Source organism: Aeromicrobium sp. P2_G6 (assembly GCF_056403535.1).
In genome coordinates, this window is record NZ_JBFUFH010000002.1 from 440799 (window position 1) to 549479 (window position 108681).

Annotated in this window: 99 protein-coding genes and 3 tRNA genes (1 of these 102 cut by a window edge); 60 read left to right on the top strand and 42 right to left on the bottom strand. The window is 68.3% G+C overall.

Features of this window, described 5'->3' with window-relative positions; all coding sequences use genetic code 11:
- Nucleotides 1–94, bottom strand: the start of a protein-coding gene (gene orn / locus AC1DVU_RS08700; RefSeq protein ID WP_476922040.1) for an oligoribonuclease. Its footprint begins 530 nt before the window's first position; only the first 94 of its 624 coding nucleotides appear in the window; it begins with the start codon at nucleotides 92–94; its stop codon lies beyond the left edge, outside the window.
- A 135-nt stretch (nucleotides 95–229) separates the two neighbouring features.
- Here orn and AC1DVU_RS08705 point away from each other — a divergent pair, with 135 nt between their 5' ends.
- On the top strand, nucleotides 230–994 hold the full coding sequence (locus AC1DVU_RS08705) for a DsbA family protein (protein WP_476922041.1): 765 nt from the start codon (nucleotides 230–232) through the stop codon (nucleotides 992–994).
- A gap of 9 nt (nucleotides 995–1003) precedes the next feature.
- Nucleotides 1004–1759, top strand: a complete 756-nt coding sequence (locus tag AC1DVU_RS08710; RefSeq protein WP_476922042.1) for a DsbA family protein — start codon at nucleotides 1004–1006, stop codon at nucleotides 1757–1759.
- On the opposite strand, the gene AC1DVU_RS08715 is transcribed toward AC1DVU_RS08710, so the two are convergent.
- Genes AC1DVU_RS08715 through AC1DVU_RS08725 form a run of 3 tightly spaced genes read right to left on the bottom strand, consistent with a single transcriptional unit; the run spans nucleotide 1760 to nucleotide 3116 of the window.
- On the bottom strand, nucleotides 1760–2116 hold the full coding sequence (locus AC1DVU_RS08715) for a fluoride efflux transporter FluC (protein ID WP_476922043.1): 357 nt from the start codon (nucleotides 2114–2116) through the stop codon (nucleotides 1760–1762).
- Nucleotides 2113–2493, bottom strand: coding sequence for a fluoride efflux transporter FluC (locus tag AC1DVU_RS08720; RefSeq protein ID WP_476922044.1), 381 nt, complete (start codon nucleotides 2491–2493; stop codon nucleotides 2113–2115). The genes AC1DVU_RS08715 and AC1DVU_RS08720 overlap by 4 nt, the downstream gene beginning before the upstream one ends.
- Nucleotides 2490–3116, bottom strand: a complete 627-nt coding sequence (locus tag AC1DVU_RS08725) for a LysE/ArgO family amino acid transporter (RefSeq protein WP_476922045.1) — start codon at nucleotides 3114–3116, stop codon at nucleotides 2490–2492. The genes AC1DVU_RS08720 and AC1DVU_RS08725 overlap by 4 nt, the downstream gene beginning before the upstream one ends.
- A gap of 71 nt (nucleotides 3117–3187) precedes the next feature.
- On the opposite strand from AC1DVU_RS08725, the gene AC1DVU_RS08730 reads away from it, so the two are divergent.
- Together AC1DVU_RS08730 and AC1DVU_RS08735 are read left to right on the top strand one after the other, a co-directional pair.
- Nucleotides 3188–4069, top strand: a complete 882-nt coding sequence (locus tag AC1DVU_RS08730; protein WP_476922046.1) for a LysR family transcriptional regulator ArgP — start codon at nucleotides 3188–3190, stop codon at nucleotides 4067–4069.
- 46 nt (nucleotides 4070–4115) lie between these two features.
- Nucleotides 4116–4691 (top strand): hypothetical protein, encoded by a 576-nt coding sequence (locus AC1DVU_RS08735; RefSeq protein WP_476922047.1) that lies wholly within the window; start codon nucleotides 4116–4118, stop codon nucleotides 4689–4691.
- Here AC1DVU_RS08735 and AC1DVU_RS08740 read toward each other — a convergent pair.
- From AC1DVU_RS08740 to AC1DVU_RS08760, 5 genes are all read right to left on the bottom strand, one after another.
- A complete protein-coding gene (locus AC1DVU_RS08740; RefSeq protein WP_476922048.1) occupies nucleotides 4677–5471 on the bottom strand; it encodes an alpha/beta fold hydrolase in 795 nt (264 codons plus the stop codon). The genes AC1DVU_RS08735 and AC1DVU_RS08740 overlap by 15 nt on opposite strands.
- A gap of 19 nt (nucleotides 5472–5490) precedes the next feature.
- Nucleotides 5491–5940: an SRPBCC family protein gene (locus AC1DVU_RS08745; RefSeq protein ID WP_476922049.1), complete on the bottom strand. Its 450-nt coding sequence runs from the start codon at nucleotides 5938–5940 to the stop codon at nucleotides 5491–5493.
- Complete coding sequence (locus AC1DVU_RS08750; RefSeq protein ID WP_476922050.1) at nucleotides 5937–6281, bottom strand: ArsR/SmtB family transcription factor; 345 nt, start codon at nucleotides 6279–6281, stop codon at nucleotides 5937–5939. The genes AC1DVU_RS08745 and AC1DVU_RS08750 overlap by 4 nt, the downstream gene beginning before the upstream one ends.
- Before the next feature lie 65 nt (nucleotides 6282–6346).
- Complete coding sequence (locus AC1DVU_RS08755) at nucleotides 6347–6808, bottom strand: SRPBCC family protein (protein WP_476922051.1); 462 nt, start codon at nucleotides 6806–6808, stop codon at nucleotides 6347–6349.
- 194 nt (nucleotides 6809–7002) lie between these two features.
- Nucleotides 7003–7079: transfer RNA gene (locus AC1DVU_RS08760), tRNA-Arg, on the bottom strand.
- A 93-nt stretch (nucleotides 7080–7172) separates the two neighbouring features.
- Between AC1DVU_RS08760 and AC1DVU_RS08765 the strand changes: the two genes are divergently transcribed.
- The 5 genes from AC1DVU_RS08765 to ettA all read left to right on the top strand — a co-directional run bounded on the left by AC1DVU_RS08765 (nucleotide 7173) and on the right by ettA (nucleotide 14114).
- Nucleotides 7173–8354, top strand: coding sequence for a PrsW family intramembrane metalloprotease (locus AC1DVU_RS08765; RefSeq protein ID WP_476922052.1), 1182 nt, complete (start codon nucleotides 7173–7175; stop codon nucleotides 8352–8354).
- A 102-nt stretch (nucleotides 8355–8456) separates the two neighbouring features.
- Nucleotides 8457–10172 carry an ABC transporter gene (locus AC1DVU_RS08770; RefSeq protein ID WP_476922053.1) on the top strand — a complete coding sequence of 572 codons (1716 nt, stop codon included), beginning with the start codon at nucleotides 8457–8459 and terminating at the stop codon, nucleotides 10170–10172.
- The gene (locus AC1DVU_RS08775) at nucleotides 10169–11818 is read left to right on the top strand and encodes a GTPase (protein WP_476922054.1); all 1650 of its coding nucleotides are present in this window, start codon (nucleotides 10169–10171) and stop codon (nucleotides 11816–11818) included. Before AC1DVU_RS08770 ends, AC1DVU_RS08775 begins: the two co-directional genes overlap by 4 nt.
- A 115-nt stretch (nucleotides 11819–11933) precedes the next feature.
- The gene (locus AC1DVU_RS08780; protein ID WP_476922055.1) at nucleotides 11934–12380 is read left to right on the top strand and encodes a single-stranded DNA-binding protein; all 447 of its coding nucleotides are present in this window, start codon (nucleotides 11934–11936) and stop codon (nucleotides 12378–12380) included.
- A gap of 51 nt (nucleotides 12381–12431) precedes the next feature.
- Nucleotides 12432–14114: an energy-dependent translational throttle protein EttA gene (gene ettA / locus AC1DVU_RS08785; RefSeq protein ID WP_476922056.1), complete on the top strand. Its 1683-nt coding sequence runs from the start codon at nucleotides 12432–12434 to the stop codon at nucleotides 14112–14114.
- Between the two features lie 7 nt (nucleotides 14115–14121).
- On the opposite strand, the gene AC1DVU_RS08790 is transcribed toward ettA, so the two are convergent.
- Nucleotides 14122–14595, bottom strand: coding sequence for a MarR family winged helix-turn-helix transcriptional regulator (locus AC1DVU_RS08790; RefSeq protein ID WP_476922057.1), 474 nt, complete (start codon nucleotides 14593–14595; stop codon nucleotides 14122–14124).
- A gap of 98 nt (nucleotides 14596–14693) precedes the next feature.
- On the opposite strand from AC1DVU_RS08790, the gene AC1DVU_RS08795 reads away from it, so the two are divergent.
- A complete protein-coding gene (locus tag AC1DVU_RS08795; protein ID WP_476922058.1) occupies nucleotides 14694–15239 on the top strand; it encodes a YceI family protein in 546 nt (181 codons plus the stop codon).
- Here the strand turns inward: AC1DVU_RS08795 and AC1DVU_RS08800 are convergent.
- The gene (locus AC1DVU_RS08800; RefSeq protein ID WP_476922059.1) at nucleotides 15236–15811 is read right to left on the bottom strand and encodes a TetR/AcrR family transcriptional regulator; all 576 of its coding nucleotides are present in this window, start codon (nucleotides 15809–15811) and stop codon (nucleotides 15236–15238) included. The genes AC1DVU_RS08795 and AC1DVU_RS08800 overlap by 4 nt on opposite strands.
- 103 nt (nucleotides 15812–15914) lie before the next feature.
- Here AC1DVU_RS08800 and AC1DVU_RS08805 point away from each other — a divergent pair, with 103 nt between their 5' ends.
- From AC1DVU_RS08805 to AC1DVU_RS08815, 3 genes are read left to right on the top strand one after another with little or no spacing between them, the layout of a single operon-like run.
- Nucleotides 15915–17060, top strand: a complete 1146-nt coding sequence (locus AC1DVU_RS08805; RefSeq protein ID WP_476922060.1) for an acyl-CoA dehydrogenase family protein — start codon at nucleotides 15915–15917, stop codon at nucleotides 17058–17060.
- A gap of 30 nt (nucleotides 17061–17090) precedes the next feature.
- A complete protein-coding gene (locus tag AC1DVU_RS08810; protein WP_476922061.1) occupies nucleotides 17091–18308 on the top strand; it encodes an acetyl-CoA C-acetyltransferase in 1218 nt (405 codons plus the stop codon).
- Complete coding sequence (locus AC1DVU_RS08815; RefSeq protein WP_476922062.1) at nucleotides 18308–19066, top strand: SDR family oxidoreductase; 759 nt, start codon at nucleotides 18308–18310, stop codon at nucleotides 19064–19066. Before AC1DVU_RS08810 ends, AC1DVU_RS08815 begins: the two co-directional genes overlap by 1 nt.
- Before the next feature lie 67 nt (nucleotides 19067–19133).
- Here the strand turns inward: AC1DVU_RS08815 and AC1DVU_RS08820 are convergent, their stop codons facing one another.
- The gene (locus AC1DVU_RS08820; protein ID WP_476922063.1) at nucleotides 19134–20738 is read right to left on the bottom strand and encodes a M4 family metallopeptidase; all 1605 of its coding nucleotides are present in this window, start codon (nucleotides 20736–20738) and stop codon (nucleotides 19134–19136) included.
- 110 nt (nucleotides 20739–20848) lie between these two features.
- Entirely contained in the window at nucleotides 20849–21808 is a 960-nt protein-coding gene (locus AC1DVU_RS08825) for a LysR family transcriptional regulator (protein WP_476922064.1), read from the bottom strand.
- Between the two features lie 191 nt (nucleotides 21809–21999).
- Here AC1DVU_RS08825 and AC1DVU_RS08830 point away from each other — a divergent pair, with 191 nt between their 5' ends.
- A complete protein-coding gene (locus AC1DVU_RS08830) occupies nucleotides 22000–30996 on the top strand; it encodes a fatty acid synthase subunit beta domain-containing protein (RefSeq protein WP_476922065.1) in 8997 nt (2998 codons plus the stop codon).
- Nucleotides 30987–31382: a holo-ACP synthase AcpS gene (gene acpS / locus AC1DVU_RS08835; protein WP_476922066.1), complete on the top strand. Its 396-nt coding sequence runs from the start codon at nucleotides 30987–30989 to the stop codon at nucleotides 31380–31382. The genes AC1DVU_RS08830 and acpS overlap by 10 nt, the downstream gene beginning before the upstream one ends.
- Nucleotides 31383–31512: 130 nt before the next feature.
- Here the strand turns inward: acpS and AC1DVU_RS08840 are convergent, their stop codons facing one another.
- The 3 genes from AC1DVU_RS08840 to fabG are packed head-to-tail and all read right to left on the bottom strand — an operon-like array spanning nucleotide 31513 to nucleotide 33929.
- The gene (locus AC1DVU_RS08840; RefSeq protein ID WP_476922067.1) at nucleotides 31513–32130 is read right to left on the bottom strand and encodes a TetR/AcrR family transcriptional regulator; all 618 of its coding nucleotides are present in this window, start codon (nucleotides 32128–32130) and stop codon (nucleotides 31513–31515) included.
- 10 nt (nucleotides 32131–32140) lie between these two features.
- Nucleotides 32141–33172 carry a phosphotransferase family protein gene (locus AC1DVU_RS08845; protein ID WP_476922068.1) on the bottom strand — a complete coding sequence of 344 codons (1032 nt, stop codon included), beginning with the start codon at nucleotides 33170–33172 and terminating at the stop codon, nucleotides 32141–32143.
- Between the two features lies 1 nt (nucleotide 33173).
- Nucleotides 33174–33929: a 3-oxoacyl-ACP reductase FabG gene (fabG, locus tag AC1DVU_RS08850; RefSeq protein ID WP_476922069.1), complete on the bottom strand. Its 756-nt coding sequence runs from the start codon at nucleotides 33927–33929 to the stop codon at nucleotides 33174–33176.
- Between the two features lie 182 nt (nucleotides 33930–34111).
- Here fabG and AC1DVU_RS08855 point away from each other — a divergent pair, with 182 nt between their 5' ends.
- Together AC1DVU_RS08855 and AC1DVU_RS08860 are read left to right on the top strand one after the other, a co-directional pair.
- Nucleotides 34112–35620: an acyl-CoA carboxylase subunit beta gene (locus tag AC1DVU_RS08855; RefSeq protein WP_476922070.1), complete on the top strand. Its 1509-nt coding sequence runs from the start codon at nucleotides 34112–34114 to the stop codon at nucleotides 35618–35620.
- Complete coding sequence (locus AC1DVU_RS08860; protein ID WP_476922071.1) at nucleotides 35620–35844, top strand: biotin/lipoyl-binding carrier protein; 225 nt, start codon at nucleotides 35620–35622, stop codon at nucleotides 35842–35844. The genes AC1DVU_RS08855 and AC1DVU_RS08860 overlap by 1 nt, the downstream gene beginning before the upstream one ends.
- A 74-nt stretch (nucleotides 35845–35918) precedes the next feature.
- Here the strand turns inward: AC1DVU_RS08860 and AC1DVU_RS08865 are convergent, their stop codons facing one another.
- Complete coding sequence (locus AC1DVU_RS08865) at nucleotides 35919–36302, bottom strand: globin (RefSeq protein WP_476922072.1); 384 nt, start codon at nucleotides 36300–36302, stop codon at nucleotides 35919–35921.
- A 112-nt stretch (nucleotides 36303–36414) separates the two neighbouring features.
- Nucleotides 36415–37350 (bottom strand): mechanosensitive ion channel family protein, encoded by a 936-nt coding sequence (locus AC1DVU_RS08870; RefSeq protein WP_476922073.1) that lies wholly within the window; start codon nucleotides 37348–37350, stop codon nucleotides 36415–36417.
- Nucleotides 37351–37383: 33 nt separating this feature from the next.
- Here AC1DVU_RS08870 and AC1DVU_RS08875 point away from each other — a divergent pair, with 33 nt between their 5' ends.
- On the top strand, nucleotides 37384–37668 hold the full coding sequence (locus tag AC1DVU_RS08875) for a hypothetical protein (RefSeq protein WP_476922074.1): 285 nt from the start codon (nucleotides 37384–37386) through the stop codon (nucleotides 37666–37668).
- 97 nt (nucleotides 37669–37765) lie between these two features.
- Here the strand turns inward: AC1DVU_RS08875 and AC1DVU_RS08880 are convergent, their stop codons facing one another.
- Both AC1DVU_RS08880 and pepN read right to left on the bottom strand, forming a co-directional pair.
- On the bottom strand, nucleotides 37766–38725 hold the full coding sequence (locus AC1DVU_RS08880; RefSeq protein ID WP_476922075.1) for a hypothetical protein: 960 nt from the start codon (nucleotides 38723–38725) through the stop codon (nucleotides 37766–37768).
- Between the two features lie 179 nt (nucleotides 38726–38904).
- Complete coding sequence (pepN, locus tag AC1DVU_RS08885; RefSeq protein ID WP_476922076.1) at nucleotides 38905–41424, bottom strand: aminopeptidase N; 2520 nt, start codon at nucleotides 41422–41424, stop codon at nucleotides 38905–38907.
- Between the two features lie 73 nt (nucleotides 41425–41497).
- Between pepN and AC1DVU_RS08890 the strand changes: the two genes are divergently transcribed.
- The 7 genes from AC1DVU_RS08890 to AC1DVU_RS08920 all read left to right on the top strand — a co-directional run bounded on the left by AC1DVU_RS08890 (nucleotide 41498) and on the right by AC1DVU_RS08920 (nucleotide 48379).
- The gene (locus AC1DVU_RS08890) at nucleotides 41498–42646 is read left to right on the top strand and encodes a glutamate--cysteine ligase (RefSeq protein ID WP_476922077.1); all 1149 of its coding nucleotides are present in this window, start codon (nucleotides 41498–41500) and stop codon (nucleotides 42644–42646) included.
- Complete coding sequence (locus tag AC1DVU_RS08895; protein WP_476922078.1) at nucleotides 42643–43287, top strand: mycothiol-dependent nitroreductase Rv2466c family protein; 645 nt, start codon at nucleotides 42643–42645, stop codon at nucleotides 43285–43287. The genes AC1DVU_RS08890 and AC1DVU_RS08895 overlap by 4 nt, the downstream gene beginning before the upstream one ends.
- Before the next feature lie 160 nt (nucleotides 43288–43447).
- Nucleotides 43448–44341 (top strand): alpha/beta hydrolase, encoded by an 894-nt coding sequence (locus AC1DVU_RS08900; RefSeq protein WP_476922079.1) that lies wholly within the window; start codon nucleotides 43448–43450, stop codon nucleotides 44339–44341.
- 16 nt (nucleotides 44342–44357) lie between these two features.
- Nucleotides 44358–45896 (top strand): CDP-glycerol glycerophosphotransferase family protein, encoded by a 1539-nt coding sequence (locus tag AC1DVU_RS08905; protein WP_476922080.1) that lies wholly within the window; start codon nucleotides 44358–44360, stop codon nucleotides 45894–45896.
- Nucleotides 45897–45929: 33 nt separating this feature from the next.
- The gene (locus AC1DVU_RS08910; protein WP_476922081.1) at nucleotides 45930–46388 is read left to right on the top strand and encodes a ribose-5-phosphate isomerase; all 459 of its coding nucleotides are present in this window, start codon (nucleotides 45930–45932) and stop codon (nucleotides 46386–46388) included.
- Nucleotides 46381–47193: an Fpg/Nei family DNA glycosylase gene (locus AC1DVU_RS08915; protein ID WP_476922082.1), complete on the top strand. Its 813-nt coding sequence runs from the start codon at nucleotides 46381–46383 to the stop codon at nucleotides 47191–47193. The genes AC1DVU_RS08910 and AC1DVU_RS08915 overlap by 8 nt, the downstream gene beginning before the upstream one ends.
- 10 nt (nucleotides 47194–47203) lie before the next feature.
- On the top strand, nucleotides 47204–48379 hold the full coding sequence (locus tag AC1DVU_RS08920) for a PP2C family protein-serine/threonine phosphatase (protein WP_476922083.1): 1176 nt from the start codon (nucleotides 47204–47206) through the stop codon (nucleotides 48377–48379).
- Here AC1DVU_RS08920 and AC1DVU_RS08925 read toward each other — a convergent pair.
- Nucleotides 48300–49169 carry an oxidoreductase gene (locus tag AC1DVU_RS08925; RefSeq protein ID WP_476922084.1) on the bottom strand — a complete coding sequence of 290 codons (870 nt, stop codon included), beginning with the start codon at nucleotides 49167–49169 and terminating at the stop codon, nucleotides 48300–48302. The two genes, AC1DVU_RS08920 and AC1DVU_RS08925, sit on opposite strands and share 80 nt — an antisense overlap.
- A gap of 41 nt (nucleotides 49170–49210) precedes the next feature.
- Here AC1DVU_RS08925 and AC1DVU_RS08930 point away from each other — a divergent pair, with 41 nt between their 5' ends.
- Nucleotides 49211–49783, top strand: a complete 573-nt coding sequence (locus tag AC1DVU_RS08930) for a YdeI/OmpD-associated family protein (RefSeq protein ID WP_476922085.1) — start codon at nucleotides 49211–49213, stop codon at nucleotides 49781–49783.
- A gap of 1 nt (nucleotide 49784) precedes the next feature.
- Here the strand turns inward: AC1DVU_RS08930 and AC1DVU_RS08935 are convergent, their stop codons facing one another.
- From AC1DVU_RS08935 to AC1DVU_RS08945, 3 genes are all read right to left on the bottom strand, one after another.
- A complete protein-coding gene (locus AC1DVU_RS08935) occupies nucleotides 49785–50423 on the bottom strand; it encodes a hypothetical protein (protein WP_476922086.1) in 639 nt (212 codons plus the stop codon).
- Nucleotides 50424–50806: 383 nt separating this feature from the next.
- A tRNA-Gly gene (locus AC1DVU_RS08940) sits at nucleotides 50807–50880 on the bottom strand.
- Between the two features lie 47 nt (nucleotides 50881–50927).
- Entirely contained in the window at nucleotides 50928–51473 is a 546-nt protein-coding gene (locus AC1DVU_RS08945; RefSeq protein WP_476922087.1) for a nucleoside/nucleotide kinase family protein, read from the bottom strand.
- Nucleotides 51474–51504: 31 nt separating this feature from the next.
- Here AC1DVU_RS08945 and AC1DVU_RS08950 point away from each other — a divergent pair.
- The 4 genes from AC1DVU_RS08950 to AC1DVU_RS08965 all read left to right on the top strand — a co-directional run bounded on the left by AC1DVU_RS08950 (nucleotide 51505) and on the right by AC1DVU_RS08965 (nucleotide 54927).
- Nucleotides 51505–51578, top strand: a tRNA-Pro gene (locus AC1DVU_RS08950).
- Nucleotides 51579–51733: 155 nt separating this feature from the next.
- Nucleotides 51734–53101: a trigger factor gene (tig, locus tag AC1DVU_RS08955; RefSeq protein ID WP_476922088.1), complete on the top strand. Its 1368-nt coding sequence runs from the start codon at nucleotides 51734–51736 to the stop codon at nucleotides 53099–53101.
- Between the two features lie 56 nt (nucleotides 53102–53157).
- Nucleotides 53158–54417: an esterase/lipase family protein gene (locus AC1DVU_RS08960; RefSeq protein ID WP_476922089.1), complete on the top strand. Its 1260-nt coding sequence runs from the start codon at nucleotides 53158–53160 to the stop codon at nucleotides 54415–54417.
- A gap of 27 nt (nucleotides 54418–54444) precedes the next feature.
- Nucleotides 54445–54927, top strand: coding sequence for an SRPBCC family protein (locus tag AC1DVU_RS08965; protein WP_476922090.1), 483 nt, complete (start codon nucleotides 54445–54447; stop codon nucleotides 54925–54927).
- 6 nt (nucleotides 54928–54933) lie between these two features.
- Here AC1DVU_RS08965 and AC1DVU_RS08970 read toward each other — a convergent pair whose 3' ends face one another.
- Both AC1DVU_RS08970 and AC1DVU_RS08975 read right to left on the bottom strand, forming a co-directional pair.
- Nucleotides 54934–55575 (bottom strand): flavin reductase family protein, encoded by a 642-nt coding sequence (locus tag AC1DVU_RS08970; RefSeq protein WP_476922091.1) that lies wholly within the window; start codon nucleotides 55573–55575, stop codon nucleotides 54934–54936.
- Nucleotides 55576–55681: 106 nt separating this feature from the next.
- Nucleotides 55682–56419 (bottom strand): GntR family transcriptional regulator, encoded by a 738-nt coding sequence (locus AC1DVU_RS08975; protein ID WP_476922092.1) that lies wholly within the window; start codon nucleotides 56417–56419, stop codon nucleotides 55682–55684.
- Nucleotides 56420–56541: 122 nt separating this feature from the next.
- Here AC1DVU_RS08975 and AC1DVU_RS08980 point away from each other — a divergent pair, with 122 nt between their 5' ends.
- From AC1DVU_RS08980 to AC1DVU_RS09070, 19 genes are all read left to right on the top strand, one after another.
- The gene (locus tag AC1DVU_RS08980) at nucleotides 56542–57435 is read left to right on the top strand and encodes a TIM barrel protein (protein WP_476922093.1); all 894 of its coding nucleotides are present in this window, start codon (nucleotides 56542–56544) and stop codon (nucleotides 57433–57435) included.
- A gap of 23 nt (nucleotides 57436–57458) precedes the next feature.
- A complete protein-coding gene (gene iolC, locus AC1DVU_RS08985) occupies nucleotides 57459–58382 on the top strand; it encodes a 5-dehydro-2-deoxygluconokinase (RefSeq protein ID WP_476922467.1) in 924 nt (307 codons plus the stop codon).
- Nucleotides 58382–59275, top strand: coding sequence for a Cgl0159 family (beta/alpha)8-fold protein (locus AC1DVU_RS08990; RefSeq protein ID WP_476922094.1), 894 nt, complete (start codon nucleotides 58382–58384; stop codon nucleotides 59273–59275). The genes iolC and AC1DVU_RS08990 overlap by 1 nt, the downstream gene beginning before the upstream one ends.
- Nucleotides 59272–60123, top strand: a complete 852-nt coding sequence (gene iolB, locus AC1DVU_RS08995; protein ID WP_476922095.1) for a 5-deoxy-glucuronate isomerase — start codon at nucleotides 59272–59274, stop codon at nucleotides 60121–60123. Before AC1DVU_RS08990 ends, iolB begins: the two co-directional genes overlap by 4 nt.
- Nucleotides 60120–62033 carry a 3D-(3,5/4)-trihydroxycyclohexane-1,2-dione acylhydrolase (decyclizing) gene (gene iolD / locus AC1DVU_RS09000; RefSeq protein WP_476922096.1) on the top strand — a complete coding sequence of 638 codons (1914 nt, stop codon included), beginning with the start codon at nucleotides 60120–60122 and terminating at the stop codon, nucleotides 62031–62033. Before iolB ends, iolD begins: the two co-directional genes overlap by 4 nt.
- On the top strand, nucleotides 62030–63526 hold the full coding sequence (locus AC1DVU_RS09005) for a CoA-acylating methylmalonate-semialdehyde dehydrogenase (protein WP_476922097.1): 1497 nt from the start codon (nucleotides 62030–62032) through the stop codon (nucleotides 63524–63526). The genes iolD and AC1DVU_RS09005 overlap by 4 nt, the downstream gene beginning before the upstream one ends.
- A gap of 51 nt (nucleotides 63527–63577) precedes the next feature.
- Nucleotides 63578–64540: a sugar ABC transporter substrate-binding protein gene (locus tag AC1DVU_RS09010; RefSeq protein WP_476922098.1), complete on the top strand. Its 963-nt coding sequence runs from the start codon at nucleotides 63578–63580 to the stop codon at nucleotides 64538–64540.
- 99 nt (nucleotides 64541–64639) lie between these two features.
- A complete protein-coding gene (locus tag AC1DVU_RS09015) occupies nucleotides 64640–65686 on the top strand; it encodes an ABC transporter permease (RefSeq protein WP_476922099.1) in 1047 nt (348 codons plus the stop codon).
- A complete protein-coding gene (locus AC1DVU_RS09020) occupies nucleotides 65683–66582 on the top strand; it encodes an ATP-binding cassette domain-containing protein (RefSeq protein ID WP_476922100.1) in 900 nt (299 codons plus the stop codon). The genes AC1DVU_RS09015 and AC1DVU_RS09020 overlap by 4 nt, the downstream gene beginning before the upstream one ends.
- The gene (locus AC1DVU_RS09025) at nucleotides 66579–67730 is read left to right on the top strand and encodes a Gfo/Idh/MocA family protein (RefSeq protein ID WP_476922101.1); all 1152 of its coding nucleotides are present in this window, start codon (nucleotides 66579–66581) and stop codon (nucleotides 67728–67730) included. The genes AC1DVU_RS09020 and AC1DVU_RS09025 overlap by 4 nt, the downstream gene beginning before the upstream one ends.
- A 76-nt stretch (nucleotides 67731–67806) precedes the next feature.
- Entirely contained in the window at nucleotides 67807–68796 is a 990-nt protein-coding gene (locus AC1DVU_RS09030; RefSeq protein ID WP_476922102.1) for a Gfo/Idh/MocA family oxidoreductase, read from the top strand.
- Between the two features lie 8 nt (nucleotides 68797–68804).
- The gene (locus AC1DVU_RS09035) at nucleotides 68805–69812 is read left to right on the top strand and encodes a Gfo/Idh/MocA family oxidoreductase (protein WP_476922103.1); all 1008 of its coding nucleotides are present in this window, start codon (nucleotides 68805–68807) and stop codon (nucleotides 69810–69812) included.
- Entirely contained in the window at nucleotides 69809–70585 is a 777-nt protein-coding gene (locus tag AC1DVU_RS09040; protein ID WP_476922104.1) for a TIM barrel protein, read from the top strand. Before AC1DVU_RS09035 ends, AC1DVU_RS09040 begins: the two co-directional genes overlap by 4 nt.
- Before the next feature lie 129 nt (nucleotides 70586–70714).
- Nucleotides 70715–71290 carry an ATP-dependent Clp protease proteolytic subunit gene (locus AC1DVU_RS09045; RefSeq protein ID WP_476922468.1) on the top strand — a complete coding sequence of 192 codons (576 nt, stop codon included), beginning with the start codon at nucleotides 70715–70717 and terminating at the stop codon, nucleotides 71288–71290.
- Entirely contained in the window at nucleotides 71287–71889 is a 603-nt protein-coding gene (locus tag AC1DVU_RS09050) for an ATP-dependent Clp protease proteolytic subunit (RefSeq protein ID WP_056404183.1), read from the top strand. Before AC1DVU_RS09045 ends, AC1DVU_RS09050 begins: the two co-directional genes overlap by 4 nt.
- Before the next feature lie 131 nt (nucleotides 71890–72020).
- A complete protein-coding gene (clpX, locus tag AC1DVU_RS09055) occupies nucleotides 72021–73292 on the top strand; it encodes an ATP-dependent Clp protease ATP-binding subunit ClpX (protein WP_476922105.1) in 1272 nt (423 codons plus the stop codon).
- Between the two features lie 33 nt (nucleotides 73293–73325).
- Nucleotides 73326–74477 carry a saccharopine dehydrogenase family protein gene (locus AC1DVU_RS09060; protein ID WP_476922106.1) on the top strand — a complete coding sequence of 384 codons (1152 nt, stop codon included), beginning with the start codon at nucleotides 73326–73328 and terminating at the stop codon, nucleotides 74475–74477.
- A gap of 72 nt (nucleotides 74478–74549) precedes the next feature.
- Nucleotides 74550–75953, top strand: coding sequence for a cytochrome ubiquinol oxidase subunit I (locus AC1DVU_RS09065; protein ID WP_476922107.1), 1404 nt, complete (start codon nucleotides 74550–74552; stop codon nucleotides 75951–75953).
- Nucleotides 75950–76954, top strand: a complete 1005-nt coding sequence (locus AC1DVU_RS09070; RefSeq protein ID WP_476922108.1) for a cytochrome d ubiquinol oxidase subunit II — start codon at nucleotides 75950–75952, stop codon at nucleotides 76952–76954. Before AC1DVU_RS09065 ends, AC1DVU_RS09070 begins: the two co-directional genes overlap by 4 nt.
- A gap of 16 nt (nucleotides 76955–76970) precedes the next feature.
- Here the strand turns inward: AC1DVU_RS09070 and AC1DVU_RS09075 are convergent, their stop codons facing one another.
- Nucleotides 76971–77906 carry a 1-phosphofructokinase family hexose kinase gene (locus tag AC1DVU_RS09075; protein ID WP_476922109.1) on the bottom strand — a complete coding sequence of 312 codons (936 nt, stop codon included), beginning with the start codon at nucleotides 77904–77906 and terminating at the stop codon, nucleotides 76971–76973.
- Nucleotides 77903–78670 (bottom strand): DeoR/GlpR family DNA-binding transcription regulator, encoded by a 768-nt coding sequence (locus AC1DVU_RS09080; RefSeq protein WP_476922110.1) that lies wholly within the window; start codon nucleotides 78668–78670, stop codon nucleotides 77903–77905. The genes AC1DVU_RS09075 and AC1DVU_RS09080 overlap by 4 nt, the downstream gene beginning before the upstream one ends.
- 153 nt (nucleotides 78671–78823) lie before the next feature.
- On the opposite strand from AC1DVU_RS09080, the gene AC1DVU_RS09085 reads away from it, so the two are divergent.
- Nucleotides 78824–80476 carry a phosphoenolpyruvate--protein phosphotransferase gene (locus AC1DVU_RS09085; protein ID WP_476922111.1) on the top strand — a complete coding sequence of 551 codons (1653 nt, stop codon included), beginning with the start codon at nucleotides 78824–78826 and terminating at the stop codon, nucleotides 80474–80476.
- 55 nt (nucleotides 80477–80531) lie between these two features.
- On the opposite strand, the gene AC1DVU_RS09090 is transcribed toward AC1DVU_RS09085, so the two are convergent.
- The 6 genes from AC1DVU_RS09090 to AC1DVU_RS09115 form a co-directional block, all read right to left on the bottom strand.
- Nucleotides 80532–81578, bottom strand: coding sequence for a zinc-dependent dehydrogenase (locus tag AC1DVU_RS09090; protein WP_476922112.1), 1047 nt, complete (start codon nucleotides 81576–81578; stop codon nucleotides 80532–80534).
- Complete coding sequence (locus tag AC1DVU_RS09095) at nucleotides 81575–82021, bottom strand: PTS mannitol transporter subunit IIA (protein WP_476922113.1); 447 nt, start codon at nucleotides 82019–82021, stop codon at nucleotides 81575–81577. Before AC1DVU_RS09095 ends, AC1DVU_RS09090 begins: the two co-directional genes overlap by 4 nt.
- Nucleotides 82014–82325: a hypothetical protein gene (locus AC1DVU_RS09100; protein WP_476922114.1), complete on the bottom strand. Its 312-nt coding sequence runs from the start codon at nucleotides 82323–82325 to the stop codon at nucleotides 82014–82016. Before AC1DVU_RS09100 ends, AC1DVU_RS09095 begins: the two co-directional genes overlap by 8 nt.
- Nucleotides 82326–82327: 2 nt before the next feature.
- Nucleotides 82328–83422: a mannitol-specific PTS transporter subunit IIC gene (gene mtlA / locus AC1DVU_RS09105; protein WP_476922115.1), complete on the bottom strand. Its 1095-nt coding sequence runs from the start codon at nucleotides 83420–83422 to the stop codon at nucleotides 82328–82330.
- 189 nt (nucleotides 83423–83611) lie between these two features.
- Entirely contained in the window at nucleotides 83612–86191 is a 2580-nt protein-coding gene (gene valS, locus AC1DVU_RS09110) for a valine--tRNA ligase (protein ID WP_476922116.1), read from the bottom strand.
- Nucleotides 86192–86269: 78 nt separating this feature from the next.
- Entirely contained in the window at nucleotides 86270–88387 is a 2118-nt protein-coding gene (locus AC1DVU_RS09115; protein ID WP_476922117.1) for an MMPL family transporter, read from the bottom strand.
- 131 nt (nucleotides 88388–88518) lie between these two features.
- Between AC1DVU_RS09115 and AC1DVU_RS09120 the strand changes: the two genes are divergently transcribed.
- From AC1DVU_RS09120 to AC1DVU_RS09135, 4 genes are read left to right on the top strand one after another with little or no spacing between them, the layout of a single operon-like run.
- Nucleotides 88519–89856: a bifunctional folylpolyglutamate synthase/dihydrofolate synthase gene (locus AC1DVU_RS09120; RefSeq protein WP_476922118.1), complete on the top strand. Its 1338-nt coding sequence runs from the start codon at nucleotides 88519–88521 to the stop codon at nucleotides 89854–89856.
- 30 nt (nucleotides 89857–89886) lie between these two features.
- Nucleotides 89887–90228 carry a DUF4233 domain-containing protein gene (locus AC1DVU_RS09125; protein ID WP_476922119.1) on the top strand — a complete coding sequence of 114 codons (342 nt, stop codon included), beginning with the start codon at nucleotides 89887–89889 and terminating at the stop codon, nucleotides 90226–90228.
- Between the two features lie 39 nt (nucleotides 90229–90267).
- The gene (locus AC1DVU_RS09130) at nucleotides 90268–90894 is read left to right on the top strand and encodes a metallophosphoesterase family protein (RefSeq protein WP_476922120.1); all 627 of its coding nucleotides are present in this window, start codon (nucleotides 90268–90270) and stop codon (nucleotides 90892–90894) included.
- Nucleotide 90895: 1 nt separating this feature from the next.
- A complete protein-coding gene (locus AC1DVU_RS09135) occupies nucleotides 90896–91750 on the top strand; it encodes a ParB N-terminal domain-containing protein (protein ID WP_476922121.1) in 855 nt (284 codons plus the stop codon).
- 6 nt (nucleotides 91751–91756) lie between these two features.
- Here AC1DVU_RS09135 and AC1DVU_RS09140 read toward each other — a convergent pair whose 3' ends face one another.
- The 5 genes from AC1DVU_RS09140 to AC1DVU_RS09160 all read right to left on the bottom strand — a co-directional run bounded on the left by AC1DVU_RS09140 (nucleotide 91757) and on the right by AC1DVU_RS09160 (nucleotide 97786).
- Complete coding sequence (locus tag AC1DVU_RS09140; protein ID WP_476922122.1) at nucleotides 91757–92920, bottom strand: ABC transporter ATP-binding protein; 1164 nt, start codon at nucleotides 92918–92920, stop codon at nucleotides 91757–91759.
- 3 nt (nucleotides 92921–92923) lie between these two features.
- On the bottom strand, nucleotides 92924–93766 hold the full coding sequence (locus tag AC1DVU_RS09145; protein ID WP_476922123.1) for a carbohydrate ABC transporter permease: 843 nt from the start codon (nucleotides 93764–93766) through the stop codon (nucleotides 92924–92926).
- Between the two features lies 1 nt (nucleotide 93767).
- Entirely contained in the window at nucleotides 93768–94706 is a 939-nt protein-coding gene (locus AC1DVU_RS09150; protein ID WP_476922124.1) for a carbohydrate ABC transporter permease, read from the bottom strand.
- Nucleotides 94703–96016, bottom strand: coding sequence for an extracellular solute-binding protein (locus AC1DVU_RS09155; protein ID WP_476922125.1), 1314 nt, complete (start codon nucleotides 96014–96016; stop codon nucleotides 94703–94705). Before AC1DVU_RS09155 ends, AC1DVU_RS09150 begins: the two co-directional genes overlap by 4 nt.
- A gap of 102 nt (nucleotides 96017–96118) precedes the next feature.
- Nucleotides 96119–97786, bottom strand: a complete 1668-nt coding sequence (locus AC1DVU_RS09160; RefSeq protein ID WP_476922126.1) for a glycoside hydrolase family 13 protein — start codon at nucleotides 97784–97786, stop codon at nucleotides 96119–96121.
- Between the two features lie 105 nt (nucleotides 97787–97891).
- Here AC1DVU_RS09160 and ndk point away from each other — a divergent pair, with 105 nt between their 5' ends.
- Both ndk and AC1DVU_RS09170 read left to right on the top strand, forming a co-directional pair.
- Entirely contained in the window at nucleotides 97892–98299 is a 408-nt protein-coding gene (ndk, locus tag AC1DVU_RS09165; protein WP_476922127.1) for a nucleoside-diphosphate kinase, read from the top strand.
- Complete coding sequence (locus tag AC1DVU_RS09170; RefSeq protein WP_476922128.1) at nucleotides 98232–98990, top strand: NADPH-dependent F420 reductase; 759 nt, start codon at nucleotides 98232–98234, stop codon at nucleotides 98988–98990. The genes ndk and AC1DVU_RS09170 overlap by 68 nt, the downstream gene beginning before the upstream one ends.
- Here the strand turns inward: AC1DVU_RS09170 and AC1DVU_RS09175 are convergent.
- Together AC1DVU_RS09175 and AC1DVU_RS09180 are read right to left on the bottom strand one after the other, a co-directional pair.
- Complete coding sequence (locus AC1DVU_RS09175; RefSeq protein ID WP_476922129.1) at nucleotides 98981–99607, bottom strand: hypothetical protein; 627 nt, start codon at nucleotides 99605–99607, stop codon at nucleotides 98981–98983. The genes AC1DVU_RS09170 and AC1DVU_RS09175 overlap by 10 nt on opposite strands.
- Nucleotides 99608–99706: 99 nt before the next feature.
- Entirely contained in the window at nucleotides 99707–100654 is a 948-nt protein-coding gene (locus tag AC1DVU_RS09180; protein WP_476922130.1) for a hypothetical protein, read from the bottom strand.
- A 261-nt stretch (nucleotides 100655–100915) separates the two neighbouring features.
- On the opposite strand from AC1DVU_RS09180, the gene AC1DVU_RS09185 reads away from it, so the two are divergent.
- Nucleotides 100916–102847, top strand: coding sequence for a TIGR03960 family B12-binding radical SAM protein (locus AC1DVU_RS09185; RefSeq protein WP_476922131.1), 1932 nt, complete (start codon nucleotides 100916–100918; stop codon nucleotides 102845–102847).
- Between the two features lie 3 nt (nucleotides 102848–102850).
- Here AC1DVU_RS09185 and AC1DVU_RS09190 read toward each other — a convergent pair whose 3' ends face one another.
- Nucleotides 102851–104986: an MMPL family transporter gene (locus tag AC1DVU_RS09190; protein WP_476922132.1), complete on the bottom strand. Its 2136-nt coding sequence runs from the start codon at nucleotides 104984–104986 to the stop codon at nucleotides 102851–102853.
- 205 nt (nucleotides 104987–105191) lie between these two features.
- Between AC1DVU_RS09190 and AC1DVU_RS09195 the strand changes: the two genes are divergently transcribed.
- The 3 genes from AC1DVU_RS09195 to AC1DVU_RS09205 all read left to right on the top strand — a co-directional run bounded on the left by AC1DVU_RS09195 (nucleotide 105192) and on the right by AC1DVU_RS09205 (nucleotide 108641).
- A complete protein-coding gene (locus AC1DVU_RS09195; RefSeq protein ID WP_476922133.1) occupies nucleotides 105192–105395 on the top strand; it encodes a hypothetical protein in 204 nt (67 codons plus the stop codon).
- 52 nt (nucleotides 105396–105447) lie between these two features.
- Nucleotides 105448–108315, top strand: coding sequence for a helix-turn-helix transcriptional regulator (locus tag AC1DVU_RS09200; RefSeq protein WP_476922134.1), 2868 nt, complete (start codon nucleotides 105448–105450; stop codon nucleotides 108313–108315).
- Nucleotides 108316–108446: 131 nt separating this feature from the next.
- On the top strand, nucleotides 108447–108641 hold the full coding sequence (locus AC1DVU_RS09205) for a hypothetical protein (protein WP_476922135.1): 195 nt from the start codon (nucleotides 108447–108449) through the stop codon (nucleotides 108639–108641).
- Nucleotides 108642–108681: the final 40 nt, after the last annotated feature.

Consider the following 108681-nt stretch of genomic DNA (forward strand, 5'->3'; position numbering starts at 1 on the left):
AGTCGGTGACCAGCGCGGCCACCTCGACCAATGCATCGGTCTCGAGCGAGAGTCCAGTCATCTCGCAGTCGATCCACACCAGCTTGTCGTTCACCCGCTGAACACTAGTACCGTCCGCCGACGTGACACATGGACACCACCCTTCGTACGTGCCGGTAGGGTCTGATGGAACCTTCAACGAGCGAGCCGCGTTGGTCCTCATGGTGACCGCCCGACCCAGGAGAAATCAGTGAGCAACGAACGTCAGCAGCGTGCCGCCCGCGCGGAGCAGATGCGCAAGGAACGCGAAAAGGCCGACCGCAAGCAGCGCAACCTGATCACTGTCGGGATCGTCGTGGTCGTCGTCGCACTGATCGCCGTTGCAGGCTTTGCCATCAAGCAGACGAACGACAAGAACAAGACCGTCGAGGACGTCATCAACCCGGTCCACGTCACCAAGGACTACGGCATCGACTACACGACCGAGGTGGCGACCGGCAAGCCCGCCGCGGCCCCTGTCAAGGTCATCGCGTACGAGGACTTCCAGTGCCCGGCCTGCCTCAACTTCGAGCAGCAGAGCGGCGCATTCCTGGCCGACGCCGTGGCCAAGGGCGACATCACCGTCGAGTACCGACCGCTCGCGTTCCTGGACAGGTCGAGCAACGGCAACCGCTATTCCAGCCGGTCCGGCAGCGCCGCGATGTGTGTCCTCGACAAGTCCGGCGTCAAGGCGTTCAAGAAGATGCACGACGTGCTCTACGCCAACCAGCCCGAAGAGGGCACCAACGGCCGTCCTGACAGCGACCTGATCTCCTATGCCGAGCAGGCCGGCGTCACCGGCATCGACTCGTGCATCAAGTCCGAGCGCTTCGTGCCCTGGCTGAAGAAGGCCACGAACGCCTCGCGCGACCAGAATGTCACCGCGACGCCGACCGTCCTGGTGGACGGCAAGAAGATCGACGCGCCGACACCCGAGGCTCTGCAGACTGCCATCGCCGCAGCCAAGAAGTCCTGACCGCGACTGATGGCCACCGCGTCCGACCGGCAGCAGCGTGTCGTTCGCGCGGAGCAGATGCGCAAGCAGCGGGAGCAGGCTGACCGCAAGCAGCGCAACCTGATCACGGTCGCCATCGTCGGGGTGGTCGTGGCGCTGATCGCAGTGGGCGGCTGGGCGGTCTCGACTGCGGGCGACGACGAGCCGGCCGGACCGTTGGTCGCACCCGCGCACACCAACGCCAGCTACGGCTTCGACTACTCGGCCGCCGATGCCGGTGGCACGGCGGCGACCGATCCGGTCCGGGTCGTGCTCTACGAAGACTTCCAGTGCCCGGTCTGCAGGGTGTTCGAGGAGCAGAACGGGGCTCACCTCGACGACCTGGTCAGGAACGGCGAGATCACGATCGAGTACCGGATGTTCGCGTTCCTCGACAGCCAGAGCTCGACCGAGTACTCCACCCGGTCGGCCAGTGCTGCGATGGCGGTGCTCGACAAGGGTGGCGTGGCGGCGTTCAAGACGTTCCACGATCTGCTCTATGCCAACCAGCCACCCGAGGGGGGCGACGGCCTCGACGACCAGACTCTGATCGACCTCGCGAAGCAGGCTGGAGTCACCGGCATCGACGAGGACGTGAAGGACCAGACCTTCGAGCCGTGGGTGCGCAAGGCGAAGCAGGCTGCCTTCGACGACGGCTACAACGGCACGCCGACGATCGTGATCGACGGGAAGGCCGTTGCCGCCACGCCGGAAGAGATCGACGCGGCCATCGCCGCCGCGAAGTAGCTACAGCGCGCGGCCGAGTGCGTACCCGAGCGACGCTGCCGCGACGCTCAACACGAGCATCCCGACGGCGTTGACGGTCGCCGCGCCGTAGCGTCGATCGAGCGCCAGGTGCACCGACTCGACACTGGCCGTGCTGAACGTCGTGTAGCCGCCGAGGAAGCCCGTGCCGAGCACCGTGTGCCAAGTGTCGTCTGCGCCGAGGCCGACGATGAGGCCGAGCAGCAGCGAGCCACTGATGTTGATCACGTGGGTGGACCAGGGGAGCCGCGGTGAGACTCGCGGGCGCATCCAGGCATCGAGCGAATAGCGCGTGCCGGCGCCGAGCCCGCCGGCCAGAGCCATGAGCAGCGGCGTCATCGCACCACCGCGCGGGCCGCCGCGACGCCCGCGAACGCAGCGACGAGTCCGGCGAGGACGCTGCCTGCGGCATACGCCAGACCCAGCGCGACGTGGTCGCCGCGCAGCAGGGTGTCGGTCTCGACGGCGAGTGCGCTGTATGTCGTGTAGCCGCCCAGCAAGCCCGTGCCGAGCAGGAGGCGCAGACGGTTGGCGCGAGCGCGGTGATCGCGTACGAGCAGCACCGCCAGCAGCGCTCCGAGAGCGAATGAACCTGTGACGTTGACCAGGAACGTCGCCAGCGGGAAGAGCCGGTCGGGATCGAGTGCCTCGGCGACGCCGTGACGGGCGAGGGTGCCCGCGGCGCCACCGACGGCGACGAGAGCGAAGGACCTCACCCCTCCATTAGACCGTGGAGGAGGCTGGCGGCGATCGCCGCCATGATGATCGCGATCAGCGCGTCGAGGATCCGCCATGCGGCCGGCTTGGAGAACAGCGGCCGCAGCAGGCGTGCGCCGAAGCCCAGCGACGCGAACCAGATGATCGATCCGGCTGCCGCGCCGACGCCGAACCACCAGCGATCGTCGCCGTGCGTGCCCGCGACGGAGCCCAGCAGGAGGACCGTGTCGAGGTAGACGTGCGGGTTGAGCCAGGTCAGCGCGACCGCTGTCGTGACGGTGGGCCACAGCGCGGTGGGCGCGCCGGAGGTCTCGGGATCGATGACTCCCGGCCGGATCGCTCGTCGGCCGGCGACCACGGCGTACGCCAGGAGGAAGGCGGCGCCGCCGATCCGCATCGCGTCCAGGAGCCAGGGCGCGAGCTCCAGCAGGCTGCCGATGCCGGCAACGCCGAGCGCGATCAGGATGATGTCGGAGACCGCGCAGATCAGCACGACGGCGAGGACGTGCTCGCCGCGCAACCCCTGACGCAGCACGAAGGCATTCTGTGCGCCGATGGCGACGATGAGGGACAGGCCGAAGCCTGCGCCCGCGAGGGTGGCGACGAGTGCAGCGTGATCCATGCCGACAATTCAACGGGCTGGAGCGCCTGAAGACCAGTTCATGTTTTGAATGATGCATTAGCATCGCTGATGTGACCGACATCGACCTGTCCCAGCTCCGCGCCCTGGCGGCGGTTGTCGACGAAGGCTCCTTCGACGCTGCGGCGAGCGCGTTGCACCTGACGCCCTCCGCGGTCAGCCAGCGCATCAAGGCGCTCGAGCAATCCGCGGGGCGCGTGCTCGTGCGCCGGACCAAGCCGACAGAGGCGACGGAGGCCGGTCATGCCTACCTGCGGCTGGCACGCCAGGTCGAGGCGCTCGTGCAGGACGTACGCATCGAGGCGGATCCCGTGGAGCAGCGCCCACCGACCATTCCGTTGGCCGTCAACGGCGACTCGCTGGCCACGTGGGTCCTGCCGGCGCTGGCGGCGCTGTCGGGCACGGCCTACTTCGACGTGCGGCGGGAGGACGAGGGCCGCACCGCTGAGCTCCTGCGCTCGGGGACCGTGATGGCCGCCATCACGTCCGACGCCGCTCCGGTCCAGGGCTGCCGGTCGTCGCGGCTAGGCACAATGCGCTATCGCCCGATGGCGAGTCCGGACTTCGTGTCCCAGTGGTTTCCCGAAGGCGTCGATCCGGCAGCTCTGGCGCAGGCGCCGGTCGTGGTGTTCGACCGCAGCGACGACCTCCAGGATGCCTACCTGCGTCAGCGCAGCCGTCGCCGGCTTGCGCCGCCGCGGCACCACATCCCGGCGTCGTCGCAGTTCGCCGACGCGATCGCCCTCGGCCTGGGCTGGGGGATGCTGCCCAAGGAGCAGTCCGAGGCGCGGGAAGCGGCCGGCACGCTGGTCAACCTCGACCCCGGTCGTCACGTCGACGTCACGCTCTACTGGCAGCAGTGGACCCTGCACACGCCAGCACTCGAGATGACCGCCCGCGCCATCCGCGAAGCCGCCGCCGACCACCTGACGTGATCGCTCGCTGGTGGTAACGTCAAGTCACTACCACTGAGGAGCTGCGATGAGCCTCGAGGAGATGCTCGACGACCTTCTCGAGCCGCATGCCGTCATGGCCGACGACGAGGGCGACCGGCTCGTCGCGCTTCGCCTGGCCGACGACTGGGGCATTGGCGTGCGCCTGCACCGCCGCGGCACGCACCGGCAGTGGAACGTCCGCGAGATCACGCTCCGGCTCATGGACTCGGGGTCGAGCATCAGCGGCAACGACGTGCGCGAGCTGCCGTTGGGTGCGCTGCTGTCGGAGGCGAAGCGGCTCGCGACGAAGGACTCGCTCGCCTCGCCCCCACCGGAGCCGCGCCTGAACCTGGGCGACCTGCTCGAGCAGAGCGGAGGGACGTTCGGCAGCGGCGACGACGTGTTGGCGGCGCTTGCCTTCGAGTACGTGACGCTGGTGGAGTCCGGCCTGCGTACGCCGTCGAAGGCGCTCGCCGAGAGATTCGGTGGCACGGCCGGCACCTGGACCAACCGGGTCGCGGAGTCGCGCAAGCGCGGCTTCCTCACGCCGGTCGACCGCGGCGAGGCCGGGGGAGCCCTGACGCCGAAGGCGCTGTCGACGCTCGGACTACGCCGCGACTGACGTGCCGAAGAACTCGGTCAGCACGGGCGCCAGCGCGTCCGGCGCGACTTCATGGGTCTGACCCGCGAGAGTCCGGTGCACGCCGTGGGGCAGAGCCGCGGCCGTGGCCTCCGCGGCTTGCTGCAGACCCTCGAGGCTCGCGCTGCCGCTCAGCACCAACGCTGGCACGGTGACCGTCGACGCGACCTCGCGCGGCACGCGGCCTCCGGCGAGCAGCCGGTTGTCGTACGCCAGCGTCGGCGCAATGGACTCGAACCGAGGCCATCCCGGCCCTCCGCGTGCGCCGTCGATCATCTGCTGCGGTACGCCGACGCGAGCCATGAACAGGGCGACCGCGCCGCCGCGATCGCCGGCGTCGAGCAGCTCGTTGAGCTGCGCGGTGTATGCCTCCGCGCGTCCGTCGTTCTCGAACTCGGCCAGGAACGGCGGTTCGTAGAGCGCCAACCGGCTGATGCCGGCGCCGGCGGCGGCCGTGGCGAGTGCCAGGGCCGCGCCAGACGACATTCCATACACGCCTGCCTCGTCACCCGCTTCGCCGATGAGCGCGGTCAGGTCCTCGACCTCGCGCTCCACCGCGTACGGGAGGGTGTCGGTGCTCTCGCCGCGACCGCGACGGTCATACGTGAACACCGTGAAGCTCTCCGCGAGATGCTGCGCAAGACCGTCCATCGGCCCGGCGCCGCGGTAACACATGGCGCCGTCGACGAGGACGATCGGCGAGCCGTCGCCGATCCGGTCGTAGGCGATGATCGTCCCGTCGTGGGAGGTCAGAGAGGGCATGGTCACGCTCCTGTTCGGGTCACTGCTCGGATGCGAGAGAGGTGATGTAGGCGTCGAAGCGGTCCAGGCTCGTCGCGAACCCTGCCTTGGCCTCGGCGCTGAGGTAGGCCTCGGGAACGTTCGTCTGGTGCGTCACGACCTCGGTGCGCCCGTCACCGAGGTCCACGAAGGTGACCTCGGTGCGCATGCCGCCCTCGACGCCTGCCTCGACCCAGACGAGCCGGTCGGGCCGGCTGACCTCGGCGTACACCGCCTTCATGGTGTAGGTGTTGCCGTCGGCGGCGTTGACCATCGTGGTCTCGAACGCTCCACCGGGCCGCAGGTCGACCGTGATGTTGTCGATCGACGTCGTCGTGCCGGTCGGCCCCCAGAAGTGGGCCAGGTGCTCCGGCGTCGTCATGCAGTCGAACAGGCGCTCGCGCGAGGCCTGGTGCACGCGGCGGAACGTCATCTCGCCGGTCTCGGTCATGACGTGCGGCCTTCCGGGTCGAGGTTTGCCAGGTGCTGCTCGAGCCGGTCATGGCGGTCGGCCCAGACCTGTCGGTGGCGCTCGATCCAGCCGACGGCGTCGGCGAGGTGCTCGGCGTCGAGGCGGCACGGCCGCGACTGCGCCTCCCTCGTCCGCGAGATCAGACGGGCCCGCTCGAGCACCTTGAGGTGCTTGGACACCGCCTGCTGGGTCATGGCGAAAGGCTCGGCGAGCTGGTTGACGGTGGCGTCGCCCTCGGCCAGGCGCTCCAGGATCGCGCGCCTCGTCGAGTCCGCGAGCGCCGCGAACACCAGGTCGAGGTCGTCGTCGATGACTGTCATGTACGGAGCATACGCACAACCGATCATTTGCACAACCATGCAGTTGTAAAGGGTTGCCCCGTTGTTCAGCGTGTGTCGCGCTCGGCGAGGAGGCTGTCGAGCTTGCTGAACGACTGCATCCAGAAGTCGCGGCTCGCCCTCTCCGTGTCTCGCGGGCAGGGGCCGGCACGCAGCTCGACCCGGGTGCCACCGTTCTCGTCGAAGAACTCGATGCTGACCGAGAACGGGTCGACGCCGTCGAACGGGGCGAAACCCGTCACCGTCTCGTATCCGACGAGCCGCTGGTTCTCGACGACCTCGGTGTACGTCGTGTCGATCGTCCAGCTCATCGAGCCGCTGTAGGTCTCCATCGACAATCGGCGATGGCCGCCGGCCCTCGCGTCGATCGAGACGGTGCCGGGCACGACCCAGCTGGCGAACGGGCCGAACCATCGAGCGAGCTGGTCCGCGTCGGTGAACGCCCGGAAGACCCGTTCGCGCGGAGCGTCGAGGTGCCGGTGGATGTCGATCATCACCTGGACGTCCATGGAAGCCTGCCTCGCGCCCCCGACTCGTGCCGTCAACGATACGCCGCGTGAGGCTCAGTGCTGGGCGAAAGTTCCGGGAGTTGGGGAGTGACCTCGCCTGGGTGAAGCGCGCCCGGCAGGACTCCGTCGGGCGCTGAGCGCCCTCCTCCCCGAATCCTGAACGCCGGGAGCTGGGTAGTGCTCTCACGTCGAGCTGGCGCGCCCGGCAGGATTCGAACCTGCGACCTAGAGATTAGAAGGCTCTTGCTCTATCCGGCTGAGCTACGGGCGCTCGGGTGGGGAAACCCGAACCAAGCCTATCGGCGCAGGTGGTCCCGCGTGCGGACCTGGCACCGGGGCGGGCACGATGCCCTACGATTTGCGGGTGACAGAAGCCACTGCCGCCGCGATTCCGGCTGCGCTGCCCAAGTATCGCGAGGCGATCCGTCAACGGGGCCGCACCGCGCTGATCATCCTCTTCACGGCGATCGCGATCGCCGGTGTCGGGGGCGCGGTCATCTTCTCGCTGAGCGCCGACGACCCCGAAGGGTCGGCACTGTCAATCCTGTTCGCCGTCATCCCGCTGCCGCTTCTGTTGTTCGTCTACTGGTGGCTCGACCGCTATGAGCCCGAGCCTCGCCGCTACAAGTTCGCCGCGTTCGTGTGGGGTGGCGTTATCGCCATCGCGATTGCTCTTGCCCTCGAGGTCTGGATCCAGGAGGCCTGGGACCTCAGCGACAAGCAGATGGCGTCGTTCGTCGCGCCTTTGGCGGAGGAGCCGGCAAAGTGCTTGTTCCTCGCCCTCACGTTCGTCCGCGCGCGGCGGGTCATCGACGGCTTCCTGGACGGTCTCATCTACGCCGGCATCGTCGGCCTCGGTTTCGCGTTCATCGAGAACATCGGCTACTACGCCAGCAGCTATCTCGGCTCGCCCGACATCCAGGTCGCCGGCGCCGAGGGCGTCACGACGACCTTCGTCGTGCGCGGGTTGTTCAGCCCGTTCGCGCACCCGCTGTTCACCTCGGCGTTCGGCATCGCGATCGGCCTGGCCGCCGGCCGCCGCTCCAAGACGCTCAAGGTGCTCATCTGTCTCGTGGGGGTGCTCGCCAGTGCGGGTCTGCACGCCGTGTGGAACGGCTCGCTGAGCTACGGCGGCGGCGCCGGGTTCGTCCTCGCCTATCTCGCCCTCGGGGTCGTGCTCGTGGCGCTGGCGGTCCTGGCGATCATCGTCCGCAACCGTCAGGTCAGGATCCTCGAGCGGTCCCTGTCGTACGTCGCACAGCGCGGCTGGATCCACCCGGCGGAGATCCCCTACCTCTCGCGCTTCGGCTATCGCAAGGCCGCGCGCCGATATGCCGAGGATCACGGTGGCAAGGTCGCAGCGCAGGTCGTGAAGCGATACCAGCGACTCGCGACCGAGATGGCGTTCCTGCACGACGGCCTGATGAGCGGCCGGACCATCCCGCAGGGCGTCGAGCGCACGTACGCCCTCCTCGACGCGATGTACGAGCTGCGGCCCATGTTGCGATTCCCGCCAGCGCTGCAAAGCACGCTCCGTCACTTCTGACCCGCGCGCAGCACGAGGCGTGGCGGCGAAGTGCCCCCTCGTCCACTAATCTGTGCTCAGACACCCGTGCGCACAGTTCATCGTCGAGGAGAGGAGCACCCAGTGGCCAGCGAACACGCTTCGGCCGAGCTCCTTGGCGCGATGAGCAAGCTCCTGACCAGCGTTCGCGACATCACGTTGCGGCTCGAGGTCCCGGACGTCGAAGCAGCTCGCGGCACGCAGGCCAAGGTCGCCGACCAGTTGTCCGACTATGTCCTGCCGCGGCTCGTCCAGCTCGACGCGCCGCTGCTGACGGTCGTCGGCGGCTCGACGGGTGCCGGCAAGTCGACGCTGGTCAACTCGCTGGTGGGGGAGCGCGTCACCGAGTCCGGCGTCCTGCGACCCACGACCCGTTCACCGGTCCTCGTGCACAACCCGGCCGACGCCGAATGGTTCCTGCCCGACCGCATCCTGCCGGACCTGCCCCGCACCAACGTGCCGACCAATGACACGTACGCCCTGCGGCTCGCGTCGTCGGACAAGATCCCACGCGGCCTGGCGATCCTCGACGCGCCCGACGTCGACTCGATCGACCGCGGCAACCGAGAGCTCGCTGCCCAGCTCCTCGCCGCCGCCGACCTGTGGCTCTTCGTCACCTCCGCGGCGCGTTATGCCGATCAGGTGCCCTGGGACTACCTTCGCCAGGCCAGCGAGCGCAGCACGTCGGTCGCCGTGGTCCTCGACCGTACGACCGCCGAGGCCGTCGTCGAGGTGCGTGGCCACCTCGCCCGCATGATGACGTCCCGCGGACTGTCGGACTCGCCGTTGTTCACGGTTCCCGAGTCCGGCGTCGACGCCGACGGCCTGCTGCCTCGTGACGCGGTCTCGCCGATCGTCGGGTGGCTCCACGAGCTCGCCGCCGATCCCGCTGCCCGCAAGATGGTCATGGTCCGCACCCTCGACGGTGCCGTGCGCCATGTCGTCCTGCGCACGCACGACGTCGCTGATGCGATGGACGCCCAGATCGCTGCGTCCGAGGTGCTGCATGGCGGCATCGACACGATCTACCGCAGGGCGATCGACACGTTCGCGGTGCAGGTCACCGACGGCACGGTGCTCAAGGGCGAAGTGCTCGCGCGCTGGCAGGAGTTCGTCGGCACCGGCGAGCTGCTGCGCTCGGTCGAGGAGAAGGTCAGCCGCATCCGCGACCGCTTCGTCGACGGGGTCACCGGCAAGCGCACGCGTTCCACCGAGGTGGTCGAGGCGATCGAGAACGGCGTGCAGATGCTGCTGGTCGAGCACGCCGAAGCCGCTGCCGAGGCGGGTTCCCGGTTGTGGGCAGCCGACCCGGCCGGCCGCACGCTGCTCGACGCCAACCGCGGCATCGACCGCGCGTCCCGCGACTTCCGGGTCCGGGCGCAGCGCATGGTGCACGACTGGCGGCAGGCCGTGCTCGAGCTCGTACGCGTCGAGGGTGCCGACAAGCGCATGACCGCCAGGTTCCTGGCGTTCGGCGTCAACGGCATCGCCGTCGCGCTGATGATCGTGATGTTCTCGCGCAACGGCGAGGGCAAGGAAGCCGGCGGCACCGCTTCGCTGGCCCACAAGCTCCTCGACGCGATCTTCGGAGAGGACGTCGTCGAGACGCTCTCCGCACGTGCGCAGGCCGACCTCGAGTCGCGCGTCGCCGCGCTGTTCGAGGGTGAGATGCAGCGCTTCCTCGATCTCGTCGAGTCTCCCGACACCATCAAGGCAGACCAGGCTGTCCTCCGCGAATCCGCTCGTCAGGCCGAATACGCTCGACATGCCGACTTCCTGAACGGAGAGACGACTTCATGACTGCGCCGAGCGTCGCCGCCGAAGCAGTGTTCGGCGGCGGTCGGAACGATGTCGCGAAGCGGCTCGACGGACTGACCAAGGCTGTCGAGGCGAGTCGCGGCCGCATCGACCCCGAGATCCTCGCGCCCGCCGAGATGCTGTCCGGCCGGGCCGCCGAGCGCCTGACGCTGTCCGGTGACCACACGATCGTCGCGCTCGCCGGCGCCACCGGATCGGGCAAGTCCTCGCTGTTCAACTCGCTGACCGACCTCGAGCTCGCGGGCGTCGGCGTACGCCGGCCGACGACGTCATGGGCGCTCGCCTGTGCCTGGGGACCCGACGGCGCGCAGGGTTTGCTGGAGTGGATGGGCATTCCCGCCCGCCACCAGGTGTCCCGCATGAGCATGCTCGACCACTCCGCCGAGGACACCAAGCTCGACGGCCTGGTGCTGCTCGACCTGCCCGACCACGACTCGACCGAGGTCTCGCACCATCTCGAGATGGATCGCCTGATCAAGTACGCCGACCTGCTCGTCTGGGTCCTCGACCCGCAGAAGTACGCCGATGCCGCGATCCACGACCGCTACATCCGGCCCATGGCGTCCTACGCCGACGTCACGCTCGTCGTTCTCAACCAGATCGACCGCATCCCGTTCGAGCAGCGTGAGCGGGCGCTGACCGACGTCAAGCGCATCCTCGCCGATGAGGGCCTGCCCGACGTCACCGTCATCGGGGTGTCGGCGACCCGCGGCGACGGCGTCGAGGACCTCAAGCGTGAGATGGCGACCCGCATACGCGCCAAGTCCTCGGCCAAGTCCCGCCTGGCCTCGGACATCTCAGCTGCTGCAGGCGTCATCGCCCAGGTCGGCGGATCCAGCGACGCACCCGGCCTGGCCCCGGCCGACCGGCAGGCGCTCGACGAGGCGTTGGTCGAGTGCGCAGGAGTCCCGCAGATCGTCGAAGCCGTGTCGTGGTCGACGCGCCGGAGGGCAGCGCAGCGCACCGGCTGGCCGATCGCGCGCTGGCTCCGCGGTCTGCGCAAGGACCCGCTCGAGGAGCTGGGGCTCGGCGACGAGCTGTCGATGTCGGCGTTGGCGCAGGTCGCCGTGCCAGAGACCGGCAACGTCCAGCGGGCCAACGCAGAGCTCGCGATCCGCGACGCCGCCGAGAAGGCATCGGTCGGGCTCGAGCGGCCGTGGCGAGACGCGATCCGTGACGCGTCCAACCCGCCGGGCGACGACATCATCGACGCACTGGACGGTGCGATCCATGAGACCAGCCTTGGAGTGGCTCGGCCGGCGGTCTGGTGGCGCGTCGTCCAGGTGCTGCAGATCCTGCTGTTCGTCGCGATGGTGGGCAGCCTCGGCTGGCTCGCCGCCCAGGGCATCCAACAGCTCGCCTCGTTCGACCTGCCCGACCTCGGCGAGGTCGCCGGCGTCCCGACGGCCCTCGCCGTCGCGGTGGGGTCGTTCCTCGGTGGTCTCGTGCTGGCCGGGTTGTCCAGTCTCGCGTCGCGCATCGGCGGGAGTCGCAAGGCCAATCGGGCCGACCGCCAGCTGCGGGAGGCGATCGACCGGGTGACGGCCGAACGCGTCATCGCCCCGATCCAGGCCGAGCTCGACGCCTACGCTGCCTATCGCTCGGGCATCCTCGACGCACTGTCCTGACCGTTTCCACAGCGGGTCCGTTCGCCGCGCTCGTCCACAGCCCGTGCTGTCCGCGCTGTCGCCCCGCTCGTACGATCGCGAGTCTGGAGCTCCCTCAACTGCGAAGGAGTCCTCCATGTCCAACGACAACACCATGACGTTCCATGGCCGCGTCGGCACCCAGGTCGAGCTGCGCGAAGGCGGCGTCCCGTGGGTCCTGTTCCGGGTCGCGTCGACGCCGAGCTACTTCGACCAGGCGACCCGCACCTGGCGGGACCTCGAGACGATCTGGATCTCGGTCAAGGCGTGGCGCAATCTCGCCCAGAACGCCGCGGAGTCGCTCGAGGTCGGCGACCCGGTCGTCGTGATCGGCAAGATGCGCACCGAGAAGTGGACCACGCAGGACGGCCAGCCGCGTGAGAGCACGGTCCTCGAGGCCAACCTGATCGGTCACGACCTCACCTGGGGTGTCACCAAGCTCCAACGCGTCGACCGGCAGCCGCCGGCAGCGGCCGCCCGCGAGGACACCGGCGCGGCCTTGGCTGCTCTCGAGGGCGAGTCCGTCGAGACCCCCGCTGCGTGAAGCCGTCCGGCCGATTCGTCCGGGTGGGTCGGGCTCGATAGGCTGGGTCATATGGCCGATTACGTCTTCACCCTCCGCAACGTACGCAAGAAGCTCGGCGAGAAGGTCGTGCTCGACGACGTCACGCTGTCGTTCCTCCACGGCGCCAAGATCGGCGTCGTCGGTCCCAACGGCACCGGCAAGTCGACGCTGTTCAAGATCATGGCCGGCCTCGTGCAGACCGACAACGGCGACGCGATCAAGGACCCCGATGCCTCGGTTGGCATCCTCCTGCAGGAGCCGCCGTTGACCGAGGGCAAGACCGTGCTCGAGAACGTCGAGGAGGCGGTCGGCGAGATCAAGGCCAAGATCGACCGGTTCAACAAGATCAGCGAGGAGCTCGCCGATCCCGACGCCGACTACGACACGCTGCTGCCGGAGATGGGTGAGCTCCAGACCGATCTCGACCACGCCAACGCCTGGGACCTCGACTCGCGCCTGGCGCAGGCGATGGACGCGCTGCGGTGCCCGCCGCCGGACGAGCTCGTCGACCACCTCTCCGGTGGTGAGCGTCGTCGCGTCGCTCTCTGCAAGCTGCTGCTCGAGCAGCCCGACCTGCTGCTGCTCGACGAGCCCACCAACCACCTGGACGCCGAGAGCGTGCTGTGGCTCGAGCAGCACCTCGCGTCCTACCCGGGTGCCGTCCTGGCCATCACCCACGACCGCTACTTCCTCGACAACGTCGCCGAGTGGATCCTCGAGCTCGATCGCGGCAAGACGCACCCCTACGAGGGCAATTACTCGACCTACCTCGAGACCAAGCAGGCCCGTCTCGTGGTCGAGGGCAAGAAGGACGCCAAGCGCGCCAAGATCCTCGCCAAGGAGCTCGAGTGGGTGCGGTCAAACGCCAAGGCCCGCCAGGTCAAGAACCAGGCCCGACTCAGCCGCTACGAAGAGATGGCTGCCGAGGCAGAGCGCGGCCGCAAGCTCGACTTCGAGGAGATCAACATCCCGGCCGGACCGCGGCTCGGCGACGTCGTCCTCAACGCCAAGGACCTGCACAAGAGCTTCGGTGACCGCGAGCTGTTCGATGGCCTCACGTTCGACCTGCCGCGCGCCGGCATCGTCGGCGTCGTCGGGCCCAACGGCGTCGGCAAGTCGACGCTGTTCCGCATGATCGTGGGGGAGGAGAAGCCCGACGAGGGCAGCCTCGAGGTCGGCCAGACCGTCAAGATCTCCTATGTCGACCAGGGCCGTGGCGGCATCGACAACAACCTCAACATCTGGCAGCTCGTCTCCGGCGAGCTCGACTTCATCAAGGTCGCCAACTACGAGGTGCCGAGCCGCGCGTATGTCGCGTCATTCGGCTTCAAGGGCCCGGACCAGCAGAAGAAGGTCGGCGTCCTCTCCGGCGGCGAGCGCAACCGGCTCAACCTCGCGCTGACGCTCAAGATGGGCGGCAACCTGCTGCTGCTCGATGAGCCGACCAACGACCTTGACGTCGAGACGCTGCAGTCCCTCGAGGACGCGCTGCTCGACTTCCCGGGCTGCGCCGTCGTGGTCTCGCACGATCGCTGGTTCCTCGATCGCGTCGCGACGCACATCCTCGCGTGGGAGGGCAACGCCGAGACGCCGGCACGCTGGTTCTGGTTCGAGGGCAACTTCGCCGACTACGAGGTCAACAAGGTGGAGCGCCTCGGCGAGGAAGCCGCGCGGCCGCACAGCGTGACCTACCGCAAGCTGACCCGCGACTGAGCAGGGCTCAGAACTTCTTGCCGTGCAGGTTCTCGATGACGTTCTGCATGATGCGGCCCATCGCGGCGAAGTCTGCCGGGTCGGCGTTCTCGATCAGGTAGTCGTGGACGCCTTGCACGTGCGTGTGGGCGGCGGCCTCGAGCACGCTGAAGCCGTGATCGGTCAGCACGGCGGACACGCCACGGCCGTCCTCGGAGCACTGTCCACGGATGACGATGTTCTCGCGCTCGAGCCGGGCGATCGTGTGCGTCACCCGGCTGCGGGAGTGCGCGACGGCGTCAGCCAGCTCGGCCATGCGGATCGAACGGCCAGGCGCCTCGGACAGGCGTACGAGGATTTCGTACTCGGGCATCGACAGGCCGTGCGCCGCTCGCAGGTCGCGGTCGAGGCGATCCATCAGAACGGTCGTGCCACCGAGGAACGAGCGCCATACGCGCTGCTGCTCCGCGGTGAGCCAGGGGGTGGCCGTCGTCGTCTCCATGTGACCTATCCTACTCTGTGAGACTGTTGATTGAATTTTCAACATCGTGGTAGTGTTGTTTTTGTTGAAGGATCAACTACATACTTCGAGGAGAATTCATGACCACCGCAACTGCAGTCACCACCGGCACCTGGGCGATCGACCCGAGCCACACCGAGATCGGTTTCTCGGTCCGTCACCTCGTCAGCAAGGTCCGCGGCAAGTTCGAGACCTTCGAGGGCACCCTCGTCACGCCTGAGGACCTCACGGCCTCCACGGTCAACGTCACCGTCGACCTCAACTCGATCAACACCGGCTCCGCCGACCGCGACAACCACCTGCGCTCGGCCGACTTCTTCGAGGTCGAGACCCACCCGAAGATGACGTTCGTCTCGACCGGCGTCGTCCAGAAGAGCGACACCGACTTCGTCGTCACCGGCGACCTGACGATCAAGGGCGTCACCAAGCCCGTCGAGCTCGCGACCGAGTTCCTCGGTGAGGGCGGCGACCCGTGGGGCGGCACGCGCGTGGGCATCGAGGCCACCGCCGAGATCAGCCGCAAGGAGTTCGGCATCGACTTCAACATCCCGCTCGAGGGCGGCAAGGTCATGGTCGGCGACAAGATCTCGATCCACATCAACGCCGAGGCCGTTCTCCAGGCCTAAGTGCGGAGCGTCATCCTGACTGCCAGATCGGCATGCAGGCTGGCCAGCTGGTGGCCGGAGCGTGAACCGCCCGGCTCGAACCACCGCACGAGATCGACGCCAAGGGACAGCAGCGAGAACGCCGTCCCGGGAACGTCATCAACATCCAGGACGCCCTGGTCGACACCGTCGGCCAGGGCGTCCTGCATGGTTCGCTCGATGCTGCGCCGATAGGTGGCGACCTCTGCGCGGTGCTCAGCTGTCAGCGCGTGGTACTCGTACTGCACGATCCGCCCGACCCGGCTGTTGTCGGCGTGCCAGAGGCTGAAGTCGTAGACCATGGTCCGCAGGCGCTCGATGGGGTCCGTGCTCGAGGCGGCCGCGGTCGTGATGACATCCAGCGCGCTGCGGTGGCCATCGATGCTGACCGTGAAGAGCAGGGATTCCTTGGAGTCGTGGTGGACGTAGACCGCTGCGGGGCTCATGCCGGCGCGGGACGCGATGTCGCGGGTCGTGGTGCCGGCGAAGCCTTTCTCGGCGAACGCCTCGATGGCGGCGTTGATCAGCCGCTCACGTGCCGTGATGGTCGTCATGTCGAGCCCCCTTTCGGTTGACAGCATGACGGAGTGCTTGCATGCTAAGCAAGCGCTTAGGGCGTGTATCCGTTCCCAGTTTTCTGAACCCGAAGGCAGTGCGTTGCGGCGAACGATCTTTGACAAGGACCACGAGGCATTCCGTGACTCGTGCGCAGCCTTCCTGGCCAAGCATGTGACTCCCAACCTCGAGACCTACCTCGAGGACAAGGCTCTGCCCCGCGAGTTCTGGCTGGCGGCCGGCGCCGAGGGCTTCCTGGGGCTCGAGATCCCCGAGGACTTCGGCGGGGCCGAGGCGGGGGACTTCCGGTTCAACGCCGTCTGGGCCGAGGAGCTCAGCAAGCTCAACGCAGCGCTGGCCTCGTGTGCCGCGATCCACTCCGACATCGCGGTGCCCTACATCGTCGACCTCGGCACCGAGGAGCAGAAGCAGCGTTGGCTCCCGGGCTGCGCGAGCGGCGAGATCGTCACGGCGATCGGCATGACCGAGCCCGGCGGCGGCTCGGACCTGGCCGCACTCAAGACCACCGCGGTTCGCGACGGCGACGAGTGGGTCATCAACGGCTCCAAGACGTTCATCACCAACGGCTACTCGGCCGACCTCGTTCTGACCGCGGTCCGCACCTCCCCGGAGAAGGGCGCCAAGGGCATCACGCTGTTCGGCCTCGAGGCAACCGACGTGGGCTTCAGCCGCGGTCGCAAGCTCGACAAGGTCGGGCAGAGCGAGGCCGACACGTCCGAGCTGTTCTTCGAGAACGTCCGGGTGGGCGACGACCGTGTGCTCGGTGAGGTCGATCGCGGCTTCATCTACATGATGGAGCGCCTGCCGCAGGAGCGGTTGACCTGCTCGGTCTCCAACATCGCCCACGCCAAGCAGATCCTGGCCGAGACGATCCAGTACGCCCACGACCGCGAGGCGTTCAAGCAGCCGATCGGCAGCCTCCAGCACAACAAGTTCCTGCTGGCCGAGCTGGTGACCAAGATCGAGGTGGCCGAGGCGTACGTCGACCAGGCAGTCCTCGCCCACACGAATGGCGAGGCGACCGCGATCGACGCGGCCAAGGCCAAGTGGTGGTCGTCGGAGATCCAGAACGACGTCCTTGACCACTGCGTCCAGCTGCACGGCGGCTACGGCTTCATGAACGAGTACCGGGTGGCCCGCGCGTGGCGCGACGCCCGCGTCAGCAAGATCTGGGCCGGATCCAACGAGATCATGAAAGAGCTCATCGGCCGCGACCTCGGATTCTGAGGCCGGACCACCCATCAGGAAGGCAACGCAATGCCCGAAGCAGTAATCGTCTCAACCGCACGTTCGCCCATCGGCCGAGCCGTCAAGGGATCGCTCAAGGACATGCGTCCCGACGACCTCTCGGTCCTGATGCTCGAGGCGGCGCTGGCCAAGGTCCCCGAGCTCGACCGTCGTGACATCGTCGACCTGCACCTGGGCGTCGGCCAGCCGGCCGGCGAGTCCGGCAACAACCTCGGCCGCATCGTCGCGGTCCAGGCCGGCATGGACCACGTCCCCGGAGTGACCGTCAACCGCTACTGCTCGTCGAGCCTGCAGACCACGCGCATGGCGTTCCACGCCATCAAGGCCGGCGAGGGCGACGTGTTCCTGTCCCTCGGCGTCGAGACCGTCAGCCGGTTCGCCAACGGCATGGCCGACATGGCGGCCGCGCACAACCCGCTCTTCGACGAGGCGGTCAGCCGCACGGACAAGCGCGCGCAGGGTGGTGCCGAGGCGTGGCACGATCCCCGCGAGGACGGCACCCTCCCCGACGCGTACATCGCGATGGGCCAGACCGCCGAGAACGTGCAGCAGCTCATCGGCATGAGCCGCCAGGAGCAGGACGAGTTCGGCGTGCGCAGCCAGAACCTTGCCGAGAAGGCGATCGCGGACGGCTTCTGGGCCAAGGACATCACCCCCGTGACGCTGCCCGACGGCACGGTCGTCAGCACCGACGACGGCCCTCGAGCCGGTGTCACGTACGAATCGGTGTCGCAGCTCAAGCCCGTGTTCCGCCCTGACGGAACGATCACGGCCGGCAACTGCTGCGCGCTCAACGACGGTGCTGCCGCAGTTGTCATCATGAGCGACACCAAGGCCAAGGAGCTGGGCCTCACCCCGCTCGCGCGCATCGTCTCCACCGGCGTGACCGGCCTGTCGCCCGAGATCATGGGCCTCGGCCCGGTCGAGGCGGTCAAGCAGGCCCTGGGCCACGCGGGCATGGGCATCGGTGACATCGACCTGTTCGAGATCAACGAGGCGTTCGCGGTCCAGGCACTCGGGTCGGCGCAGGCGCTGGGCATCGACATCGACAAGCTCAACGTCAACGGTGGCGCCATCGCCATCGGCCACCCGTTCGGCATGACCGGCGCGCGCATCACGAGCACGCTGATCAACTCGCTGCAGCACCACGACAAGCAGTTCGGCGTCGAGACGATGTGTGTCGGCGGCGGCCAGGGCATGGCGATGGTGCTGGAGCGACTGTCCTGATGGCCTCTGGCAGGTTCGACGGCAAGGTCGCGATCGTCACCGGCGCGAGCCGGGGGATCGGCCTCGCCGTCGCGGAGCGCCTCGTCGCCGATGGCGCGCGGGTATGCCTGACGGCTCGCAAGCCCGGCCCGCTGGCGGAGGCGGTCGAGTCCCTCGGGGGCTCCGACAACGCGATCTTCGTCGCGGGTGCGGCCGACGACGCCGACCACCAGGACGAGGCTGTCGCGGCGACGATGGACGCGTTCGGCCGGATCGACTTCCTCGTCAACAACACCGGCATCAACCCGACGTACGGCCGCATGATCGACGTCGACCTCGGTGCTGCGGAGAAGACCTTCCGGGTCAATGTGATCTCCTCGATCGCGTGGGCGCAGAAGGTCTACCGCGCGTGGATGGAAGCCAACGGCGGCGCCATCGTCAACGTCGCGTCGGTCGCCGGTCTCAAGCCGGCGCCCGGCATCGGCGTCTACGGTGCCTCCAAGTCCGGCGTCATCCACGTCACGGAGGAGCTCGCCCTCGAGCTCGGACCGGACATCCGCGTCAACGCGGTCGCCCCTGCGGTCGTCAAGACCAAGTTCGCGACAGCCCTCTTCGAGGGGCGCGAGGACGAGGTCGCGGCGACGTACCCGCTCAAGCGTCTGGGCCTGCCGGAGGACATCGGCTCGGTCGTGGCGTTCCTGCTGTCCGAGGACGCTGCCTGGGTCACCGGCCAGACCATCACGATCGACGGCGGCCTCACGCTCACCGGCGGAGTCTGAAAGATCTTCGAAACGCGGTGCGGCCCATCTCCGGCAAGGAGATGGGCCGCACGTCTGCGTGAGGCAGTCAGTTGACGCTGACCGCCGACCACGCTGCCTTGACCGCAGCGACCTCCGCGCTGCTTGCGCCGTAGAGCGTCGTCGCGGCGGCCACAGTGTCGAGCCGCGCCTTGGCGTACGTCTCGGTGCTGGTCATGCGCTCGGTCAGCGCCTTGTACCAGATCGCCGCCGCCTTGGCCCGGCCGATTCCGGTGACCGTCGAGCCGTTGCACGTCGGGCTGTTGCCGTACGTGCTCTGGCCGCTGCCGTTCGCGAGCAGGAAGAAGAAGTGGTTGCCCACTCCGGAGGAGTAGTGCGGATCCGAGCGCGGCACCGCGGTGCTCCAGCAGGCGTACGACGCCCCGTCGCGACGCGGATCGTCCATGTAACGCAGCGGTGTCCCGTCGCCGTTGATGTCGATCTCCTCGCCGATCAGGAAGTCCGGCGTGTCGTTGGGGTTGTTGGCGTAGAACTCGACCATCGTCCCGAAGATGTCGCTGGTCGCCTCGTTGAGGCCGCCGGCATCACCCGAGTAGCCGAGGTTGGCCGAGTTCTCGGTGACGCCGTGCGACATCTCGTGGCCCGCGACATCGAGCTCGACCAGGGGTGCCTGGTTGCCGGCCCCGTCGCCGTACGTCATCTGGCTGCCGTCCCAGTAGGCGTTGACGTAGCCGTTGCCGGCGTGAACCCGTGAAGGGACGCCGACGCCGTTGTTGAAGATGCCCTGCCGGCCGAAGCTCGACTTGTAGTAGTCGAACGTCTTGGCAGCGCCGTAGTGCGCGTCGACACCGGCCGAGGCGCGGTCGCTCACGCTGAAGTTGCCCCACACGTTGTCGGAGTCGGCGAACGTCGAGCACGTGCCGGAGGTCCGGTTCCTGAGGTCGCACGTGCGCCCGTTGCCGTGCGTCGCGTCCACCATCGTGTAGCTGCTGCCGCTGCCCGTCGTGCTGATGGAGACGGTGCCGACGAAGATGCCGCGGCCCGTTCCAGCCGCAGCGATGCCGGGCTTGGTTGCGGACGGCCGCTGGCTGGTCTTCGTGCCGACCTTGATCGGCGTCAGGATCGTCTCGTCGGCGCTGCGGACCTTGCCGGTGTTGGCGTCGGTCACGACGACCTGCCGGCTCGGGGTCTGGCCGTCGGCCTGGACGCCGGTCACGGTCGAGCGCCAGGCGAGGACCGGCTTGCCCTGGCGCGCGTCGACGACGAGCTTCGGCGAGCCGGATTTGGTGACGCTCCGTCCCGAGAACTCGTCTCGGGCCCGGTCGGCGGCAGTGGCTGACGAGACCTTGGGCGTCGTGCTCACGCTGACCGGCGCAGTCTGGGCGACGGACACGCTCTGGGCGTTGTCGGCGGCGTCGAGATGGACGACGAGGTCACCGCCGAGGACGGGGAGACCGGCGTACGTACGGTTGAACCGCACGTGAGCTGCTCCGTTGGTCGAGTCGATCGTGTCGACGAGCTGGTAGGCGTCCTTCGACGTGCCCTCCACCTTGCCGGGATGCTCCTGGATGTACTCCTTGGCCGCGGCAGCGGGATCGCCACTGCTGTTGGTTGCTGCGCTCAGCGAGGGCGATGCGACGCCCAGCCCGGCCACGAGGAGGGTTGCTCCTCCGATGGCAAAGACTTGTTTCATGAGTTGTCCTCTCGGTTGACGTAGGCGTGACGCTAGTCACATCGAGAGGCGTTGGGTCATGCCATCTGGGCATGCCATCAATGGGCAGAGTGGCATGCCATCGGCGCAGGTCAGGTCCGTGGACGCGCCGTCGCAAGTGGTCCGTGACGCTCGACCCACGACCGGTAGACCGGCTGCCGCTCGAGTGTCTCGGTCAGCACGTCTGCGGTGAACCGGGCGAGCTTGTCGAGGTGTTCGGCGAACGGGTTGGCGCGCTCGGTGAGGAGAAGACGCCGGACCTGCATGGGTGTCCCGGCGAGTGGCTTGAGGACCATGCCGGAGTCGCGGTTGGTGGGGGTGCTGAGGGCGATCGCCTCGCCCGCCCGGATCAGCTCGACGCTGAGGCCGTCGCTGAGGTAGTGGCCGATCTTGGGGGTGAACCCGGCATCCCAGCAGATCCGGGTCATGCAGTCAGCCTCGCGGTCGACGTCGAGCGGCGACAGCAACCAGGTCTCGTCCGCCAGGTCGGCGAGCTCGAGCTCGCCGCGGTCGGCAAGGGGGTGGTCGGCCGACATCAGCACGAATCCCGGCTCGCAGCCGACCGGGCGTACGAGCAGGCGTGGGTCGAGCGGGATCTCGTTGCCGACGTACTCATGGATCACCGCGAAGTCGATGCGGTGCGAGCCGAGCAGGTCGAGGAGGCCGTCGATGCGGGTCTCGCTCTCGGTCACGATCTCGGTGCTCGGCAGGGTTGCGCGCAAGCCGCGGATCAGGCCGACGAGCGCGTTGCCGAAGCGCACACCGATCCGGACCTGCGCCGGTGCGGTGCGTAGGCTCGAGGCGTCAGTCTGCAGGGTGTCGAGCACCGAGAGGACCGCGGTCGCCCGGCCCACGACGAGCCTGCCGAGTGGCGTCTGCTCAACTCCGGCGTGCGAGCGCTGGAACAGGGGGCCACCGAGGTTGTCCTCGATGCGCCGGAGCTGCCGGGTCAGGGCCGGCTGCGTCGTGCCCAATGCGGATGCCGCCCGCGTGATGCTGCCTTCGTCCGCCACTGCCTTGACCATCCGCAGATGGCGCGTCTCGATCTCCATGCTTTCCCCCTCGGCACAGCCTAGTGGCGCGATGCGGGGAATGCGCGGGTCGACAGGGGAGGAGATGTGAGCCAGATCTCCGAAGAAACATGAGGAAACCCTCGCATAAAACTTGAGGAACCCCTCATGTTTTGCGATGATGGTGGGACCGCCCGTCGATCCAGCGACGGCAGTACCCCGAGGGATACCACGTGACGACCATTGACACCCCGCTTGCCACGATCCAGCCGACCGAGCGCCGCGGCGCCCTGGTCGATCGCATCTCATCCGGCACCCCGTACGCCATTGCGTTCGGTGGCCAGGGTGCTCCGTGGCTCGAGCCGCTCGCCGGTCTGATCCGCGACTTCGCGCTCGAGTCCGAGCTCGAGACGCTGGTGTCGCAGGCCGAGGAGCGCCTGGCGCCGGTCGCCGCCGAGCTCGCCCGCGTCGGCGTGACGTTCACGCCGCTCGAGTGGGCCGATGTCATCGCCGTCGGTGAGTCCGCAGAGGACGACGACGCACCTGAACTGCCGAGCTCCGCGGTGCTGGATACACCCGGAGCCTCGGTACCTGGCATCCTCCTCACGCAGCTGGCCGGCCTCCGCGCGCTGCAGCGTCAGGGCGTCGACACCCAGCTCGTCGCACCTGCCGCGGTCATCGGTCACTCGCAGGGCGACCTTGCGACCCAGTCCCTCGCCGGCGTCGACGACGTCGAGCTGCTCGCCCTCGCCCGCCTGATGGGCGCTGCGTCGCAGCTCGTGGGCCGTCGCCGTGGCCTCCTGGGCTCCACGATGCTCAGCGTCTCCAACGTCGTGCCCGAGCGCATCGACGCGATCCTGGCCGAGCTCCCGGCGTCGCTGCGGGTCGTCTCCCGCCTGCGCAACGGGCGCCGTGGCGTCGTGCTGTCCGGCCCGGCCGACAGCCTTCGCGTCGTCGAGGCCCGCCTGGAGGAGGTCGCCGCCGCCGAGAAGTCCGACCGCGAGCGCAAGGTCACGGGTGGCTCGCCGTTCGCCCCCGTCCTCGAGCCGCTGCCGGCCCAGCTGGCGTTCCACCACCCCGACCTCGCCGAGGCCGCCGATCTGGTGGCCACGTGGGCCGAGGCCTGCGGCTTCGACGCAGCTCGCGCTCGTACGCTCACGATGCGCTCGATCGTCGACCCCGTCGACTGGGTCGAGTCGCTCGAGTCGGCGCTCGACGCCGGTGCCACCTGGATCCTCGACCTCGGACCCTCCGACATCGCCGCCCGCCTCTCGGCGCGCGAGCTGCGCAGCCGCGGAGCCGGCGTCATCGCGACGACGACCCGCCGCGGCCACCGCGAGCTGACCGCCGCCGGTGCCGCCCCGCGCCTGGCAACGCCGTGGTCTGCGTACGCGCCGAGCGTCGTGACGCTGCCCGACGGCTCCCTGCACGTCGAGACCCGCTTCACCCGCCTCACCGGCAAGTCGCCGATCCTGCTGGCCGGCATGACGCCGACGACCGTTGACGCCAAGATCGTCGCGGCCGCAGCCAACGCCGGCTTCTGGTCCGAGCTGGCCGGTGGTGGCCAGGTCACCGAGGAGATCTTCGCCGACCGCGTCGCCGAGCTCGACAAGCTGCTGCTGCCCGGTCGGACGTACCAGTTCAACTCGCTGTTCCTCGACCCCTACCTCTGGAAGCTCCAGCTCGGCCAGAAGCGCCTGGTGCAGCGTCACCGCGCCGCCGGTGCCGCGATCGACGCCGTCGTCGTGACGGCCGGCATCCCCGAGCTCGACGAGGCCGTCGAGCTCGTCGAGGAGCTCCGCGCCGCCGAGATCACGCACGTCGTGTTCAAGCCCGGCACGGTCAAGCAGATCCGCCAGGTGCTCGCGATCGCCAAGGCCGTCGCGCCGACGCCGATCATCGTCCAGATCGAGGGCGGCCGCGCTGGCGGCCACCACTCGTGGGAGGACCTCGACGACCTGCTGCTCGCAACGTACGGCGAGCTCCGTGCGCTCGACAACGTCGTCGTCGCCGTCGGTGGCGGCATCGGCACGCCGGAGGTCGCCTCCGCGTACCTCACCGGCGAGTGGGCCCGTCGCCACGGCTTCCCCGTCATGCCGCTCGACGGCATCCTGGTCGGCACCGCCGCGATGGCCACGCTCGAGGCCACGACGGCCCCCGAGGTCAAGCAGCTCCTGGTCGACACCCGCGGCACCGGCACCTGGGTCGGCGCGGGCAGCGCCAAGGGTGGCATGGCCTCCGGTCGCAGCCAGCTCGGCGCCGACATCCACGAGATCGACAACACCGCATCGCGCACGGGCCGCCTGCTCGACGAGGTGGCCGGTGACGCCAAGGCCGTCGCCGCGCGTCGTGACGAGATCATCGAGGCGCTCAACCGCACCGCCAAGCCCTACTTCGGCGACGTCGAGACCATGACGTACGCCCAGTGGCTGCGCCGCTACCTCGAGCTGTCCGGAACGCCCGAGTGGCTCGACGTCACGATCCGCGACCGCTTCCACGCGATGCTGCAGCGCGCCGAGGCCCGCCTCAACGCTGCTGATCGCGGCACGATCCCCACGCTCTTCGCCGACGCTTCCCTCGTCGACGACGGTGCCGCGGCCATCGCCACGCTCCTCGAGACGTACCCCAACGCCGAGGGCGTCGTCCTTCACCCTGCGGACGTGCTGTTCTTCGTTGACCAGTGCAAGACGCCCGGCAAGCCGGTCAACTTCGTGCCCGTGCTCGACCAGGACGTACGTCGCTGGTGGCGCTCGGACTCGCTGTGGCAGGCGCACGACCCGCGCTACTCCGCCGACGAGGTCTGCGTCATCCCCGGCACGGTCTCCGTCGCCGGCATCGACCGCGTCGACGAGCCCGTCGCCGCGCTGCTGCGCCGCTTCGAGGACGCCACGATCGACGGGCTGCTCGCCTCCGGTCGCGCCGCCCAGCGCGTCTCCGGCCGTCGCCGCGTCGAGGAGGCCGGAGACGTCCTCTCGCTCGTCCTGGCCGCTCCTGACCTGGTGTGGGCCGGTCGCACGGTCCGCAACCCCGTCCACCGTCTCGGTGCCGAGTGGGTCATCGTCGACCCGCAGCGCGCTGAGCACCCCGAGACGGGAGCCGCGCTCGTCGCGATCGACGGTCGCACCGCCGAGCTTCAGGTGCCGCTCGCGCGTCCGCTCACGCTGCGCATCCAGGTCGATGACGCCGTGCTCGCCGGCGCCGCCCCGGTCGTGTCGACCGAGGTCGCCGCGTCCGCGATGTCCTCGCTCGTCGCCGGTGCTGCCGGCGGCGACGTCCCGCCCGTGACGAACGGCCGCGCGACGGTCAACGTCGCCTGGGATCCCGACCTGATCGCCGACCACGCAGGTGTCACCGGCGCGCACACCCCGGTCCACCCGGTTCCCGACGTGCTCGTCGGCCTGGCCTGGCCGTCGGTGTTCGCGGTGCTCGGTGAGGCCACGACCCGCGACGGCATCCCTGTCATCGAGGGCATGCTCGACCTGGTCCACCTCGACCACGCGATCGCGCTGACCGGCACCCTGCCTGTCGCGCCGTCCGACCTGACGATCTCCTCGGTCGTCGAGTCGATCGAGGACACCGGCTTCGGCCGTGTCGTCGCAGTCGACGTCACCGTGTCCTCCGCTGCAGGCGAGGTCGCGACGCTGCGTGAGCGCTTCGCGATCCGCGGGCGTACCGGCGCCGGCGAGCTCGCCGACCCGGCTCGCGCCGGTGGAGCAATCGGGGCCGACGTCAAGGACACGCCGCGCAAGTCGCGCGGTGCCGCGACGCTGACCGCGCCGACCGACCTCCGGGGCTTCGCCGCTGTCACGGGCGACCACAACCCGATCCACACCAGCGTCGCCGCTGCTCGCCTTGCCGGTCTCGGCGCGCCGATCGTGCACGGCATGTGGGTCTCCGCCGCCGCACAGCAGGTGCTCTCCGGCCGCCGCATCACGGGCTGGACCACGCGCTTCCTCGCACCCGTCCGCCCCGGCGTCACGGTCGACGTCAAGGCCGACCGCATCGGCCTCGACAACGGCGCTGAGCTCGTCGACATCACGTGCCGCGCCGAGGGCGAGGTCGTCATGTCGGCGACCGCCCGCCTTGAGGCACCTCGCACGGCGTACGCCTTCCCGGGCCAGGGCATCCAGCACCAGGGCATGGGCATGGCGGCGTACCAGCGCTCCAAGGCCGCGCGGGAGATCTGGGACCGCGCCGACGCTCACACGCGCAAGGCACTCGGCTTCTCGATCCTCACGGTCGTCCGCGACAACCCGACGGTTCTCGTGACCGACGGTGTGACGCACAAGCACCCCGACGGCGTGCTCTTCCTGACCCAGTTCACCCAGGTCGCCATGGCGGTGCTCGGCGCCGCACAGATGGCTGAGCTGCGTGAGTCTGGCGCGTTCGTCGAGGGCTCGATCCTCGCGGGCCACTCGGTCGGCGAGTACAACGCGCTCGCCGCCGTCTCGGGCGTCATCCCGCTCGAGGCCGTCGTCGAGGTCGTGTTCCAGCGCGGTTCGGTCATGCACACGCTCGTGCCCCGCGACGCCGAGGGCCGCAGCAACTACCGCCTCGCCGCGATCCGCCCCGCGCAGATCGGGCTCAACGACGACAACGTGACGGCATACGTCGACCGCATCGCCGAGGAGTCCGGCGAGTTCCTGCAGATCGTCAACTACAACCTGCGCGACTCGCAGTACGCGATCGCCGGCACGGTGCGTGGCCTCGAGGTCCTCGAGGAGGACATCACCCGCCGCCGCGAGGAGTTCGGCGGCAAGGCTGCCTACATCCTGGTGCCCGGCATCGACGTGCCCTTCCACTCCACGGTGCTGCGCGACGGCGTCCCGGACTTCCGTGACCGCCTCACGGAGCTGCTCCCGGCGACGATCGATCCCGCGATCCTCGCGGGCCGGTACGTCCCCAACCTCGTGCCCAAGCCGTTCTCACTCGACCGGGCGTTCCTGCAGGAGATCGCCGATCTCGTGCCGTCCGAGCCGCTCAACGCGGTGCTTGCCGACTTCGCGACCTGGTCGGCCAAGCCCGGCGAGCTGTGCCGCGTCGTGCTGATCGAGCTGCTCGCGTGGCAGTTCGCCAGCCCGGTCCGTTGGATCGAGACCCAGGACCTGTTCTTCGGCGACCTCGGCGTCGAGCGCTTCATCGAGATCGGCGTCGGCCAGGCCCCCACGGTGGCCAACCTCGCGTCGTCGACGCTCAAGCTCCCGGGCCGCTTCGGCGGACCCGTCGAGGTGCTCAACTTCGAGCGCGACAGCGCCGCGGTCTTCGCGACCGACGAAGAGGTTGTCATCGAGGAAGACGAGGACGTGGCTCCGGCCGAGACCTCGGCCGCCGACACCTCGGCTCCTGCTGCGGCCCCCGCCGCTGCGCCGGCCACGTCGAGCGGTCCGCGCCCGGCCGACCTGACGTTCGACGCTGCCGACGCCACCACGGTGCTCATCGCCTGGTGGACCAAGATGCGCCTCGACCAGATCGGCGCCGCCGACACGATCGAGTCGCTGTGCGACGGTGCGTCCTCGCGCCGCAACCAGCTGCTCGTCGACCTCGGTGGCGAGCTCGGGCTCGGCGCGATCGACGGGGCCGCCGACGCGGACCTGCCGACGCTGTCCGGCCAGGTCAAGGGCCTGGCCCGCGGCTACAAGCCGTTCGGCCCGGTGCTGACCGAAGCCCTCGGCGATCACCTCAAGAAGGTCTTCGGTCCGACCGGCAAGCGCCAGTCGGCCGTCGCCGAGCGGGTTGCCGACGTATGGCAGCTCGGACCGGGCTGGGCGAGTCACGCACTCGTCGAGCTCGCGCTCTCGAGCCGTGAGGGCACGAGCGTCCGCGGCGGTGAGTACGGCTCGCTGAGCGGTCTCGCCTCCGGCTCGGACGTCGACGCCGCGATCGACGCCAGCGTGCAGGCCGTTGGCGCACGCCACGGCATCAGCGTCGACCTCCCGTCCACCGGTGGGGGAGAGGGCGCCACGATCGACGCGGCCGCCCTCGGCGAGTTCACCGCCCAGATCACCGGTCCTGACGGCGTCCTCGCATCGTCGGCCCGTCTGGTCCTCGACCAGCTGGGACTCAATGACGTACCGGCTGTCGTCGAGACCGACGAGGACGAGGCCGAGATCCTGGCCCGTGTCGAGACCGAGCTCGGCAGCGACTGGGCCAAGCTCACCGCTCCGGCGTTCGACCCGCTCAAGGCCGTCGTCCTGGACGACCGCTGGGCCAGCGCCCGTGAGGACCTCGCCCGCATCGCCGCAGGTGAGACCGTCGAGGCGAGCTTCGTCGGCGCCGGCACGGTCGTCGCGGCGCAGGCTCGCTGGCACGCGGATCACTCCGACCCGCGACTGTCCGAGCGCTTCACGCAGATCGCCGCGGACGCCCTGAGCCCCACGGACCAGACCTGGTCCGGCGAGCTCGCGGTCGTGACCGGTGCAAGCCAGGGATCCATCGCCGCCGGTGTCACCGGCAAGCTGCTCGCAGGTGGTGCCACGGTCGTCGCGACGACGTCGGGCCTCGACCCGAAGCGACTCGCGTTCTACAAGGAGCTCTACCGCACGCACGCCGTTGCCGGAGCCGCCCTGTGGATCGTCCCGGCCAACATGGCGTCGTACGCCGACGTCGACGCGCTGACGAGCTGGATCGCGAGCGAGCAGACGCAGACGCGTGCAGGTGTCACCACGGTGGCCAAGCCGGCCATGACGCCGACGCTGCTGTTCCCGTTCGCTGCTGGCCGGGTCGCCGGTGACCTCACCGACGCCGGTAGCCGCACCGAGATCGACATGCGCATCCTGCTGTGGTCCGTCGAGCGCCTGATCGGGCAGCTGTCGGCCAACATCCAGGACCGCGACCTCACGTCGACCCTGCACGTCGTGCTCCCGGGCTCGCCCAACCGCGGCATGTTCGGTGGCGACGGTGGATACGGCGAGGCCAAGTCGGCGCTCGACGCCATCGTGACCCGCTGGTCCGCAGAGCGTACGTGGGCTGACCGCGTCACGCTGAGCCACGCCATCATCGGCTGGGTGCGTGGCACCGGGCTCATGGGCGGCAACGACCCGCTGGTCGAGGCCATCGAGGCTCGCGGCGTCCGCACGTGGTCGCCGGCAGAGATGGCTGAGGCCCTCCTCGAGACCGCGACGCGCGAGGCACGCGCTGCCGCGCGCATCGAGCCGCTCACGGTCGACCTCACGGGTGGCCTGGCGGGCATCAAGCTCGACATGAAGGCCCTCGCCGAGGGTGTCGAGCGTCCGGCGGTCGTCGAGGAGGACGAGGGCGCGACAATCGCCGCTCTCGCTGCCTCACCGGCACAGCTCGACCGGGTCGAGCAGCTCGACTGGGCTCCCGTCAACGCCAAGCCCGAGGACCTCGTGGTCATCGTGGGTGCCGGCGAGCTCGGCCCCTACGGCTCCTCCCGTACGCGCTTCGAGATGGAGGTGTCCGACGAGCTGTCGGCCGCCGGCGTCCTCGAGCTGGCCTGGACGACAGGCCTCGTGAGCTGGGACGAGCAGGGTGGCGGCTGGTTCGACACCGCGACGCAGGAGAAGGTCGACGAGGCCGATCTCGTGGAGCGCTACGAGGAGGCGGTCCGCGAGGCGGTCGGCATCCGACGCTACGTCGACGAGGGCAACATGGTCGACAACTCGGCGCCGCTGCTGACCTCGGTGTTCCTCGACAAGGACCTGTCGTTCACGGTCTCCAACGAGGCCGAGGCCCAGGCCCTCCGCGACGCGGACCCCGAGCGTACGGTCATCTCCGCGACGGCCGATGGCGACTGGACCGTGACCCGCAAGGCCGGCACCGAGATCCGCGTGCCGCGCCGCATGGCGCTGACCCGCACGGTCGGCGGCCAGATCCCGACGGGCTTCGACCCCACGGTGTGGGGCGTGCCGGCCGAGATGGTCGACTCGATCGACCGCGTGGCGCTGTGGAACCTGATCTGCACGGTCGACGCGTTCCTCTCGAGCGGGTTCAACCCGTCCGAGCTGATGCGCTGGGTCCACCCGGCGCTCGTCGCCAACACGCAGGGCACCGGCATGGGCGGCATGCAGTCGATGCAGTCGCTCTACCTCGACACCCTGCTGGGCGAGAGCAAGCCGAACGACATCCTGCAGGAGGCGCTGCCCAACGTCATCGCCGCGCACGTCGTGCAGTCGTACGTCGGCTCGTACGGCGCGATGGTCCACCCCGTCGCCGCCTGCGCCACCACGGCCGTCTCGGTCGAGGAGGGCGTCGACAAGATCCGCCTCGGGAAGGCCGAGTTCGTGGTCTCCGGCGGGTTCGACGACCTGAGCGTCGAGGGCATCGTGGGCTTCGCCGACATGTCCGCGACCGCCGACTCGGCCGCGATGCGTGCCAAGGGGCTCGAGGACCGCTACTTCAGCCGGGCCAACGACCGCCGCTACGGCGGGTTCGTGGAGTCACAGGGCGGCGGCACGATCCTGCTGGCCCGCGGTGACCTCGCGTTGCGCATGGGCCTCCCGGTCCTCGGCGTGGTGGCTTACGCCGGCTCGTTCGCCGACGGCGTGCACACGTCGATCCCGGCTCCGGGCATGGGCGCACTCGCAGCGGGTCTCGGCGGTCGTGAGTCCGCGCTGGCCAAGTCGCTGAGCACCCTCGGCCTCACCGCCGACGACATCGGCGTGCTGTCCAAGCACGACACGTCGACCGGCGTCAACGAGCGCAACGAGTCCGAGCTGCACGAGCGGCTCGCCGCGGCCATCGGTCGCAGCGACGGCAACCCGCTCTACGTCATCTCGCAGAAGAGCATCACGGGCCACACGAAGGGTGGCGCCGCGGCGTTCCAGATCGTCGGGCTCTGCCAGGTCCTGTCGGGCGGCGTCATCCCGCCGAACCGCAGCCTCGACTGCGTCATGGACGACCTTGCCGAGCACGAGCACCTCGTGTGGCTGCGCAAGCCGCTCGAGACGGGGCAGCTCAAGGCGGGCATCCTGACGAGCCTCGGCTTCGGTCACGTCGCGGGCCTGATCGCGATTGCACACCCCCAGGCATTCCTTGCGACCTTGAGCGGTGAAGAGCGCGACTCGTACGCCGCCCGTGCGGAAGCACGGCTCATCGAGGGTCGGATGCGTCTCGTCAGGGCAATGTACGGCGGGCCCTCGCTGTACGAACGCCCTGCCGATCGGCGCCTCGGCAGTGAGGGAGTGCGGACTCGGGAGGCTGGAATGCTCCTGGATCCGCAAGCACGGCTGGGTGAGGACGACGTCTACTTCGGAGCGTCGTGCCAGTGACGATTGTCGGTGTCGGTGTTGATCTGGTCCACGTACCTACGTTCGCGGACCAGCTGGAACAACCCGGAACCACGTTCGCCACGGCTTTCCTGCCCGGTGAGCGAAGTGACGTGCGGAGTCGTCCCTCCGACGCCGCGCGTCACTTCGCCGTGCGCTGGGCCGCCAAGGAGGCGGTCATCAAGGCCTGGTCGGCGTCGCTCTACGGCGAGGCGCCGGTCATGGACGAGCACGTGCACCACCTCATCGAGGTCGTCGCCGACGCGTGGGGTCGCCCCCGTATACGCCTGCACGGCGAGGTGGCGAAGCGGCTCGACGGCCACACCCTCGAGGTGTCGCTGAGCCACGACGGCGACTACGCCATCGCGTACGTCGTCCTGTCCCGCTGAGCGCGTGGGGGCACCTCCCGTGAGCGCCAGCGAGCGGGGGATTACCAGGAGAACGTGGTAAACCGCCACTTCACCGGGCAGATTCACCCGGAGAAGTGTCGGCTTGCCCGGAGAAGTCGGGGCCGAACGCTCAGGCGTGCTCGGCGCTCAGCAGATATGCCGTGACGAGCCGCTTGAGCTCGATGATCGACTCGGCGTGCTCCTGGCCGTCGCGGATCGAGAAGTTCAGCATCGAGTAGACGACGTGCACCAGCACCTCGGCCATGATCGTGCGGCGCTCGCGCGGCGTGCCGGGGGTCAGCGGCGCCAGGGCCCGGGAGACCTCGGCGGCGAGCTCACGTTCGGTCACCGCGGCGGTCGCCCGCGTCGCCGGCGTCGACTGCACCGCGAGCCACACGGCGCGGCGTGAGGGATCGTTGACCCACAACGCCGCCATGTGGTCGATGATGCGGTTGAGGAACTTGAGCCAGTCGAGCGTCGGGATCTCCTGCGCGAAGCTCGCGAGCTCCTGGCGTACGGCGACCGCGTCGACCCGGTCGAGCTCGCACACGATGACGTACTTGTTCTGGAAGAACTGGTAGAGCGTGCCGATCGGCAGACCCGCCCGGTGCGCAACCTCTTCGCAGGTGAACGACTCGAAGCCGACGTCGAGCAGGAGCTCGCGCGACACCTGCAGCAGGTGGTCGAACTTCTTGTGGCTACGCTCCTGCGTCGGGCGGCGCCGGGGTTCGAGGATCTCGGCCGTCACGGGCGCAACCCTATCTTGAAGCGGCGCGCCCCGCGTCGATCAGTGGAACGATCATGTCGCCGATCCCGTCGAAGCCCGCCCCCACGGTCTGCCCGTGGGAATGGCGGTAGTGGATGCCCTCGAGGATCACCGCGAGCTTGAAGAACGCCAGCGCCAGGTGAAAGCCGATGTCGCCGACGTCGCGGCCGGACTGCTCGGCGTACCGCGTGAGCACCTCGTCGCGACTGAGGTAGCCGGGAGCCAGCGGCGCGTCGGTGATCAACGCAGCGCCGTCACGCGACGGGGGAGCGACCTCGGCGAGCTGTTGGTACGCCAGCAGGACCGCGACGTCGGTCAGCGGATCACCGAGCGTGCTCATCTCCCAGTCGAGCACCGCGGTGACCTGGTCGTCAGTGTCGACGAGCAGGTTGTCGAGCCGGAAGTCGCCGTGCACGATCGTCGCGTCGTCACTGGCGGGGACGTTCGACTCGAGGTGCTCGACGAGCTCGTCCATGCCGGGCAGCTCGCGGCTGGTAGACGCCTCGAGCTGCTTCTTCCAGCGCGCGACCTGGCGCCCCAGGTAGCCGTCCGGCCGCCCGAAGTCACCGAGGCCCACTGCCGCGTAGTCGACGGTGTGGAGCGCCGCGAGGGTGTCCACCATGCGCTCGCTGATGGCGCGCGTGCGCTCCGGACCGAGCGGCTCGAGCTGCCCCGCGCGCCCGTACGGCGTACCGGCGACCTTCTCCATCACGTAGAACGGCGCACCGATGACCTCGGTGTCCTCGCAATGGGCGATCATCTGCGGCACGGGCACGTTCGTCGGTGCCAGCGCGGCCATGACGCGATATTCGCGCCTCATGTCGTGCGCTGTGGCGAGGACGTGGCCCAAGGGCGGGCGGCGTACGACGTAGTCACGCGAGCCTGCGCTCAGCGTGTAGGTCAGGTTGGACTTGCCGCCCGTGATGAGGCTCGCCGAGAGCGGCCCCGTCACCAGCTCGGGGCGCTCGCGCTCCAGCCAGTCCTGCAGCGCAGCCAGGTCGAGGCCCTTGGGGTCGTCAGTCATGTCAGTCCCGGGGCCCGCCGGCGACGTAGATGACCTGGCCCGACACGAAGCCGGCGCCTTCGCTGACCAGGAAGGAGACCGTGTGCGCGATGTCCTCGGGCTGGCCGACGCGGGCGACCGGGATCTGCTCGGCGTTGAACTTGATGAAGTCGTCGAACGGCACCTTCATGCGCTCGRCCGTCGCCGCGGTCATGTCGGTCTGGATGAAGCCCGGCGCGATCGCGTTGGCGGTGACGCCGAACTTGCCGAGCTCGATCGCCAGCGTCTTGGTGAAGCCCTGCATGCCGGCCTTGGCGGCGGAGTAGTTGGCCTGGCCACGGTTGCCGAGCGCCGACGTGCTCGAGAGGTTGACGATGCGGCCGAAGCTGGCCTCGGTCATGTGCTTCTGGGCGGCCTTCGTCATCAGGAACGCGCCACGCAGGTGCACGTTCATGACGGCGTCCCAGTCGTCGACGGTCATCTTGAACAGCATGTTGTCGCGGATGATGCCGGCGTTGTTGATCAGCACGGTGGGGGCGCCGAGCTCGCTCGTGATGCGCTCGAACGCGGCCGCGACCTGCTCCTCGTTGCTGACGTCGGCGCCCACGGCGAGGGCCTTGCCCCCGGCTTCCGTGATCGCGTCGACGGTGCCGGCGCACGATGCCTCGTCGAGGTCGACCACGGCGACCTGGAAGCCATCGGCGGCGAGTCGCTGCGAGACGGCGGCGCCGATGCCTCGTGCGGCTCCGGTGACGATCGCGGTACGGGTTTCGGTCACGACATGCTCCTTCGACGGTGCGCCTAAGCGCTTGCTTAGTTGATTCCTCCCGCACGCTATCGCACGACGCTCGCGTGTGCGAGATCGTGTGCGAGATCACCTCCGAAATTGCTGCTGCTGAAGGCGAGGAAAACCTCATGTTTGTGTATAGTTGAGGAAAACCTCATGTTTTAGGAGACCTTGTGACGCAGCTCGACACCCCCTCGGTGGTTTCAGCGCCCGATCAGGCCGATCACCGCACGACGCTCACGCAGCGCCGACAGGATCGGTTCGCCCGGGTCGAACCCAAGGGCAAGCGCGTCTTCACGGCGCGCGAGCGTGCCGAGATGCTCGTCGACGATGGCTCCTTCGTCGAGATGACGCCGTTGCGCACGGCGGGCGGAGGCGCCGGAAGCGGCGTCGTCGCCGGGTTTGGTACGACCGACGGTCACGCGGTTGTCGTCGTCTCGCACGACGCAGCGGTGGCTTCGGGAGCGATCGGCGCCGTCATGGCCGAGGCGATCATGAAGGCCCAGCGATTCGCGATCGACAAGGGCTATCCGATCGTCTACATCAACGACTCGGGCGGAGCGCGGATCCACGACGGCATCTTCGCCCTGCACGGCTGTGGCGGCATCTTCGCCAACAACATCGAGGCGCAGCAGCGGATCCCGCAGATCTCACTGATCATCGGGCCGTGCGCGGGTGCGGCGGCATACTCACCGGCCCTGACCGACTGGACCATCATGGTCAAGGAGCAGGGCCAGATGTTCCTGACCGGCCCCGAGATCGTCAAGGCCGCGACGGGCGAGGACGCCACCGCCGAAGAAATCGGCGGATCGGCTCTGCACACCAAGGTCAGCGGGGTCGCGCACCTCGAGGTCGACAGCGAGGAAGAGGCGTTCCACGCGACACGCCTGCTCCTGTCGTTCCTGCCGACGCACAAGGGCGGCCCGCAGAAGCGGCACAGCTCGGTGCCGGCCAACCCCGGTGCGGTCGAGCGGCTTCCCGGCCTCGTGCCTGAGAAGTCGAGCGTCGTCTTCGACATGAACGCCCTGCTCGACGGTGTGCTCGACAACGGTGCTCGCCTCGAGCTCATGCCGACACACGCGCCGAGCATCTTGACGCTGTTCGGCCGCCTCGACGGTCACGCGGTCGGCATCCTGGCCAACCAGCCCAACGCTCGCGGCGGCATCCTCGACGCCAAGGCCTCGGTCAAGGCCGCCCGCTTCGTCGAGTTCTGCGGTCGCTTCGACCTCCCGGTCCTGACGTTCGTCGACGTGCCCGGCTTCCTGCCCGGCACGGTCGAGGAGGGACGCGGCGTCATCACGCATGGCGCCAAGCTCCTCAAGGCGTATGTCGAGACCAAGTCGCCCAAGCTGACCGTCGTGGTCCGCAAGGCGTACGGAGGCGCCTACATCGCGATGGGCTCGGCCTCGCTCGGTGCCGACGTCAACTGGGCGTGGTCAGGCTCGGAGATCGCGGTCATGGGCCCGGGTGGAGCGGTGGCGCTGCTGCACCGCCGCGCCCTCAAGGCGGCGGAGGAGCCGGCCAAGCTGCGCGACGAGCTTGCCGCGGTCTACCGCGAAGAGGTCGCGCGTCCCTACATCGCGGCCGAAGCCGGTATCGTCGACGACGTGATCCTGCCTGAGGAAACCCGCGACCGCATGGCTGCGGCCCTGCGCATGCTGACGCACGAGTCTTCGCTCTGATGTACGCAGCGCGCGCCGAGATCGTTGCCAATGTCTGGAAGATCGTTGCCCGCGAGGGTGACCAGGTCGGTGCCGGCGACGTGCTGGCCGTCCTGGAGAGCATGAAGATGGAGATTCCGGTCTACGCCGAGGCGTCCGGCTTCGTCAGCAAGGTCCTCGTCGAGGTCGGGCAGATCGTCCAGGAGGGCGACCCGCTCATCGAGATCGACGAGAGTCACGCCTGACCTCCGCTTCGCTCAGAGCGCGGTGTTGACCATGCGGTGTTGTCGCTTCATGGCCCAACACCGCATCGCTTCGCTCAGAGCGCGGTGTTGACCATGAAGTTCGCGGCGTGCTGGACGTACGCCCAGAACTGGGCGTCAAGTTCGGGGGAGAGCTTCGCCCGGTCGAGGCCTTCGCGGAAGTGCACGAGCCAGCGGTCACGGGCCTCGGGGGTCACGGCGAACGGTGCGTGGCGCATGCGCAGCCGGGGGTGTCCCCGTTGGTCGGAGTACGTCGTGGGTCCGCCCCAGTACTGCTCGAGGAACATCGTGAAGCGGTGTGCCGCGGGTCCGAGGTCCTCCTCGGGGTAGAGCGGCCGCAGCACCTCGTCGGTGGCGACGCCCTCGTAGAACGTGTCGACGATGAGCTTGATCGTGTCGTGCCCGCCGATGGCGTCGTAGAACGTCTGGGTCTCGGTCACGTCGTTGTCTCCCACAAGAACCCACGATACGGAGACAACGACGTGATCCCTGCATCGAGCTTCACGCCCCCTACTCGCAGAGCTCGTGGGGGGACCCCCAGCTGGCGCTCGTTCACGGGGTGGGGTCCTCGTCGGTGAGAGTCGTGGTGGAAACGGGGAACGTCGTCGGCATGCGGATCCCGGCACGGTCGAACTCGGCCTTGATGCGTTGGCGCATGGCGCGAGCGACGAGCCACTGCTGTGCCGGTGCGGTCTTGAGCACGACCCGCACCACCACGCCGTCCTTGTCGAAGCGCTCGACCCCCCACACCTCGGGCTGCTCGATGATGACGTCGTGGAACCGCGGGTCCTCGTAAGTCGTTGTCGCGACCACCTGGAGGATGTCCTGCACCCGGTCCAGGTCCGTGTCGTACGAAACCGTGACGTCGAGGACCGTGCGTGCCCAGTTCTGGCTCTGGTTCCCGACGCGGAGTATCTCGCCGTTGCGGACGTACCAGACCGTGCCGTTGACGTCCCGGAGCCGGGTGACCCTCAGGCCGACCGCCTCGACGGTCCCGCTTGCCTCGCCGAGATCGACCGTGTCGCCGACGCCGTACTGGTCCTCGAGGATCATGAAGATCCCTGACAGGAAGTCCTTGACGAGGTTCTGGGCGCCGAACCCGAACGCGATGCCGAGGATGCCGGCGCTGGCGATGATCGGCGCGATGTCGGTGCCGAGCTGGGACAGCACCATCACGACGACAACGGCCAGGATCATGCCCGTCGCGACGCTCTTGAGCAGCGATCCCATCGTCTGGGCTCGCTGCTCCCGCCGCTGGTGGCTGCCTTGCTTGAGCCCGTCCAGAAACTCGCCGGCCCTGGAGTTGGCGATGACCCCGGGGACAGCGCCCTTGCTCGCGCGGGAGACGAGCCGATCGATCGATCTGCAGACGAACCACCGGAAGATCAGTCCTGAGACGATGATCAGGAGGATCGAGAGCGGCGCGGCGACGAACCAGTCGTACGCCTTGCCTGCGGGCAGGTCCCAGTTCACGTCGAGGGGTGGCATTCCTCCAGCCTACGGGTGGATACGATGGGGCCCATGAGGACTCCCGCCCGCCTGTTCGGACTTGCGCTTTCCTTCGTCGTCGTGTTCTTCGGCGGTGCGACTGCGGCCTTCGCCGCCGAGCCTGCCAGTCCCGCCTGGCCCGACGGCAAGGACCGTAGCGATCTCTGGCTGCTGGTCGTCTTCGGTGGCGGCACGGCCGGCCTGTTCGTCATCATCACGCTGTTTGCGCTGCTGACGGCCCGCAACAACTACGTCCCTCCGGCGCCCGGCAACGAGATCCACGTTCGCACGGACACCTCCGTCACCCCCCACCACTGACCCACCGCTCGCCGGGGACACTCCCCGCTGGGAGTGACGAGTTGCAGGCTCGCTTGGGCGTGTCGCCTGCAAGTTGTCACGCTCAGTGGAGTCCGCGTCAGTCCCAGCGTCTGCCGGGGTCCCAACGCCACCACCAGTCGGGTTTCTCGAGCGTCCAGGATCGTTCGGTCTGACGAGTCGCGTCGAGGTATGCCCGACGTATGCGTCCGACGGTCTTCCATCGATCCCGGTCCCTGTGGTCGAGTGCAGTGACGCGGCACACGACGGCTTTCGCGCGTTCGAATCGCTCCTCCCGCCGATTGTCGTCCGTATGATGCTCGGCCTCTCGATGGTGGGAACCGTCGGACTCGATGACGAGTCCCGTCGCAGGATCGATGAGGTCTGCGATCCCCAGGAGCTCGCCGGCGAGGTCGAAGACCGGGGCGTTCGGCAACAGGCCGTGGATGTCGGCGTCGAGTTCGGCCAGAAGGCGCGTGCGAGACTCCCACGGACTTGCGGATCGATCGGTGGCAAGGGTCAGCGCGTTCCTGACGCGGACGATCCCGCGCGTCTTGTGGTGTCTTTCGACGAGTCGGTGGAGATTCGCGAGTGTCGTACGGGCTTGGGGCACAAGTCTGGACACGCCCATGTCGATGATGACAACGGCTTCGCGAACATCACGTGCCTCCAGCGCTTGGTCGTACACAGCGCGCGCCAGCGTGGTGACCGGCACGTTCTCGAACATCAACGTCTCGTCCGCGAGGATCGACCGGCGAGTCGCGCGAATGCCGTCCCGGTGACGATGCTGTCCTCGCTCGGGGGTTGCCAACGTGACCGGCAACTTCTGGCCGTACCGGTCCAGTCCGTCGAGCATCATGTTGCCTTGCCACCGAGCGGAAGCCCATCCGGTGAGGAAGCTGCCGGCTGACAGGATCGGAATGACATGGCGCACACGATCAAGCGGGTCGTCAGGGTCCAGGTGGTCGGGGGCCACGACGCCGTAGTGCGGATGAGCCCATGGGCTCTGGGTGAGGTTCCACCGCGTGTGCTCGAGCTGAAGGGCATCGCGACGCGTCATGGGTCGAAGGTCAGACATCCAGCAAAGATGATGCCAACGCCCAAGCTGGAGAACCCTTGCGTGAGCCCCTTGTGTACGACCGTCACTCGTCCACAGCCATTCCCCACCGTGAGCGTGACGAGTTGCAGGTGACACGCCCATACGGGCCTGCAACTCGTCACTCCCAGCGGGGAGGTGGGCTAGAAGGCGGCTTGGGCCTTCAGGGCGCGGGCGAGGTCGTCACGGCCTTCGGAGACGTAGCGCTTCGCCGCCGGGTTGGCGGTCGTCGACGAGAGCCACGCATCGACCTTGTCGAGCGTCGCCTGCGAGGGGTTCGCCGACGGGAACAGGTAGATCAGCGCGACCTGCCCGATCCACACGCCCATGTCGTCGATGATCGTGGCGGCCATCTCGAGGTAGCGGTCGACGTACGGCTCGAGCACCTCGGCCTGGCCCGCGACCTGGAACGCGAGAGCCGCCTGGCGACGCGTCTCGTTGGGCGTCGACGGGTCGACCGCGGCGATCTGCCACGCCTCGGCCTTGGCCTCGGCGAGCGGCCGGATCGTCCGAGCCGCGACGGCGTTCTCCTGGCCGGAGATCGTGTTGTCCCGCTCGAGCTCCGCGGCGATCTCAGCCTCGTCGGCCGCGCCGATCCGTGCCAGCGCGGTGACGATCGTCCAGCGCAGGTCCGTGTCGACCGACAGTCCCTCGAGCGCCCCGTCGAGGAGCTCGCGCAGCCGCTCGGGCCCGGACGCGGCTGAGGCGTACGCGCGTACGAGGGCGAGCTGGTGGTCGCTGCCCGGTTCGGCAGCCTCCATCAGCGCGCGTACGCCGGACTCCCACCGCTCCTTGAGCTCGGGACGAGCGGCGTCGGACGTGAACAGGTTGATCGCGCTGAGGCCCTGCCGGAGGAGTGAGCCGACCGCGGTGAGGTCGGTCTCCGAGCCGACGCCGGCGAGCACCAGCGTGACGAAGTCCGACGAGGACAGCTCGGCGTCGCGGGTCATGTCCCACGCCGATCCCCAGCAAAGCGCCCGGGGGAGCGACTCCTCGAATGTCGCGATGCTCTCGATCAGCGTCGCGAACGAGCGCTCGTCGAGACGGATCTTGGCGTAGGTCAGGTCGTCGTCGTTGAGCAGGATGAGGTCGGGCTGCTTGGAGTCGATCAGCTCGGTGATCTGCGTCGACGCGCCGCGGATGTCGGTCTCCACGCGCTCCGTGCGCACGAGCTTGCCCTCGACCTGGTCGTACAGGCCGATCGCGATGCGGTGGCGGCGCAACGTCGGGTAGGCGTCGATCGCGGTCTGCTCGACGGAGAACGACGTGAAGTAGCCGTTCTCGTCCGTCTCGAACTCCGCATGCAGCGTGTTGACGCCCGACGTCTGCAGCCACTCCTCGGCCCACGCGTGCAGCTCGCGCCCCGACGCCTCCTCGAGCTCGGCGAGCAGGTCATTGAGCACGGTGTTGCCGTAGGCGTACTTGCCGAAGTACGCCCGCAGGCCCGCGAAGAAGTCCTTCTCGCCGACCCACGCGACGAGCTGCTTGAGCGCGGAGGCGCCCTTGGCGTACGTGATGCCGTCGAAGTTGGCCTCGACCGCGCGCAGGTCATAGTTGTCCGCCGCGATGGGGTGCGTCGAGGGCAGCTGGTCCTGGCGGTAGGCCCAGTTCTTGCGGGCGTTGGTGAAGCTCGTCCACGAGTCCGTGAATCGGGTCGCGTTGGTCGCCGAGTGCGACGCGGCGAACTCCGCGAACGACTCGTTGAGCCACAGGTCGTCCCACCACTTCATCGTGACGAGGTCGCCGAACCACATGTGCGCCATCTCGTGCAGGATCGTGTTGGCGCGCTGCTCGTATGCTGCGACGGTCTGCCGGCTGCGGAAGATCATCTCGTCGCGGAACGTCACGGCGCCGGCGTTCTCCATCGCGCCCATGTTGTACTCCGGCACGAACAGCTGGTCGTACTTGCCGAAGGGGTACGCCATCTCGAAGGCGCCCTCGAAGAACTCGAAGCCCTGCTTCGTGACCAGGAAGATGTCGTCCGCGTCGAGGTGCTCCACGACCGACTGGCGGCAGAAGATGCCGAGCGGGATCTCGTCGTACGCTCCGCGGTAGGAGTCGGTCACGGAGACGTACTCGCCAGCGATCAGCGCGGTGATGTAGGTCGACATGCGCTTGGTCGGCTCGAAGTGCCAGGTCGCCGTGCCCTCGCCGGCTGGGACAGGCTCGGGCGTGGGGGAGTTGGACACGACGGCCCACTCCGACGGCGCCGTGACGTGGAACGTGAACACGGCCTTGAGGTCGGGCTGCTCGAACGTCGCGAACACGCGGCGCGCGTCGGGCACCTCGAACTGCGTGTAGAGGTAGACGCGTTGGTCGACGGGGTCGACGAAGCGGTGCAGGCCCTCGCCGGAGCGCGAGTAGGCGCACGTGGCGTCGACGACGAGCTCGTTGCTCTCGGCCAGCCCGGTGAGGGCGATGCGGTTGTCGATGTATGCCGAGGGGTCGACCGGAGCGCCGTTGAGCGTGATCGAGGAGATCTCGGCGTCGACGAGGTCAACGAAGGTCGCGGCCCCAGGGGTCGCGCCGAACCGGATCGTGGTGATCGACCCGAAGCGGGTGTCGGAGTCGAGGGTGAGGTCGAGCTGCACGTCATACGTCTCTGTGGAAACGATCGAGGCGCGCTCGCTGGCTTCTTCGCGGGTGAGATTGGTACCAGGCATGTTCGTCATGCTTTCACGCGACCGTTCCACGGACGAAGCGGGTTGAGCTCACGATCTCAGGCAGGATGGGCACATGGAAATCCCGTTTGCCGAGTCAGAGCGCTCCACCGTGGGCATCGAGTGGGAGCTCGCGCTCGTCGACTCGGACTCCGGGGACCTCCGCCAGGTGGCGCAGACCGTGCTCGACGCGGTCGCGCCGGACGGGGGTGGCGAGCATCCGCACATCCGCCAGGAGCTGCTGCTCAACACCGTCGAGATCGTCTCCGGGATCTGCCACACCGTGCGTGAGGCGGGCGCGGACCTCGAGCGGGCGATCGAGGAGATCCGCACCGTGACCGACCCCTTGCGGGTCGAACTGATGTGCGCCGGCACCCATCCGTTCGCCGCGTGGGACCACCAGAAGGTCACCGACAAGCAGCGGTACGCCACGCTGATCGACCGCACCCAGTGGTGGGGCCGCCAGATGCTGATCTACGGGGTCCACGTCCATGTCGGCATCGAGGACCGCGACAAGGTGCTGCCGATCAGTCGCGCACTGCTGACGTACTACGGCCACCTCCAGGCGCTCAGCGCGTCGTCGCCGTTCTGGGGTGGCAAGGAGACCGGGTACGCCTCCAACCGCGCGCTGATGTTCCAGCAGCTGCCGACCGCAGGGCTGCCGTTCCAGTTCGAGGAGTGGAGCCAGCTCGAGGGCTACGTCGACGACATGATGCACACCGGCGTCATCGACGTGTTCGACGAGATCCGATGGGACCTGCGGCCTTCTCCCAAGTTCGGCACTCTGGAGGTACGCGTGTGCGACGGGATCCCCTCGATGGCCGAGCTGCTGAGCATCTCGGCGCTCACGCACTGCCTCGTCGAGCACTTCTCGTCCGAGCTCGATGCCGGCCGCGAGCTGCCGACGGTGCCGCCATGGTTCGCGCAGGAGAACAAGTGGCGCTCCGCCCGCTACGGCATGGACGCGATCCTGATCCTCGACAAGCACGCCGAGGAGGAACTCGTCACGACCCACCTGCACCGCGTCCTGGAGCAGCTCGCTCCCGTCGCGGAGCGCCTCAAGTGCACCGACGAGCTCGCCGGGATCCACGACATCATCTCGGGCGGCGCGTCCTACCAGCGCCAGCGCAGAGTTGCTGCGATGCATGGCGGTGAGCTCGATGCCGTGGTCGGATCCCTCGTCGAGGAAATGCGAGCGGGTCGTCCGTTGTTGAAATTTCCATGACCTTTACTGACACCGTCCCGTCCGCGACCGCCTCGACCTCGACCGAGGCGGTCGATTTCTGGTTCGACCCGTTGTGCCCGTTCGCCTGGATCACCTCGCGCTGGATGCTCGAGGTCGAGCAGGTCCGCGACGTCCACACGACGTTCCACGTCATGAGCCTCTCGGTGCTCAACGCCGACAAGGACGTCGACCAGCGCTACAAGGACATGCTGGAACGCGGCTGGGGCCCCGTACGCCTCGCGATCGCCGTCGAGCAGGCCCACGGCACCGAGGCGCTGCGGCCGTTCTACACCGCGATCGGCACCAAGCACCACAACGAGGGACGCGAGTTCGACAAGGCGCTCTACGAGGAGGTGCTCGAGGAGATCGGCCTGCCGATGGACCTGGCCAACGCCGCCGAGGACGCGTCGCTCGACGACGCGGTGCGCGCCTCGCACCAGGACGGCATCGAGCGGGTCGGCGAAGAGGTCGGCACCCCGGTCATCTCGATCGGCGGCACGGCATTCTTCGGCCCCGTGCTCCAGAGCATCCCGCGCGGTGAGGTCGCCGGCTCGGTGTTCGACGGCGCGCGACTGCTCGCGAGCTACCCGGACTTCTTCGAGCTCAAGCGCACCCGCAAGGGCGAGCTGAATTTCAACTGAACGTCACGTGGTCTCGATACACCCGCTCGTTCCGCCCCCTACTCGCAGAGCTCCTGGGGGGACCCCCAGCGGGCACTCGACCAGCTTTCCACCGCTGGTCGAGTGAGCCCGAGGAACGAGGGCTCGTATCGAGACCAATCAACGCCACTAGGCTCTTGGCATGACGCTTCACCCGCAGTCCCGCGCACTGCTCGACGCGCTCGGACCATCCTCGTACGGCTCGCTGGGCGAGACGTACGAAGAGGTCCGGGCGACGGCGCGGGCCGCCGCGCTGGCGAGCACCGACCGGATCGGCCTCGACGACGTGAGCGACGTCGACGCCGACGGTGTGACATGTCGCCTCTACCGCCCACGCCAGGGCGCTCCGGTGGCGCTGTACGTGCACGGTGGCGGCTGGGTGCTGCACGACCTCGAGACGCACGACAGCTTCTGCCGCTACCTCGCCCACACCACCGGCTGGGCGCTGTTGGCGGTCGACTACCGGCGGGCGCCGGAGCATCCCTACCCGGCGCCGCTCGACGACGTGCAGACCGCCGCGAGGTGGCTGCGTACGCATGACCGTGAGCACCGCGTCGACGGGTCGTTCCTGCCGGCGATCGGCGACTCGTCAGGCGCCAACCTGGTTGCCGGGCTGGCCGTGCGTGAGCCGGCCGCCATCGACTTCCAGGTGCTGATGTACCCGCCGGTCGACCGCCGCGCCGACCTGGACGGCCCCGACGACAACGCGGCGCTCGAGCGCGAAGCGATGGAATGGTTCTGGAAGTCGTACGCTCCCGGCGACGCCGGGGACCTCCCGGAGGTGTCGGTCGTCAACGCGACCAACCTGGCCGACCACCCGCCCGCGCTCCTCGTGACGAACGAGCACGACCTGTTGCGGGACCAGGGCGAGGCCTACGCTGCCCAGCTGGCTGAGGCTGGCGTCGACGTGACGGCGTTCCGCGCTCTGGGGATGGTGCACTCCTACTGGCGGCAACCGGCCATCTTCGATGCCTCGCGGACCAGCGTGACGATGGTCGGGGCGTTGCTCGACGCCCGTCGGGCGCGCACACGCTGACTGGCATACTGGGCGCGTGAGTGGGGACCTGCGACTGTCGAGCAAGCGCACCCAGGCTCTCCGCAAGAAGGTCTCCGAACGTCCTCGCCTGATCGTCCTGCCGTTCGTCGGACTCGTACTGGTCGTGCTGCTCGCCTTCCTGCCGGACCCGCCGACGTTCGTGTCGCTGCTCGTCCTGGTCGCGGGAACGTTCCTGATCCCTCGCATCGCGGACACACCGTCCTACTCGTACGGGCTGCCGGGTGTCCCCGACGGTCCACCGAAGCCGAGCCGCATCCCGGTGGAGGCCCACACGTGGGTCAGCCTCACCGCCGCTGCGATCGCGGTGGCGCTGACGATCCTCGATGCCCCCTGGCCGGCGTTCGCGGCACTGGCGGCCCTGGCGGCGGCCGCGTGGCTCGCCTGTGCGGCGACGATGCTCCGCTACCTGCGGCACGGCCGGAGGGTCCGCCACGCCCTCGAGGCGTACGCGCCGACCATCGCGATGGGGTTCGCCGGGCGATCCGGTGGCCCGTGGCAGCTGCGCATGTGGGAGCCCTACCTGCTGCGGTCGGGCGAGCGTTGCGTCGTCATCACGTTGAACGAGAAGTACCTCCCGCTGATCCTCGAGGGCGCCGACCTGAAGTCGCCGCTCGTCCAGCTCGGGTCGCGGGGCGTACGCGATCTCGACTCGCTGTACGTGCCGTCGTTGCGGGCGGTGTTCTATGTCCAGAACGCACAGGCCAACAGCGGTTTCATGGCGCACACCCATCTGACCCACGTGTGGCTCAACCACGGTGACTCGGACAAGCCGGCCAACTTCAACCCCCGCCATGCCCTGTACGACCTGCTGGTCGTGTGCGGGCAGGCCGGCATCGACCGCTACGAGCGCCACGGCATCCATGTCGAGCCCGAGAAGTTCCGGGTCCTCGGGCGGCCGCAGGCTTCAGGGGTCGTCCCGGCACGCGGTCCCATCGCCGAGCTGAAGCCCAAGACCGTGCTCTACGCGCCGACCTGGCACGGTGTCGACGAGACGGTCAACTTCTCCTCGCTGGAGCGGGGCCCGGAGATCGTACGTGCGCTGATCGAGCGCGATGTCGAGGTCATGTTCCGGCCGCACCCCCTGAGCTATCGCTGGCGCCGTCGCCGCGCGGCGATCAAGGAGATCCGCGGCATCATGCGGGCCGACCGCGAGGCGACCGGACGCCATCACCGGTTCGGCAACACGGTCGACAAGATCTGGAGCGTCGTGGACTGTGCCAACAAGTCCGACGCCCTGATCTCGGACGTGTCCAGCGTCGTGTCCGACTTCCTGCAGTCCGAGAAGCCCTATGCCATGACGAGCATGCGGTCCGGGGTCGAGGAGTTCCGCGAGGAGTTCTCGGTCGCCCAGACCGGCTACGTGCTGCTGGGTGACCTGTCCAACCTCGACGAGGTGCTGGACGACCTCCTCGAGCGCGATCCGCTGGCCGCAGCACGTGCTGAGCGCAAGCGCTACGTGCTCGGCGACTTCGTCGGCGACGAGTCGGCCGAGGCGTTCGCCGCGTTCGTACGCGACCTGGTCCGAGGTGCCTGACCGTGCCGTCATACGAACTGAAAGACTGAGCACATGCGCGTCCACATCGGCTCCGACCACGCCGGCTTCGAGCTCAAGACCCACCTGATCGCCTGGCTCACCGACAACGGCTACGAGCCGGTCGACCATGGCGCACACGCCTACGACGCCGAGGACGACTACCCGCCGTTCTGCATCGATGCGGCGACCGCAGCTGTTGCCGAGCCCGGCTCGCTGGCCATCGTGATCGGCGGATCCGGCAACGGCGAGCAGATCGCGGCCAACAAGGTCAAGGGCGCCCGCGCCGCGCTCGGCTGGAGCACCGAGACCGCGTCGCTCGCACGCCAGCACAACGACGCCCAGGTGCTCGCTGTGGGAGGGCGCATGCACACCGCCGAAGAGGCGATCGCGATCGTCGAGACGTTCCTGACGACGCCGTGGAGCCACGCCGAACGTCACCAGCGCCGGATCGACATGCTGCTCGCCTACGAAGAGACCGGCGAGCTTGCCTGAGGGGCATACGCTCCACCGCCTCGCGGACGAGCTCCGCACCGCGTACGGCGGACGCGCCGTCACGTCCTCGAGCCCGCAGGGCCGGTTCGCCGCCGAGGCCGCTCGCCTCGACGGGCACGTGCTCGAGGGCGCCGAGGCGTGGGGCAAGCATGTCTTCGTGTCGTTCGCGGACCTGCCGGAGCAGGTGCACGTCCACCTCGGTCTCTACGGCACGTTCATCGTCACGCCCGGCGCGGGGCTGCCGGTCGTTGGCCAGGTGCGGTGGCGGATGGAGGCGGGGTCGACGGCCGACCTCCGTGGCCCCAATGTCTGCCAGCTGCTGACGCCCCCGGAGGTCGATGCGCGCATCGCGCGGCTCGGCCCCGACCCGCTGCGCCCCGACGCTGACCCCGATCGCGCCTGGCACCGGATCCACCGGTCGACCGTGCCGATCGCCTCCCTGCTCATGGATCAGGCCGTGCTGGCGGGTGTGGGCAACGTCTATCGTGCGGAGGTCCTGTTCCGCAACGAGGTGGCGCCGATGACTGCCGGTCGTCGCATCACGCGCAGGAGCTGGGACGCCATGTGGGTCGACCTCGTGGAGCTCATGCGCGAGGGCGTGCGTACCGGTCGCATCGACACCGTCCGGCCCGAGCACGAGCCGGAAGCCATGGGACGCCCGCCGCGGGCCGACGACCACGGGGGAGAGGTGTACGTCTACCGGCGCGACGGGCAGCCCTGCCTCGTGTGTGGCACGCCCGTACGTCGCCGGGTTCTCGCCGGAAGAAACTTGTTTTGGTGCGCCACCTGTCAACATCGTGGATAGGCTCGATCCTGTGACAACTGGCCTGCGGCGAGCGCTGCCCCCGGTGGCGAGCTACATCGACGACCGCATCGTCCGATGGCGCACCGGCACGAGCGAGGGACAGTTCGCGGTCCTCGCGGCCCTGCTGCTCATGTCCACCGGCATCATGCTGGTGTCGCTGTTCAGCTACAACACGTTTCCGGCCGCGACGTTCGTGATCCCGATGCTGCTCGGCTCGATGGCCCTGCGCTACCGGACCCTGCTGCTTCTCGTGCTGTTCGTCGTGGTCGCCACCGCGGTCACGGTGACGAAGGAGACCGTCCAAAGCGGCATGACCACCGGACGGGTCAGCACGCTGACGGTCATGGCACTCGTCGCGATCATCGTGTTGTTCGAGTCCAGCCGTCACCGCAGCGGCCTGCCGGGCCGGCTCGGCGAGGCGATGCTGGTCGAGCTGAAGGACCGGCTCCAGGCCCAGGGCGTCGTGCCGACGCTGCCGGAGGGCTGGAAGTCGCAGTCCGCGATGCTGTCGGCCGGGGGTGCCAAGTTCGCCGGTGACTTCCTCGTCGCCAACCTGTCAGAGGACGAGACCAAGCTCGAGATGGTCCTCGTCGACGTCTGCGGCAAGGGCGTGGCCGCAGGCACCCAGTCGCTGCAGTTCGCGGGCGCCCTCGGCGGCCTCATCGGCGCGCTGCCCCCGCTCGGACTGTTCGCTGCCGGCAACGACTTCCTGATCCGCCAGAACTGGGACGAGGGCTTCGCCACGGCGGTGCATGTCCTCGTCGACCTGAAGACGGGCGGCTATTCCATCATCAACGCCGGGCACCCGCCCGCGCTCCGCTGGAACTCCGCGACCTCGGTCTGGGATGTCGACGGTGCGCGCGGCACGGCGCTGGGCATCATGAAGCGCCCGGACTTCCACCAGACCACGGGCCGGCTCGAGGTCGGTGACGCCCTGATGTTCTACACCGACGGGGTCGTCGAGTCGCGCACGCAGGACTTCACAGCTGGCATCGAGTGGCTGCGCACGGAGGCCGCTGCGGTCGTCTCGACCGGGTTCGACCAGGCACCGCGACGCATCCTCAAGCTGGTCAGCTCAGGGGACGACGACCGCGCCGTCCTGATCCTCAGTCGCCCCGGGGTTCCGGCCCAGTTGGTTGAGGAAACTGAGTCTTCAGCATCGCGTCCCAACCCCGTGCTCCCATGAGGGCGCGACTGCGGATCGAGAGCGTCGCCGACGGCGTCACGGTGTAACGGATCCTTGGCCGCCGCACGCTCAGTGACTTCTCGATGACCTTCGCGACCGCGTCAGGCCCGCCACCCAGCCGGCGCATCGGACCGGAGTAGACCTCCTTCGTCGCCTTGGCCACCTCGGCGTTGAAGTCGGCGTAAGGGCCGTCGCTGTTGCCGTCCATCGAGGCCACCGCGGCGTTCTCGAAGTTCGTCGTGATGAGGCCCGGCTCGACGAGCACGACCTTGACGCCGAACCCGGCGACCTCGAAGCGCAGCGCATCGGACAACGCCTCCACGGCGTACTTCGTCGCGTGGTAGGCCCCGCCGCCGGGGAACACGAGCCGGCCGCCCATCGATGAGATGTTGACGATGCGTCCCGCGTGCTGCGTGCGCATCGCCGGCAGGACGAGCTGACACATCCGCAGGAGCCCGAACACGTTTGTCTCGAACTGTCGGCGTACGTCCTGCAGGTCGAGCGTCTCGACGGCGCCGGACTGCGAGTAGCCGGCGTTGTTGACGAGGGCGTCGATGCGCCCGGACTCGCCGAGCACCGTGTCGACGGCCGAGGACATCGACTCCTCGCTCGTGACGTCGAGTGCCAGGGTGCGACAGCCCGCCGACGCGAGGTCCGCGAGCGTTTCTGGCTTGCGGGCCGTGGCGTAGACGCTCCAGCCCGCACGCGCCAGACGGGCGGCCGTGGCCTCCCCGATGCCGGACGAGCAGCCGGTGATGAGCACGGTTCGGGCGGGATTGCGATCGGTCATGCCGCTCAGTATGGCCGCGAGACCGTGATTACGATACGAAGATGCCCGATGACCCGGAGCCCATACGATTCGCCGATGTCGCCGAGGCGGAGGGCTGGTACGAGGCACACCACACCGACACCGATCGCGCCTGGTTCGTCATCGCCAAGAAGGGCTCGGCTCTCCAGACGCCGACGTTGGCGGAGCTGCTCGACCTCGCTCTCGCCTACGGCTGGATCGACGGTCAGAGGCGAAGGCTCGACGACGAGGCGTACTGCCAGTCGTACGGGCCGCGGCGTGCGCGCAGCCCGTGGTCGCAGATCAACCGCGACAAGGTCGCGGCGTTGACCGCTGCCGGGCGGATGCGCCCCGCAGGGCTCGCCGAGGTCGAACGGGCCAAGCAGGACGGCCGGTGGGACGCCGCGACGGCGAGCCCGTCAACGGCCGAGGTGCCCGAGGACTTCCTGGCGGCTCTTGAGGCGAGCCCGGCAGCGAAGGAGTTCTTCGGGACCCTCAACAAGCGCAACACGTTCGCGGTCTACTACCAGCTCCATCACGCCAAGCGGCCCGAGACCCGCGCCCGACGGATCGAGAAGCTCATCTCGATGTTCGAGCGCGGGGAGACCTTGCACTGACCTACCAGGTCCGGTCGACCTTGCGGTGGTAGTGCGTGCCGGCCTTGCCGCCCGCCAACGCCGCGAGCAGCGTCGCGAACAACGCCGCGGCGATCGTGACGGCACCGCCGAGCGTCAAGTCGTCCGTCGGGATCGGCACGTCCGGGATGTCGACGCGGTTCATGACGTCGTACTCAGACCCGTACACGGCGCCGATGACCGCGGCGATCACGACGACGAGCAGGCTGATGAGCCACACGGCCCAGCCCTGTCGCGTGCCGTCGAACCGCGACATGCGGCCGGCGACGTACCCACCGGCATAGAAGCTGATCAGCAGCACCACGAGCAGCACGATCGCTGCGCCGATGCTGATCTCGCCGCTCTGCCGCTCGAGGTCGGACTGGGTGATGTCCCTGGCGTCTCCCACCGCCGCGGCGATCGCGCTGATGATGCTCGACAGCAGGACCGCCATGCCGACTGCCACGAGCCAGCCGAAGAAGCCGGCGCCGATGTTCATGCCGCCCCACTCCTCGCGGCGAATCTGCTCGACCTCGGCGACCCGCTCTTCCGGGTCGTCGTACACCGTGCGGTCGTCCACATCGCGTGTGCGGGTGTCCCGGTCGTCGTCGTGGTGCTCGCGCTTGTCCCTGGTCCAGATCATGGCCGTCTCCTGTCTGCAGCGCGCATGCGCGCCAACCGTCCCTCACGAGGAGGCTTGCCGGCGGAGTACCCAGTTCGCAGGAATTTCACGCTCGAGGAGGAGCGTGATGGAGCGGACGACGATCCCTTATCCGGCGCCTGCGGCGCGAGGGAGGGGCCCATGAGTCCTGTCGTCCGCAGACGAGCGCCTGCGGCGCGATGGAGCGGACGACGATCCCTTATCCGGCGCCTTCGGCGCGTCGGAGGGGCCCATGAGTCTCGTCGTCCGTCGACGAGCGCGTGCGGCGCGATGGAGCGGACGACGATCCCTTATCCGGCGCCTGCGGCGCGAGGGAGGGGCCCATGAGTCTCGTCGTCCGCAGCGGACGACTACGTCGTGAAGAGAGCGGACGACGAGACTCGAACTCGCAACATTCTGCTTGGAAGGCAGAGACTCTAACCAATTGAGTTACGTCCGCGAAGCCTTGCGGCAACGACATCCATCTTGCCACATGGCCTGCGCAGATCAGGCGCCGGTACGCACGACGAGGTCGGCGTGGCGACGCGTCTCCTCGGACGTGAAGTGTGCCGCCTCCTGGGCCGCCCACATGTCCCAGAAAGGGGCAAACGTGTCGCCGTCGCGTGCCAGCGCACGCTGCTTGCGGACGTCGACCGGTGCCTCGACCCAGATCAGCAGGCTCAGGAACGGCCGGATGACCGCCGCGCCACTGCCCACCCCATCGATGATCAAGGTCGGGGCCGGGGGCACGTACAGCGTGGGCCCCGGACGGTCATTGACCCAGTCCCAGCGCGCGGCCTTGCCGATCTGGTCGATGGCGATCGCGTCGAGGATGCCGCGGACCATCGGGGGAGTCGCGGCCAGCCCGTGCCAGCCGGGGTAGAGGTCCTCGAGGTGGAGCACTGCGGCGCCGGCGACCTCGGCGAGCTGGTCGGCGAGGCTCGTCTTGCCCGATCCGCTCGGTCCGTCGACCGCGACGACGGTCGTCGAGCCGCACGCGGGCTGCCGTTCGCGGATCAGGGCGACGATGTCGTCGTACCGGTGCGAGGTCACGGGGCAAGTGTCCACTAGACTGACGCGGCTACGGGATGTAGCGCAGCTTGGTAGCGCATCCGCTTTGGGAGCGGAGGGTCGCAGGTTCAAATCCTGTCATCCCGACTTTTGACTTCAGACGTACGTCCGCGGTCCGGCCGAGACTCGATTCGGGGCTTCTTGGCGCTCATGAGAGACTGGTACGTCGCTGTATTTGCCCGACGTACGTCGGCCGCAGCCCCCAACCGTCAAGCATCGAGATCATGCAGGAGATCAGTCACGTGAAGAGCACCACCGAGACACTGAGCCCCACCCGGATCAAGCTCACCATCGAGGTGCCGTTCGAGGAGTTCAAGCCCAGCCTCGATGCTGCCTACAAGACCATCGGCTCGCAGATCACGATCCCCGGCTTCCGCAAGGGCAAGGTCCCCGCGGCGATCGTCGACCAGCGCGTCGGCCGCACCGCAGTCCTCGACGAGGCCATCAACTCCGCGCTGCCCGGCTGGTACAGCCAGGCCCTGCAGGACACCAAGATCCAGCCGCTGAGCCAGCCCGACATCGACCTGTCGAAGTTCGAGGACGGCGAGCCCATCGAGGTCACGGCCGAGCTCGACGTACGTCCTGAGCTCGAGCTGCCCGACGTCTCGACGATCGAGGTCACGGTCGAGGACGCCGCCGTCACCGACGACGACGTCGAGGAGCAGCTCACGGCGCTCCGCGAGCGCTTCGCGACGTTCGCCGAGGTCGACCGGGCCGCTGCCGAGGGCGACTTCCTGACGATCGACCTGTCGGCGTCGCAGAACGGCGAGGACATCGAGGCCGCCCAGGCCGAGGGCATGCCCTACACGATCGGTCGCGCCACGATGCTCGACGGCCTCGACGAAGCCGTCATCGGCCTCAAGGCCGGCGAGACCAAGACGTTCACGACCAAGCTCGTCGGCGGCGACCTCGCCGGCCAGGACGTCGAGGTGACCGTCACGGTCAAGGACGTCAAGGAGCAGCAGCTCCCCGAGCTCGACGAGGAGTTCGCCCAGACCGCGTCGGAGTTCGACACGATCGAGGAGCTCCGCGCCGACCTGACGGACCGGGTGACCCGTGGCAAGCGCATGGAGCAGGCCAACGAGGCTCGCGACCTGGTCCTCGACGAGATCGTCAGCAAGATCGACGCACCGCTGCCGGAGAACCTCGTGACCGAGGAGATCGACAGCCGCCGCCAGCAGATCGAGCAGCAGCTCGCGATGGCCGGTGTCGAGTTCCAGACCTACCTCGACGACGAGAAGCAGACGATCGACGAGTTCGAGGCCGACCTCGAGAAGCGCGTGCGCGACTCGCTGATCGCGCAGTTCGTGCTCGACCAGATCGTCGCCAACGAGGAGTTCGGCATCGACGACGCCGAGCTGTCGCAGCACATCATGCGTCGCGCCCAGCAGTCGGGCGAGGACCCCAACGCGTACATCCAGCACATCATGGAGCACAACCACGTGCCCGAGATGGTGAGCGAGGTGCTGCGCGGCAAGGCGCTCGCATCGCTCGTCGAGTCCGCCAAGGTCACCGACAAGTCGGGCAACGCCATCGAGCTGTCCAAGCTGCGGGCCGACGGCACCTACGCCGAAGAGGGCGACGACGCCGAGGCTCCCGCCGACGCGTGACGCATGACTCCCCGCGGGGAGTTCATTTTCGGTTCGGATACCGGCAGTATGTACGTATGCCCGATGAACCTGCACGGACGACTGACGTCGCGGCGCTGGCTCTGGACTACAGCGACCGCCTGATCGTCGGCACCGTCCGCGAGTTGCACGCGGCCGTCTCGTCGCGCGTGTTCAAGGCGACGCGCGTCGTGGGTGGCCACGTGCCGGAGTCGCTGCACGACGCCGTCGTGACGTCGGTCTACGGCGCGATCTCGGGCGTCCTGCGCGTCTCGAGCGGCTCAGTGCGGGCACTCGCGACGCGCGGCATCGGCCGGCCCATCGAGGACACCCGTCGCGGCCGGCTCGTCGTCGCGGCGGTCAACGGCCTCATCGGCGACGAGCTCCGCATGCTCGACGACCCCCAGGCCATCACGATGGCGATCCGCCACGAGGGGCAGGACGTGCCAGCGACGTCGTGGCCGCTCGCCGAGGCGTTCCGCGACGGCACGAGCCACCCCGTCGTGTTCCTGCACGGGTTGTGCGAGAACGACGAGTCGTGGACCAACGGCGCCAAGGTGCACGGCACGACGTACGCCGAACGGATCCTCGCCGAGACCGACGGCACGCCGGTCATGATCCGCTACAACACCGGCCTGCACATCTCCGAGAACGGCAAGCACCTCGACGTTCTGCTCCAGCAGCTCGTCGAGTCCTGGCCCGTGCCGGTCAGCCGCATCACCCTGATCGGTCACTCGATGGGTGGGCTCGTGGCCCGAGCGGCGACCAACCACGCGACGGCCTCCGGTCAGACGTGGCAGCACCTCGTACGCGATGTGGTCTGCCTCGGCACCCCCCACGCGGGCGCCAACCTGGAGAAGGTTGCGCACCTCGGATCACGCCTGCTGAGGTTCTGGCCCGAGTCGGCCCCGTTCAGCTCGATCCTCGAGAGCCGGTCGGCCGGCATCGTCGATCTACGCCACGGCTACATCACCAAGGACGAGTGGGAGGGTCAGGACCTCACGGGTCAGTGGGGCCTCGACCGCATCGCCGCTGCGCCGCTGCCGCACGCGGAATACCACTTCGTCGCAGCCACGCTCGGTGCCTCGCAGCGGCATCCGCTGAGCGCCGTCCTGGGTGACCTGCTGGTCCACTTCTCATCGGCGACAGGCGTCGGGCGTGCGGGGCCGATCGTCGACGGTGCCACGTTCGAGTACCTGCCGAGCGCGCACCACTTCGCCCTCCTCAACCATCCCCAGGTGGGAGACTGGCTCGTCGAGTGGCTCAACTCCCGCACGCGCAACCTGCGTGCACTGCCGGCCGCACCGCGGCGCGCCTGAGCCACTCGCACACCGAAAGGCTGATCCATGGGGCAACCCCCACTCGAGTCGACGACCCACATCGCCGCGACACCTGACGACGTGTGGGTCGCAGTGTCGGACGTCAAGGCGATGCCACGTCGCAGCCCGGAGCTGGTCGGCATGTGGCTGCTCGGCAAGCCACGCGTCGGCCGCCGGGGCATCAACCTCAACCGTCGCAAGGGCTTCCTGTGGCCGACGTTCAGCCGCATCACTCAGTGGAAGCCGCCGGCCAACGACAACGGCCGAGGGGCGTTCCGGTTCCACGTGTGGCCGACGAACGTCGACTGGTCGTACGAGATCGAGCCCTCTGACAGCGGCACTCAGCTGACCGAGCGGCGCACGGCGCTGCCCAACCCGTCGCTGAGCGTGCGGCTGGCTGCCAAGTACGCACTCGGCGGCGCCGACGCCCACGACGCCGAGCTGCGCGAGGGCATGGGCCGCACACTCGCCGCGATCAAGGCCGAGGTCGAGCACTCACTTCAGCGATAGGGCTTTTCAGCGATAGAGCTCCTCGTCGATGGTCGCGAGCCGCGACGGGTGCACGCGATCACCCAGTCCGTAGAAATGCTGGAAGCTCATGATCAGCGGCCGCCAGCGATCCGGGTCGATGCGATGTGCGGTGCCTGGCATACGGATCGCGTCGTGCACGTGCACGCGGCTGACCTGCACATCGAACAGCAGGATCCCGTCATCGACCGGGTGCAGGTCGACGACGTGCGCCTCGAGGTTGACCGGGCACTCCGCGATTCGGTCGGCGGCGACGGTGTCTGACTGCAGCGCGGTCAATCCCGCGCGGCCGAACTTGTCAGACTCGTGGCGGTAGCCGCGCTCGGCCTTCGCAGGTGGCACGTCGAACCGTCCCGTGGTCAGGGCGAGCCGGTCGACCTCGGTCACCAGGTCGACGGAGGGCAGGTTGAGCACGCAACCGAGGTTGCGCTGCAGGTTGGCCGCGGTCTGCGACCGGGCACCGATGCCCAGCACACCGGTGTGGCCGAGCCAGAATGCCGATGACATCGGCATGATGTTGCTGCTGCCGTCGGGATTGACCGAGGTCACGAGCACGACCGGCGTGCCGAAGTAGAGGATCGCCGGGTCGATCACGGTGTGCGGGTCACGGGTCTGCGTGGAGATGGTCACGCATCCAGCGTGCTGGACTTGCGGCGGCTTGACCGGCGGGTTTCGGACCTGGCGTTTGCGGTCGCAAGGCGCGCGTCAGCGGGCGTAACCCACGCGTCAGCGGAGGTCAGCGGTCGACGAGGGTGAGCTCGAAGGCGTAGAGATCGGGGCGGTACGCGTGGCGGCCGTACTCGACGGCGCGGCCGGCGTTGTCGTACGCCGTGCGGGCCATCGTGAGCAGGGGAGCGCCCTTCTTCTCTCCGAGCAGCGCGGCCTCCTCGGCCCCTGCGCCGCGCGCGCCGATGCGCTGACGGGCGACCCGCATGAGGATGCCCGACGACCGCATGTGCGCGTAGAGGCCGACCTTCTCCAGGTCGACGGCGTCCAGGTCGACGACGTCGACTGGGATGAAGTTGTGCATCAGCGCCAACGGCTGCGTGCCGACGAATCGCAGCCGCTCGAGGGACCAGACGTCATCGCCGATGTTGAGCTGGAGCTCGTGGGCGACGTCCTCCTCGGCGGCGACCTTGCCGACCGCCAGCACCTCGGTGCGCGGTTTCTGGCCTGCGGCGCTGAGGTCGTCGAACAGGCTGGTCAGCTCGACCGAGCGGCGGATCTTGCCGTGCACGACCTGGGTGCCAACGCCGCGCTTGCGCACCAGCATGCCCTTGTCGACCAGCACCTGGATGGCCTGGCGCATCGTGGGCCGGGACAGCCCGAGGTCCTTCGCGAGCGCGATCTCGTTCTCGATGCGCTCACCGGGGGCGATCTCGCCGGTCAGGATCGCCTTCTCGAACTGTTCGGCCACCTGGAAGTACAGCGGGACGGGGCTCGATCGGTCGAGCGTGAACCTGGGTCCTGGCATGCGGACAATGTATCGACTCATGACTAGACGTCAATATGTCAGGACAAAGGGTTGACAGCAGATGTGAGTGGAGACACACTCGTCCTTGATAGTTTGTCAGCACAAACCCGAAGAGGATCAGCATGACCGCGAGCGATCTGCACCTGACCGGCACCCGAGTGGCCGGTGCCCCCATCTCATGGGGGGTGTGCGAAGTTCCTGGCTGGGGCTACCAGCTCCCGGCCGAGCGGGTCATGGCCGAGATGGAGCGGCTGGGGCTCACCGCGACCGAGTTCGGGCCTGACGGGTTCCTCCCGGACGAGCCCGAGGCCCGCAAGACGTTCCTCGAGACGTACAACCTGCAGGCCGTCGGCGGGTTCGTGCCCGTCGTGCTGCACGACTCGGCCCACGACCCCATGAGTGAGGTCGACACCTTCATCGACGCCTGCGTCGCGACCGGCGCCGGCGTCGTCGTGCTCGCCGCCGCGACGGGCGTCGACGGCTACGACGACCGCCCTGTGCTGGACGACGTCCAGTGGAAGACGCTGCTGACGAACCTCGACCGCATCGCCGACCACGCCGCCGAGCGCGGCGTCGTCGCTGTGGTCCATCCGCACATCGGCACCCTCGTGGAGAGCGCCGAGGACGTCCAGCGCGTCGTGGACGGCTCGCACATCGGCTTCTGCATCGACACCGGCCACCTCGCCGCTGCGGGCGCGGACCCCGTCGCGATCACGCTGGCCAATCTCGACCGGGTCAAGCACGTCCACCTCAAGGACGTCGACACCGCCAAGGCCGCCAAGGTCGTGGCCAAGGAGATCACGTTCTCCGACGCGGTCGCCGACGGCATGTGGCAGGTGCTGGGGGAGGGCGACGTCGACATCCGCGCGATGATCGAGGCGCTCGAAGGTGCTGGCTACGACGGCTGGTACGTCCTGGAGCAGGACGTCATGTACAAGGACGGCGAGCCCGAGGGTGAAGGCCCCATCGCCAACGTCCGCGCCAGCCTCGACTTCGTGAAGGCTGTTCTGGCGTGACAGAAAAATTTGAGCTCATCACGATGGGGCGCGTCGGCGTCGACATCTATCCCGAGCAGGTCGGCGTCCACCTCGAGGACGTCACCTCGTTCGCCAAGTTCCTCGGCGGCAGCTCGACGAACGTGGCCGTGGCTGCCGCGCGGCTGGGCCACCGGGTCGCGACCATCACGCGTACGGGCGACGATCCGTTCGGCCGGTTCATCCACACCGCGTTGCAGGGCTTCGGCGTCGACGACACGTGGGTGACCCCGGTCGCCGGGCTGCCGACGCCGGTCACGTTCTGCGAGATCTTCCCGCCCGACGACTTCCCGCTGTACTTCTACCGCGAGCCCAAGGCGCCGGACCTGGAGATCAACGTCGACGAGCTCGACTACGACGCGATCCGCGCCGCTGAAGTCTTCTGGATCACCGGGACCGGCCTGTCACAGGAGCCGAGCCGCTCCGCACACCTCGCCGCCCTCGAGGCGCGCGGGAAGCGTGGCATCACGGTGCTCGACCTCGACTACCGCCCGATGTTCTGGGAGTCGGCCGAGGCCGCGACCGCCCAGATCCAGGCCGCGCTCCCACACGTCACGGTGGCCGTCGGCAACCGCGAGGAGTGCCAGGTCGCGATCGGTGAGACCGATCCGCAGGCCGCCGCCAAGGCACTGCGCGCCGCGGGAGTCGATCTCGCCGTGGTGAAGCAGGGCCCCGCCGGCGTGCTGGGCGTACGCGGCGACGAGTCCGTCGTCGTGCCGCCCGTACCCGTCGATGTCGTCAACGGCCTCGGCGCCGGCGACGCGTTCGGCGGCTCACTCGTCCACGGCCTGCTCAGCGGCTGGGACCTCACGACCACACTGGCGTTCGCCAACGCCGCCGGTGCCTACGTCGCCGGGCAGCTGTCCTGCGCCGACGCCATGCCCACCGCAGGCCAGGTTGCCGCGGTGCTCGAACAGGGGAAAGTCTGATGACCACCGTGAACGCCGAGAGCATTGCGGGCGTCGTCGCGACGCGCGCGCTCCATCCCGAGCGGATCGCGGATCTCGCCGCACGCCGGCAGCAGCCCAAGGGCCTCGTGGGCGACACGGGTCGTCTGCTGCTCGTGGCCGCCGACCACCCGGCCCGAGGCGCCCTGCGCGCGGGCGACAACGCGCTGGCCATGGGCGACCGTGCCGAGCTGCTCAGCCGTATGGTCCGCGCACTCGAACGTCCCGGCGTCGACGGCGTGCTCGGCACGGCCGACGTCATCGAGGACCTGCTGCTGCTGGGCGCCCTCGAGGGCAAGGTCGTCATCGGGTCGATGAACCGTGGCGGCCTCGCCGGCACGGTGTTCGAGATCGACGACCGCTTCACGGGCTACGACGCTGGCTCCATCGCGGCAGCCGGCTACCAGGGCGGCAAGATGCTGTTCCGCATCGACCCCGAGGACCACGCGACCCCGGCGACCATGCAGGCCTGCGCCAATGCCGTCGACGAGCTCGCCGCGCACCAGGTCATGGCCATGGTCGAGCCGTTCATCTCGCGCCGTGACGCCGACGGACGCATCCGCAACGACCTGACCACGGAGGCCGTCATCCGCTCGGCGACCGTGGCGGCCGGCCTCGCGAGCACGTCGGCCTACACGTGGCTCAAGCTGCCCGTCGTCGAGCACATGGACGAGGTCCTCGCTGCCACGACCCTGCCGGTCGTGCTGCTCGGCGGAGAGGTCTCGACGGACCAGGAAGCCCAGTTCGCCGCTTGGTCCAAGGCACTCTCCAGTCCCAACGTCCGCGGCATGGTCGTCGGCCGCACCCTGCTGTTCCCGCCCGACGGCAACGTGGAGGCCGCGGTCGACGCAACCGTGGAGATGATTCGCTCATGACCCACGTGGTGCACGCGGTCGAGGAGATCACGCCCGAGTCCGCAGGCTGGGGATACAGCGGACTGCGCATCATCGAGCTCTCGGCCGGACAGACCGAGACGATGAGCACCGATGGCTCCGAGTACGTCGTCCTGTCGCTGGGTGGCTCCGCCGAGGTCACGGTCGACGGTCAGACGTACGCCCTGGAGGGCCGCAGCGACGTGTTCGCCGGCCCCAGCGATGTCGTGTACGCCCCGCGTGACGCCGAGCTCTCGGTCGCCAGCGACGCCGGAGGCCGCTTCGCGCTCGCCTCCTCGCGCTGCGACAACCGGCTCGAGCCCGCGTACCTGCCGAAGGCCGACGTGCCCGTCGAGCTCCGCGGTGCTGGGCAGTCGAGCCGCCAGGTCAACAACTTCGGCATCCCCGGCGTCCTCGAAGCCGACCGCATCATCGCGTGCGAGGTGCTGACGCCCGGCGGCAACTGGTCGTCCTGGCCGCCGCACAAGCACGACGAGGAGCGCGACGGCGAGACGGCGCTCGAGGAGATCTACTACTTCGAGGTCGCGGACGGCCCGAACGGTCCTGGTATCGGCTTCCAGCGGGTCTACGGCCACGACGGAGCCGACATCGACGTCACGGCCGAGATCCGCAGCGGCGACGCGGTGCTGATCCCGCACGGCTGGCACGGCCCGTCGATCGCGGCGCCCGGCTACGACCTCTACTACCTCAACGTCATGGCCGGCCCCGGCGCCGAGCGCGCCTGGCTGATCTGCGACGACCCGGCGCACACGTGGGTCCGCGACACCTGGGCTGACCAGGCCGTCGACCCCCGCCTCCCGTTCGGAGTCACGCAGGAGGTCAGCGCATGACCGTACGGCTGACTGTCGCGCAGGCACTCGTGCGCTTCCTCGAGGCCCAGCACGTCGAGCGAGACGGTGTCGAGAACGCCTTCTTCGCCGGCTGCTGGGGCATCTTCGGCCACGGCAACGTCGCCGGCGTGGGCCAGGCCCTGCTCGAGCGCGAGGTCGCCGACGAGCCGTCACACCTGCGCTACCTCCAGGGCCGCAACGAGCAGGCAATGGTGCACGCCGCCGTGGCGTACGCCCGTCAGCGCGACCGGCTCGCCGCGATGGCCGTCACCGCGTCGGTGGGCCCCGGCGCGACCAACATGGTCACCGGCGCCGCGCTCGCCACGATCAACCGCCTGCCGGTGCTGCTGCTGCCCGGCGACACGTTCGCCACCAAGGTCGCCAACCCGGTCCTGCAGGAGCTTGAGGACCCGGCCAACGGCGACATCTCGGTCAACGACGCCTTCCGGCCGGTTTCGGCGTACTTCGACCGCGTGCACCGCCCCGAGCAGCTCGCCCCGGCGCTGCTCCACGCCATGCGCGTGCTGACCGACCCCGCTTCGACCGGCGCCGTGACGCTCGCGCTGCCGCAGGATGTCCAGGCCGAGGCGTGGGACTGGCCCGAGGAGCTCTTCGCTCGACGGGTCTGGCACGTCGCCCGTCCGGTGCCCGAGCCGGCCGCGCTCGACCGTGCCGTCGCCGCGATCCGTGGGGCGAGCAAGCCCCTGATCGTCGCCGGCGGCGGCGTCACCTACAGCCGGGCCAACGACGCGCTGCGGGCGTTCGCGGAGGCGACGGGCATACCGGTCGCCGAGACGCAGGCCGGCAAGGGCGCGCTGGCGTACGACCACCCGCAGTCCGTCGGCGCGATCGGCGCCACCGGCACGACAGCCGCCAACGCACTCGCCGCCGAGGCCGACCTCGTGATCGGCGTCGGTACACGCTACAGCGACTTCACGACGGCGTCACGCACCGTGTTCGCGGCGGACGACGTGCGCTTCGTCAACCTCAACGTGTCGTCGTTCGACTCGCACAAGCTCGCCGCGACGAGCCTCGTGGCCGATGCGCGTGAGGGCCTGCGCGCCCTCGCCGCAGCGCTCGAGGGCTGGTCCGTTGACTCTGCATACACGTCGCGTGCGACGCAGCTCGCCGGCGAGTGGGACGCGATCGTCCAGGCGGCGTACGACCGTGACAACCAGCCGTTGCCGGCCCAGTCCCAGGTCATCGGCGCCGTCAACGAGCTCTCCGACCCCCGCGATGTGGTGCTGTGCGCTGCCGGCTCGATGCCCGGCGACCTGCACAAGCTGTGGCGCACGCGTGACCGCAAGGGCTATCACGTCGAGTACGGCTTCTCCTGCATGGGCTATGAGATCGCCGGAGGTCTCGGCGTCAAGCTCGCCGCCCTCGACGAGCACGATGCCCGCGACGTGTTCGTCATGGTCGGCGACGGCTCCTACCTGATGATGAACACCGAGCTCGTGACCGCGGTCGCCGAAGGCGTCAAGATCATCGTCGTCCTGGTGCAGAACCACGGCTTCGCCTCGATCGGCGCCTTGTCCGAGTCGCTCGGATCGCAGCGCTTCGGCACGCAGTACCGCTACCGCACCGAGACCGGCCTCGACGGCGACCGCCTGCCGGTCGACCTCGCCGCCAACGCCGCGAGCCTCGGCGCCGACGTGCTGTCGGCGACCAGCATCGAGGACTTCCGCACTGCGGTCCTCAAGGCCAAGCAGTCCAGCCGCACGACCGTGATCCACGTCGAGACCGACCCGCTCGTACCGGCCCCGGACAGCCCGGCCTGGTGGGACGTCCCGGTGGCGGAGGTCTCCGCGCTCGAGTCGACCCAGCAGGCGCGCACGGCGTACGAGGAGCACAAGACCCACCAGCGCAGCCACCTCGCGCCCACCGACAACGACAAGGACCACGCATGACCACGTATGACCACTGGATCGCCGGCGCGAGTGTCGCGGGCGAGAGCGAGCGCTTCGCGGACGTGTACGACCCCGCGGTCGGCGCACCCAAGTCCCAGGTCCGCCTGGCCACCACAGGCGACGTCGATGCCGCGGTACAGTCCGCCGCGAAGGCGTACGAGACGTGGGGCGAGTCGTCGGTGACGGCCCGCTCGCGCATCATGTTCGACTTCCGCCAGCTGCTCGTCGAGCACGAGGACGAGCTCGCCGCGATCATCAGCTCCGAGCACGGCAAGACGCTCGACGACGCCAAGGGCGAGGTCGTCCGCGGCCGCGAGGTGGTCGAGTTCGCCGCCGGTATCCCGCAGCTGCTCAAGGGCGAGTTCAGCGACCAGGTCTCCGGTGGCGTCGACTCGCACACGTTCCGACAGTCGCTCGGTGTCGTCGCGGGCATCACGCCGTTCAACTTCCCGATCATGGTGCCGCTCTGGATGCACCCCGTGGCGATCGCGTGCGGCAACACGTTCATCCTGAAGCCGTCCGAGCGTGACCCCGGTGCGTCGGACCTGGTGGCGCGCCTCTACCAGAAGGCCGGGCTCCCCGACGGCGTGTTCAACGTCGTGCACGGTGACAAGGTCGCGGTCGACGCGATCCTGGAGCACCCCGGCATCAGGGCCGTGTCGTTCGTCGGCTCGACGCCGATCGCGAAGTACGTCCACGAGAACGCCTCGCGCACGGGCAAGCGGGTCCAGGCGCTCGGTGGTGCCAAGAACCACGCCGTCGTGATGACGGATGCCGACCTCGACTTCGCGGCCGACCACATCGTCGCCGCGGGCTACGGCTCGGCCGGGCAGCGTTGCATGGCGATCAGCGCCGTCGTCGCGGTCGGACCGGTCGCCGACACACTGGTCGACAAGATCCGCGAGCGCTCGATCGGCCTCAAGGTCAGCGTCGGCACCGATCCCGATGCCGAGATGGGACCCGTCGTGACCGCGGCCTCCCGCGACCGCATCATCGACTACATCGGCCAGGGCGAGGACGCCGGCGCCAAGGTGGTCGTCGACGGCCGCGACCTGGTCGTCGAGGGCCACGAAGAGGGCTTCTTCGTCGGTCCCACGCTGCTGGACCAGGTCACCACTGACATGTCGGTCTACACCGACGAGATCTTCGGACCCGTGCTCACCGTGCTGCGGGTTCCGACGCTGGACGCTGCCATCGAGCTCATCAACTCGAATCCGTACGGCAACGGCACAGCGGTGTTCACTTCCTCGGGTGAGGTGGCACGCACCTTCCAGCGGAAGGTCCACGTGGGCATGATCGGCATCAACGTGCCGGTTCCTGTCCCGATGGCCTTCCACTCGTTCGGTGGCTGGAAGGATTCACTGTTCGGCGACCACCACATCCATGGTCCCGAAGGAGTGAGGTTCAACACCCAGGCAAAGGCGGTCACCACCCGGTGGCCGCACGTCAGCGAGGACTCCCTCGCCCAGATGAACTTCCCGACGGCACACTAACCCCGATCGCCTCATGGCGCCGGGCCCCCAGAAGAGAAGGAACACCACCACATGAAGAGAATCAAGATTGTCGGCGCCATTGTTGCCGCCGGCGCTCTGCTGGCCGCATGCAGTGGCACGGGCAGCGACGAAGGCACGGAAAAGACCGCCAGCAAGGACTTCACGTACGCGGTCATCACGCACGCTGGTCCAGGTGACGCCTTCTGGGACCGGGTCAAGTCCGGTGCCGAGCAGGCCGGCAAGGACTACGGCGTCAAGGTCGAGTACAGCTCGGACGGCGACCCGGCCAAGCAGTCGCAGCTGATCGACGGCGCGGTCGCCGACAAGGTCGACGGCATCGTCGTGTCGATGGCCAACCCTGACGGTCTTGAGGACAGCGTCAAGAAGGCCGTCGCAGCCGGCATCCCGGTCATCACGATCAACTCCGGCGTCACCAAGTTCAAGGAGTTCGGCGCGATCACCCACGTCGGCCAGTCCGAGACCGTTGCCGGCGAGGCTGTCGGCGAGCGGCTCAAGAGCGAGGGTCTGAAGAACGGCATCTGCGTCATCCAGGAAGCCGGAAACATCGGCCTCGAGGAGCGCTGCAAGGCCGCCGCCGCCACGTTCGGCGGCAAGATGCAGAACCTGCAGGTCGACGGCACGGACGACAGCGCCGTCCAGTCCACGATCACGTCGAAGCTCCAGGCCGACAAGTCGATCGACGCCGTGCTGACGCTCGGTGGCCAGTACGCGATCGACGCCGTTGGAGCCATCAAGGACTCCGGCAGCAGCGCCAAGGTGGGGACGTTCGACCTCTCCGAGGACGTCATCAAGGACATCCAGGCCGGCACGATCCTGTTCGCGGTCGACCAGCAGCCGTATGTCCAGGGCTTCCTGGGTGTCACGGGCCTCTACCTGAAGTCCATCAACGGCAACGACATCGGTGGTGGACAGCCGATCAACTCCGGTCCGGCCTTCATCACGAAGGACAACGCCGACGCCGTCCTGAAGTACGCCAAGAACGGCACACGCTGAGCTGACCGGGGGCCCGGCACACGCCGGGCTCCCGGCCCCCTCACCCTTCACTCAAACGCAGGCTCGACGAGCAACTGTGCGTCGAGGAACGGAGCCATCATGACCACTGCCACCCTGGACGACGAACGCGTCGCGCGTACGTCGACCCTGACCAAGCTCTTGAAACGCCCGGAGATCGGCGCGCTTGCCGCGGCCATCGTGATCTTCGTCTTCTTCGCAGTCACCACCGACACGTTCGCCACCGCGAGCGGATCCAGCACGTGGCTCCGTGGCGCCTCGACGATCGGCATCATGGCCGTCGCGGTCGCTCTGCTCATGATCGGCGGTGAGTTCGACCTCTCCGCCGGTGCGATGACCGGTTTCACCGGCCTTGTCGTTGGTGTCCTCACGACGGAGTACGGCCTCAACATCTGGGCCGCGATTCTCGTCTCGCTCGTGCTCGCGCTCGGGATCGGAGCGATCAACGGGATCCTCGTGATGAAGACCGGGTTGCCGAGCTTCATCGTGACGCTCGGGACGTTCTTCGTCCTGCAGGGCATCGACCTCGCCGGCACCAAGGCGCTGATCGGCCAGGTCGCGATCCAGGGCATGACGGATGTGCCCTTCTACAGCCAGGCCAAGAAGGTCTTCGGCTCGTCGCTCGACATCAACGGGAGTGGTCCGGGCGGTCAGATCTACGCGTCGGTGTTCTGGTGGATCGGCGTCACGGCGATCGCGACGTGGGTCCTGCTGCGCACCAAGACCGGCAACTGGATCTTCTCGGTCGGCGGCGCGCAGACCTCGGCTCGCCAGATCGGCGTACCCGTGTTCAAGACCAAGGTCGGGCTGTTCATGACCACGGCAGGAGCCGGCTGGCTCGTCGGCATGCTGCTGATGTTCACGACATCGACGGTCCAGAGCAACACCGGCGTCGGCCAGGAGTTCATCTACATCATCTGCGCCGTAGTCGGTGGCTGCCTCATGACCGGCGGCTACGGCTCGGCGATCGGCGCGGCACTGGGTGCGCTGATCTACGGCATGGTCAACCAGGGCATCGTCTACTCGGGCTGGGACAACAACTGGCTCAAGGCGTTCCTCGGCGTCATGCTTCTGGGAGCGGTGCTCCTCAATGAGTGGGTTCGCAAGAGGGCGGAGACAGCACGATGACCGAGAACAAGACTGTGGAAGAGACAACTGACGCAACATCGCCAGTCACCCATGTGTACGCCCCGCCGCCGCGCGGCACCGCGATCATCGAGGTGCGGGACATCGGCAAGCGCTACGGCAACATCATCGCGCTGAGCGACGTCTCGACGCAGGTTCGCGCCGGCGAGGTGACGTGCGTGCTGGGCGACAACGGTGCCGGCAAGTCGACGTTCATCAAGATCATGGCGGGTGCGCACGAGCACACTGATGGGCATCTGCTGATCGACGGCGAGGAGAAGCACCTCTCGAGCCCGCGTGCCGCGCTCGAGCTCGGCATTGCCACGGTCTACCAGGACCTTGCCGTTGTCCCGCTCATGCCGGTGTGGCGCAACTTCTTCCTCGGCAGCGAGATCACCAAGGGCGTCGGCCCGTTCAAGAAGCTCGACATCGACTTCATGAAGAAGACCTCGAAGTCCGAGCTGGCGGCGATGGGCATCGACCTGCGCGATGTCGACCAGCCGATCGGCACGCTCTCGGGTGGTGAGCGGCAGTGCGTCGCGATCGCTCGCGCGGTCTACTTCGGTGCCCGCGTGCTGATCCTCGACGAGCCGACGGCGGCGCTCGGCGTCAAGCAGTCGGGTGTCGTGCTGAAGTACATCGCCAAGGCCCGTGACCGCGGCCTGGGCGTCGTCTTCATCACCCACAACCCGCACCATGCCTATCCGGTCGGCGATCGCTTCATGCTGCTGCGCCGTGGCAAGAGCATGGGTGACTTCCCCAAGGACGAGATGACGCTCGACGAGCTGACCTCGATGATGGCCGGAGGCACCGAGCTCGAGTCGATCGCGCATGAGCTGGAGCGCTCGATGGGTGCCGATTCGAAGGTTGCGCAGGAGATGAAGGCAGAGATCACGTGACACCTGAGCTCCGCGTCGGGATCGTCGGCCTGGGCTGGATGGGCCAGGTCCACGCTCGGGCACTGAGCCGGCTCACGCAGCACTACACCGACAGCCCGTTGCGGCCACGGCTCGTCGCCGTGGCCGACACGGCTGACGACGACCGCACGGAGCGCGCTGCGCAGGCGTTCGGGTTCGAGCACCAGCTCACCGACTGGCGCGAGCTCGTGTCCCGCGACGATGTCGACCTGGTGTGCGTGACCGGGCCCAACTTCATCCACCGTGACGTCGCGGTCGCGGCAGCGCAGGCCGGCAAGCACCTGTGGGTCGAGAAGCCCGCGGGACGCAATGCCCCCGAGACGGCGGAGATCGTCGCGGCGGTCGACGCCGCGGGTGTGCAGACCGCTGCCGGCTTCAACTACCGCAACGCGCCGGCGGTCGAGCTGGCTCGCGAGCTCATCTCGTCGGGACGTCTCGGCACGGTCGAGCACACGTCCGTACGCTTCGTGTCCGACTACGCCGCCCACCCCTACGGCGCACTGTCGTGGCGGTTCCAGAACGAGTTCGCCGGCAGCGGCGTGCTCGGTGACCTGGTCAGCCACGCGGCCGACCTCGTCCGCTACGTCGTGGCCGACATCGACGAGCTGATCGCCGACCGGGCGACGTTCATCCCGGAGCGCCCTGCGGCCCGGCCCGGCGCGATGCACTACGAACGCGGCGCCGGGGCGATGGGCGTCGTCGAGAACGAGGACTACGTCTCAGCACTCCTGCGGATCGCCGGGGGATCGCGCGGCATCCTTGAGGCGAGTCGCTCGGCGGTGGGGGAGCAGAACACCTACGGCATCGAGGTGCACGGCACGGAGGGTGCCCTCAAGTGGGACTTCCGACGCATGAACGAGCTGCAGGTCTGCCTCGACCAGGACTACCAGGACGCGTTCTATGCGACGCGCTTCGCGACCCCGGGCGACGGCGAGTTCGCCGCGTTCCAGCCCGGCGCCAACAACCCGATGGGATTCGACGACCTCAAGGTCATCGAGGCGCGCCGACTCGTGCAGTCGATCGCGGACGGCAAGCCGTACGGGGCCACGATTCATGACGCGTTGATCGCAGCGCGGACCGTCGACGCGATGATCGTGTCGGCCGACGAACGAAAGTGGGTTTCGCTGTGAGCGAGCGCCAGCGAGTGAACAATTCAGGCCTCACAGCGAGGCCTCCGTACGCTTCTTCTTCCACGGAGGTTTCGCTGTGAGCCTTCGTGTGGGTGTCATCGGGGTCGGTGCGATGGGCGCCGATCACATCAAGACGATCTCGACAGCCGTCCCCGCCGCTCGGGTCTCGGAGGTCTACGACTTCGACGTCGACCGGGCGTACTCGGTCGCGCAGCCGGTGTACGCCGGTGTCGCCGGCTCCGCCGAGGCGCTGATCGACTCGTCGGCCGTCGACGCCGTGATCATCTGCTCTCCCGACCACACGCACGCGGACCTGGCCAAGGCCTGCATCGCCGCGGGCAAGCCCGTGCTGTGCGAGAAGCCGCTCGCGGTCACGGCCGAGGACTCGCTGTCGGTCGTCGACGCCGAGCTCGCTGCCGGGCGCCAGCTCGTCCAGCTCGGCTTCATGCGGCGCTACGACCCCGGCTATCGCGAGATGCGTGACGCCCTGCGCAACGGTGACATCGGGGAGGCGCGCATGGTGCACTGCGTCCACCGCAATGCCTCGTCCCACACCAGCTCGACCAGCGAGGGCATCGTCACCGGATCGATGGTGCACGAGCTCGACATCGTCCGCTGGCTGCTCGACGACGAGATCGCGACGATCCGCGTCGAGTCGCCTGTCGCCGAAGGGCTGCGCGATCCGCAGCTCGCGACGATCCAGATGCGCTCGGGCGTGCTGGTCTCGGTCGAGGTGTTCGTCAACGCTGCCTATGGCTACGACGTGCGTTGTGAGCTCGTCGGCACCTCCGGCACGGTGTCGCTCGTACCCCCGAACCCGTCGAGTCTCCGCAAGGCGGGCCTCGACGGCGTACGCGTGCGCGACGACTTCATCGGCAGGTTCGCCGATGCCTACCGCCTCGAGCTCGGCGCGTGGGCGGAGGACGCGCTCAACGGCGTAGTCCACGGTCCCAGCGCCTGGGACGGCTATGTCGCCAACGTCGTCGCGACCGCAGGCGTCGCCTCACTCACGACGGGCGGGCGCCAGAACGTCGCCCTCGACCCCCAGCCAGACCTCTACTCCTAGGAACCCGTATGTCCTTCACACCCGTCCGGATCGGACTCATCGGAGCGGGACGCATCGGCGCGTCCCACGCCTCCGTCATCGCACGCCGCGTGCCCGAGGCTCAGCTGGTTGCCGTGGCAGACCCCCGTCCCGGCGTCGCGGCGGAGCTCGCCGAGCCGCTGGGTGCACGAGGAGAGACTTCTCCGGAGGCGATCTTCGCCGCCGACGACGTCGACGCAGTCGTCATCGCGGCTTCGTCGACCGCGCACGCCGAGCTGATCGTCGCGGCCGCCGACGCTGGCAAGCACGTGTTCTCCGAGAAGCCGGCCGGTATGAGCCTTGCCGAGATCGAGCGGGGCATCGCGGCGACGACGCAGGCCGGCGTGGCGTTCCAGGTCGGCTTCAACCGCCGGTTCGCCGCGGACTTCCGGGCTGCGCACGAGGCGATCGTCGCTGGTCGCGTCGGCACGGTCCGTCAGCTGCGCTCGGTGACGCGTGACCCGGGATCGGGCCCCGCGGACCCCGATGCGGTGCCGCCGTGGACGATCTTCACCCAGACGCTGATCCACGACTTCGACACGCTCAACTGGCTCAACCCCGGCGCGCGGGCGGTCGACGTCGTTGCGACGGCCGACTCGCTGACCGCCCCGGGTCATCCGACGTTGCTGGACCACGCGACGGTCGTGATCCGCTATGACAACGGTGCGATCGCCACCGCTGAGGCGAGCTTCGCCGCGGCCTACGGCTATGACGTACGCGGTGAAGCGCTCGGGTCGGCCGGCATGGTGACCGCGGGCGAAGGCGCGACGTCGTCGATGCGTCTGCACGACGCGTCGGGCCGTGTTGCCGCGACGGCGCACGGCGACGTCGAGCTGATGATCGACGCCTACACCGGCGAGTTCGCCGAATTCGCAGCGGCGGTCCTCGAGGGCCGTAAGCCCTCGGTGACCGGCGAGGACGCCCGCGCTGCTTTCGCGATCGCGCAGGCGTGCATCGAGTCGTACCAGTCGGGCACCCGGGCGAAGGTCATGGCATGACGTACACGTTGGCGGTCTGCGCCGAGATGGTGTTCACCGAGCTGCCACTGTTGGAGCGGATCGAGCGCATCCACGCTGCCGGGTTCGCCGCCGAGATCTGGGGCTGGGCCGACAAGGACGCCACCGCACTTGCGGCGACCGGTGCGACGTTCACCTCGATGACCGGCTACGTGACCGGCGACCTGATCACCCCCGACGGCGCGGACGACCTGCTTCGCACGGCCGAGAAGTCGATCCCCTTCGCACGGGCGATCCACTGCCCGTCGCTCAACCTGCACGGCACCGGGCTCGGCGAGGGCGGCATTCCCGTCAGGCCGGTCGAGGTCGTGACCGGCGACATGTGGCTCGCCGCCGAACGTACGCTCTCGCGTGTCGCCGAGCTGGGGGAGCGGCACGGCGTCACGTTCGTGCTGGAGAACCTCAACACCGAGGTCGACCACCCCGGTACTCCGTTCGGGCGCGCTGCGGACACGCTCGCGCTGGTCAGCGCGGTCGACAGCCCTCACCTCAAGATGAACCTCGACCTCTACCACGCACAGATCGGCGAGGGGAACCTCGTCGAGCTCATCCGCCGGTCCGCGCCCCACCTGGGCGAGGTGCAGGTTGCCGATGTGCCGGGCCGCTGCGAGCCGGGCACCGGCGAGGTCAACTGGCCGTTCGTGGCCCGTGCCCTCGCCGACGCCGGCTATGACGGCGTCGTGGCGATGGAGGCGTACGCCAGCGGCGACTCCCACCTCGCCCTCGAACGCTTCCGCGCGGCGTTCACGCTCTGACCTGCCGATCTACGGCTGCGCGTTCACGCTGTCAGCGAACAGCCGTGTTTTCGCGTGTGTTCGAACCCGCGGCCGTCTAGGTTTGGGGACGTGAACACACCGGATACCCCCAGCCCCATGTCGCCGAGAATGGCCGGCGAGGCCGGCCCCTCGGATCTCGACGGCCACATCTACCAGCGGCTGCTCAAGGAACGCATCGTGTTCCTGGGCTCCGAGGTCCGCGACTCCAACTCCAATGCGATCTGTGCCCAGATGCTGCTGCTCAACGCAGAGGATCCGCAGGCCGACATCTACCTCTACATCAACTCGCCGGGCGGCTCGGTCGACTCCGGCATGGCGATCTACGACACGATGCAGTTCATCTCCAACGACGTCGCCACGTTCGGCATGGGCCTGGCCGCCTCGATGGGCCAGTTCCTGCTCGCCGCGGGCACGGCCGGCAAGCGCTACGCCCTGCCGCACGCGCGCATCATGATGCACCAGCCCTCGGGCGGCATCGGCGGATCGGCGTCCGACATCAAGATCCAGGCACAGCAGAGCCTGCTTCTCAAGAAGCAGCTCAACGAGCTGCAGGCCCACCACAGCGGCCAGAGCGTCGACCAGATCGAGCTCGACTCCGACCGGGACCGGTGGTTCACGCCGGACCAGGCCAAGGAGTACGGACTGATCGATCACGTGGTCAAGAGCGCAGGAGACGTCAAATGAGCTATTACATCCCGCAGTGGGAAGAGCGCACGTCCTACGGCTTCCGGCGCATCGATCCCTACGCCAAGCTGTTCGAGGACCGCATCATCTTCCTCGGCACGCCGATCAGCGACGATGTCGCCAACGCCGTCATGGCCCAGATGCTGTGCCTCCAGGCGATGGATCCCGACCGCGACATCAGCATCTACATCAACAGCCCCGGTGGCTCGTTCACGGCGCTGACCGCGATCTACGACACGATGCGTTACCTCAAGCCCGACGTGCAGACCATCTGCCTCGGTCAGGCCGCGTCGGCCGCCGCGGTGCTGCTGGCCGCCGGCACGCCGGGCAAGCGTCTCGCGCTGCCCAACAGCCGCATCCTGATCCACCAGCCCTACACCGAGGGCACGGGCGGCCAGATCTCCGACCTCGAGATCCAGGCCAACGAGATCCTGCGCATGCGCGAGCTGATGGAGAAGATGATCTCCGACGCGTCGGGCAAGCCCGTCGAGGAGGTCAGCCGCGACGTCGATCGCGACAAGATCCTCACCGCAGCCCAGGCACTCGAGTACGGCCTGATCGACGAGGTCCTCGAGACGCTCAAGGTCCCCGCAGTCTGAAGACCTGTCCATGACACACGGCCTCGTGACCGAGACGCAGCACACATTCGCCGCTAGGGTGAAAATATTGCTCTCCCGGTCACGGGCCGGCTCCGGCTCACTCCGCGCAGAAACAAGAAGGGACTCTCCACGTGGCACGCATTGGTGAAACCGCCGATCTGCTGAAGTGTTCTTTCTGCGGAAAGAGCCAGAAGCAGGTCAAGAAGCTCATCGCCGGACCCGGTGTCTACATCTGTGACGAGTGCATCGACCTGTGCAACGAGATCATCGAGGAAGAGCTCGCCGAGGGTGCCGAGCTGAGCCTCGGTGAGCTGCCGAAGCCCCACGAGATCTACGACTTCCTCAACGGCTACGTCATCGGTCAGGACGGCGCCAAGAAGTCGCTGGCCGTGGCGGTCTACAACCACTACAAGCGCGTCCAGGCCCAGGTCGGGAGCTCGCGGAGCAAGGACGACCAGGTCGAGCTGGCCAAGTCCAACATCCTGCTCGTGGGTCCCACCGGCTGTGGCAAGACCTACCTGGCACAGACCCTGGCCCGCATGCTCAACGTGCCGTTCGCGATCGCCGACGCGACCGCCCTGACCGAGGCCGGCTATGTCGGCGAGGACGTCGAGAACATCCTCCTCAAGCTCATCCAGGCCGCGGACTACGACGTCAAGAAGGCCGAGACCGGCATCATCTACATCGACGAGGTCGACAAGATCTCACGCAAGAGCGAGAACCCCTCGATCACCCGCGACGTGTCCGGCGAGGGCGTGCAGCAGGCGCTGCTCAAGATCCTCGAGGGCACCACGGCCTCGGTGCCGCCGCAGGGCGGGCGCAAGCACCCGCACCAGGAGTTCATCCAGATCGACACGACCAACGTGCTGTTCATCGTCGGCGGCGCGTTCGCCGGGCTCGACCAGATCATCGAGCAGCGCAGTGGCAAGACCAGCCTCGGCTTCAACACCGGCCAGGTCGACATCGGCAAGGCCGTGGCGCCCGAGAAGCTCTACTCCAAGGTGCTGCCCGAGGACCTGCTCAAGTTCGGCCTGATCCCTGAGTTCATCGGCCGGCTTCCGGTCATCGCCGCGGTCGACAACCTCGACAAGGATGCGCTCGTCGCGATCCTGACCGAGCCCCGCAACGCGCTGACCAAGCAGTACGTCCGGTTGTTCGAGATCGACGGCGTCGAGCTCGAGTTCAGCGCCGACGCGAGCGCGGCCATGGCCGACCTCGCACTGGCCCGTGGCACGGGTGCTCGCGGCCTGCGCTCGATCATCGAGGCAGTCCTGGAGCCGGTCATGTACGAGATCCCGAGCCGCGACGACGTCGCCAAGGTCATCGTGACCGAGGCGACCGTCTCCGGCGCCGAGGGACCGACGATCCTGACCCACGACGAAGTGGCCAAGAAGGCCTCCTAACCTCACATCTGTACTCGTCGGTAGGTTGGCTCCATGACCTCAGTCGACATCGCCCTGCTCGGAGCCACGGGATTCACTGGTGGCCTGACCGCCGATTACCTCGGCGAGCACCTCCCGCCCGGCGGCTCCTGGGCCATCGCGGGCCGCAATCAGGCCAAGCTCGAGGCGGTCGCCGACCGCATCGAACGGCTCGGGGGAGTGCGCCCCGAGATCATCTCGGCCGATATCGGCAACGCCGACTCGATGGCCGCGCTGGCCAAGAGCACGCGGGTCCTGGTCACCACGGTTGGGCCCTACCTCAAGTACGGCGAGGCCGCGGTCAAGGCCAGCGTCGAGGCCGGCATCGCGTACGTCGACTTGACCGGCGAGCCGCAGTTCGTCGACGACATGTGGCTCAAGTACCACGATCGCGCGGTCGAGACCGGCGCTCGGATCATCCACGCCTGCGGCTTCGACTCCATCCCGTACGACCTCGGCGTCCTGTATGCCGTGGAACAGCTACCTGAGGGTGTCCCGATCCAGGTCCGGGGCTACATCCGCGCCAATGCGGAGTTCTCCGGCGGCACCTATCACTCGGCGATCAACCAGTTCTCGTCGATGCGCGACTCCGGCAAGATCGCCGCGGCCCGCCGCAAGGCCGAGCCGCGACCCGACGGTCGCAAGGTCCGCGGATCCGGCAAGCTCGGCAAGGCGCCCGAGCTGGGCGGCTGGGGTGTGCCGATGCCCACGATCGATCCGCAGATCGTGCTGCGTTCGGCGCGAAGCCTCGAGCGCTATGGTCCCGAGTTCACCTACTCGCACTTCGCCCACTTCAAGTCCCGTCGCATGCTGGCTGCCTCGGGAATCGGTCTCGGCGTGGCGTTCGTGGGGGCGCAGCTGCCGCCGACCCGTGCGCTGCTCCTCAAGCTCAAGGACCCAGGTGCCGGGCCGTCGCCGGAGAAGCGTGAGAAGTCGTGGTTCAAGTTCAGCGTGTTCGCAGAGGGCGGCGGCAAGCAGGTCCATGCCGAGGTCACCGGCGGCGACCCGGGCTACACCGAGACGTCCAAGATGCTCAGCGAGTCGGCCCTCTGCCTGGCGTACGACGACGTCCCGAAGGTCGCCGGCCAGACCACAACGGCGGTGGCGATGGGCGATGCGCTGATCGATCGCCTGCAAAAGGCCGGCATCACCTTCCGCACGGTGTGATGTATTCGTCGCGCGGACCATCTCACACTCCGCGGACGGGGTTCGGCGGCGACTCGCACGTAGGCTGAACTCATGGACTTCGCCGGAGTCATCACCCACGTCCTGACCTCGAGCGATGCCCCACCGGGGCTCCTCCCAGCCCGTGAGCAGATGGCCCTCTCGCTGGGCTGGCACATCATCCTCGCCTGCTTCGGCGTGGCGTTCCCCACGATGATCTACGTCGTTCATCGACGTGGCATCGTCCGTGACGATCCGGTCGCCCTGGGACTCGCGAAGCGCTGGGCCAAGGTGTCCGCCGTGCTGTTCGCGATCGGCGCGGTGTCCGGCACGGTGCTCAGCTTCGAGATGGGCATCCTCTGGCCGGGGCTGATGGGCCGCTTCGGCGACGTCCTGGGGCTGCCGTTCGCCTTCGAGGGCTTGTCGTTCTTCGTCGAGGCGATCTTCCTCGGCATCTACCTCTACGGCTGGGATCGCATGCCCCCGCGGCGCCATCTCGCGATGCTGATCCCCATGGGGCTTGCCGGAGTCGTGGGCACGTTCTGCGTCATCTCGGTCAACGCGTGGATGAACAACCCCACCGGCTTCAGGATCGTCGATGGCGAGGTCACCGACGTCAACCCGTGGCGCGCGATGTTCAACGACGGGGTCTACCTGCAATTCGCGCACATGTGGTTCGCCGCGTTCATGGTCGTCGGCTTCGTGGTTGCGGGTGTCTATGCGGCGGGCATGCTGAAGGGCCGGGTCGACGCCCACCACCGGCTCGGCTTCACGGTGCCATTCGTGTTCGCAACCGTCGCGGCGATCGTGCAGCCGTTCATCGGCCACATCCTCGGCCTCCGCGTCGGCGAGACGCAACCGTCCAAGCTGGCGGCTTTCGAGCTCGCGACGACAACTGAGCAACCTGCACCGTTGCGGCTCGGCGGCGTCCTGATCAATGGCAAGGTCCACGGGGCGATCGACATCCCCAAGATCGGGTCGCTCATCGCGCGCAACTCGTTCGACAAGCCCGTCCCTGGTCTCGACACGATCCCCGCGGCGGACCGGCCGCCGGTCAACATCACGCACCTGGCGTTCCAGTCCATGGTCGGCATCGGCACGCTGCTCGCGATCGTCGTGGTGTTGTTCTGGCTCGCGAGGTGGCGGGGCGTCGACCTGCTGCCGAAGCGGTGGTTCCTGCGCGGAGCGGTGATCGCCGGACCGCTCGCCGTCATCGCGATGGAGGCCGGCTGGATCGCCACCGAGGTGGGGCGCCAGCCGTGGGTGGTCTGGGGCATCCTCCGGACCGAGGACGCGGCGAGCGAGAGCGCGGGGCTGTGGTGGAGCTATGCCGCCGCGGTCGTGGTCTACATCGGCATGACGATCGGGGCATTCATCGTGCTCCGATCCATGGCCCGTCGATGGCGAGCCGGCGAGGAGGACCTGCCGAGTCCGTACGGCCCGGGCACCGCCGCGATCGACGAGGCGGCCCTTCGATGAGCCTTGCTGTCGTCGTTGCCATCGCGATGTTCGCCGGCATCGTGCTGTACGCCCTGTTCGGCGGTGCCGACTTCGGCTCGGGGTTCTTCGACCTCACCGCCGGAGGGTCAGAGCGTGGCGGTGAGCTGCGCGTCCTGATCGACCACAGCATCGGTCCGGTGTGGGAGGCCAACCACGTGTGGCTGATCTACATCCTGGTGATCTGGTGGACCGGATTCCCCGAGACCTTCGCTGCCGCGACCACGACGCTCACGCTGCCGCTCGCGCTGGCCCTGGTCGGCATCGTGCTGCGGGGCGCGAGCTTCGCGTTCCGCAAGTACTCCGCGACCCTCGCCCAGGCGCGACTCTTCGGAGCAGTGTTCGCCGGATCGTCCCTGATCACCCCGTTCTTCCTCGGAGCGGCAGCCGGTGCGGTCGCCTCGGGTCGCGTGCCGGCCGAGGGCAACGGTGACCAGCTCAGCTCCTGGCTCCATCCCACGTCGCTGTTCGGAGGGCTCATCGCCGTCGGCACTTGCGCGTTCCTCGCAGGTGTCTTCCTCACCGCTGATGCTGTCCGTTCAGGTCACCACTCGCTGAGCGAGACCCTGCGCATCCGGACGATCGGCGTCGGAATCGTCACGGGCGTCATCGTGTTCGCCGCGCTGGTGCCGATCAAGCACGACTCGCCGACCCTCAGCGACCGGTTGCTGGGCCCGGCGGCACCGCTCATCGTGGCTTCGGCGATCGCTGGGCTGGCCACGCTCGTCCTCCTCCACCGCAGGCGTCCCGCTCAGGCTCGGTTCGCCGCCGTCGCCGCCGTTGCCGCGGTCGTGATCGGCTGGGGAGTGGCGCAGTACCCGTGGATGCTGGTCGACGAGGTCAAGATCTCGGCCGCTGCCGGTGCCGACGCGACGCTCGCCGGCTTGTTGGTCGTCGTCGGCCTCGCCGGGGTCATCGTCGTGCCTGCTCTCGCGTACTTGTTCTGGCTGACCCAGAGCGAGCGCTGGACCGAGTCGCACTGAGCGGTCCTGCCGGAACCTAGACGCGTACGACCTGGGGGAGGGCCGGCAGGTCGTCGGGCCCCGGCATCGTCGATCCCGGCAAGGACGCCGCGGCGCTTCCGTACGCGACGGCGAGTGCCAGACGACCGTCGGCATCGGAACCGTCAAGTGCACCGATCAGGTAGCCCGCGAGCGCGGAGTCGCCGGCGCCAACAGTGCTGCGAGGGACGATCGTGGGAGCCGCCGCCATCCTGACTCCCTCAGGACTGATGAGCAACGCGCCCTTGCTCCCGAGCGTCAGCAGGATCTCGCCCACCCCCCGGTCCAGCAGCGGCCGTGCGGTCTCGTAGGCGAGCTGCGGATCACCCTCGAACATCGCGGCGGGCACGTCCAGCAGCTCGCCCAGCTCGTCGGAGTTGGGCTTGATCAGGTCGATCCGATCGGCGGCGCGGTCCAGCGTCTTGCGGAGCGACTTACCTGAGGTATCGACCGCGATCCGCAGACCGTCGCCGTGGATCCCGTCGATCACGTCGGCGTACCACCCGGCGTCGAGCCCCGGCGGCAGGGAGCCGCTGAGAACGGCCCATCGTGCGCCGGCCGCTTCCCGGGCGACCTCACGGATGAGCTGGTCAAGCTGGTCGGCCGTGAGCTCAGGGCCCGGCGCATTGATCTTGGTGGTGACGCCGTTGGACTCGGCGAGCGTCAGGTTGACTCGGGATGCTGCTCCGGTGGGCACCGCACGGTGTGTCACCCCGAGCTCGCGCAGGCGGGTCAGCAACGGGTCGTCGTGGTCGCCCGGTAGCACCGCGACCGCCAGGTGACCACTCTTGCGTACGACCTGGGCCACGTTGACGCCCTTGCCGCCGGCCTCGTCGTGAGCCGTGACGGAACGGATCACGCCACCACGTTCGAGCGGCTCCGACAGCTCGATCGTGCGATCGATGCTCGGGTTGGGGGTGAGGGTGACGATCACGCCAGCACGACCTCGACGCCGTGCTCCCGCAGTGCATCGACATCCTGCTGGCTGGCGTCCTTGTCGGTGATCACGACGTCGAGGTCGTCGTAGGACGCGAACGCGAAGACGTGCTCGGCGGAGAACTTCGACGAGTCGAACAAGGCGACGACCTTGCGGGCTGATCTGGCCAGCGCCCGCTTGACGGCCGCCTCCTCGCTGTCCGGCGTGCTGAGGCCGTGGTGCGCGGACGCAGCATTCGTGGCGAGGAAGCACACGTCGACCTGGACCGACGCCAGGGCGTCGACGGTCGACTGCCCGACCGCCGCGGCGGTGACGCCACGGACGCGCCCGCCGAGGAGGTGCAGGTTGACCGATGGGATCGCCGTGAGCTTCGAGGCTGTCGGGATGGAATGCGTGATCACGGTCAGCGGGTGGTCGAGGGGGATCGCGTCGACGAGGTGGCTGATGGTCGTGCCGGCGTCCAGCACGATGCTCCCGCCGGCTTCCGGGAGGAACGCGGCCGCCTCGTGGGCGATGCGTTCCTTCTGCTCGGCGTTGGTGGTCGTGCGCTGCGCGAGTCCCGGCTCGAGGATCGTCAGCGCGCGCGCTGCGACGGCTCCACCGTGCACGCGCTGGGCCAGCCCGTCCCGCTCGAGAACGGCCAGATCGCGCCGGATCGTCTCACTGCTGACGTCCAGCTCCTCGGCCAGGTCGATGACTGCGAGCCTGCCGTCCTGGTGCAGTCGTTCGGCGAGGAGTTGCTGGCGTTCTGCGGCGTACACGGCGCTCCTCGCTCGATGGTCGAGACGTGACGTCAACGAAGTGGGTTTATGTGGCTTTCACCATCTGTACGTATTGTTTTACGTCCGAATGCGTGTAAAGTCAAGCAACATCGTGGGGAGTGGCACCTCCCTCCGCAGTGCTGAAGGAGCGTTATGTCGTCGACGATTCTGCACGGCAACGGCGTGGTCCCGGGAATCGGCGTCGGGCCGGTCGTCCGTCCCATGCCTCGCCCGGACCTCCCGCGTGACGAGGAGAGCCTCGATCCGGAGGCCGGCTCAGCGCGGTTCAGTGAAGCGGCCAACCTGGTCGCGGATCGGCTCGCCGCACGCGCCGGCCAGGCCAGCGGAGCAGCCGCAGAGGTCCTCATGGCGACATCGTCGCTCGCGCGAGATCGCGGGCTCGTCGCGCTCGTGCAGAAGCGGCTCGCCGATGGCACGGGCATCTGCGCCTCGACGGCTGGTGCGATCGAGGAGCTCAGCGCGATGTTCGCGGCCGCCGGCGGGCTGATGGCCGAACGCGTGACGGACCTCCAGGACATCCGGGACCGTGTCGTCGCCGAGCTCACCGGCCAACCCGAGCCCGGAATACCAACACCCGAGGTCGCGTCGGTCCTGTGCGCCGACGATCTGGCACCCGCCGACACGGCAGGCCTCGACCCTGCGTCGATCGTCGCGATCGCCACGTCGCTGGGCGGGGCGACGAGTCACACGACGATCATCGCCCGCCAGCTCGGCATCCCCTGCGTCGTCGGCACGGACGGGCTGGACGACATCGCCGAGGGCACGGCGATGCTGGTCGACGGGTCGAGCGGCGAGGTCATCCTCGACCCTGATCCCGGTCTGGTCCGGGAGCGCACCGAGGCCGCCGCTGCCTTCGGTCAGGCCGCCGCGTCGTGGCGCGGGCCCGGCGCGACCTCGGACGGACACGTGGTCGACATCCTCGCGAACGTCCAGGATGGTGCGGGTGCGCGCAAGGCGGCCGAGACCCACGTCCAAGGGGTCGGGTTGTTCCGCACCGAGCTGTGCTTCCTCGACCGCGACGTCGAGCCCACCGTGCAGGAGCAGGCGGCCATCTATGGCGAGGTCTTCGCCGCGATGGGCGACCGCAAGGTCGTGATCCGTACGCTCGACGCAGGCTCGGACAAGCCGGTCAGCTTTGCCACGATCAAGGACGAGCCCAACCCGGCGCTCGGCGTTCGCGGTATGCGGCTGGGCCTGCGCGACGAGGGGCTCATGGACCGGCAGCTCGATGCGATCGCGCTCGCCGCCAAGGAGTCGGCCGCGCCGGTGTGGGTCATGGCGCCCATGGTCGCGACCGAGGACGAGGCCGAGTGGTTCGGCGCGAAGGTGCGCGAGCGAAGCCTCGTTCCGGGCGTCATGATCGAGATCCCGAGTGCCGCGCTGCTCGCGGACCGCATCCTCCGCCACGTCGACTTCGTCTCGATCGGCACCAATGACCTGAGCCAGTACGCCTTTGCGGCAGATCGGATGGCGCCGTCATTGTCGCGGCTCACCGATCCGTGGCAGCCGGCCCTCCTGGCGCTCATCCACCGGGTGGCTCAGGCGGGGCTGGATGCCGGCAAGCCCGTGGGTGTCTGCGGAGAGGCCGCGGCTGACCCGCAGCTCGGCTGCGTCATGGTCGGGCTCGGCGTCACCTCGCTGTCGTCCGCGGCTACGGCCGCACCCCTCGTGGGTGCGACGCTGGCCGGTGTCACCGAAGACACCTGCAAGGCGGCCGCACGCGCCGCCCTGGACGCCAGGGGGCCCGCCGAGGCCCGCGACGCGGCTGCAGCGCACCTGTCCTGACACAGCGAAAATGCCCGACCGCACGCAGCAGGTCGGGCATCCTCGGATCTGGTGTCTACTGCTGAGGCTCGATCGTGACCTTGATGCCCTCGCCGCTGCGGACGATGTCGATGGCCTTCGGCACGTCGGCCAGCGGCAGTCGGTGGGTGATGAGGTCGAGGACAGGCACGGCCCCGGTCGCGATGCGGTCGAGCGCATCCTTGTTGTTGGCCGGCGATGACCCGTTGGCGCCCACGATGGTCAGCTCGCGGTAGTGCACCAGGTTGGAGTCGAGGGTGATCGTCGGCTTGTCCTTGGGCAGGCCGCCGAAGAAGCTGATGCGCCCCTGCCGCGCGGCGTACTGGACGGCCTGCTCCTGCGCGATGCCGGCTGCTGTCGCCGTGATGGCCACGTCGGCGCCGCGTCCGTTGGTGAGGTCCATGACCGCCTGGACGACGTCAACCTCACCGGCGCAGATCGTCTCGTCCGGCTTGACGATGCCGGCCGCCTGCTCGAGGCGGGCGCGGTTGAGCTCGATCAGCGTGATGCGTCGAGCCCCGTTGGCGCGCGCCAGGCGTACGTGCAGGCAGCCGATCGGGCCGGAGCCGACCACGACGACGTCATCGCCCTCGCCGACGCGTGCCAGCGTCTGGGCGTTGATCGCACAGGCGAACGGCTCGGCGACCGAGGCCTCGGCATAGCTCAGTCCCTCGGGTATGCGGTTCAGGCCGTCGACCTTGAGGACTGCGCGGGGAACGATCATGTACTCCGCGAATCCGCCGTCGAACTGGTAGCCCATCGAGACCTGGTTGGGGCAGACCGACATCTTCCCGTGGGTGCACTCCTCGCACTCGCCGCACGGCACGGCGGCGATGACCTGGACCCGGTCGCCGGGTTGCCACCCGTCGACGCCGGAGCCGACCTCGACGACCTCGCCGGCGATCTCGTGCCCGATGACGCGGGGTGGGTCGAGGTTCTGGTGCCCGGCGCCGAAGATCTTGACGTCCGTTCCGCACGTCGAGGTGGCCCAGACCTTGATCTTGACCTCGTCGGGTCCTGCGGTCGGCTCGTCGGCGTCCTCGTATCGCAGGTCACCCGGGGCGTAGAAACGCACCACCTTCATGAAATGTCTTCTCCTTCGGAGGGCTGCAGGAGGGCCAGCACCGTGTCGGTGTCGGATGCCTCGCGCAGCTGCTTGGCCTGGTCGGGGTCGACCAGGATCATGGCCAGCTTCGACAGGATGCCGATGTGGTCGTCGCCCACGGCAGCGATGCCGATTGCGACGCGTACGTCATTGCCGTTCCAGTCCACGCCATCGGGAAAGCGAACGAACGACAGCGCGTTGCGCTGCACGGTGTCCTTGCTCTCGACCGTGCCGTGGGGGATGGCGAAGCCCTCGCCCATGTAGGTCGACACCGACTGCTCGCGGTCGAGCATCGCGTCGACGTACGACTCGGCGACGGCGCCGACCTCGACGAGGACGCCACCGGTGACCCGGATGGCGTCCTCGGCCGAGGTGGCTGCTGCCTCGAGGCGGATTGCCTCGGCCATCAGCAGGTCAGCCACTGACGTCGCCGCCGTCCTTCAAGGTCTGGACCAGCGCGTTGACGGCCGGATCGCCGAGGAACACCTGGAACGTCACGACGGGCTTTCCCGGCGCGCTGGAGCGGGCGCGCTCGGCCAGCGACTGGTGGCAGAGCACCACATCGGCGTCGGCGGGGATCTGGCCGACCGGCGTGTGCTCGACCGTGATGTCGGTCTTCTTGAGCTGCCCCTTGAGGGTGCTCGCCAGCATCACGCTGCTGCCCATTCCCGCGTCGCACGCGACGATGAGCTTCTTGACGTCAGCGGCATTGATGGTTGCGGTCATGATCAGGCCTCCTGGAGGGTCGAGTCTTCGGAGACCTCAGAATCGTCGCTCCCGCGACCAAAGCCAAGCAGCATCGAGCCGACCACGAAGGACACCGCTGTGGCCACGCCCACTCCGAGGAGCATCCCGGCGTAGTTGCCGAAGCCCTTGGGGGTCTGCGCGAGGTAGGCGAAGATGCTGCCCGGCGAGGGGGAGGCGACCAGACCGGCATTGGTGAGCTGGAACGTCGCGATGCCCGCCGCGCCGCCGAGGATCGTCGCGAGGATCATCTTGGGCTTCATCAGGACGTACGGGAAGTAGATCTCGTGGATTCCGCCGAAGAAGTGGATGATGATGGCCGCCGGGGCCGAGGGGCGCAGGGCCCTGGGCCCGAAGAACCAGTAGGCGAGCAGGATCCCGAGGCCCGGGCCGGGGTTCGACTCGAGCATGAACAGGACCGACTTGCCCTTCTCTGCAGCTTCCGCAGCGCCCAGAGGAGTCAGCACGCCGTGGTTGAGCGCGTTGTTGAGGAACAGCACCTTTGCGGGTTCGATGATGACCGAGGCGACGGGCAGGAGGTTGTTGTCGACGAGCTTGTCGACGCCGTCACCGAGCCAGTTGGTGAGGTGCTCGACGATCGGGCCGGCGCCCTTGAGGCCGACGATCGCGAGGGCGCCGCCGACGATGCCGGCGGAGAAGTTGTCGATCAGCATCTCGAAGCCGGGCTTGACCTTGCCCTCGATCGACTTGTCGAACTTGCTGATGACCCAGCCGCCCAACGGTCCCATGATCATGGCGCCGAGGAACATCGGCACGTCTGTGCCGACGATGACGCCCATCGTGGCGACCGCGCCGACCACGCCACCGCGGTGACCGTGGACGAGCTTGCCGCCCGTGAACCCGATCAGGAGGGGGAGCAGGTAGGTGATCATCGGTCCGACGAGCTCGGCGATGTCCTTGTTGGGGATCCACCCGTCGGGGATGAACAAGGCCGTGACCAGGCCCCAGGCGATGAACGCGCCGATGTTGGGCATGACCATGCCGGCGAGCTTGGCACCGAAGCGCTGGACGTTCGCGCGCAGGCCGTCCCCTGTCGCCGCTGGTGTGAAGTTGGACATGTGGACTCCTTGAAGAAGCTGATCACTTCGTTGTGACGTCTGTCACCGGGTCCATCAAATGCCCGAGTGTGTGGCTTTGTCAAGGTTTGATGCGGTTTTGTGTGGGAGTCAGCCTGTGGCAGAGCGGTGTCGGAGCGAAATGGGCATGCTGAAGCACCCCGCTGGCGCGAGGTGTTCAGGCGGGAGGTGTCAGTCGACGAGCGCGGGCGTCGCCTCGACCGTGAAGCCGTCGACCGCTTCGTCGGCGACGTAGGTCGGCTCCGCCACGACGCGGCCGGCAGCGAGGACGTCCGCGATGGCCAGGCGTACGAGGTCGAGCTTCACCTTGGTGGCACTGATCGTGAGGCTGCTGATCTCGGTCTTCTGGCTGACCTTGGCGATCGATTTCGCACCGCGAATGTCCGCGAGGACCGAGGCCGCTGAGCTCAGGAGCGCGGGATCATGGCTGTCGGTCATGAGGTCGACGTCGTTGTCCGGCCACGCGGCGCGGTGGATCGAGCCCTCCTGCCACCATGACCAGACTTCCTCGGTCACGTAGGGCAGGAACGGTGCCAGCAGGCGCAGCTGGACCGACAGGGCGAGCACGAAGGCGCTCCTGGCGGACCGCCCGGCGGCGTCCTCGCGGCGCGAACGCTCCTTGACGAGCTCGAGGTAGTCGTCGCAGAAGTCCCAGAAGAACTTCTCGGTGACCTCGAGCGCGGTGGCGTAGTCGTAGTCGTCGAAGCGGGCCGTGGCCTCGTCGACGACGAGTCGCAGTCGGCTCAGCATCGCCAGGTCGATCGCCTCGGTCACGCGGGACGGGTCGAGGTCGGCTGCGCCGGCACCCAGTCCGTACGCCTCCTCGGAGGCCAGCACGAACTTGCTCGCGTTGAGGACCTTCATCGCCAGGCGCCGGCCGACCTTCATCTGCGCCTCGTCGAACGGCGAGTCCGCTCCGGGCCGGGCTCCGGCCGCGCGCCAGCGAACGGCGTCGGCCCCGTACTTGTCGAGGATCTCGTCAGGGACGACGACATTGCCCTTGGACTTGCTCATCTTCTTGCGGTCCGGGTCGACCACGAAGCCCGACAGCGCCGCATGGGTCCACGGGGCAACGCCGTGCTCGAGGTGAGCGCGGACGATCGACGAGAAGAGCCAGGTGCGGATGATGTCGTGGCCCTGCGGGCGCAGGTCCATCGGGAACGTCCGGGCGAAGAGGTCGGGGTCGCGCTCCCAGCCGCAGATGATCTGGGGAGTCAGGGACGACGTCGCCCAGGTGTCGAGGACGTCGGGGTCGGCCAGGAAGCCTCCGGGCTCGCCGCGTTGCGACTCGGTGAATCCCGGCGGGACCTCTGAGGACGGGTCGACCGGCAGGCTCGCCTCGTCGGCGAAGATCGGGTCGTCGTAGTCGGGTTCGCCGTCGGCATCGAGCCGGTACCAGACCGGGAACGGGATGCCGAAGAAGCGCTGGCGCGAGACCAGCCAGTCGCCGTTGAGGCCCTCGATCCAGTTGGTCAGGCGCGACTGCATGTAGGCGGGCACCCAGTCGATCTCGCCGCCGCGCGCGACGAGCTTCTGGCGCAGGTCGGCGTCGCGACCGCCGTTGGTGATGTACCACTGGCGGGTCGACACGATCTCGAGCGGCTTGTCGCCGCGCTCGTAGAAGTTGGCCATCCGCTGAGTCGGGGTCGGCTCGCCGTCGAGGTCGCCGCTGTCACGCAGCGCCGCGACGACTGCTTCGCGTGCGGAGAACGTGGTCTTGCCCGCGATCTCCTCGTAGCGGGCGACGCCGTCGCCGGTGACCCAGGCCGGCGTCTCGCGCAGGACGCGGCCGTCGCGACCGATGATCGTACGGTTGGGCAGCTGCAGCTCGCGCCACCACTGGACGTCGGTGAGGTCACCGAACGTGCAGGACATGACGATGCCGGAGCCCTTCTCGGGGTCGGCCAGCGCGTGCGCGACGACCGGCACCTCGACGCCGTAGAGCGGCGACGTCACGGTCGTGCCGAACAGCGGCCGATAGCGCTCGTCGTCAGGGTGGGCGATCAGCGCGACGCAGGCTGCGATGAGCTCGGGCCGGGTGGTCTCGATGATGACGGGGGAGTCGGTGCCGTGGAACGCAACCCGGTGATAGGCGCCGGGGTACTCCCGCGCCTCGAGCTCAGCCTGCGCGACCGCGGTCTGGTAGGTCACGTCCCACAGCGTCGGCGCGTCCTGCTGGTATGCCTCGCCGCGGGCCACGTTGCGCAGGAAGGCGCGCTGCGACACGACCTGGGACTCGTCGCCGATCGTCGTGTACTGCTGCGACCAGTCGACGCTGAGGCCCAGCGTGCGCCACAGCTGCTCGAAGACCTTCTCGTCCTCCTCGACCAGCTCGTTGCACAGCTCGACGAAGTTGCGCCGGCTGACCGGCACCTGCCTCTTGGCGTCGGGCTGCTCAGGCGGCGTGAAGTCGGCGTCGTACGGCAGCGAGGGGTCGCAACGCACGCCGTAGAAGTTCTGGACCCGGCGCTCGGTCGGCAGGCCGTTGTCGTCCCACCCCATGGGGTAGAAGACCTCTTTGCCGCGCATCCGCTGGTAGCGCGCGATGAGGTCGGTGTGGGTGTAGGAGAACACGTGGCCGACGTGCAGCGAGCCCGAGACGGTCGGCGGGGGAGTGTCGATCGAGAAGATCTCCTCGCGGGTCTTCGTACGATCGAACGTGTAGGTGCCCGCCTCAGCCCAGCGGGCGGACCAGGTGGCCTCGAGGCCTTCGAGGACGGGCTTCTCCGGGACTGTGTTCACAGCAGGCAAGTCTAGGTGCGGGGGACCAGCGGCAAAGCAGCGGCGTCGCGGGCCACCGTGGTGACCCGCGACGCCGAATGCGTGGACCTAGGCGTCCGTCCTGGCGTAGGCGATGTCGTCGCCGGGCTGGCTGACCGGGACGTCTTCCTTCTCGGCCAGCTTGCTGGGCCACCAGATGTGGCGACCGATGTCCAGGTTGAGCGCCGTCACGAGCACCGAACGCACGATGATCGTGTCGAGCAGGACGCCGACCGCCACCACGAACCCGAGCTCGGCCAGGAACACCACCGGGATCGAGCCGAGCGCCGCGAACGTGCCGGCAAGGACAAGACCCGCAGAGGTGATGACTCCGCCTGTGGCCCCGAGGCCGATCAGGGAACCGCGCCGGGTGCCGAACCTCAACGATTCTTCTCGGACTCGCGTCATGAGGAAGATGTTGTAGTCGATGCCCAACGCCACCAGGAACACGAAGGCGAACAGCGGGAAGGACGAGTCCGCACCGGCGAAGTCGAACACGTGCTTGAACACGAGTGCGCCGATGCCCATGGCTGCGCCGAAGGACAGCACCACCGTGACGAGCAGGATCAGCGGCGCCGCGAGAGCCCTCAGGAGGACGGCCAGGATGAGGAACACGGCGATCAGGACGATCGGGATGATCAGCTTGTTGTCCGCGGCCGAGGCTTCCTGCACGTCCTTGTTGATCGCGGTGTTGCCGCCGACCAACGCGTCGGCACCGGGCACCTTGTGCACCGCGTCCTGAACCCGGTCGACGGTGTCGAACGCCTCCGTGGAGTCCGGTGACGACGTCAGCGTGCCCTCGAGATAGGCGACGCCCTTGGCATTGCCCTTGACCTCGACGCTGCTCGGGTCGATGCCCTTGACCGACGAGAACGCCGCCTTGACGGCATCCGCCTGGTCCGCGTTGGCGATCACGGCGACGGGCGATCCCGCACCGCCGTCGTAGTGCTTGGTCAGCACCTTGTCGGCGGTGATGGACGGCTCGGTCTTGGTGAAGCTCTGCTCGTTGGTCAGCCCGTTCGCGTCGAGCTGGAAGATGCCGAGCGAGAACGCGCCAAGGACCATGGCGGTCGCGATCCACACGAACCGTGGCTTCTTGGCGATGCCACGACCAACCCGGCCCCAGATGCCGGACTCGTTGCGCTCCGGATCACCGAAGTGGGGGATGAAGGGCCAGAACACCCAACGGCCGAAGATCACGAGCAGTGCCGGGAGCAGGACCATCATCATGATCAGCGCCACGACGATGCCGGCCGCGGTGACCGGGCCGAGGCTGCTGGTGGAGTTCATCTGGGCGAACATCAGGCAGAGCAGGCCGATGATGACCGTCGCGCCGCTGGCAATGATCGCCGGACCGGCACGGTGCAGCGCGTGCGCCATCGCCTCGTGACGGTCGGCGTAGTGCCGCAGCTCCTCGCGGTAGCGGGCCACGAGCAGCAGGGCGTAGTCGATGCCCGCGCCCAGCGTCAGGATGCTGAGGATCGCTGCGCTCTGGCCGTTGACGGTGAGCCCGAAGCCCTTGGCCAGCACGTAGACGAAGCCCTGGGCCGTCAGGACGCTGGCGACACCGCAGAACAACGGGATCAGCCAGAGCACCGGGCTGCGGTAGGTCAGAAGCAGCAGGACGACGACCACACCGAGGGCAGAGATCAGCAGGATGCCGTCGATGCCGGCGAAGGCCTCGGCCTGGTCGGCGCCGAGTGCCGCGGGACCGGCGATCTTGACGTCGAGTCCTCCGGCGTCCTTCTCCGCGACCTTGCGGATGTCCTTGACGGCGTCCGGGAGCTTGTCCCAGCCGTCTTCGTCCATCTGGATCGTGGGGATGACCTGCAGCGCCTTGCCGTCCTTGGACGGAATCGGGCCGACCACGTCGTCCCTGACCAGCTTGACCTTGGCGAATGCCGCGACATCGGCCTCAGCCTTGGCCATGTCGGCAGGTGTGATGCCCGAGTCGCGGACGTAGAGCACGACTGCGGGGGCGCTGTCCGGGTCGGAGAACGCTGCGGACTTCTCGATGGCCTTGGTGGACTCGGCGTCGCCGGGCAGCCAGGCGGCGATGTCGTTCTCCTGGACGCCGGTGAGCTTGGCTCCCAGCATGGCCATGCCCATGATGATGATCAGTGAGGCGACCAAAGTGACCCATTTGGCCCAGCGGTGGGCGATCCAGCCCGCGATCTGGCGGTTCATGCGATTCTCCTCGGGTGAGCGTCCGATCGGGACGCGAGACACGTTGACTACATCATGTCCTAATGCAATGACAGAAACGCCATCGGTGGCAACCCTGAGCCGCCCCTGATGCCCTGCCACAATGGGTGACGATGACACCCACCTACGCGGAGGTCGAGCGCGCGCTCCTCGGCCGGTGGCCCGAGACACGTCTCGAGCCGTCCCTTGACCGGATCACTGCCGTCTGCCGTTTGCTGGGGGACCCCCAGCGGGCCTACCCGGTCATCCACCTCACGGGAACCAACGGCAAGACGTCCACCAGCCGTATGGTCGACGCGCTGCTGCGCGCCCTCGACCTGAGGACCGGGCGCTTCACGAGCCCGCACCTGCAGTCCATGACCGAGCGGATCTGCCTCGACGGCGTGCCGCTGTCGCAGGAGCTGTTCGTCGACGCGTTCGCGGACGTCGCGGCATACGCCCAGATCGTCGACGACTCGTCGGAGCACCCGCTGTCGTTCTTCGAGATGATCACCGCGATGGCCTTCGCGGCGTTCGCCGATGCCCCCGTCGATGCCGCGATCATCGAGGTCGGCATGGGCGGGTCGTGGGATGCGACGAATGTCGCCGACGGGCAGGTCTCGATCATCACGCCGATCGGCATCGACCACGCGCGCTATCTCGGCGACCGTCCCGAAATCATCGCGGTCGAGAAGGCCGGCATCATCAAGCCCGGCTCGCACGTCGTCGTCGCCGAGCAGGAGGACGCCGTCATGGATGTCCTCATGCGGCGAGCGGTCGATGTCGGCGCGATCGCGTTGCGCGAAGGCGTGGACTTCGGTGTCAACCATCGGGCCACCGCAGTCGGCGGACAACAGATCGACCTCCAGGGTGTCGCCTCCGCTTACTCCGACATCTTCCTGCCGCTCCACGGGGCCCACCAGGCCCACAACGCGGCCTACGCGTTGGCGGCCGTCGAGGCGTTCACCGGCAGCAAGGAGCTCGACCCCGACCTCGTACGTGAGGCGTTTGCACAGGTCGCGTCACCGGGTCGGCTCGAGGTCGTACGGCGCAGCCCCACCGTGCTGCTCGATGCGGCGCACAACCCGCACGGCGCCCAGGCGACGGTCGAGGCCGTGCAGGACGCCTTTACCTTCAGTCCGCTGATCGGCGTCGTCGGCGTCATGGCCGACAAGGACGTCGAGGAGATGCTGCGGACGTTCGAGCCGGTCATGGCCGAGATCGTCTGCACGCAGAACAGCACGCCGCGGTCGATGCCGGCCGTCGAGCTGGCCGAGATCGCCGAGGACATCTTCGGCGCGGAGCGAGTCATCCTCGAGCCGAGGCTCGACGACGCGATCGAGCGTGCGGTGGGCATGGCCGACTCCGCCGAGAGCAACGAGGACGCGATCGGCAGCGGAGGTGTCCTGGTCACCGGATCGGTCGTCACGGTCGGCGAGGCGCGCGTGTTGTTCGGAGGCACGCCGGCATGAGAGGAGTCTGCGCATGAGAGGAGTCTGCGCATGAGAGGCATGTGCGCCGCGATGCTGATGCTCGAGGCCGTCATCCTGGCCCTCGCCGTGCCGGTGATGATCTCGGTCGAGGACGTGAGCAAGCCCTTGGCGTTGGTGTCCGGCCTCGGACTCGCGCTGCTGTGCGTCGTGACCGCGGGCGCGTTGCGGCGCCCGCAGGCGTACCTCGTCGGCCACGCGATCCAGGTCGGCGCTATCGGACTCGGTTTCCTCGTCACGATCATGTTCTTCATCGGAGCGATCTTCGCTGCCTTGTGGTTCGGGGCGTTCTTCGTGGGGAAGCGGATCGAGGAGGACAAGGCCCGCTGGGCCCGCGAGGCCGGCCAAGGCTGAAGGGTGTGACCCAGCGCGACCCGCGCTAGTGTCGAGATCATGGTGCGCGTGCTGGTGGTTGCCGACGAAGAGGTCACCGCGATGTCGTCGCGGGTGCGCGACCTGCGCGTTGACCTCGTGCTCGCAGCCGGTGACCTGCCGTGGAGCTACCTCGAGTCGCTCGTCTCGCTCGTCGACGCCCCGGCGGCCTTCGTGCCCGGCAACCACGATCCGAGCACGGCAGGCGGCAAGGGGCCCAGTGGGCTGATCAACCTGGACGGAAGGGTGCTCACCGTCGGCGGCCTGCGCATCGCCGGTCTTGGCGGATGCGTCCGCTACAACGACGGCGCGCACCAATACACCCAGCGTGAGTACGACCGCCGGGCCCGCCGGCTGCTCAAGGACGCCCGCGGGGGCGCGCCTGTCGACGTACTGCTGACCCATGCACCTCCGCTCGGCCTGGGCGACAAGCCCGATCCCTGCCACGTGGGCATCTCGGCGTTGCACGGGGTCCTCGAGGCCCTGCGTCCGGCCTGGCACTTGCACGGCCACATTCACCCGTACGGCATGCACAAGCCCGACCGGCAGCTCGGACCCACGACGATCCGCAACGTGATCCCGTGGCACGTCGTCGAGATCGAGTCGGCCTCGTCGCCTGCCGTCGCCGGTTCGGGAAGGCGGGACTGACATGGTGCGCGAGTCTGGTTCGGCGCGGGTCGATGCCGAGAGCGACTTCATGCGCGCGAGGCGGCACCAGGTGTTGTCAGGACTGGCAGCCCGCCTGCGCAACGACACCGACGACGTCGTCCAGTCGATGTCGTTCGATGACGTGGTGGAGGCGCTGGGACGGAAGGCTGAGAGCTATCGCGGCACCAAGGTCATACCGCTCGACGCCATTGTCGGATCGGTCGACAAGGTCCGCGACTTCGACCGTCGGTTCCGGCCGACGTCGTTGGTCAGCCGGCAGCGCTGGGAACGGCTGTCCCGCGCCAGCCGGACCGGCGAGGTGATTCCGCCCATCGACGTCTACCAGATCGGCGACTACTACTTCGTGCGCGACGGGCACCACCGCGTCTCCGTCGCCCGCAGCCTCAAGCTCGACGTCATCGAGGCCCACGTGACGGCGATCGAGACGTTCCTGGCGCCGGTCGGCATCGGTGCGCGATCCGATCTCGAGCTGAAGTACTGGCGTCGGCTGATGCTCCAGCGTGTCCCGTTCACGGGCGAGGCCCGCGCCGCAGTCGCCGTCAACAACCCGTTCGACTACGGCGTCATTGCCGAGACCGTCGAGGCCTGGGCGGCCCGTGCGATGCACGCCGAGGGCGCCTACATGGACAAGGCGACGATGGCGGCGCGCTGGTACGCCGAGGAGTTCCAACCGGTCGTCGCGATGATCGAGGACGCGGGGGTCCGCGGCAAGGACGAGCGTCCGGCCGAGGCCTACCTCCGTGTGGCGTGCGAGCGCTATCAGCTCATCCGCGAGCACGAGTGGAACACCGAGGTGATGGAAGCCGTCACCAGCAAGGGCAAGCGCAAGCGCTGACCCGCCCTACAGCCCGACCGTGAGGTTGTCTCCGGTCGACGGGTCGAACAGGTGCATCTTGTCGGTGTCGATGAACAACGTCGCGTCGTCGTCCTCCGTGACCTGGCTGTCGGAGTCCAGCGAGACGACGAGCTGCGTGCGCAACGAGTCGCTGTCGACCTCCCGGGCCAGCTCCTTGAGCTGGCCCTGCACCTCGGCCTCGGCCTCGTAGGGGACATAGGCGTACTGCTGGTCGCCGAGCCACTCCCGGACGTCGATGTGCGCCTTGAACGTACGATCCGTGTCGACCTTGCCGGACTCGATGACTGACACGTCCTCGAAGTGCTCAGGGCGGATGCCGGCCATCAGCAGACCCTTGCCGGCGGTCTTCTCGGCCTTGGCGTCGGGGATCGTGAACTCCCCGAACGGCAGGCTGACCTTGTTGCCCTCGACGGTGGCGGGCAGGAAGTTCATCGRCGGSGAGCCGATGAAGCCGGCGACGAAGAGGTTGACCGGCTGTTCGTATAGCTCCCGAGGTGTCGCGAGCTGCTGCAACACGCCACGTTTCAGGACCGCCACGCGATCGCCCAACGTCATCGCCTCGGTCTGGTCGTGCGTGACGTAGACCGTGGTGATGCCGAGACGCTTCTGCAGACGCGCGATCTCGGTGCGCATCTGACCGCGGAGCTTGGCGTCGAGGTTGGACAGCGGCTCGTCGAACAAGAACGCCTTGGCCTCGCGCACGATCGCGCGACCCATCGCGACGCGCTGGCGCTGGCCACCCGACAGGTTGCCGGGCTTGCGCTGCAGGTGCTCGTCGAGGTCGAGGGTCTTGCTCGCGTCGCGGACCTTGGCGTCGATCTCCTTCTCCTTCATCTTCTGGAGACGGAGCGGGAACGCGATGTTCTCGTAGACCGTGAGGTGCGGGTAGAGCGCGTAGTTCTGGAACACCATCGACAGGTTGCGGTCGCGCGGCGCCAGGTCGTTGACCTTCTGGCCGCCGATCACCATGTCGCCGGACGTGATGTCCTCCAGGCCGACGATCATCCGCAACAGGGTCGACTTCCCGCACCCCGACGGTCCGACCAGGATCATGAACTCACCGTCGGCGACGTCGATGCTGACGTCATTGACGGCCGGGAAGCCGTCGCCGTACTTCTTGACGATGTTTTTCATCTCAATGGCAGCCATGGATCAACCCTTCACTGCGCCGGCGGTCAGGCCGGCGACGATCTTGCGCTGGAAGAACAGGACGAGAACGATGATCGGGACCGTGGCGACCACGGCGCCCGCGGCCAGCAACGACGCCGGCCGGTTGAACGGGTCGGCCCCGACGAAGAACGACAGGGCAGCGGGGATGGGGCGGGCGTTCTCCGTCGACGTCAGCGAGATGCCGAAGACGAAGTCGTTCCACGCGAAGAAGAACGTCAGGATTGCCGCGGTGAACACGCCGGGAGCGGCGAGCGGAACGATGACCTTGCGGAACGCCTGCCACGACGTGGCGCCGTCGACCTGGGCCGCCTGCTCCATCTCCCACGGGATCTCGCGAAAGAACGCCGACAGGGTCCAGATCGCCAGCGGCAGCGTGAACGACATGTAGGGGATGATGAGGCCCGGCCAGGTGTCGTAGATGCCGAACGTGCGCCACATGTCGAACAGCGGACCGACCAGCGACACGACCGGGAACATCGCGATCACCAACGCCGTGGTCAATACGAACTTCTTGCCCTTGAACTCCAGGCGCGCGATCGCGTATGCCGCCAGGGTCGCCAGGATCACGGAGAGCGCCGTGGCGATGAGCGAGATGCCGATCGAGTTGATGATCGCTCGCCGGAACTGGTCGTCGTCGAGCACGTCCTTGTAGTTCTGCCACCCGGCGCCGCTGCCGTCGGCCGGGAAGAAGCCAGGGCTGCCGTTGGTGACGGCCTCCTGGGACTTGAACGACAGGGAGACGATCCAGGCGACCGGAAGCAGGCACCAGAGGAGGATGAAGACGACACCGATCGCCGTGAGGATGCGGCTGGGAAGATCCTTCATCTCAGTCCTCCTGTCGAGCGGCCGACAGGTCGACCTTGAAGAGCTTGACGATCACGAATGCCACGACCAGCACCGAAAGGAACAACAACACTGAGAGCGCTGAGCCGATGCCCAGCTGGAACTGCTCGATCACCTGCCGATAGGTCAGGAACGAGATCGATTCGGTCTTGTTGGCACCGGCGGTCATGACGAAGATGTTGTCGAAGATCCGGTAGGCGTCGAGGGCTCGGAAGAGGACAGCGACCATGATCGCGGCCCGCATGTTGGGCAGGATGACCTTGTAGAGCCGTTGGAACCACGTCGCGCCGTCGACCTTGGCGGCCTCGAGCATGTCCTCGGAGACCTGGGCGAGGCCGGCCAGCAGCAGCAGCGACATGAACGGCGTCGTCTTCCAGATCTCGGAGGCCATGATCGCGATGAGCGACGAGTACCGCTCGGAGAACCAGTCGAAGTCGCTGTCGACGAACGGCAGCCAGCCGTTGACGAAGCCATTCTTGTAGGAGAACGCGAACTGCCACGCGAAGCCCGAGACCACCGTGATCACGCCGTAGGGGATCAGGATCGAGGTGCGGATCGTGCCGCGGGCGAAGATCACCTTGTGCATGACCATCGCGAACGCGAAGCCGATGACGAGCTCAAATGTCACGGTGATGATCATGATCGCGACGGTGGTGAGAGTGTCGCGCCAGAACAGCGAGTCGCCCAGGGCGGTGGCGTAGTTCTGGAACCACACGAACTCCTTGTCGTCCGGTGCCGTGAGGGAGTAGTCGAACATCGACAGGTAGAGCGCCCGCAGCATCGGGAACGCCGTGACGACCAGCATCAGGATGACGGCCGGCGCCACCAGCTTGCGTGCGAGCGAGGTCTCGGCCCGGGCTCGGTCGGAGTCGGCTGCCGGAGGTGCCTCGTCCGGAGCCGCCGTCTGAACGTAGGTGCTCACAGCAGCGCCTTTCCCTCGAGGATTGCTGACAGGAACGAGGCGGACTTCTCGGGTGTGCCCGGTCCGACCGAGTTGGGGGAGTGCCACCTCGACTGGATCGCGCTCGAGATCTGGCTGTAGAACGCGCTCTTGGGCCGCGGGCCGCCGGTGTCGATGCTGTCCCGGAACAACGTCAGGAGGTCCGGGGGAAAGAGCTCCTTCACGGCTGAGTCGTCGTACACCGACTCGCGCGTCGGCGCAAAGCTGTCGTTCACCGCGAGCGCGGCCTGCGCTTCATCACTGGTGACGCAGAGCGCCGCTTCCTGGGCAAACTTCGGATGCTTGGTGTAGGCGCCGACACCGATGTCGATGCCACCGATCGGCGGCTTGGACTCCTCGCCCTCCACCGTCTGTGGGTAGCGGACCCAGCCGAGGTCCTCGAACGCCTTCTCGTCCTTGGGGCCGCCCGGCTTGCCGATCAGTCCTTTGTAGTTGCCGTAGACGAAGGTCCAGTTGGTCATGAACTCGCCGGGACCCTCCGGGGGAAACATCTGCCCGAGGCTGGTGCCCTCGTTGGAGGTGGTGAAGTCAGGCTGAGCGGCGGGGGAGTTGGCGAGCTTCTTGATGACCGCCGCGGCGTCCTTGCCCGCCGCGGAGTCGATCGTGACCTTGGCGTCGCGCCCCTTCTCAACAGTCGAGGGGTCGAGGATGTTGCCGCCGGCTCCCTGGATGAGCGCGTTGATCCACACGACGTAGGCCTCGTACTTGTTGGCCTGGACGCCGACTGTGCCGTCGTTGTCGGCGGCCGCATCGATGACCTGGTCCCAGGTGACCGGCTTGGTCATGTCAAGCCCGGCCTTCTCGGCGAGGGACTTCCGGTACCAGAGCACCTGGGTGTTGGCCCACTGCGGGGCGGCGACCACTTCGTCGTCCCACTGCACGATGTCAGCAGGGGCATCCAGCACGCCTTCGAGGACTCGATCGCCAACCTCGCCCTCGAAGGGCAGGAGCCACTTGGCGTTGGCGAACTCCGGCACGAAGACCGGGTCGAGGCTCATCAGGTCCGTCGAGCTGTCCTTGGCGGCCAGACGACGCGCGAGCTGCGTGCGCTGGTCAGTCGCACTGGCGGGAAGCAGCTGGATCTTGATGTTGTACTTGTCGGTGCTGCAGTCCTTGGCCAGCTTGTTGAGCGTGTCCTGACCGTCTGGGTTGATGTACCAGTTGAGCGACGCCTTGCCGCCGCTTCCACCACCGCAGGCAGCGAGGACACTCGCGGACAAGGTCGCCGCGGCAATGCCTGCGACGACTCGACGAATCGGACGTACGGCCATTCCTCCCCCAACCTCGGCCCCTCAACGGACTCACACGTGATGCGGGTCACAGGGACGCATCGAACGTAACCGCCTCCCCGGAGGAGCGCAACCGGGAGAGATTCAGCCCGCGAGCCAGACCGTCTCATCGGTGCCGAGAGAAGCCCCCGGCTCGAGCGGCTGGCTCGACGCCAAGACCCTCGCGCCCTCGGGGATCGCAACCGGAATGTCGCCGAGGTTGGCCAGGACCGTCACCCGATCGTCGCCCGATGTCACCGTGAACGCGAGGACGAAGTCGGGAAACTCGTCGAGCCAGGCGAGCGTGCCTCGCCCGAGCCGCAGCTCCTGACGTACGGCGAGCAGCGTCCGGTAGAGCTCGAGGGTGGACCCGGCGACGTGTCGCTGCCGGTCGGCCGCGAGCACGCCGTACTCCACGGGCTGGGGGAGCCAGGACTGGTCGCCGGGGCCGAATCCGTACGACGGCACGCCGCCCTCCCACGGCACCGGCACGCGACAGCCGTCACGCCCCGTGGACTCACCGCCCGTACGGGCGAAGGTCGGGTCCTGGCGTGCTTCGTCGGGCAGACGGGTCGCCTCCGGGAGGCCCAGCTCCTCGCCCTGGAACAGGTAGGCCGAGCCCGGCAGCGCCAGCATCACGGCGGTCGCGGCACGGGCGCGACGCAGGCCGAGAGCGGCGTCGGGCTGGGGGTCGTCGGCGCCGATGCCCTCGATCTTCTGCAGGCCAGGTGTCTGTGGATAGCCGAGCCGGGTCGCGTGGCGTACGACGTCGTGGTTGGACAGCACCCAGGTCTGTGGCGCCCCGACGGCCGCGGCCTGCGCGAGCGAGTGGGTGATGGTCTTGCGCTGGTCCTCAACCAGCCACGGGGTCATGAGGTACTCGAAGTTGAACGACTGGTGGAGCTCGTCCTCTCGGATGTACTTCGCGAGTGACTCCGCCGGCAGGACCCATGCCTCGGCGCACAGGATGCGGTCGGCGTCCTGGCCCTCCATGGCGTACGAGTCGGTGATCCGGCGCCAGCTGCGATAGATGTCGTGGACGCCGGGCTGGTCCCACATCGGCGCCAGGCTGGTCTCATCGGCATGTCGGTCGTGGCTCAGGTCGGCGTCGGGCAGGCCGTCGGCCTTGACCAGCCCGTGGGCGACGTCGATCCGGAAGCCGTCGACCCCGCGATCGAGCCAGAATCGCAGGACGTCCTCGAGCTCGGCGCACACCTCCGGGTTGGTCCAGTCGAAGTCGGGCTGGGTGGTGTCGAACAGGTGCAGGTACCACTGGCCGGGGGACCCATCGGGCTCCGTGACCCGGGTCCACGCAGGTCCGCCGAACAGGCTCTGCCAGTTGTTGGGCGCCAGCTCCCCGCTGTCACGGCCGTCCCGGAAGATGTAGCGGGCGCGTTCGGGGCTGCCGGGCGGTGATGCCAGAGCTGCCCGGAACCAGGCGTGCTCGTCCGACGAGTGGTTGGGGACGATGTCCACGATGACCCGCAGCCCGAGTTGGTGCGCGCGCGCCATGAGCGCGTCGAACGCGGCGAGGTCACCGAAGACCGGGTCCACATCGCGGTAGTCGGCGACGTCGTAGCCGGCGTCGTGCTGGGGCGATGTGTAGAAGGGCGAGAGCCAGACGGCGTCGACGCCGAGGTCCGCCAGGTGGGGGAGCCGTGCGGTGATGCCCGGCAGGTCGCCGATCCCGTCGCCGTTCGAGTCGGCCCACGACCGCGGGTAGACCTGGTAGATCACCGCGTCGCGCCACCACTGCTCGCTCAAGCCGGTCATGTCCGCCTCCCTACGGGTGCCTGACTGGCGCCCGCACACAACGTACGCAGGCACCCGAACCGGCGTCCACGTCGGGCGTACGACGGCGCAGGATAGGTTTTGGCCATGTCGCAACGCACCCTCGTCCTGATCAAGCCCGACGCCGTACGCCGCGGCCTGACCGGCCAGATCCTGTCCCGGTTCGAGGCCAAGGGCCTCACGATCGTCGCGCTGGAGCAGCGGACGATCGACGCCGCCCAGGCCGATGCCCACTACGCCGAGCACGTCGACCAGCCGTGGTACCCGCCGCTGCGCGAGTTCGCGATCTCCGGTCCGCTGGTCGCGCTCGTCCTCGAGGGCGACGAGGCGATCGCGGTCGTACGCCTGCTCAATGGCGTCACCGACGGCCGGCAGGCCGCACCTGGCACGATCCGCGGGGACCTGTCGCTGTCCAACCGCGAGAACCTTGTGCACGCCTCGGACTCCGAGGACTCGGCCAAGCGCGAGATCGCGCTCTGGTTCCCCCACCTCTGAGCACCGCGGTGGCTACGCTCGAGCCATGAGCGCGATCGGGATCCTCGGTACGGGCATGGTGGGGCGGGCATTCGCACGCCGATTGTCAGGTCTCGGCCAGGACGTCCTGGTCGGGGCTCGGTCTGCCGACTCCGAGAGCCTCGCGCCGTTCGGCGAGCTCGACGTCCGCACGGGCTCGTTCGCCGACGCCGCCGCGCACGCAGACCTGCTCGTCAACGCCACCAACGGGATCAACTCACTGAGCGTCCTGGAGTCGATCGGCGCCGATGTGCTGTCCGGCAAGACGGTCGTTGACCTCTCCAACGAGCTCGACCCCAACCGCGCCGGGCCGCCCTGGCTCGCCGCTCCGGATCGCTCGATCGGCCGGCGGCTGCAGGAGTCGTTCCCCGAGACGTACGTCGTGAAGTCGCTCAACACCATGAACTGCGACGTCATGGTCGACCCGTCGATCGTCCCCGGCGACCATGTGGTCTTCCTCAGCGGCAACGACGAGGCGGCGAAGTCGCGGGTGCGGGAGTTCCTGGCGCTCCTCGGCTGGCGGGACGTCCAGATGATCGACCTCGGCGGCATCGAGACCGCGGTGATGACCGAGATGATGATGCCGGTCTGGATCGGTCTGATGTCGGCCCGTGGCGGGCACGACTTCCACTACAACTGGATCATCAGCCCACCCGGGGCCGCTCAGGTGTAGGTCGGCGGCCGCAGGTGGTGCTCGACCTCGTGGAACTGCCCGCGTACGTCCTCCGGCAGCCAGATCACGTGGTTGGAGACCGAGGCCAGGTCGACGTCCTCCTGCAGGGTCACGACGTCCACGACCTGCCGCGGGAAGTCACGCTCGCGGTCCTCGAACTCCAGCAGTGACACGCGAACCGTGACGCCGAACGGGTTGGGGTTGACCAGGCCGATGCCCCAGAACTCCTCGGGTATGTCGGTCGCCTTCTGCTCGAGGTCGATCATGACGCTGCGCGTGTCCTGCTCGAGCGCGGGGTGGTCGAGCTCCTCGACGGCGGCGAGCTCGACGTGCACGCCGCGGACCTGACGGCTCCCCGGGCCGTCGAAACGCAGGATGTCGCGCAGCGATCCACCCGCGGGCAACAGCGGACCGCCCCGATGTGAACCGTGCACCGTCTGCGTCACGACGTTCGGCAGCTCCCGCCCGTACACGTCGAGCGGGGTGAAGGCCAGCGTCGGCACGACCGAGACGTCGGTGTGGTTCTCCACCGTCAGGACCTGGTCGGGCCCGCCGTCGGTGGCGACGGGCACGTACTTGAGGGAGAACGGGCGTTGCTGGCGGGGTTTGCGTCTCACACACCGAGCCTAGGCCGTGGGCTTGCCCAGCTTCTCCCAGGTTGCGACGGATCTTCATGCGTTCGTGCTGTTGTGACGACGCGAACGCATGAAGATCCGTCAACGTTCGACTCGTCGTCGGGCGAACCCCCTGCGTTTGTGTTGCTGGAGCGCCCACAACGCATGGAGATCGGGCTCGGGCCCGGTCCATCCGCACGCTTTGGCCATGCGGAAGAGCTGATCGGCGACGGCGGCTTGCTCATGCCTGATGGCGTACGACGAGAAGATCAGCAGGCGCTCTCCGCCGATGACGATCTCATTGGCGCGAAGCAGATCTGCATCCCATTGGCGAACCGCGTGATGGGGGATGCCGTGGATCTCTGCGGACATACCGAGCGACTCCCAAGTGGCATCGAGGTAGTAGCGCCCGTCCTTGCCGCGTATGCGCCGCTGACGCGTCGGCCGTGGCAAGCCGGCTGACCGCCACAGCGCGTCGAAGTCGCGTTCCGGCAAGGACTGGACTCCGCCAGCGGCATCCAGGACCGACTCGACAATCAGACCGCGCCGCTTGCACGGTCCGCGGCGGGTCAGCGCATCGCGCATCCGGGAGGTGTTGACGAGCCCTTGCTGCAGTGCGGCGATGACCGCGGCCCGCGCGTAACGGTCGTTGTCGCACCAGCTCGCAAGATCGATGACGCTGCGGGCAACACGGGTGCGCCGCGGCTCCTGCAACGGATGGACGTCGGCACTGGTGAGCTCGGTGCTCTCGTGGACGACGAGTCCCTCCCAGGACGGTGCTCGCCCTCCAGCTGGGATCACGACGTGGATTCGGTCGGCGGTGAAACCGTCCATTTCGTGCGCTTCCAGCGCCGTCGGCCCGGCCAGTGCTGATCGCGGCGGAGCGGACGCGAGAGCGACTGCCCATGCCTCCTCGCCAGTGAGCGGCCCGTTGTGCGTGACGATCACGCCCCGGCATGGTCGTTGCCAGATCCCACGGGCGACCCGGTGGCGGACGACTCCGGCGCCGTAGTCGGCGTTGGCCGCGGCGACTCTCATGACGCTCTTCATGAGCGAACGCTCGCTGTCGTCGACCTGTGGGCGCACCCGCTGTCATACGCGTTGTGGATCGGCGCACGCCTCGGCAGATCTGTGGATGTTCACGGACCTCCATGCGTTCTGGCTGCCCGGACGACGCAAACGCATGAAGATCGGTCGACCGGACCAGTGAACTACCTGCGTTCGTGTTGCCGGGACGACGCAAAGGCATGAAGATCCGTCCCACAGCACGACGTTTTCGCGCCGTGGCACGAAGCGCCTAACCTAGAGGGCATGTCCGTCGAGTCAGTCTTCCCGCGCCTGGAACCCTTGCTGCCCTCCGTCGGCAAGCCGATTCAGTACGTCGGCGGCGAGCTCAACGCGACGAGCAAGGAGTGGGACTCGGCGCAGGTGCGCTGGGCGCTCATGTATCCCGACGCGTACGAGGTCGGGCTGCCCAACCAGGGTGTCCAGATCCTCTACGAAGTCCTCAACGAGCGCGACTGGATCCTTGCCGAGCGCACGTACGCCGTCTTCTCCGACATGGAGAAGGTCATGCGTGACAACGACATCCCGCAGTTCACGGTCGACGCGCACCGTCCGGTCAAGGCGTTCGACCTGTTCGGCATCTCGTTCTCGACCGAGCTCGGCTACACCAACATGCTGACGGCGCTCGACCTGGCGGGCATCCCGCTGCACGCCGTCGATCGCGGCGACGACGACCCGATCGTGATCGCCGGCGGCCACTCGGCGTTCAACCCCGAGCCGATCGCCGACTTCCTCGACGCTGCCGTGCTCGGCGACGGCGAGGAGATCGTGCTCGCAATCAGCGAGGTCGTCCGCGAGTGGAAGGACGAGGGGCGTCCCGGCGGACGCGACGAGGTCCTCATGCGCCTCGCGAAGTCAGGCGGCGTCTACGTCCCGAAGTTCTACGACGTCAGCTACCTGCCCGACGGCCGCATCCAGCGCGTCGTGCCCAACCGCCACGGTGTCCCGTGGCGCATTGCCAAGCACACGTTGATGGACCTCGACTCCTGGCCGTACCCCAAGAACCCGCTCGTGCCGCTCGCCGAGACGGTGCACGAGCGCTTCAGCGTCGAGATCTTCCGTGGCTGCACGCGTGGCTGCCGCTTCTGCCAGGCCGGCATGATCACGCGGCCCGTGCGTGAGCGCTCGATCGAGGGCATCGGTGCGATGGTGCAGAACGGCCTCGACAAGACCGGCTTCGAGGAGGTCGGCCTGCTGAGCCTCTCGAGCGCCGACCACACCGAGATCGGCGAGGTCGCCAAGCAGCTCGGCGACCGCTACGAGGGCACCAACACCTCGCTGTCGCTGCCCTCGACCCGCGTCGACGCGTTCAACATCACGCTGGCCAACGAGTTCAGCCGCAACGGCCGCCGCTCGGGCCTGACGTTCGCCCCCGAGGGCGGCAGCGAGCGCCTCCGCAAGGTCATCAACAAGATGGTGACCGAGGACGACCTCATCCGTACGGTCGCCGCGGCCTATTCGCACGGCTGGCGCCAGGTCAAGCTCTACTTCATGTGCGGCCTGCCGACCGAGACCGACGACGACGTCATGCAGATCGGCGAGCTCGCCAAGCGGGTCATCCAGACCGGTCGCGAGGTCTCGGGCCGCCATGACATCCGCTGCACGGTCTCGATCGGTGGCTTCGTGCCCAAGCCGCACACTCCGTTCCAGTGGGCCTCACAGCTCGACCACGAGACCACCGACGAGCGGCTCAAGAAGCTGCGCGACGCGGTGCGAGCCGACAAGAAGTACGGCAAGGCGATCGGCTTCCGCTATCACGACGGCAAGCCCGGCACGATCGAAGGACTCCTGTCGCGCGGTGACCGACGCGTCGGCCGCGTCATCGAGGCCGTGTGGCGTGACGGCGGACGCTTCGACGGCTGGAGCGAGCACTTCTCGTACGACCGGTGGGCCGACAAGACCGCCGAGGCGCTGGCCGACGAGCCGGTCGACCTCGACTGGTACACCGTCCGCGAGCGCGAGTACGCCGAGGTGCTCCCTTGGGACCACCTCGACGCCGGTCTTGACCGCGACTGGCTGTGGGAGGACTGGCAGGACTCGCTCAACCCCGACGGCGCGCTCGAGGTCGAGGACTGCCGCTGGACGCCCTGCTTCGACTGCGGCGTGTGCCCGCAGATGGACACCGAGATCCAGATCGGCCCGACCGGCAAGACGCTGCTGCCGCTGACTGTCGTCTGACAGTCACCTCACTGGCACGGAGACCTCGTCCTCGGGTTCCTTCCGCGGCGCCAACGGTGATGGCTCGACGAACAGCAGCTTTGCCAGCCAGCCCGGCAGCCACCAGTTCCACCGGCCGAGCACGCTGACGAGCGCCGGCACGAGCAACGCGCGTACGAGCGTGGCGTCGATCAGGATGCCGACGCCGAGCGCCGTGCCCAGCACCTTGACGTCGACCCCCGGTGACGAGGCGAGTGCGGCGAAGGCGAAGAACAGGATCAACGCTGCTGACGTGACGAGCCTGCCGGTGCGACCGAGCCCGGTGACCACGGCGGCACCGGTGTCACCCGTGGTGTCGTACTCCTCGCGCATGCGCGCCAGGATGAAGACCTCGTAGTCCATCGACAGCCCGAACAGGAACGCGAAGATCAGGACCGGCAGCCAGAACGTGATCGCGCCGGTGGGGGCGACGTCGAAGATCGCCTCCGACCCGTGGCCCAGCTGCCAGAAGAACACGACGCAGCCGAACACCGCCGCCATCGAGATCAGGTTGAGGATCACCGCCTTGATCGGCAGCAGCAGCGACCGGAAAGTCCGCACGAGCAGGACGAAGGTGATGAACGCGATGAGCGCCAGGACGTACGGGAACCGGTCGTAGACCGCGGAAAAGTAGTCCTGCACCGTGGCGCCGGCGCCGGTCACCCCGACCGACCCGTCGGCGGCGTCCTCCGCGGCATCCCGGACGCCGTCGACCACGGCGTTGGCCGAGCTGTCGACCGTCTCCTTGGTCGGGATCACGTCGACGACTGCCTGGCCGTCGTTCCTGCCTCCGACGACGGCCATCTGAACGCCGTCGACATTGCTCGTGGCCTCGGCGACGGCATCGGCGTCGTCGGCGTCCACCAGCACCTCGATCGGCGTGAGGACGCCCGTGCCGATGTTGGCGTCCCGCAGCATGGTGAGTGCCTCGAAGGGGCGACCGCTCTTGGCCAGCGATTCCACGCTGGCCTGGCCGATCTTGAGGCTCAGCACCGGGAAGATCAGCAGGGCCAGCACCGCGACCGCCGTGAGGGTCGCCACGATGCGATGACGGACGATCAGGCGGGACCAGTTCGACCAGCCTCGCGACGCTACCCCTTCGTGGCGGATCCGGGGCCAGTCGATCTTGGGTCCGAAGCTCGACAGGAGCGCCGGCAGCAGGGTCAGCACCACGGCGACGCTCACGACCGGGATGAGCATGCCGCCGATGCCCATGCTCCGCAGGAACGGGACAGGTACGACGATCAGCGCGACCAAGCTGATCGCCACCGTGACGCCCGAAGCCATCACGGCGTGGCCGGCGGTCTTCATCGCGATGACAACCGCCTCCTCGTTGTCGTGGCCGTGCGCGCGTTCCTCACGCCATCGCGAGACGACGAGCAGCGAGTAGTCGATCGCGACGCCCAGGCCGATCAGCGCGATCAGGAACTGCACGACGAAGCTCACGTCGCTGAACGTCGTCAACAGCAGGACCAGGGTGAATGTCGTCAGGATCGACACCGCGGCGATCGCCATCGGCAGGAACGCCAACAGCGATGCGAACACGAACAGCAGGACCAGCAGAGCGCCGGTTGCCCCCAGCAGCGTCTCGACCAGGACGCTGGGCCCTTCGGTCTCCCCACCGGCCGACAGCAGGCCGTACGACGTGAGGCCGCTCTCATAGCCAGAGTTGGCTGCGGCCTTCTCGAGGGCAGGTTCGAGCTGTCTCTCGATGCCCGCCCCGAACGACGTGGGCAGCGGCCCCTGGAACAGCGCGTACGTCGTCCGGCTGTCCTCGCCGACGAATCCCGGGTCGCTCGTGCTCGCGAAGTCGACGATCCGGGTGTTGGGCACCGCGTCGTGAGCCTCCTTGAACACCGCGGCGACCTTGTCCTTGCTGCCTTCGACGGTTTCGCCCGCCGGGAGCTTCACGACGGCGATGTAGGTGTCGAACGAGCTGACGCCGAACTCCTTGACGAGCTTTTCCTCCGCCTTGTCGCCCGGTTGTCCGGGCAGCGAGAAGTCGACGGTGAGCCGGTCGCCGAGCTGGGACGCGCTGAATCCGCCGACGAACAGCATGACGATCCAGAACACGCTGACGACGATGCGGTGGTGCATGACGAGCCGAGTGAGACGCTCCACGATGAACTCCAGATCAGGAGGCAGCAGTGACGTGGACGCGGAGCCCGGAGCGCGCACTTCTCTGCAAAGTATGTGAGACGGTTTCGGGCCGTCAATAGTCCTCCTGAGCTGCTGGTCAGGCCCGAAGATAGGGCATCTGTCCGATGTGGCGACCCCACCTTAGAAATCACGATGGAGTCATCGAGATTCAAAAGGAGTGGTCATCATGACTGCATCGGACTACGTCGAGTACGCGCTCTACCAGCAGCACGAGCAGGAGATGAACCTCCGCAACGAGCGCCGTCGCGTCGCCCTGGAGCGCCAGGGCGTACGTTTCGCAGCTCGCCGGGCGCGGTCCCCGCGTGGGCTGTCCTACGTCGTCCGCCACCGGCTGTCGGAGCTGTTCACGGACGCTCCTGCACGTGGCTGAAAGGCACGCTGGACGCAGCGGATCTGTCGGCGGGAGGTGGCACGATGAGGTCGTGCACCTCCCGCCCTCCAGCTCCGCTCTGATCGGCCGCGCAGCCGACCTCCGCGAGCTCGACGCGCTCTACGCGCAGGTCGTGGCGGGCGAGCCGAGGGCTGTCGTGGTTGCGGGCGAAGCCGGCATCGGCAAGAGTCGACTGCTGGCCGAGTTCACCGCCCGGTCGGCCGACTCGGCCCGTGTCCTGCACGGGCAGTGCGTCGACCTCGGCGAGGTCGCGACGCCATACGCACCCATCACGGCGGTCCTGCGCGAGCTCGTCGCCCAGGTGGGCACCGACCGCGTGCTCGAGGCCGCCGGGCCGGGCTGGGACACGATCGGCGTGCTGCTCCCCGAGCTCAGCGACCATGTCACCGGCGGGGCCAGCGAGAACCGCCTGCACGAAGGCGTTGCGCTCCTGCTGGAGCACTTCGCCCGTGAACGCCCCGTGATCATCGTGATCGAGGATCTTCACTGGGCCGACGAGGCGACCCTCACGGTGCTGCGATTCCTGCTCCGGGCCGTCGCCTCGGGTCCGATCATGATCGTGCTGAGCTACCGCAGCGACGACGTCCATCGAGGCCATCCGTTGCGGGTCTTCCTGACCGAGGTCGAGCGCGGTCGCCGGGCCAAGCGCCTCGAGCTGCGCCGGCTGACGCGTGCCCAGGTGCGCAAGCAGGCCCAGTCGATCCTGGGGCGCACGCCAGACTTCGACCTCGTCGAGAGCGTCTTCGAGCGCAGCGAGGGTGTGCCGTTCTTCGTCGAGGAGCTCGTGGGATGCGAGGACTCAGTCCTCCCCGAGACGCTCCGTGACGTCCTGCTGGCCCGCTACGAGCGGCTCGACGACGCGACCCAGTACTTCCTCCGGGTCGTCTCCGCGGGTGGACAGCGCGTCGAGCACGAGCTCGTCGAGGAGGTCTTCGATCGCGGCGCCGAACAGATCGACGCCGCGGCTCGTGCGGCGGTCGTCGCCAACGTCCTGGTGGTCGACGACAGCGCCTACACGTTCCGGCACGCGCTCGTGCGCGAGGCCGTGCACGGCGACCTGCTGCCGGGGGAGCGCTCCCGCTTCCACGCGCGATACGCCCAAGTGCTCGCCGATCGCGAGAAGCCCGGCGACATCACGGAGATCGCCTACCACTGGCACTCCGCCAACAACCACGACAAGGCATTCCCCGCCACGATCGCTGCGATGCGCAGTGCCGCGCACGCCTACGCGTACGCCACAGCCGCTCAGATGGGGGAGCGTGCCCTCGAGATCTGGGATGCGATCGATGACGCCGAGACCGTCGCCGGCATGCCGCGATCCAAGCTGATGGGCAAGGTCGCCGCCTACCTGCACGCGGCGGGCGAACCCGAACGTGCCCTGGCCACGATCACCTTGGCGATCTCGATCGGTGATGTGCAAGGCCCTGATCTGGCGCGTCACCTGATGCTCAAGGCACAGTGCCTGCACAACATCGCCAAGCTCGGCGCGATCCCGCTGCTCGAGGAAGCCCTCGAGCTGGTGCCGCCAGGTGTCAACGAGTCGTTGAGGGCGACGATCCTCTACCGGCTGGCGGCCCGTCACATGATCGAGGGTGCGCATCACGGCGCCATCGAGATGGCCACGCAGGCGCTGGATCTCGCACTTGAGCTCGGTGACCCAGAAGCAGCATCGGTGGCTTCCAACATCCGCGGCGTGGCGCGGGCTCACGGTGGAGACGTCCAAGGCGGACTCGACGATCTGGAGCGGGCCAAGGAGCTCGCCCAGGGCAACGCTGACGCACTGCTGCGCTTCCGGGTCAACTACTCCGACATGCTCCACCTCCTGGGGCGCTACGACGAGTCCGTCGCGATTGCCGACGAAGGTCTCGATCGCTCACGCGAGCTCGGTGTGGAGCGCACCTCGGGGGCCATCCTCGCCTCGAACATGATCGATCCACTGTTCGCCCGCGGTGAGTGGGAGCGCGCGACGCGCCTGCTCGACCGCGTGATCGCGCTGTCGCCACCGCTGACGTTCCGGGTCTACCTGCTGCAGTCCAAGGTCTGGTCGACGATGTGGCGCGGCGAGCTCGAGGCGGCCGAGCGGATGTTCAAGCACTGGAGCCCGCACATGATCGCGCTGGCCGAGGTGGAGGTCCAGACCCGGCTCCAGTACGTCCGACTGGCCGGTGAGCTCGCACTCTCACAAGGCGACGCGGCCACGGCCTGGAGCCACCTGTCGCAGGTGATTGAGGACGGCTTCCACTCGCAGCCGGGCCACGCGCTCCTGATCTACGCCCAGGCCGCTCGCGCACTGGCACGACTGCGGGCCGACGGCGACACCCACGTCGACCTCGACGACGCCGAGAAGCGGCTCCGCGCGCGGCTGGAGACCGACTCGTTCTGGCCGACGACTGGTCAGTGGGCCGCGGTGGTCGACGCCGAGCTCGGTGGCCCGTCTCGCGCCGGCGACGGCCCCGCGGAGTGGCAGCACGCGCTGGAGCGAGCCGAGGTGCTCCCCGCGCAGGTCCGCCCCTACCTGCTGCTGAGGCTTGCCATGGCTCAGCACGCCGCTGGGTCACGCTCCGAGTCGGTCGCCACGTTGCACGAGACGATCGAGGCCGCCAACGCGCTCGGCGCCGGGCTGATGACGGGGGAAGCGCGGGCCTTCGCCGAGCGGGCCGGGCTGTCGCTCGGCGGGCCGGCAGGGCGCCACGAGACCGGGTCGGTCGAGCTCACCGCGCGCGAACAGCAGGTGCTCGACCTGATCACCGAGGGGCTCACCAACCGGCAGATCGGCGAGCGACTGTTCATCAGCGTCAAGACCGCGAGCGTCCACGTGTCGGCGATCCTGCGCAAGCTCGGCGCGTCGAGCCGCACCGAGGCGGCCATGATCGCCGAGCGCACCACCATTCGCGTCTAGGTAGGTCTGAGGTACCTCAGACATACCTAGGGCGAGAACCGCCCTGGAAGTTAAGGCATCCGTCCGATGTGGGAGGGCCACCTCAGCGACGAATGTAGGTCATGTCGAAAGCTCCAGAAAGGGAGTCCATCATGATCACCGACTACATCGCACAGGTCGACAACCAGCAGCACGAGCGTGAGCTCGTCGAGACGCTCGAGCGTCGCCGCGTCGCAGCCGAGCGTGTCGCTCGCCGCTTCGACGGTGATCGCCTGGCCGTCATCGCGCACCTGGCCCGCACCGCGCGCGCCACCCGCGCCGTGGCCGCCCGCCCMGTCGCCTGCTGAACCCGCCCAACCCGCGGCCCGCGGCATCGAGAGAGTCTCG

What these genes read in the sequence shown, in the direction of transcription:
- iolC (WP_476922467.1), top strand. Translation starts at nt 57,459, where the DNA reads ATGGGGCGCGTCGGCGTCGACATCTATCCCGAGCAGGTCGGCGTCCAC.
- ndk (WP_476922127.1), top strand. Translation starts at nt 97,892, where the DNA reads ATGTCGCAACGCACCCTCGTCCTGATCAAGCCCGACGCCGTACGCCGC.
- AC1DVU_RS08775 (WP_476922054.1), top strand. Translation starts at nt 10,169, where the DNA reads ATGACTGCGCCGAGCGTCGCCGCCGAAGCAGTGTTCGGCGGCGGTCGG.
- AC1DVU_RS09060 (WP_476922106.1), top strand. Translation starts at nt 73,326, where the DNA reads ATGACCTCAGTCGACATCGCCCTGCTCGGAGCCACGGGATTCACTGGT.
- AC1DVU_RS09115 (WP_476922117.1), bottom strand. Translation starts at nt 88,387, where the DNA reads ATGAACCGCCAGATCGCGGGCTGGATCGCCCACCGCTGGGCCAAATGG.
- AC1DVU_RS09145 (WP_476922123.1), bottom strand. Translation starts at nt 93,766, where the DNA reads ATGAAGGATCTTCCCAGCCGCATCCTCACGGCGATCGGTGTCGTCTTC.
- AC1DVU_RS09120 (WP_476922118.1), top strand. Translation starts at nt 88,519, where the DNA reads ATGACACCCACCTACGCGGAGGTCGAGCGCGCGCTCCTCGGCCGGTGG.
- AC1DVU_RS09155 (WP_476922125.1), bottom strand. Translation starts at nt 96,016, where the DNA reads ATGGCCGTACGTCCGATTCGTCGAGTCGTCGCAGGCATTGCCGCGGCG.
- mtlA (WP_476922115.1), bottom strand. Translation starts at nt 83,422, where the DNA reads ATGTCCAACTTCACACCAGCGGCGACAGGGGACGGCCTGCGCGCGAAC.
- AC1DVU_RS08910 (WP_476922081.1), top strand. Translation starts at nt 45,930, where the DNA reads ATGCGCGTCCACATCGGCTCCGACCACGCCGGCTTCGAGCTCAAGACC.
- iolB (WP_476922095.1), top strand. Translation starts at nt 59,272, where the DNA reads ATGACCCACGTGGTGCACGCGGTCGAGGAGATCACGCCCGAGTCCGCA.
- AC1DVU_RS08735 (WP_476922047.1), top strand. Translation starts at nt 4,116, where the DNA reads ATGAGCCTCGAGGAGATGCTCGACGACCTTCTCGAGCCGCATGCCGTC.
- AC1DVU_RS09040 (WP_476922104.1), top strand. Translation starts at nt 69,809, where the DNA reads ATGACGTACACGTTGGCGGTCTGCGCCGAGATGGTGTTCACCGAGCTG.
- AC1DVU_RS09015 (WP_476922099.1), top strand. Translation starts at nt 64,640, where the DNA reads ATGACCACTGCCACCCTGGACGACGAACGCGTCGCGCGTACGTCGACC.
- AC1DVU_RS09180 (WP_476922130.1), bottom strand. Translation starts at nt 100,654, where the DNA reads ATGAAGAGCGTCATGAGAGTCGCCGCGGCCAACGCCGACTACGGCGCC.
- AC1DVU_RS08845 (WP_476922068.1), bottom strand. Translation starts at nt 33,172, where the DNA reads ATGACTGACGACCCCAAGGGCCTCGACCTGGCTGCGCTGCAGGACTGG.
- AC1DVU_RS08925 (WP_476922084.1), bottom strand. Translation starts at nt 49,169, where the DNA reads ATGACCGATCGCAATCCCGCCCGAACCGTGCTCATCACCGGCTGCTCG.
- AC1DVU_RS08900 (WP_476922079.1), top strand. Translation starts at nt 43,448, where the DNA reads ATGACGCTTCACCCGCAGTCCCGCGCACTGCTCGACGCGCTCGGACCA.
- AC1DVU_RS09050 (WP_056404183.1), top strand. Translation starts at nt 71,287, where the DNA reads ATGAGCTATTACATCCCGCAGTGGGAAGAGCGCACGTCCTACGGCTTC.
- AC1DVU_RS08750 (WP_476922050.1), bottom strand. Translation starts at nt 6,281, where the DNA reads ATGACAGTCATCGACGACGACCTCGACCTGGTGTTCGCGGCGCTCGCG.
- AC1DVU_RS08965 (WP_476922090.1), top strand. Translation starts at nt 54,445, where the DNA reads ATGGGGCAACCCCCACTCGAGTCGACGACCCACATCGCCGCGACACCT.
- AC1DVU_RS08880 (WP_476922075.1), bottom strand. Translation starts at nt 38,725, where the DNA reads ATGACGCGTCGCGATGCCCTTCAGCTCGAGCACACGCGGTGGAACCTC.
- AC1DVU_RS09070 (WP_476922108.1), top strand. Translation starts at nt 75,950, where the DNA reads ATGAGCCTTGCTGTCGTCGTTGCCATCGCGATGTTCGCCGGCATCGTG.
- AC1DVU_RS08935 (WP_476922086.1), bottom strand. Translation starts at nt 50,423, where the DNA reads ATGATCTGGACCAGGGACAAGCGCGAGCACCACGACGACGACCGGGAC.
- AC1DVU_RS08745 (WP_476922049.1), bottom strand. Translation starts at nt 5,940, where the DNA reads ATGACCGAGACCGGCGAGATGACGTTCCGCCGCGTGCACCAGGCCTCG.
- AC1DVU_RS08890 (WP_476922077.1), top strand. Translation starts at nt 41,498, where the DNA reads ATGGAAATCCCGTTTGCCGAGTCAGAGCGCTCCACCGTGGGCATCGAG.
- AC1DVU_RS08980 (WP_476922093.1), top strand. Translation starts at nt 56,542, where the DNA reads ATGACCGCGAGCGATCTGCACCTGACCGGCACCCGAGTGGCCGGTGCC.
- AC1DVU_RS09065 (WP_476922107.1), top strand. Translation starts at nt 74,550, where the DNA reads ATGGACTTCGCCGGAGTCATCACCCACGTCCTGACCTCGAGCGATGCC.
- AC1DVU_RS09005 (WP_476922097.1), top strand. Translation starts at nt 62,030, where the DNA reads ATGACCACGTATGACCACTGGATCGCCGGCGCGAGTGTCGCGGGCGAG.
- AC1DVU_RS08755 (WP_476922051.1), bottom strand. Translation starts at nt 6,808, where the DNA reads ATGGACGTCCAGGTGATGATCGACATCCACCGGCACCTCGACGCTCCG.
- AC1DVU_RS08800 (WP_476922059.1), bottom strand. Translation starts at nt 15,811, where the DNA reads ATGACGACCATCACGGCACGTGAGCGGCTGATCAACGCCGCCATCGAG.
- AC1DVU_RS09090 (WP_476922112.1), bottom strand. Translation starts at nt 81,578, where the DNA reads ATGAAGGTGGTGCGTTTCTACGCCCCGGGTGACCTGCGATACGAGGAC.
- AC1DVU_RS08740 (WP_476922048.1), bottom strand. Translation starts at nt 5,471, where the DNA reads ATGCCCTCTCTGACCTCCCACGACGGGACGATCATCGCCTACGACCGG.
- ettA (WP_476922056.1), top strand. Translation starts at nt 12,432, where the DNA reads ATGGCCGATTACGTCTTCACCCTCCGCAACGTACGCAAGAAGCTCGGC.
- AC1DVU_RS09085 (WP_476922111.1), top strand. Translation starts at nt 78,824, where the DNA reads ATGTCGTCGACGATTCTGCACGGCAACGGCGTGGTCCCGGGAATCGGC.
- AC1DVU_RS09010 (WP_476922098.1), top strand. Translation starts at nt 63,578, where the DNA reads ATGAAGAGAATCAAGATTGTCGGCGCCATTGTTGCCGCCGGCGCTCTG.
- AC1DVU_RS08780 (WP_476922055.1), top strand. Translation starts at nt 11,934, where the DNA reads ATGTCCAACGACAACACCATGACGTTCCATGGCCGCGTCGGCACCCAG.
- pepN (WP_476922076.1), bottom strand. Translation starts at nt 41,424, where the DNA reads ATGCCTGGTACCAATCTCACCCGCGAAGAAGCCAGCGAGCGCGCCTCG.
- AC1DVU_RS08870 (WP_476922073.1), bottom strand. Translation starts at nt 37,350, where the DNA reads ATGCCACCCCTCGACGTGAACTGGGACCTGCCCGCAGGCAAGGCGTAC.
- AC1DVU_RS09135 (WP_476922121.1), top strand. Translation starts at nt 90,896, where the DNA reads ATGGTGCGCGAGTCTGGTTCGGCGCGGGTCGATGCCGAGAGCGACTTC.
- iolD (WP_476922096.1), top strand. Translation starts at nt 60,120, where the DNA reads ATGACCGTACGGCTGACTGTCGCGCAGGCACTCGTGCGCTTCCTCGAG.
- AC1DVU_RS09185 (WP_476922131.1), top strand. Translation starts at nt 100,916, where the DNA reads ATGTCCGTCGAGTCAGTCTTCCCGCGCCTGGAACCCTTGCTGCCCTCC.
- AC1DVU_RS08790 (WP_476922057.1), bottom strand. Translation starts at nt 14,595, where the DNA reads ATGGAGACGACGACGGCCACCCCCTGGCTCACCGCGGAGCAGCAGCGC.
- AC1DVU_RS08895 (WP_476922078.1), top strand. Translation starts at nt 42,643, where the DNA reads ATGACCTTTACTGACACCGTCCCGTCCGCGACCGCCTCGACCTCGACC.
- AC1DVU_RS09130 (WP_476922120.1), top strand. Translation starts at nt 90,268, where the DNA reads ATGGTGCGCGTGCTGGTGGTTGCCGACGAAGAGGTCACCGCGATGTCG.
- AC1DVU_RS09020 (WP_476922100.1), top strand. Translation starts at nt 65,683, where the DNA reads ATGACCGAGAACAAGACTGTGGAAGAGACAACTGACGCAACATCGCCA.
- AC1DVU_RS08715 (WP_476922043.1), bottom strand. Translation starts at nt 2,116, where the DNA reads ATGACGCCGCTGCTCATGGCTCTGGCCGGCGGGCTCGGCGCCGGCACG.
- AC1DVU_RS08810 (WP_476922061.1), top strand. Translation starts at nt 17,091, where the DNA reads ATGCCCGAAGCAGTAATCGTCTCAACCGCACGTTCGCCCATCGGCCGA.
- AC1DVU_RS08990 (WP_476922094.1), top strand. Translation starts at nt 58,382, where the DNA reads ATGACCACCGTGAACGCCGAGAGCATTGCGGGCGTCGTCGCGACGCGC.
- AC1DVU_RS09100 (WP_476922114.1), bottom strand. Translation starts at nt 82,325, where the DNA reads ATGACCGCAACCATCAATGCCGCTGACGTCAAGAAGCTCATCGTCGCG.
- AC1DVU_RS09035 (WP_476922103.1), top strand. Translation starts at nt 68,805, where the DNA reads ATGTCCTTCACACCCGTCCGGATCGGACTCATCGGAGCGGGACGCATC.
- AC1DVU_RS08725 (WP_476922045.1), bottom strand. Translation starts at nt 3,116, where the DNA reads ATGGATCACGCTGCACTCGTCGCCACCCTCGCGGGCGCAGGCTTCGGC.
- AC1DVU_RS08875 (WP_476922074.1), top strand. Translation starts at nt 37,384, where the DNA reads ATGAGGACTCCCGCCCGCCTGTTCGGACTTGCGCTTTCCTTCGTCGTC.
- AC1DVU_RS08815 (WP_476922062.1), top strand. Translation starts at nt 18,308, where the DNA reads ATGGCCTCTGGCAGGTTCGACGGCAAGGTCGCGATCGTCACCGGCGCG.
- AC1DVU_RS09160 (WP_476922126.1), bottom strand. Translation starts at nt 97,786, where the DNA reads ATGACCGGCTTGAGCGAGCAGTGGTGGCGCGACGCGGTGATCTACCAG.
- AC1DVU_RS08930 (WP_476922085.1), top strand. Translation starts at nt 49,211, where the DNA reads ATGCCCGATGACCCGGAGCCCATACGATTCGCCGATGTCGCCGAGGCG.
- AC1DVU_RS08710 (WP_476922042.1), top strand. Translation starts at nt 1,004, where the DNA reads ATGGCCACCGCGTCCGACCGGCAGCAGCGTGTCGTTCGCGCGGAGCAG.
- AC1DVU_RS08825 (WP_476922064.1), bottom strand. Translation starts at nt 21,808, where the DNA reads ATGGAGATCGAGACGCGCCATCTGCGGATGGTCAAGGCAGTGGCGGAC.
- AC1DVU_RS08860 (WP_476922071.1), top strand. Translation starts at nt 35,620, where the DNA reads ATGTACGCAGCGCGCGCCGAGATCGTTGCCAATGTCTGGAAGATCGTT.
- AC1DVU_RS09195 (WP_476922133.1), top strand. Translation starts at nt 105,192, where the DNA reads ATGACTGCATCGGACTACGTCGAGTACGCGCTCTACCAGCAGCACGAG.
- AC1DVU_RS08795 (WP_476922058.1), top strand. Translation starts at nt 14,694, where the DNA reads ATGACCACCGCAACTGCAGTCACCACCGGCACCTGGGCGATCGACCCG.
- AC1DVU_RS08960 (WP_476922089.1), top strand. Translation starts at nt 53,158, where the DNA reads ATGCCCGATGAACCTGCACGGACGACTGACGTCGCGGCGCTGGCTCTG.
- AC1DVU_RS09045 (WP_476922468.1), top strand. Translation starts at nt 70,715, where the DNA reads ATGGCCGGCGAGGCCGGCCCCTCGGATCTCGACGGCCACATCTACCAG.
- AC1DVU_RS08975 (WP_476922092.1), bottom strand. Translation starts at nt 56,419, where the DNA reads ATGCCAGGACCCAGGTTCACGCTCGACCGATCGAGCCCCGTCCCGCTG.
- AC1DVU_RS09125 (WP_476922119.1), top strand. Translation starts at nt 89,887, where the DNA reads ATGAGAGGCATGTGCGCCGCGATGCTGATGCTCGAGGCCGTCATCCTG.
- AC1DVU_RS08820 (WP_476922063.1), bottom strand. Translation starts at nt 20,738, where the DNA reads ATGAAACAAGTCTTTGCCATCGGAGGAGCAACCCTCCTCGTGGCCGGG.